Source organism: Pseudomonas citri (assembly GCF_025336485.1).
GTDB lineage: Bacteria > Pseudomonadota > Gammaproteobacteria > Pseudomonadales > Pseudomonadaceae > Aquipseudomonas > Aquipseudomonas citri.
Genome location: NZ_JAODAB010000003.1, coordinates 1 through 115,343 on the forward strand (window position 1 = coordinate 1; position 115,343 = coordinate 115,343).

A 115,343-nucleotide genomic window follows, 5' to 3' on the forward strand; every position below is an offset into this window, starting at 1 on the left:
ACATCGACTCTCTTTCCGCCCCCAGGGATTGTTTTCAGGTGAATCTGGAGAGGCGACAACTATCCTGACACCGGGGGCTAGCAGCGAATCCATTACTGCCTTTGCGCTAGCTAAGATCTTAAAGAATGACGTCCTGTTGAATAAAAGCTTTGCCGGGAAGATAAAAATTTATGGCTGTAACTCTGCATTGCCAGACGGCCCCAAAAAGTCTTTCGCTCATTCATTTGCCTGCATCATGAAGCTCTATCAGTATCACAATTGCGAGATACATGGATACGCGGAAACGCTCGTGGATGGTTATGTCGGCGCGCATAAAATTGCCACTAGCGATGATGCTTTGGTTAAAGCGCTAAACACAATGATCCAGAAAGACATAGCTTTCGGTTCTGGAATAGACGCCAAGTACAATGAGGATCACGCTTTGCGCCCTAGCAAATTCCGGCAAAAAATGGAAATCTCCCAGGAGATGCTGGCTGAGTTCCGCAATGGACTCAAATAAAAAATAGGATGGTAGCCTCGCACCTGATAATACGAGTCTGCCCTCCTCTGTTCGGTACAAAAAGTCGAAGCGCATTAAAGTGCGGAGTTGCTACGTTCGGCAGAACGTCTCCAAGGCTTGTAGCATGCATCGAGACCTGCCAGCACAATGCATCATGCATCATTATCCGGCCATCATAGCCGCAGCTAATCCAACGACCGGCCCCAGCGGGTAGAACGTCGGTTGCAAGAGCGGGGGCGCCGTGCCCGCCGGCTCGACTCGTTCGTGGCTGGCATCACATGCTTCATCCAGGGAGCGCTCACTCTGTCCACCACGGCTCGACCGCTGTTGCCGGCGGCCTTCGCCGCGCCGACACTGATCACCTGGGTAGAGCGTTACATTGAGGCGGAGGAGGAACAATGATGGGCGAGCCAGAACAAAGCGGCCGATTCCCACCCACGACACGTGGGGACGTCGTCGTACCTGATCGCTTGAGTTTCGCGGCCTGGTCTCGCGTCTGGGCGGCGCTTGGAGTCAGGTGCGCGTCGCGAGAGACATATGAAGAACTCATGCGTCACTACGGCGAGCCGCACCGTGCGTACCACAATTGCCAACATCTGGAGGAATGCCTCCAGGTGCGCCAGTTCATCAACGCTCCTTGCCGGGCCCCCGCCGAGATTGACCTCGCGCTATGGTTCCACGACGCGATCTACGAGCCCCTTCGCAGTGACAACGAGCTACGCAGTGCACAATGGTTGGACGAGGTAGCGCACGATAGCGGCCTGGACGGCGAAACTCGACGCCGGCTCTACGGCTTGATCATGGTGACGCGACACGACGGTGCTCCGACATCGGTAGATGAAGCGGTGCTGGTGGACACGGATCTGGCGATCCTTGGGGCATCGTTCGATCGATTCGAGGAGTACGGCCAACAGATCCGTAGCGAGTACCAGCAAGTGCCTATGTCTGTGTATGGCCACAAGAGACGCCAGGTACTGGAGGGCTTTCTAGCACGCGAGCGCATCTATACGAGCGCACCATACTTCGATGCATTCGAGCAGCAGGCACGGGCAAATCTGGCACGCGCCATCGCGCCGATTCGATTGAGGATCGGATAAGCCGGAACCCCGGAAAACTCCATCACCCAAACGCCGCGACGTACTCAGCCAGGCGCTCCCTGGCTTCAGCCGGCTGGCTGCCGTGAGCAAGCAAAGCTGAAAACACTCAACCAAGCAGCGCTTCGCCTTTTGCCTTGAATACGCTTAGGTAATGATGCCCTGAATCGCCGCCATCAAAGTCGTGCCCGATGTACTTTCCACGGGAAAAAGCTGATCCACAGGATAGCTGACGCTGGAAAACTCTCCGTAACTGACCGCCGTCGTGCCGGTCATGCTGCTGAATAGCACGTTACCGCTGGGGTACGTCGTCGGCTCCGCCATGTAGAGTCCCCAGTTGGCATTCAGTGTCACCTCGTCGCTGAACTCGTAGAGACAGAAACCCATCAGGTAACTACTGGTATTGGAGGCAAGATAATCCACAAGGGGCTGCACGATATCCTGGGTGACCGTTGTGAACTGCGCTTGTTGTCCGGTTGCGCCATTGTCCGATCGTGTTACCCCTATTTCACTGAGCAGCAGAGGAACGCTGAATTGCTGACCCGGCCAGTTCAGGCTGTTAGTCGTCGAGTGACTGGACCAGTTGTCGTACTGGCCCAACGTCGTGGTCAGGCCCTCCCCGACTTGATAGATATTGACGCTGTTGAAGTACCACAGGTTGTTATAACCGATGATATCGCCGATACCGGCCCAGGCAGCCGAAAAAGTCGAGCTGTTACCACCTCCAGTGGTGCCCTCCGGCAGGTGGGTATTGGTCGTCACACCATTGAGGAAGGCCTGAAACCAATAGCTCAGCGGCGGATTACCCGACGACGGGTTGCCCTGGTCTGCGTTCGAGATGGGGCTGGTAAGTAACACATAACGATATTTCGCGGTGCTGATCTGCAGTTGCAGGTTAACGATCCACCAAATCACCCTGGCCAGGCGCGATCCCGGGCTAACCGGCCCACTGCTCCCCTGCCCGACAAACGTATTGATATCGATCTCGTTGCCAACGGAGAAACTATGAACGGCCGGATGGATGTCGCCGCTTACTACTACGCTGCTGACAAACTGTTGCAGTGCGCTCTGTATATCAGGCGGCGCGCTATCGAAGCTGTATGAGGCATCAGGGTCTTTACCGTTCCAGGCATAAGTGTCGTCAGACAGGAAATAATTGGAGATGGGCACCATAACCTTTACGCCACTTTGCTGGGCATGATCCAGGAAGCTGATGTGCGCAGCTCCATACGTTCCGTTCCAGCCACGTGTTGCGCCCCAATCATAGAGACGAACCAAATTGAAACCGAAGCTGCCGATCACGCCGATATCGTTCCGGTAGGCGTTGCTGCTTGTGTCCTGCCCGGTGTTCCAAAGCGCCTGGAAACTGTCGTTAAAGAAGTCGGAATCAGAGAACTGGGCTTGTGGCCCGGAGTTGGAATACGGCGGAGACCATGTCGTCCATGTCGGGCTGTATACCATTCCAAATACGGTGTCCGAAGTCGCCATTTTCGATCCTTCCTTTCAGGTGAGTTGCCCGCGAGGAAAACGCTCCCCGGGGACAATCGGTCCATTGCTCTGTTCTGAACACCACGCCACTCAGGCGGGGTAGATCTGATTTTGAATATCCAGAATCCCGGTGAGTTTATCGGCACCCTCAACGTAGCTGTAGACCAGCACATCGAGTACCCACTGCCCTGGCGCTGCGGCCGTAATGCCCATTTGCTCCGCGCTGTTTGTCATGGCTGAAGCCAGTGTTCCCACAAGACCCGAGGCTTTCCAGTCAGTGTCGACGTTGAACTGGACGGTCGGTGCCAATACCAAAGGATTACGGATAGAAAGACTGCCCGGCGTTGTCGGATCGGTCTTGCCATCCACCGACTGCCAATAGGCGGCGCCGATGCGCATCTGGCGTATCGTTCCCGGCAAGGCCTGGGTTTGCGAGGCGACGAGCGTCTCGAAAAAGTTGCTGAGTGCCGAGGTCAAGTCTGGCCCCGTCATAGACACCGTTTCGACATGACTGAGTAGCGGCGTGATCCGTGTCGGAAATTTCACCACCGGTGTCTTGTAGATGAACAGCGGATTTATCTGGGCACCGGCAATCAAGTTGGCATTGCGCGATATCGACGTTCCGCCGCTGGCGTTCTGCAGCAACAGTAGATTGAGCCGGTAGAAGTCGTAATCGAGTTCCAACTGGTCTGAGATCAGCGCTAGCTGTTCTTCCAGCGCAAAGGCCAAACGGGTCCCTGCCTGAGAGCCATTCAGCCAAGTCCCCTCTCCATCAGCCCCATTGGCGGGCGGCACGTACTTCAGGCCCGGCCACAGTATCTGGCGGTATACCTTGATCACCGCTGATGTCCCGGTACCCGACAACGTCAACCTGTAGGTCTGCGGTGCAGTAAAGACCTGGGAATTGTGTTGCCCGTCGACCACTGTTTGCGTGCCCGCCGGATCGACGACCAGCCAGTCTGTATTACCGCCCCCGGCAACCGCAGGCTTGATCGTCTGCTGGCCGCTCAGCTTGAAGCCATATCCATCGAACTCGACCGCTAGCGCAGCCGGAACGACCCCGTTGTTTAGATCGGCCTGATAGCCTGCATTGGTCACAAACAGGAAATCGTCAGGGTCTACCGAAAAATCCGTCATCTGACCGATGCGATCCAGCGTGACGCCGCTGATCTGGGCGGGTATCCCGCGGATCAACGTCGACATCAAGTAATTGAACGTCTTTTCAGGCAGGCCTGCGAACAGCCTCATGGCCTGCACGCCGCTCCACGCATTCTGGAGCCTGTCCGCCAAATCGGCGAGCGCCGCTACCGCGTTGGCTGCGGCCGGGCTGACGGTATCTGCCACCGTATCCGGCAGTTGCGCAAGGTCAGCCGATATAGCGGGCCAGACCGCCGAGAAAGCCGCCAACACCTCAATGACACTCTCGTATTTTGGCGCATTCGCGTAGCTCAGGGCGTCCGCACTGTCGTCACTGGTCTGGTTGAAGCGAACTTCCAGCGTCATTTGGTCCTGAGCCGCATACTGCCGCTTCGTAGTGAAGCCGTAGTCCCACTGGGCCAGCACTTTGGCCGGTTCCGGGGTCAGCGTCGCGTTGCTCGCCGACTGATCCGAGATGATCGCCGGCCCCGGGTAACCCCGTAGCGGTACCGGTACCTGGATCTGGCCGACATGCCCATCAGTGTCCGCACCGTTGACGATGGGAATGATGAAGTTGAGCCAGGACGAACTCTTGTATCCCTGGATGCCGTCCACCGAATGAAGATCGAACTCCATCTGGCTGACCTGATAGTCGAGATTGAGTACGACCGACTTCTGGATGGCCGGGTCCTTGACCCCGAACAGCGTGGTAATTCGCGATCCGCTGGTGGCAAGCGCACCCTTTGCCGTGGCGATGCTCATTTGCGGTACGTTCTGAATGCCACGCGCAGGTGCCAGGCTGTTCAGCGTGTAGCTGCCAGGCAATGTCCCGGCATCAATATCAGCCAGTTTGTCCGAGAACTGATCCTGACCACCGAAATGGACGGCGATCATTTCCAGCGTATCTGTCGTGCTCGGCGTGTACGCGGTGCCGTCGATGGTGACCGTACTGCCCACGGCGAAGAACCCCGTGCGCTCGGAGTTGGCGTTGACCACATCCGAAATCTCGACGCTCATCCATGCGGCCACGTCCGTGATCGTGGCAAGCGAGGCAGGCACCACATAGGACGTCACGTTGATCGCCGTGGAGCCCAGGAACAGCGGTTCATCGGTGGCGGCCAGCGTCATCCCGGAGGGTAGATTCCCGGGCCGTTCGACGTTGAAGAACGCGGCAATCGTACTGAGCGAATCGGAGCCCGTGGTCGTGTAGGTATCAGGGACGCCGGCATAGCTCACCGTCAACCCCGGACGAATAATGTTGGGGACATAAAAAATGATCTCCGCGAGGAAACTCTGGGAAACCTGTGTCTGGGCGGCCAGCGGTGCGAACGGTTGGTTCGGATCGGTGACCGCGACCGCGTCATCCGGCGTCCGGATGACCCCGGCCACCAGATTGCCGGAGAGCTGTGGCGCCGTGGTTGGATCATTGCCCGCCCCTGCGCCTTGGACATCGAGATCGATCTGGACCAGCGTCTGTACCGAGTACGCAGAGCTCAAGGTTGTCAGCAACTGTTGCTTCAGCGTGGTCTGCGCTTCATCGAGCCCCGTGCTGTCGGTCCCGATAATGGGCGCGACGATCCTGGACATACCGCTGGCGATACCACTTTTGGCGGCAATCACGCTGGCAATGTCGGCGGCAACCTTACTGTCCGAAGATCCCGGTACGGCATATGACGGCGATAGAAGCAGATCGATGGCGGCCAGGAACTGCTGGTTCCATTGATCCGGATCCGCCGCACGGAAAGCCTGCTGCTTACCGGTCCATAGCAACCCCTTATCGGCGGAATAGGTCGGCACTTCGACGGTGTTGTTCCAGGCGACGGTCGAGAGCGGCGTCACGCCAAAATAGCGTACCCCGGATGGGTTGATCTCGTAGGTGATGCCTACGCCGGAGTCCGAGAAGTTGACCACCCACAGCGTCTTTCCACCTGTCGATGACGCGGGGTTTGCACTGGCTGCCAGCTTCAACGAAGGTTTCTTGATCTGTGTGATGCCCTGGGTCTGGGTCGATGCAGGGCCGGTTGCGATCTTTAGTCCTGGGAACGCGGTCTCGAAATCAATCGCGAACTGCTGGAGCGAGCCCTGGTCCACCGCCGTCAAGCCGGCAAACGGCTGGGCCGGTATATCGGTCCGGGCTGAAACGACATGGGGCGCCCCGGCGAAGGCCGGCGCCAGCAGGGCCGGATCGCGGCTCATCGTCAGGGTCACGCCGAGACTAAGGATCGCCTTGGTTTTGGCCGGGGTAACCGCCGCCAATACCGAACCGGTCAGCGGCGGCGCCAACAGTGTACGGGCACTGACCGAAACACCGGAGGCCGCAGCGGCGACATCGGCCACACTGAGCTGTGTCAGGTTCAGGGCCACTCGGTCGGCGTTGACACGCGCCGTCAGCAGGCCAAAGGTGTCGTTGGCATACGTCTGGTAGCGAGTGCCTTCAATGACAATCGTCTGGTTGGCGGGCAGCAAACCTGGCAACGAAGCACACGCCGAAGCAAGGCTGCCCTCATCGAGGTTGTAGCGCGACGCCACGTCATGGAGGGTGTCGCCGCTGAGCGAAGTCATGGCCGGTGCGACAATGGCGGCCCCAGCCGCGATGATACCGGCGAGCGCGCTGACTTGGGCCATGAAGTCGTTGACGCTGAGACCGAATGCCTGCGCCAGCTCGTTGATCGTCGATGTCACGGTCGGCGTGATTGTCCGACCATTGAGGTTAATCGCCACAGCGGCGAACAGACCGGGCACGTCACCGTTGTATTGAGCAACCCCGTTCAGGCTCCAGCCCGGATACTTGGCGACAATCCCGGAAAACGTCTCGGCGCCCGTTGCGCCGTAGACGCTGGCGCGGATGCCGGTATTGTTCGCCAGGTATGGGATGGCAAGCAGGGCCGAGTCCAGGAATGGCACCGTGCGGTTCTGATCAAGTATGGAACCCACATCGCTGGCGTACATGCCGGCGATATCCGCCAGCGTCTCGCCCTCGGCAATGGAGACCGGCAGCGTCTCGATGAACAGCGCGGTGTTAACCGCCCAAATGCCGGGTACCTCAGCGTTGCCCGCAAGAAACTGGGCTTCAGGTGTGCCCGTTGCGCCGGTTGGCGCGCCGAAGTCGGTGACCAACGAGGTCAAGGTATCGTTTGAGTTGGCAAGCACGCTAGAGATCGTGAGCACCGTGCCGATCGGCCAGATGTCATCCAGAAACTCATTGGCCCCGGCGACTTCAAGCACGGTGACGACGGCCTCCTGATCACCGCTATTCTCGCGGACCTGCTTGGTGAAACTGGCCGCGGCGTCCTCCAGCGTCACGCTGGCCGTTGTCTGGTAACTGTACTGACCCGTTGTGTCGGTATAGGTCAGCGTCAGGTTTGCGTTAAGTGGTACCGCCGCGTTTGGCGTCACCAACCCCGGGACGTTACCCGGGCCATCGACCACCAGCGTTCCGACCTGAAGCCCGATCGCACTGAGAGACAACCCGGCCGAACCGACCGTGGCAGACCGTACGGCCGTGTGAACCATTGCATCCTGGGCCACTTTTACTGCGGCGTTGTTGTTCGCCAGCGTAGCCAGGTCGATGGCGCCATCCAGGCGGGTGACGATGGCTTGAGGCGTATCACCGGACAGCACCAGATAATTGTCCGGAACCGCGAGTTGGGTCCCCTGCCCCCACAGCAGATCGGCTCGGGCAACCGCGTTGTATTGTCCCAGATTGGTGGCTGACACCGCGTAGCCGGTGGAGCTCTGCGACAGTGCGAAGTTCAACAACGCGCCAATGTCCTTGTAGCCATTGGGTCCCAGCGTAACCGGATCGACGACCAGGTCTTTTGCACCGGTCAAGAAGACATAGGCGGAGTTCGCCAGGCCGAGGAGGATAATGCGCGCCGTTTCGCCAACGTTTTGCGCATCATCGAGCGTGCCAAGTGTGGTGCTCAGCCAACCGGTCACATCGGGCTGCTGCAATTGGTACGAAACGGTTTGATAGGTGGCCAAGGCACCGCTGGCGCGAACAGCCGGTGCTGTTGACAGCGCGGCACTTGGCGCGCCCCCCACCATCTGCAGCGGAGTGTTGTCCGGCAGGAACTGCGTTGGCGAAATCGAAACGGTGACCGCCAGATTGTTGTCCCCCGATGCCGGGGAAGAAAAGCGATAAGCCGCCGTCGCCGAGGGCCATGCCCCGACCGGAATCATCTGGTCGGTGTAGCCAAGCGGCTGATCGATGGGGCTCATCACCGAGCCGTTGGTGCGATTGCCGAGTACGTCCTGGAACGCAAGAGCGACCTCGGACATCGCATTAGCGCTGATACCGGCATAGGGGTTCAACGCCGGTGGCGGCAATGGAGCGCTATCGATAGCATGGTTGACCTTCGCAAAAGCAAGCACCGACATGACCTGCTGGTAGTCCCACGGATCATCATCATTTTGCGTCGTGGGACCGGCCGGCAGCCCCTCGTTGCTGGCTTTGAGGGCCGCCGTTTCCGTGATCTGGAAACCGAGCAAGTTGAAGAGCGTGTTCAGCGCCTGTTGATCGGTTTCATCCGCAGGATCGACGGGCTGTGGATTCGCCCGGGTAACGTCGAAACCGATATGCCCTTGCGGCAAGGTGGCGGTGAGGTTAAGCGTACCGCCCCCGACAATGATGGGTTGGCCGGCCGTCAGGATCTGCCCATCTTGGTTCGCATCGGCAATCAGGGACAGATCGGTGGCCTGGGCAGACGCGATGCTGCCAAACGTGTCACCGGCCTGAATGACGTAGTCCGCCTTCGCCGGGATCGTGAGTGTCGCCCCGACCAAGAGCAGGTCAACCGTGTTGAGATTGAGCGCGGCCAGCGCCTCCGGATCAAGGAAGTCATATTCCTGCGAGATGGATGCCAGTGTCTCGCCGGGCGCGACGAGCTGGACCGGGTTACCGGAGAACTGAAGCTCACTGCCGGGCTGAAGCCAGCCAGTCACCTGGGCTTTCTGCGTGGCAATCGCGGCAACCGTCACGCCAGCACGCTGCGCCAGACTGAGGAAACTATCAGTCGCCAGCACTGTGACTTGTCCCAACGCCCCCGTAACGGTGGTACCCGGCACCATGGTTCCGACAATGGTCTGGTTCAGTTCAGCCAACGAGACGGCATCGAGGCTGACATAAGAGGCATAGAGTTGCGCCACACTGGCAAGGGTGTCTGAGCTCGTGACCTCATGTGTCAGCGCCTCGAAGAAGATGTTATGCGTGCCGGTATCGACGTTGTCACCGATCAGCGCCACGTTGTTGAAGGAGTACGCCACCGGGCTACCCGCTGCTTGATTGTCGGCGACCACAATGATCTGAATGGTCGCCTGGGTTCCGCCGGTAAAGAGGGTTTGAGGCAGCCCCACCGTTCCATCCGTCGTGACATAGCGCAAATAGTAGCCCCCGGATTTGACCACACTGCATTCCCACAGCAGTTGCAGGAAATTGAGCGAATTATCGGGTTCGAGATCGGCCAGCGGCGTTTCCAGCAGACCGGTATTGAGCATGCGGATCGGCGTTTTGCGCAGCGTGAGTTGCGGTGCGCCATGGCTTTCGGTACTGAGGTTCGTTTTCAGCATGAAGCTGTCGGTCCGGCTCAGCGCGTCAGAGACCAGAACACCGCTCGTGCTGGACGAGCTCTGATCCGGATAGGCGATATAGAGGGTTGCGGTCTCGCCGTTGCTGGTCAGGAATTCCCACAGCGCCAATAGCCGTTGCATCCCTGCCTGATCGGCGCCGGCGACCATATAGATGCCGTCGGGCGCGTTGGGGATCGTCTGGATATCGATGCTGATCGAGGTCGCGTAGCAGGTGTTTTCGAGGACAACGCTCTGGATGCTGCCATCGGACGTCGTGGTGCCGGATTTTGGCTGGTACAGCAGCGTACCCGAGGGGCTGGCGGCAAGCGCCGATATCATGGCATCGGGCAGCGTCCACATCGACGGCTGCACCACTTTCTGACCACTCGGGATGATCTGCGCCGGCACTTGCGGGGTCACCCAGAGGTTGATCGTCCCTACGGACTGGCAATCGGCCGCGTAGGTAAACTGCGGCAACGCAATGGTCTGGGAGACGCTGGGTTGGAACGTAAGCGTCCTGAAGCTGTTGATCTGGTCGATTTCTGGCTGGACCAGCGGCATGACCGCCGCGCTGGCGTCGACGGACACCCACGACGCACCTGAGCTGCCGATGTCGATGTCGTAGCCAGTGGCAACCGCGCCCAGCGGGTATTCCTGACCAACCAGGGCATAGAGCGGATACGCCAATGTTGCCGAGGGGGCTGGCTGTCCAGGGAACTTCGGCGCCGGGGCTCTCAGGCCGCTCATCATGAAACGGCTGGTCATATTCAGCGCATCGGTGAACATCCCCATGGACGCCAGGTTATCGGTAAGTACCGACAAACGCATGCCGGGGATCGCAACGACAGACAAGGTCAATATCTTCGACGTGGCATCGACCTGAAAGAGGCCGGAGACCAAGGCAATGCAATCTGTCAGTTGTTCGAGGGACAGATCATAGGCTGCAGAGATGCTACTTAGCGTGTCAGTGGCCGCTATCGAATGGCTCACATTTGGCGCTGTCAGCGATGCCCGGGCTGCCAGAAGCGATGCCATTCCTGAGGCCGTGCTATCGGCGATCCGCTTCGCGGAGACTTTATACTGGCGCTGGATGTTCCCGAAGCTGCTGGCATACGGGATGTTGATGATCTGACCGACAGCCAACGGGGTCGTTGCGACCTGGATGCCATTCCACTGCTGCAGGCTCTGGATCGCCGCCGACTGGGTTCGCTCGTCGGCCGCGAAGAACGCTTCGGCAATGGAGACCAGTGTGTCGCCCGTCGTGGCCGCATAGGGCAGGATGAAACTGCTGCTGGTCGGGACAGCGACGGCCGGCAGGCTAACGGTTTGGCCGATATCAAGGCCGATTGCGGCGTTGTTGCCAAGCAGTTGGGAGAGCGTGAGGCCTGGGTAGGCCGCCGCCACTTTGGCAAAGGTGTCTCCACTCTGGACCGTGTAGATCGTGTCGTGGGCGGTGGTCTGTGGGATCGAGAGCTTCTGACCGGCTGTTAAAGTCAGGGCAGGGTTGGCCGTGGTCAGCGTCGTTGGATCGAAATCAACGATACGGTCGTACCAGTAGCCAATGATTGAGTTGTAGCTCTCCCCTGCTCGGGTCACCGTGGTCAGATCGCCGAGCGAAATTGACTGGCCCGGGTTTATCACGGTCAGGCTCTCGGCGTTTGTTGTCACCAATTGCTCGGCGGTGACGCCGAATTGCGCCGCCAGCGAGGTGATGCTGTCCGTGGATTTGGCCGTGAAGGTGATGTCACCGAGGGCCAGCGTCACTGCAGTGTTGAGGACGTTCTGTGCGGACTGATTACTGGCCGCGACCATGTAAGGAGTCACCTGAAGGGGTATCAACAACTCCGTCCCGGCGGCCAGTGGATTGAAATTGACGCCTGGGTTGGCAGCTTTCAGCGTGCCGAGGTCGATGCCGAAATCCGCGGCGACCGATACCCCGCTTTCGTCGGCAATGACCGTGTGCAGGATGCGCATCGCCGGAATCGTGAGTGCGGTTCCGGCCTGTAGGTTATTGAAATCCACACCAGGATTGGCGGCCTGAAGATCGGCCTCGGAGACGCCAAAGCATGCCGCGAGCCCGGTCAGCGTATCGCCGGTCTGACTGGTGTACGTGACCGTAGTCGTCGGGATGAACACGGTCTGGCCGACAGTCGGTTCAGCGTTCTGGTAGTCCGGGTTGGCCGCCCTGAGATCCGCTCCGCTCACGCCAAACAGGTTGCCTATCGAGGCCAGAGTATCGCCGGGACGTACCGTGTAGTTGTTGGTAAAGCGGTTGGCGATCGATGTCAGCGAGGCGGCTGCGGTCTGGGACTCGTCAAGTTTCAGGCCAAAATCGGCCAGCAGACTCTTGGCCTGCTGCATCAGGCCCTTGGTCAGCATCTGGAAGTAGTAGCGGAATATGATGGTCGCCATGGAGTCCGGCGTTTCCATCAACTCCGTGGCTCGCAGGGTTGAGCCTGTATCACGGGCCGCGAACTGAGCGGCCAGGTCGGCAAAATACTGTTGGATCGTCTGTTCGTAGTCGCCTTCCGGCACTCGGTCAGACAAGAAGTTGATGGAGAAATCAGGGGTCGACATCGTCAGTTCGGGAATCATGGCCATCAAGGCCATGGGGATCTCTGTGCCGGGGTCCGTGGTCGGCCGGGCCGCGATCGAAAACTGGATGTTGTTGCTGGTGAACAACGTCTCCAATGCGCTGTAGGTAAAGATCGTGGACGCCACATCGTTCAGGGAGAGAGCGTCCAGAATTTCATCGATCAGCGCAGCCGAAAGGGTCTCGTGAGTGTGACCGATAGAATCAGTGATCCATTCGGTGACGAATGTCAGGAACTGGTTGGTACCCGAACGGGGATCCGTCGACGTCTCCATGCCCAGCAACAGGGCTAGGACCGGGTTCATGCTGGAGCCAGGAAAGGTCGGCGCGCCCGGGAAACTGAAGTCGCTGGGCAATGCCTGGGAAATCAACGGGATCGCCGTCAGGTTGACCGTCGTTGTCGCCATCAGGTTGAGTGCGGAGCGGCGCAGCAACATCCCGCGCTTTTGGAGGCTGCGTGCGGGTCGGCTGCGAAGCTTCGCGTAGGGCCGCTGGCGCGGCACAAGCGCCTGGGGCCGGTAGGAACCACGCAGGACGTTCTGAGGATTTGAGTTCGAGGCGATAAGCCAGGGAGTGCTGGAGTCTGAGCCTAGGGTGAAGCTCTCGGTGATTGTCGCCGAGAAGGAAAAACGAATGCGGATAAAGACGATCTTGATCGAGACACTGACGCGTACACCCGCACTGATCTCAAGCAGGATGGCCTTGTAGCTTTCCATGTTCAGAGAAACAGAGGCATAGACGGTCAGGTTGACACTTGCCTGGATGATTCCGAAGTCGACGGTCGCATAGACAATACCGACCACCGCCACTGTTCCGCGCAGATGGAGGTAACGCTCCGGCGACAGACTGGGCGAGGTCGGATTGAACCAGGCAAGTACCCCCTGCAGCTGACCACCGACGGTAATGCTGATGCCACCGGACAGAATGCCCAGTGAGATGGTTTTTCCGACACCGATCTGGAGTGCCAGGCCGAATTCGAGCACCGGCGAGAAATTGCCGTTCGAGATAACCGGCACATTGGTCGAAGTCGTCCCGTTGAGCACGGCAAAGTAAAAGCCGCCGTAGCCGATGAACGGGAAAACCTGGACCGAGCCGGATCTGGAAAAATCAGTGAGGCTTGGCGGAAAACCAACGTCGACACGGAAATTTCCGTTGGTGTAGATATCCAGAGTGACGATTGGCAATGTAATCGAGACTTCGCCCATCTCGATGTGTCGCATGGCATCGGGCAGCGTCAGTTCGATGTGGTAGACGCCGATGGTGTCGCTGATTTTGCGATACAGGATTTCGAAGCGAAGGCCGGCCAATGAACCCGCCCGGCTGCCGGAAAGTTGGATCAGCAGGCCGTAGAGATTGGGGTCGTTGAAGACGACGCTGAGTTGTACCGTCGACATCGCGGTAAAACGGGTTCCGATTAGCCAGTTGGAGCCCGCGTCATACGACAGCCCCGGTAACTGTGTGGCCGGATTTTGCTGTGGGTTGCCCGTGGGAACCAACGCTTTCTCAAGGGCCTTGATGACGCCATCCATGGTTGCCGGTGGTGTCCCGCGCAGCGCCATGCGCTGACCAAGGCCAAGGTATTCCAGATCGAAGCTTTGGGTGCCGGCGCCGGGCACAACCGGCGGTGCCTGGTTCAGGGGGTCCCAACTCAGTGGTGCGACACCGTTCTGGCCGTAATCCTGCCCCAGGAAGTTTCCGCTGAGCTGGAGGTCGAATTTCGACTTGCCATACTGCTTGGTGTACTTCAGGACAAACTTAGTGAGTTTCATGAAGCCCAGATCAACGCTGAGATCCATGTCGACTTCAATGTTCTTGGTCTGGAGATAGACCTTGACCGTCAGGTTCGGCAAGCCGATCTTTTCCAGCACGTTCCAAGGCGAAGAGAGCGAGATGTTCCGACCGGGGTCGGCGAATTCCAACAGGAAGCTGAACAGGTCGCCGACAGTGCTGTTATTCAAACTGACTGCAACGTAGGTGTTGGCGGCGACGTTGTTGTCTTTGTGATAAGTGACCGACAGGCTCTTGTAGCTGAAGATGATGTCAGTGGTGGTGGGATCGAAGACGTATGCCACACCCAGGAGCATGCCATTGATATCGACGATGCCTCGCACATAACCGGAATACTGTGCCGGATCAGTGGAGGTCACGCGGCTGGATCGCAGCATGAATTCAGCCGTGATGGACACTGGCAAAATGTCCAGTTTCCACATCACCTGGACGTTGACCATGTAGGTGTTGTTGCTGGTGTCGAACTGGCATTGCAGGTAGTTGATGGCGATGTCCGGTACGGCGTCGGCGATCCAGGGCAGGAGCTGACGAGCGACATCGGCGATCTTCATCGGTGTGTCTGGCGACATCGTACCGGTTAGCACCCACCCTGCCGAACCGGAGCTGTTATAGGCCGTTGCGTAAAACTCAGAGCCCAGGAACACAAATGAAGTCGAGAGTTGAGCGGTTGTTTTCGCCGCCGACTTGTCGATCACCAGGCCAAGACTGTCAATCTCGATCAGTGTCAGCCCGCTACCCAGATTGATTGACCAATCAGCCCCGGTAAAGAGCGCTTGACCATTGAACGCGTAGTAGCCGTTGTTGACATTCACCGTAGCGCTGAGCGTCTCGAACACACAGCCGCTTTGCGGGATGCCCGTTATACCGACAACCGAAAGCAGGTCGGAAACGTCGATAACGTTGTTGTTGTAGAACCGGCCGATCAATGAGGGGACGGATACACCTGCGTAGAAGCTAAGGGCCTCGTTACCGAAGAAATGGAAATTGCCTCCGACGCCAATGCTCAAGCTCAATACATTGGAGAGCACCATGGAGAACGAGAACTCGATGCTATCGAGGTTCGCCGCATTGAGGGGTAATAGCGAGACCGACGTGTCCTCGACCACTTTCGTCGTCATGACCGACGATGTGGCTCCGCCATAGGTCAGCGACAACGAAATGCGGGTAACGTTGAGTGCGCTTCCGAGGGGAAAACGTGGCGGGACATAAGCGGCGAGCTGTGTACCGACGAACAGCGCCGCAAGGCTCGAAAGATCCGGAATACTGAGCTTCCAGCCATCCGAGGTGCCGAAAACCGGACCGGTCCCATCGTTGACAGGCAAGACGCTCGACATCGGTACGGCACTCACTGCCAATTGCCCGGCAGGGATCTCACCCACCAATTGGCCCGTGCCACCGGAAGACGAACTCGTCAGCGAAATTTGCGCCTTGAACGTGAGCAGCCCGGCCTGCGCGGCGGTGGTGGCCAGCTTGTTTGAGAGCGAGAAAACGGGACATGCCGTGCTGGGGTCCGCCCAGCTTGTGATGGAGCCAGTCACCGGGGAAATGGCACCGCTCCAGAGTTTGGCATAGGTCTTTGGAGGAACCGGCACACCTGAAAAAGTCAGCGTGCTGCCCGATGCGGCTGACGCCGCAGTCAGGCTGGCCCCTGTGAAATCATATTGGCCCGGGACATCATTGGCGATCTTGGGGAATGCGATACCCAGTACCTGCCCGTCACCCAACGTGACCGCGAGGGATAGCTGCGCCACGCCATTGCTGTCGACACTGAACACCGCGGTGGCAGCCGGCATCGCGAATCCCATGAAGGTTCCGGCCAGCGTGCCAGCCAGTGTGATGACCTCGCCCGGCGGCGTTGCACTTGAGAGCGCCATTTCGAGACTGGCGCCTGGAAACAGCGTGATATCACTGAGCAGCGCTGTGACAGGTGCCGATCCCAGCTCATTGGTGGCCGGAAGCGCCAGTCTCGTATTTGAAGCGTTCAGGTAGTCATTGGTGTGGAGGCTGGTCCAAAGATCCTGGATGTTCATTGCTTGGCTCCCTGCCTTTTGATCTCGTGTTGCGGCGCGATCAGCACCGCATTTCCCTGCCTGGTGGCCTTGAGACGGCTGGCAGCATTGTTGCCTGTGCCAGCGTTACCACCCGCGCCGTTTTTCAGGTACGCGGCGTACCAGCCCAGGGCGCCGCTGGTCGGAGCGTCCGGATTGCCGAACATCAGCATGTTGATCTGCCCGTTCGGCGGGAAACTGAGACTCAAGAACTTCAACGCGATGTCTTTGAGCTGAAGAATGTAGGTCGGTGGCTGGACCAGGAACGAAACATCACCGAACGCCAACTTGAGCACACCTTGCAGCGAGATCGCCCGATCACCGCCGCTGACGCCAGGCATGCTGAGGCCTACATAGTTGCTAACGCCGTTCACATTGGGCGCCCATCCCAGCATCAGCGATGCGGTAAAGCCCGCCTGCGCAGCGAGAGCGCCTAGAGAGCCGAGATCAAGCTCGAACTCCAGGCCGAACCATGGGGCCGTGAGCACGCTTCCCTGAATCGGAGAATCAACAGGCATGAAGCCCATCGAGTCCGGCGTCGCCTGCCCTGTCCCCTGTACCAACCCCGTGAGTCTCATCGGAAAATGGGCGGCCAGACTGAGTACTCGAACTTCGCTGGCGCCCTGGTCGAGCAAGATTTTTGTTGCATCGAACACAAACGTTCGATAAGTGGGCGACGCTTGATCGAAGGTCATGTCTATCGACAACGCCGAATAGACCAGGCCGCCCCCTACTCCGCCGAGATCAATGACAGCCTGCTCTGGACCATAGGAGAAAAGATCGAACCCGGTCTGCGGCAGGAACGAAACCGACCCGCTTAGCTGGAAAAGAGAGTTGACCGTAGTGTCGCCTGGATCATCGTCATCACTGGTAACGGTGATGAAGGACGCGGTCTGAATGTTGACCATGTAGAGCGTGCTGCTCGACATGCTGTAGGACGTGGGGCCATTGCTGGTGAAGGAGTAGGTCCCTACCCCACCGCTCTTCTGGTAAGTACCGTACAAGACCAGATTGTTATCGGACGCGTTTTCCTGGGTCGATTGTTCGCCGAAGAGTTCATTGATCATCAGTTCGATCGAACTGGAAAACGAATTGATTTCTGAATTGGCGATCCCGACCTTCAGTGACAGCACCTTGTAGTCATAGGCCTGGGTGCTGGTCAAAGGCTCAAGCGAGTTATAGTCGATAAGGCCGAACGCTGAGCTCGCTGTCGTCACGTACTCCGCGGCACCGGTGACGACCGGAGTGACGGTGATGCCTAAATGGTGGGCCTGGAACTTTGACGCGTCGATGCCTGCGGCAAGTCCTTCCAACTGCGGCGGCAGTCCGGAAAGGGGAACCTCTCCATTCAACACAAGTATGCCGTTCCAGTTGGTGCTCAGCATCACCATATTGACGAAGTAGCTGAGGTCGGTATCGCCTGCTTCCAGCCGGGTTATCGCCTCATCGAAAATGTCTGAGATGATCTTTTGCGTCGCCGCCGTCGACGTATTGAAGGCGTCGCCCTCCGTCCATTGGGCGGTATCTGCAACGATTTGTACCAACTGCTTATTGCAGAACTTAAAAATGACGATGGAGTTGTGATCCGCCCAGCGCCATGGGGACAAGTCAAACTCCCAATCCGCGACGAAGAGGCTTAAATCGCCGGTATAGGAACGGATTGTCTGGGCCCAGGTGTCGTACTGAGCAGCCGTCAGGACACCTTGCAGCGAAATGTTCAGCGCAGCTTCATCCGGCCACATGCCAGAACCGGGGCTGACGCCCACCACCAAAGGGGCGATCGCCGTCGTCACTGCCGAGTCCGTGATGACATTTGTCAGGGTCAGGTAACGTTCCTGCGTCAGGACATAGGGGAAGCTGCCACAGGCCGCGAAGCGATCACCCGCGGACATGATGAGCGCCAACTGGTTTGTTTGCAGCGCGTCCTTCAATGGACCATCGACGGAACTGAGCACGACGGTGTTACTGCGATACATCGGCACGACTGAAGGAGAGTTACCGAGCGTCAGGTGCGCCCAACCCAATTCGCTCCCGGCCTGGTTGAACTCGAGCAGCAGACCTTGGGGAGTCGTACCAAACGGCGGTGAGGGCAACGTTGCCGTGGATGCGGTGAAGCCGCTCGTGCTGAGATTGATCATCTGCTGGATCAGCGCTTTGCGCTTGGGCGCCCAGGCTTGCATTTCGAACTGTGAGAGGTCTTCGGTGGTCAAGCCGACACCGACCGTCACACCGGCGTAAGGCAATAGCGGATAACTACCCTGCTCATCTCCAAGCGCGTTGGCGCGGAGCGCTGAAGGTGCAAGGGCCCCGAGTTCCACTGGCAGATAGTTCAAGAACGGAGAGGACGCGTCCCCCGGTCCATTGTGCAACACCGAGCTGTCGGGTTGCGCGAAGTAGGTCGAGCCATCGTCTACGGACAGGTAGGCCCATGAAGTCCGGCCTGCGCCAGTGAGTGGCCCAAAGACGCGCCTCGTGTCACTGGCTCCGGTGCCGGTGGCGGCTCTGAGCGTCGCTGCGAACGCCGGTTGATCCGGAACGAAATTCAGCGTCGCTGACGCGTTGACACCCAAGTACTCCACCGCCGATAAGCCACACATCAGTGTTGCGCTGAGATCGGGTGCGGAACCGGGCAGCGACGCCTTCCCGGTCGCAGACAGCGATACCGTGAAATCCCCGCTGGGCGTCATGGCGACGGTCTTGTTGCCTGCCAGAACGACAGGGTTGCCGCTGGCATCAACCGCAAGGAGGCGATCTGTGAATACCAACGAGGCATTGGCTGCGGGTGCAAGGTTGACCGTTTCGCCAACGGCTGTGCGGTAGGTTGAGGCCAGTGGCGACTGATTGGCGATAAACCCTGCGAAACTGCGCAGATGGTCGAGCGGTGCCAATGGGTCGAGCGTCATGTCCAGTGAGAGGCCAGAGGTGCCGAAAACCAGAAACCTGTGGCTCGCGCTTTGAGCGTAACCGCCGCCAACCGGCGCGGTGTAGGAACGCAGACCGATATCCAACTGTTCGGCTGCGGCCTCTGTGACGGACACCGAGAACTGAAAGCAACCCGAGATGGAACTTGGACCAAGCACATTGATAGCTCCGCCACTCAGCCAGGGCAGTTCATAAGGCTGGCGAGAGCCGAACGGCGTCACCGACCAGCTATTGCCGTTTCCGGAGATGGACAAGCTCAATCCATCTTCGGAAACGGCAAAAATGGAATCACTGTCGATATTGATGGATAAATTCGCACCCTGGATCTGCGCCGACCGGATTACGACAGCCTGCGCGCTGGAGCGGGTCGCATAGACCACCATTCCACTTAGCCCGACCGCAGGATTTTCAATGTTTTGAAACCACGCGGCGAACGCACCCGCTCTGGCGCTGTTGGCAAAATAGACTTGAGCGGCTGCAACAAAACTGTCTATTTGAGCCGGTACCAGTCCAGGGACAACGATGAACCAGCCCCCTGAGGAGATGGCATCGGACAAGCTCAACGTTTGCGGCCCCGTCACACCCGCCGGCAGCAGGTACGCCATCCACACGCTATCACCTGGCGATAAGGTGTCTGGCACATATAAGCTGGTCTGCGACGGATATTGACAAAGGGCTGACATTTTCTTGCCTCGTAATAGGACTATTGCTGTGACTGGTCCCAACGGATAGAGCCGTCGCTTTGTATAATTCCAGTGCCATAAAGCTCGTGGTCTTTGTCGTAAACCGTTACGGCCTGACCGCCGAAAACTTCTTGATAGCAATACACCGTGATGTCGCCGTCAGCATCTACCTGCATGGTAAATGGATCATCCGCGACAACGTCTGGCGCAAATTCGATAAAAGCGCCGCCCAAAGCGCTTCCGAGTTTTATGTTGTAATACTCCCAGATACGACTCAGCGCGTTGCCTACAGGCAAAGCAAGGGCGACCTTGCCAGACGCCCCCTGATAATAAGAAGCCGACTGAAAAGTGGTTAAGAACGGGGTGTATGATGTTTTGATGGCATAAAGGTCATATTGCGGGGCGTCGAATTCAACGTACCAGTTCTTACTGTCGTCTGCGTATACATTGGTTACCGTCGCGTATTTGTCTGATGTTGACGTGAACAACCTGTAAACTTCCACGATCGGCTGATCCCCTCCTGTTGCCAAATCGTCGGAAGCTGCTCCAGTTGCGCCCTGAATACATTGCTCCGGAATAATGAAGTCTGTGTCCGCGTACAGTCGAGGTGACAGAAATATAAAAACAATGGTTAATAATGCAAGGCAGCGGTTCATTTGAATGTCACCCCCCAATATATCGCCATATGATCGGATACATTTTGCCGCCAACCGAGCCCGGACAGGCTATTGGTGGTGAAGTAGCAAGAGGGATCACCCGTCAGGGAGACACCGGTGATTATGAGGTGATCATAAGGACTGGACGGAGCCCCCTTGGTGGTCAGGCTGGTCGGATCATTATCCGGGCAAGCCTGCGGAGCGGTTGTTGGATTCGCGACTGGGTCAACCCATTTAAAGCCTGTCTGATAGACGTTTTTCTTGTTGGTCACCGCGAGGTTCCAGTCGCCGCCAATGATCACTGGAAAGCCTTTGGGCGGAACCGTTATTGTTCCGTAGGTCGTCGTGGTGAGGCTCTTGAAAAACGCACCCGCTGCCGTGGCTTCGTCCTGACGTGGTTTCACCGTTTTACCGAAAACAGAATGGATATTGGCAAACCATGCATATTTATCTGCCTTACCCGTCACCTTTATTTTTGTGAGTATCGCGTAGGGAGGGCGACTGAACGAAGTGCTTGGCGCGTTGATATAGGCTACTACTGTTATTTTGCTGGATTTGTAAACATAGCAATAAGCCTCCTTATAAGAACTGGCCCCCTTCATCCCAGAGCAATCTTGCTGAATTCCGGTACCCAGCCCAGTACAGGGTACGGACGTCTGCATTGTCTCTTGTAAAAACAATATATCCACGGTGGCCATTAGCACTTTTATTTGATCGCACTTGCTCTTTGTGGTTGCCGTCGTTCCCCATCCAAGATGCAGCGCATTCAAAGAGCCGACCGTCAGATCAGCTGCATGTGCGTTGGCGATCAGAAACAGCGCAACAACCCAGGCCGAGAGGGAAACGCTCAACTGCCGAAGCATAACTCCACCCCTTCAGGTGATATTTATAGAGTCGCCCTTGAGAAGTGGCGAGTCATACTGATCCCCGGCTTTGCCCAAGTAGACCGGAGGCTGTGCCGAATTACTCGGAAGAAAGATAAAGTTGGCTTGATAATACTTGGTGGTCGCCGCCGCGCTCGGCGCCCCGGTATTCTGCAGTCGCCGGTTCATTCCAAGATTCAAGTCGGAATTGATATTGTTGCTGTTCCGGTACTGGGCCGATGTCGGGTCTGCATATTCTGCAACCAGGTTTTTTATCGTGGTCCCCAATGGCACGGACATCGGATTGCCGTTCAGCAGCACGGTAATCTCGGGGACCAGCATCACTCTGCTGGTAAAGCTGATGCTTACAATCGGGTTTCCGCTCGCCTGCCTGCCGCAGCCGGTCCCCCCCTTCATAATGTCGGTCGTGGCAGCTTCAAGATCGGCAAATGTGTCGGCCCCGATCAACCATGAACTGAGCTGCTGCTGCGAGCCGCTATTATCCAGTGAGGCCGAACCGGTGATTATCGTCGGGAGGATCACTCTCAGATGGCGGCGGGTATTGCCACCCAGGCACAGATCGAGCGGACCGGCCGCCAATATCGGGCAGGTCGCCGCTGGATTAGTCCCGTATCCCGGGGCGAAGGCGCCAGCAAACGCATCCAGCGAGAGAGAAAGATCGGGTCTCTGGACCACACGAAGCCGGCTCATACCGGTGTTGGCGAAGGCGTTGTATCCATAGCCAGGTCCGCCAGGTGGATCGCAGTATTGATACCCTGCCCATTCAACTCGCAAGTTCATTCCTGGGGCGAGGTCGACAAGCTGATTGACCGGATCGAAACTGTAGAGGTATGGGAGCACCTCATCGATCCTTAGAGGCATGGACAATGCCACACGATTGAGTAGCGTCACAGCTGCGCCCGGCAGAAGTCCGCCACTTGCCGATGCCGCAGAAACTTCAAGCGCTTCAACTTGCTGGCGAAACTGTTTGAAGGCCGCCAGCATCTGGGCCCTGGTGGTTGGATCCTGGCTATATACCGACGCAGCGGTCACGCTGACCAAGGCAAGAAACGTCGTACTCGAGTAACTCGATTGAACAAACGAGAGCATGAACACCGAGTTCTGTGAACTGGTGATGCCCGGTGTTGCCGTCGTGGTGTTCTGTGCACACACCGAGATGACGTAGATTAATAGCGGCTTGGTATAATCTGGCGTTCCCACGGTTATAGGTGGAATCAGGAACGGCCCCTCGGTCCCAGTGGATGTAGTGGGGGGCAGCGCGTTCGAAAAACTGTAAGAGCTGGTAGCCATTCGCGTACCTTTCCCTGCTCAACTGCTGATATTAGTGACGAGGTATTGAGCGGTTGGGCTCAGTGTCCCGACATTGATGCTGCTACATTGCGCCGTGAGGGTATCGCTGGTGATCGATACGTTTACGGTCAAGGCAGCCCCCTGATCTCGCTCCCAAGAAACAACCAGCGATCCACCATTGGCGGGCAAGAAGGAAATACTTCCACCAACGGAGGAGAAGGCATTTACTGCCGCATTGAAGTAAGTAAGCGCTCCTGCTGGCGCGAGAATCGTGTCCGGTAGAGGTATGCCATTCCCCTCCTGAGGAACCCAGCTTCCATACGTCAGCACTCCAACGGTCAGCGTTAAAGCGGTGTCACTTGAATTTTGTATCGCAACTTGAACGACATAAACGCCGTCCGCTTGCTCAATCGGCATGATCCTGATCCTCCCCACAGCGCAGAGAGGGCCGACACTTCAGTGCCGGCCCTCTCCTTCAGAGACGATCAGAAATCGCCGCTCTTGACTGCTGCTACGATCCTGGCGCTCGTACTTGCATTGGAGATGATCACTTGCAGAGTGGGATTATTGGTCTGGGCGTTGATGATCTGATTACTGACAGCCAGATCAGTCGCCGTGTTGCTCACGCTACCGGAGACTGGGGAGCCCGACGGCCAGTTCCAGGTTGGATTGATGGTGCCCCCAGCGGCTGGAGTCAGTAAGAGCTGGCCTCCGAGAGCCGTCAGGGTGTTGGGTACACCGTTAACGTAGGATTGCTGGGTAGTTGCTTCAATCACCGTGCCGGGAACCGGCGCCGACGCCCACTCTCCGCCAGTCAGGAGGCCGTAGTTGACGGTGATGTCAGCGCCGCTTGCATTGAAGATTTCGATGGTAAGGGAACGTACGAATGTGCTCATCCTTGGCCTTCCATTGGGTTGTTTAGTAGCAACATGCCATGTGCGAATTTCAGGCTAGTAAACAGGGGTTTGTTGCGCAAGGTTGATCCGAAGAATTTTTTAGGAGATCCGCACAATTCAGAGATTCGGTAAATCGCTAAAAAATCTAACGCGGGTTTATTTATTTTCCAGGCTCATATCTCAGATAAAGAGATTGGTTAATACCGTGGTCGCGGAATGCATAGCCCCATAAAACTATTTGAATTGCTTAGAGTTTTCCAGATACTAACCGGTCGTCACCGGGGCATTGGCAGTGCCGACTATAAGCAATTGGCCCCACAGCGGCAGTTCAGTTGGAAAGGTGCGCGCGGCGTCAGGTACGCCATCACACAGCCGAACTACATCGTGCAATCGGGGGCGGTCGACTCGGCGATCCCCCTCGACTCCCCTACCGTCAATGAAGCTGCCGTTGCCTCTGTAGTTCCCGCTTGAGCCAAGCACTTGCCGGTTGTGCGCCTTCTGGACATCGCACCTCATAGGCGCTGCCACTCATGCTGCTTTTGGTGGCAGCAAGATCGATGAAGTCTTCTGCACTGCTCACCATGTCCTTATCCTCCAGATAATTCAGCTTCTTCTCCAGATGCTCTCGAGCCTGGACTCCTGGGAATTCCGACCCGTTACGCACAAACCGGCATTCACTGTGTTCGACAAAGTCCAGCAAGCCCGTTATCTCTTGAGTGGCTTGGGGTGTGGTTTGAGCCTGCGCATTGGTTACGATTGCGATAAGGCTAATACCCGTTGCCATCATCCATTGGCTGATCGGTCCAGCCGCCGCGCCTATCCACATTCGCATGATTCATCCTCGTATTGGCGCTGATGCGATTTGACTCATTCAGCTCGACAAACATGATCGCATTCTGCTCTGCGATTTCCGCCGCACAGTAGAACACAATGAGTACGAATGAAGGAGGCGGACGCCCCTTTGTACGTGACGCCTTCCCAAGTCGAATCGTTGACATCGAATGCCAGACCGAACTGTTGTCCTTCGAGGAAGAGGCAAACCAGGTCACCGCCCTCTTGCGACATGCCGATGGTCATGATGACCGCAAGACCACCAATCATGGTTTTCGGTAGATAGCCAAGGTGGGCGGAGAGAAAAACGATGATGGCGATGACGATGAAGTACGGCAGCGGTATGACACCGATTTCGTAGTTCAAGAACGAGCTGAGGGTTCGGCGCTTGGGCGCAACAAGGGTAGCACTAGACATGCTGACGTCCTCTATTTGTTTTTGTACGAGGATTGGCCCCGTTCACGGTTTTCGGGGATCTGGCCCAGGTGATGATCGCGAAATACGCCGATCATTTACCGCTGTATCGCCAAGAGAAAATCTTCGGGCGTGCCGGCCTTTAATGGGCATGATGCGTATGGACATTCCCCCATTAATCAACATGGAATAGCCAAACATTCCCCCATGAGTCCAGGGCTGATTCCCACTGCAATCTCAAGCAAATCCCACTGCCCGCCAAAGATATGATCACGCTTACGACGTTTAAAGGGTTGATCATTTCATGAGCGTTCCATCAGAAACGACACGGGCATTCATACTTTCCTCGCTGCAAAACATCGGAGTCGCTCAGGACAAGCTCCAAGCCATAAGTCTCGGTGCGGAAATCTACGGTCCGCAGGGGTTATTGGACTCCATACATCTAGTCGGTCTTATTTCAGCGATTGGTGAATGGGTCGATAACTGCGAAGGCAATGCCGAGAGCTTCTTCGATATTCTCGATGATGATCTGTTTGATAACTTTAAAGATATCAATCGAATCGAGTCGCTATTGAATGGAAAATTCGGCCATGTCAGCTTTAGCTCCTGATAGTCAATACATCCACACCGACAAGATCGAAGGCGTGCCCTATCAGCTTCTGGCGGATAAGGTGCCCACGCCTTTCTATGCGTACAGCGCCACGCAGATAAAAACGGACTTTGCCGAGCTTAAACGCACCCTTCCCCAAGGTATCGATTATTTCTATTCCCTCAAGGCCAACCCGAATAAAACGTTGGTTGCTCTACTGCATCAGGCCGGGACGGGTTGCGAAGTCTGTTCCCTGGTGGAACTGGAGATTGCATTGCGCCAGGGTGTGGCCCCCGGCGATATTATTTTCGTCGGGCCGGGCAAGCACATCAATGAATTAACGCAATGCTGCCTCGCCGGCATTAAAGCGGTTGTGGTCGAGTCCATCGAAGAAATGCATTTGCTCAATGATATTGCCGCTGGCCTGGGCGTGGTCCAGAACATTGCACTGCGTATCAACCCCGACTTCACCGGCGAAAAAGCCAAGTTGGTCATGAGCGGCAAGCCCCGGCAATTTGGTATTGACGAACAACTGCTGCCGCAGGCATTTGCTGTTCTCGGGCAGCTTGTGCAACTGCGCCTGGCAGGGATTCATATTTATCTTGGCACCCGTATTCTTGATTGGCAGGCCCTGGCTAACAACACGCAAAACATCCTGGCTCTGGCCGCCACGCTTCAGCAGGACTATGAAATAAACCTCGACTTCGTGGACGTCGGCGGTGGCTTTGGCGTGCGTTATTTTGACAAAGAAAAAGCACTCGACCTGGCCGCCCTGGGCGAGGCACTCCTCCCTGTGGTGGACGACTACCGTCAGCGGTTTCCGCGCTGCAAGATCGTTATCGAGCTGGGCCGCTTCCTGATTGCGCGAGCAGGCATCTTTGTCACACGGGTCAACTACCTCAAGCCTTCCCGTGATGAGTGGTTTGCCGTGTGTGACGGCGGTGCCAACTGCCACGGCAGCGCGGCTGGCATCAATTCCTTGATCCGCCGGAACTTTCCGATGGCGCGTCTTGGCCCGTCCCGGCGCAACGATGATCAGCATCGCTATCAAGTGACCGGTCCCCTGTGCACACCCACTGATTTATTGGGCGAAAACGTCATGCTGGCCGAGCTGCGTTCGGGGGATCTGATCGGTATCGGGCATTCCGGTGCCTATGGCGCCAGCGCATCACCCGTGAGCTTTTTAAGTTTCGGGCATCCGGCAGAAGTACTTGTCGAAAATGACCAGGCTTTTCTGATCCGCACGGCGGACAGCGTAGACACCCTGCTGGCTCCCCAGGTGTACCAATGTTTATCCCTGGCGCACGGTTGAAGGAATCGCTATGTCTCTGGAATTCGCGACTTCTCATATCCTGTGGCGCCAGTTTGAAAGAGAAAACGATGTACCTGCCGTAGACGATGGGCAATTGAACCTAGTGAAAGACTTCGTCAACGCTTTTTTTCGCTCACATGGCCACTCGGGTCAGGCCCAGAACGCTCATGCCCTGCGCTGGTACGCCGCGCAAGGCGTGACGTTCAGGACAATGCTCAAGCAACTGGTCGGGGAGTTGGACAACCAAGCTGTGCTCGATGACCTGGATCTGGTGGTGCTGACCCACTGGACACCGGACGTAGAGGTCGGCTGCTCGGTGACCAATGCCATTATTCATGAGACGGGCGCCCACGACGCCGTCGGTATGGCCATCAGCGATCATGGCCTGAGCAGTACGTTCCTGGCCCTGCAAGTCATCGAGGATTACCTCGGCGATATGAACCATGGCGGCCAGGGGAAAAAGGCTCTGCTGCTGATCGCTGACCAGGATGCCATCCTGTATGACAGCCCTGCCCTGGCCCGTTTAAATCCTGTACCCAGTGCCTGCGTCGTGATGTTGCGCAGCCTGCCAGGCGAACGTGCCGACGGCCAGCCCGCAAGCATTGTGTTCAAGCATTATCAAAAAGTCGCTTTTCCTGGTACGCACCCAGCGCCGGATACCCTGCTCGTCACATTGGATATGTTCACGTCCGAGGAAAATCTTCTACCCCTGCTGATCCTGACCACGCCGTGTTTTGCCGAGCAGTTGCGCCAGAATGCGCAGTGGGCAACTCACCGCATCGAGAGCTGGGATGAGACGCTGCTCTCTTCGGCCCCCTGGGTCCGCATAAAAGAACTTGCGACGAGCAGCCAGCGCATTTTATGGCTGTTGCCGGAGGGCAAACATCTCGTCTGCGCAGGCTTCGTGGCGGAGGTTTGAGCATGTATATCCATACGATAACCAGCCTGGTCGCTACGAATCTCACTCCCCTGCCCGCCCTGGCGGAGAAATATGCCTGGGGTGAGCGCAACAGCAAGATCTTTGGTCGTTTTCATCGGATGGAGTCGGCCAGCCTGTTTGAGCGCGAGGCATTGCCTGAGCTGATCATGCAATTGCTGCAACGATTCCGGGCCGAATGTCCCCCCGCACTGTTCGAGCAAATTGGCTATGTGGCCTGGGCGCATTCTCTGAATGGCCCCAGCCCTTTTGACCTGGTCCCCAGCCTGGCCAGCGACGTGCGTACGTTTCTGGGGTGCCCGCAGATTGAGTTTTTCTCCATCACCCAAGCGTCGTGCGCATCGGCGCTGGTTGGGTTGAAGTTTCTCGGCGCCAAACTCGCTGCGGCACACGCCCGGCAGGATAACGTTTGTGGGTTATTGATCACGGGGGAGAAGTGTTTCCACGACACGGTGCAGTACGCCAATCAAAATGGCTACTTCGGCGAAGCGTTTTGCGCGACCCTGCTCAGCGCGACTCCCTCGCCCGGCGCCTTGCGCCTGAGCGCTGTGCACATCCAGCAACTGGCCGCCTATGGCACGCGCATGCGGGCGACGGATCGCGAACGTGAAAATGCCTATGATCACGCCTTCATCCCCACCATGCTCGAGACCGTACACACCGCACTGCAGCACGCAGGGCTGCGTCCTGAAGAGCTGCGTACGCTGATCCCGTACCACATCAGTCCACCGACCTTCGACAGGATTGCCGACGGCGCCGGCTTTGCCCGGGACATCATTTTCCGTCGTCATCTCTACCAATTGGGACATTGCTTTTGCAGCGACGCGTTCGTCAATTTGAAAAGTCTCCTGACACACCGCGATGACGCCATCGCCGTCGCTCCCATTCTGGCCCTGGCGTCCGGCGTCGCCGGCACTTTTGCAGCCATCGTTCTTGAACTGAATAACGAGGATGAGACATGAGCACGAACCATTTGACCCAGTGGCTGGCGCTGGCTGCGCACCAGTTTCCTGAAAAAACGGCGCTGATCGAGGGTGAACAGGCGGTGACTTGGGCCGCACTCCACCAACGCGTGATCAACACCGCTGCCTACTTGCGCCAGCAACAGGTTGAGCGCGGCGACAGGGTATTGGTATGGCTGCCAAACGGGGTGGATTTCGTCGTCTGCTTCTGGGCAGTGCAATATCTGCAGGCCGTGTTCGTTCCAGTAAATCCGGAGACACCGTTGGCGCGGGTCAGTTGGCTGCTCGACAACGCCGCGTCGCATGTACTGATCACCCAAACCAGTCAGGCTGCGGCGTTGGCAGCGGCACCAGGCAACCCCCGCCTGCAGGTGTTGTTCGATAAAGCATCCGATGCGCAAGAGAGCGGTTCGTCACTCCTCTCTCTGCAACAGATAGCGACACAGGATCTGGCAACGCCGCTGCCTGTGCAAGGCGCGTTGGATATCGACCTGGCGTGCCTGATCTACACCTCGGGCTCCACAGGCGATCCCAAAGGGGTCATGTTGACCCAGCGCAATATGCTCAGCGCGGCGGACTCTGTCGCCACTTACTTGCAATTGGCGCAAAGCGACCGGATTTTCTGCACGATTCCCATGAGCTTCGACTACGGGCTGTATCAAGCGATCATGACCGCCAAAGTTGGCGCAACGCTGATTATCGAGAAGGATTTCAGCCGCCCGCTTTTTGCCCTTAAACAGCTGGTCAAGCACAAAGCCACCGTGCTGCCGATCGTCCCGACACTGCTGACGCTCATTGCACCATTGGCCAAGCGCTATGACTTCTCCTCCCTGCGCAAAATCACCAACACCGCGGCGGCCCTGCACTCCAGCGACATCGACCTGCTGCTTTCGCTCTTCCCTCAGGCCGAGATTTTCTCGATGTACGGGCTGACCGAATGCCACCGCTGTACCTGGCTGCCCCCTGCGCTGCTGGCCAAACACAAAGACAGCGTGGGCTACGCCATCCCGAACACCGAACTCTGGGTCGTGGACGATGACGGCGTGGCACATCGCAGCAACGCCACCGGTGAATTGGTAATCCGCGGCGCTACGGTGATGCGCGGCTATTGGCGCAACCCGGAGCAGACCGCGAAAAAGTTGCGGCCGGGCCCACTGCCTGGCGAGTCGGTTCTATACACCGGCGACGTGTGCCGGCTGGATGAGCAGGGCTTGCTTTATTTCTTGTCGCGCAAGGATGACATGCTCAAGACCCATGGCGAAAAAGTCGCCCCCAGGGAAGTCGAGGGTGTGCTCAAACGAATCCCGGGCGTGTTGCAGGTCGCTGTCATTGGCGTCCCTCACCCTATTCATGGCGATGAGATCGTGGCCTGCATCGAATGCGTCGAGCCCTTGGACATCGCGCCGCTCAAAGCCTTTTGCCAGGCCCATCTTGAAGCCTATAAACGGCCACACCGCTACTACTTCAGTGATGCGTTACCCAAAAACAACAATGGGAAAGTTGACCGCGGCCAATTAGCCATTCTCCTGCCGCGCCAGGATAAAAACCTCAACGTCGGGTGCACACAACACACAGGGAGTCATCATGCATACGTCCACCATCATTGAAGCCATTGGACTGGTTCTGGAGACGTCGAATCTCTCGGAACTGAACGCCCGAACCCATCTTGAGCGTGACCTGGGATTTGAAAGCGGCCTGTATATCGAACTGATCATGTACCTTGAGGAGCGCATCGAGGACCTGGTACTCGACCCTGCCACGCTGGAGTTCCAGCACTTCGAAACCGTGGGCAGTTTGTCGAACTTCATTGAGCTGCAGCTCGCCAACCGGGCGGCGTGAATGGACGCCTGGTCTGAGCTCATCACCGTGTTCATGCGCTTTGAGGATCAGGCGCAGACCGCCTGGTGCCACCACTCACGGACGTACAGCTATGGCGCGCTCAGCCAGCGTGCGCAGGCGATCGCCGTCGAGATAGTCCGTCAGCAGTCTGTCAGCGAAGGTCCCCTGGCGCCGGTGCTGGTTTATGGCCACAAGTCCTTCGACTTCCTGGCGGCCTGGTGGGCCTGCATTCTGTGTGGTTGTCCGATTGTGCCGGTTGAATCCGATAACGCTCCCGAGCGTCTGGAGCGTATTGTCCAGACGGTCGGTGCACGCTTGATCCTGAACACCGACGTGCTCCCCCTGTTCGTCGCGAATGCCAAGACCATTGCCCTCGCCGCCCTACCCTGGCAGCGCCATGAAGACGGCGCACTGCAAACTTTACTGGAGGCAACCCGGAGGCGGTTCGACAACGCGAGCGCAATCCCGTTGGCGTACATCATGTTTTCCTCGGGCACCACCGGAGAGCCCAAGGGCATTCAAATCAGCCTGTCCAATCTGGTCGATTTCCTGGCCTGGATACGCCGCGACTTTGCGCTGGACGGGGCTATCACCGGAAATGTGCGGTACTGCTTCGATGTTTCGCTGTTTGAAATCTGGCTCGCCTGGCAGTTTCTGCAACCCCTGTCGGTGCTCGATCATCGCGATTTGATCAACACCCGCAAGGTGATCGCCCAACACGCGCAAATGGCACTGACCTGCTGGGTCTCCACACCGTCGATGGTCCGTCTCTACCTGCTGGACCCGACCTTCAATGCCCAGGCACTGACGCACTTGCAGCGCTTCATCTTTTGCGGTGAAACGCTGCCCAAAGCGATCGTTACCCAGTTATGGGCGCGTTTTCCAGGCTGCCAAGTAATCAATACATACGGCCCTACCGAATGTACCGTGGCGGTTTCACAGGTGGTGATCACCCCGGACATGCTGGCTTCGCCCCTGCCCTTGCCGATAGGCAACGCCAGGCCGGGAGCGGCGCTGCGCCTGGCCGACCCCGTGGACGCCTCCGGCCGGGGGCAACTGCTGATCAGTGGTGAGTGCGTCGGCCCGGGCTATCTCAATGCGGCGCCTGCGCGTCAGGCCAGTTTCAGCCGGCAGGATGGACAAGCCACCTACGCCACGGGTGATATCGGTCTGTTCGACGGCACCTGGTACTACTTCCTGGGGCGCGAAGATGGCGAGGTCAAAATCCAGGGACACCGCATTGACCTGCATGAAATCGAACACTTCCTGCGCGACCGTAACCTGGTCGTTGACGTGGTGGTCGAACCCTATTGGCGCAAGGGCAATGCCGAGGCGATCCAGGCCTGCGTGATCCTCAATGCAGGTTGCGAGTTGTCGCAGCTTGGCAACGCCATGCAGGCCCACTTCCCCCCGTGGGCTATCCCGCGTTATTGGTACAGCACCCCCCGCACCGTACTGAATCATAACGGCAAACTGGATCGTTCAGTCGCCCGGCAACTGGCTATGGATAAAGGAGAGAAGTATGTTTTCATCGCAAATCAAACCACTGTTTGAGCGGTTGAAATATCAGGACAGCGCGATCGCGTTGATCAACCAGGAAGGTATCTACAGCTTTGCCGAACTGGGCCTGCGCACCGCTGCGATTACCCGATTGCTAGCGCCATGGGCGGGCCGTAACGTACTGGTTCACGGCCATAAGCAACTGGATGCCGTGGCCGCGATGCTTGCCTGCATCAGCCAGGGATGCTGCTTTACTTTTGTCGATCAATCCAACCCTGTTGCGCGGGTTGAAAAGATTGCCAGCCTGATCCGCGCCGAACTGATCCTCACGGCCACGACACACCCGCTGGAGGGGCTGGACCGCTGGCCGCAACGGGTCCTGCCGACCCTGGAAAATGGCGACCCGGCCTCGTTGCCACTCGAACCGCAATTGACTCAGCCAGCGTTCTATATCCTCCCGACGTCGGGCAGTACCGGTGAGCCAAAGGGCGTTATCGTCAGCTATGAGAACTTCGCCGCTTTCTCGAGCTGGTACAGCCCGCTGATTGCTGACGGCATCTCTCACGGATGCCATGTGAGCCATGCCTGCTTCTCTTTCGACATGGGCCTGCTGGATCTCTTCCCGGTGCTCAGCCAAGGTCGAGCCTTACTGATGCTGGACCATCGGCATAACATGCTGCCCCGACAAAATATCCGCCTGATGTCGCGTCACTCGCAGTGCCCGGTCACCAGTTGGTTCTCCACACCGAGCTTTATCGATTTGATGCTGAAGGATCCGTTGTTCAGTCGAGAGCAGTTTCCAGATCTGAAGCGATTCTTCATGGCTGGCGAGCGCGCCGCGCTGGGCTTGGTGCACCAGTTGCAGGCGCGCTTTCCGGGCCTGGAGGTGATGCATGGTTATGGCCCGACCGAAACCACCGGCATGACCCATACCTTCGAGCTCGGCCAGCCGCCCGAACACAGCGCGGGCCTGCTGTCCCTTGGTCCGGTTTGCGGGTTGACCCGGATCAGGATTGTCGATGCCGATGGCGACAGCGTGCCACCTGGCGAAATGGGCGAGGTGCGCTTGTACGGCCCACAAGTCGCATTGGGTTATCAGCCTGAAGACGACCCGCGTAACGACGCCTTCGGTCAAGACGAGTTCGGACGTTACTACGCCACTGGCGACCGTGGGTTCATGGACGAAAATCAATCTCTGTTCATCCACGGTCGGGATGACAACCAACTGAAGTTGCACGGTAATCGGGTCGAACTGGCTGAAATTGAAAGCAGCGTGTGTCGCTATGTGGAGGTCATCCAGTGTTGCGCGGTGCCGATAAAGGACGACGGCAAGGTCATCGACCTGCAACTTTTCGTTCAATTGCGCGAGGACAATGCGACCCACCGCGAAGCGCTGCGCCGCTTCCTGGCAGAACAGTTACCCGCCTACATGATCCCGAAATCCATGTACTTCTGTCAGACCTTCCCCGTGACGCTGCATGGAAAGATCGACCGCCAGCAACTGGTGCAACAACACAAAGCGCTGTCAGCCGCGACTTGATGGCTATCTGCAAGCACATATAAAAAACGGTTCGTCATGACAGTGACAATGCCCGTTACTTTGTGCACCGGCGCCAGACGGGTGCCAGCGTAAAACGTGTTCCTCGAGAAAAAGGCGGCGCGATGCGTTTCAGTCATGTTGGTTATGTGGTTTGCGACAGCGATGCAACCGCTGTCGCAGTTAAACCGTTTTTCCCCGTTATCGTCCGATACAAAGAATATGTGGCCGCACAAAAAGTGTTCATCACGCTGCTGGCGACGGCTGAAGGGAACAGCCAGATAGAGTTGGTAGAACCGCTGGAAAACAATCTCCCCTTGCGCGAGTTGTTGGCTAAATCCGGCAAGTCGTCGCTGCCCTACCATATCTGCTTCGAAGTCGGTGACTTTGACGAGCAACTCAAGACGATGAAGGCCACGGGTTGGATCGTATTGACCCGGCCTTTCAATGCTTTCGATGTCAATCACCGTTCCAGCCACCTCTATCACCCTGACGCCGGGGTTATCGAAATCATGTCAGGCCCGCTATGAGTCAACTCTACGATGATGCTTTCGCCGGACGATCTTGCCCGCTGGGCTCCGACGCCCAGCAGATTGCCGACCAACTGCGCAACTTCGGCGATACACGACAGGTCTTGGGCCAGTGGTCGTTCGCCCCGGCCATGAATCATCTTGGCGTGCCACCGCGGTACCTGGACACAGCCAGTCACCAGGTGACCAGCCTGGCCGCGCGCTATGAGCTTTATGAACAGGTGGGTTTCGTTTCCCCGGCGCTGATGTTCAGTGCGCCGGGCCCGAGCATGTCGGCCTATGTCGTCGCCGGGCTGGGTAACGAACAGCAGCAGGATGCCTTCTTCGGCCAGTTTCTAGAGACATTGCGCTGGTCGTGCTTCGCAATGACTGAACCGGCGCGGGGAAGCGATGCCGGTGCCATGCAAACCACAGCGACGCGGGTTGACGGTGGGTACCTCATTTCTGGGCAAAAGATGTTTATCGGAAACGGAGTGGTCGCCGAAACCGGTGTGCTGTTTGCGCGTACCGCACCGGGTCAATTGGGTATCAACGCTTTTCTATTTTCGCCGCAAAACCCGGCCATCACCCGTCAACGCCTGGCATTGACCGGGCTTGAAGGCACAAACCTGGCGCATATGCAGTTCAACGACATGTTTATCCCAACCGCGGATGTACTCGGACTGCATTTAAAACCGACCCAGCGTTTTGCGCGGTCGGCGATGGCCACATTCGATGCGCTGCGCCCCTGCGTGGGCGCCCTGGCACTGGGCGTGGCGCGACGCGCATTGCACGAGTGGCAAGCTTGCGTCACGCCTGACCCGGCGCAACGGCAACAATTGTCGCGACTGAAGCGGCGCTGGCAGACCGCTTACCACGAGGCGTTGACGCTCTGTCAGCAGGCGGATAAGCAGCAGACCCCGGCCAAAAGCCCCGGCATGGTGAAGACCACCAGCGTGATGATTGCCGAGGAGATTGTCAGTCAACTGATCCATGCCTTCCCTGCAGACCAAGGGCCTTTACCGACCGGCCTATGGCAGGCGTTTCGTGATGTAAAGGCCTTTGAATACACCGAGGGAACGCGACAGATCCATCGATTGGGCCAGAGTTTTTCACCCCGACCAGCCAGCCAGGAGTGCCGATGACCATTGCCCTTCTGACACAGGGTCAACTGAGTATCGTCAGTACCTGTGAAGCCATTGTTCCTGACAGCCGACATTTTATTACCACGCAGCCACCGCTGACCCAAACCCACTGGTATCAGCACTGGCCACAAGACGATTGCGGCGAGCGCCTGCACGCCAGGGCCGCTGTGGAACTGTGTCGCAGCGTCGGCAGCGAGCCTCATCCCACACAGCTGGTCTACGACAGTCTTTACCCCCCGGCACGCGGCGCCACTCCCCTGCTGCAAAGCCTGTTATCGCAATGCCCGGCGTTCATCGAGACCTGGGGCATCTGCAGTGGGCAATTCGATCCGGGGTACGCAGGTTCGCTGGCAAACCAGCTGCTGCAACCCGGGCAACGTCTGCTTTACCTATATGACCCACTGCAGCGCCTCAATGGTGATCCCGCGCCCCAACAGCTGACGCTGCACTACCTGATTTTTTCCGCACAACCCTTGGGGGTGTGAATGGATACCCAGCTTGCGTCCCTGATCGAGCGCCTGGCACAGCCTTGCGTGATGCCGATGCGTACGGCCGAGTCGCACCAACTGGCAACCCTGAAAACCGAGGTGATAACCTGCGGCCCCTATCGCAGCCGAGTGCTGATCAAGGAGCAGCAGGATCCACACGCCAAAAGCGCGCTGTTGCTGCACGGCTGGGGTGGTCATCCCATGATGCTGTACGAGGCGCAAACGTTATTGCACGCCCGCGGATACAGGGTCTACACGCCCTTCCTGCTGGGCCATGATCCTCACTTCCCTGCCGGATGCGATTTGCCCGGGCAAAGCCCGTTATTGTTGGCGATGCAGGCCACCTACGGCCCGTTCGATAGCGTGGTGGCCCATTCGGCCGGCGGGATTATCACGGCGATGGCCCACTGGTTGGGTTTCACCCTGGACCGGGTTGCATTGCTTTGCGCCCCGGCCTCACTGTCCAGCCTGTTGCAGCACTCCCTCGCGCAGCTGCGGGTACCGGCACAGTACTTGCCGCAGCTCAGGGCCTATTACCAAAGCCGCTACCCCCTGCCGGCCGCCTTGCAAACCGCGCAGCCCTACGCGTTACGCGGGGCGCGTGCGCTCATTCTGCATGGTACACAGGACCAGCGAGTCGACCCTACCGACGCCAGGCAAATCCAGGCGCAATGGCCGGACAGCCAGTTGCATATGATCGAAGGCACAGGTCACCTGGGCATTCTTTCGCATCCCCATACCCAACAGGCGCTGGCCAGGTTTCTCTGTGCTCAAAACGCCGACCATGCAAAAAGGAATCATCATGTTGGGGCATATTGAATCTATCACCCTGCACATCCCTGAGCAGCGCAAGTCACTGGCCGAGGCCGCCCTCTCCCTTGGGCTGAGTGCGCTGGACGTCAGGATGTTTTCGAGGTTCTACGGCCTGGAAAGCTTCCCGCGTCAACCTGGCACGGTAGATGACCTGATACGTGCGCTCCTGGAGCAATTCGTCGCGGCTCATCCTGATATCGTCACGCGCATCCGGCATGTGGTGCATGCGCACACCGTACCGACCCTGCGCCCTTTTCACGAGACAGGCAGGACACTGCTCGACGCCTGCGGATTTGCCGACGACACCGAGTACTGCAGCCTGACGATGGGCCACTGTGCAACCTCGTTGCCTGCCGTAGAGTACGCATGCAGCCGCCTCAGGGACGGGGAATATGCTCTGTTGCTGGTCGGTGAAAAGGCCTTTCATCCAAAGGTAGAGCTGCTCGATGACACCACCATCATGGGGGAAGCCGCCTGCGCCGTGCTGCTCAGCCGGTCGGGAGCGCACGCCCAGGTCACGGCCCGGTACAGCGTGCAAGCCGGTGAATTCAGTGAGCAAAAGGGGAATGAGCCGAAAACCAACCCGGCATTCGCCGAGGCCTATTTCGGGTTTGTCTGCAATGCCATGCGCAGCGCCATGCAATATTTCGATTGCGCCCCGCACGCCCTGGACTGGATAGCCCCGCATAACGTCAACCTGTCCTCCTGGCAAAAAATCGCCGATGAGCTCGAGATCCCCCGTAGCAGGATTTTTCTACAGAATGTGCCCCGCTATGGCCACTGTTTCGGTGCTGACCCCTACCTCAACCTGGCCGCGCTTATCCGGGATCAACAGCTTTCTCCCGGCGATAAGGTCATGCTGGTCAGCGTCGGCATGGGCGCGACCTTTTCTTCACTGTTGCTTGAATTGCCCGCAGGCAATGAAATCCCGGTCTTTTGCAACCTCAAGCAATACCCGGATTCGAGGCCGAATAAAGTGAGTGCCTAGGGTTTGTACGAAAAGTCGCGCAGGTACTTTTCGTACAAACCCAGTTCTTCCTCTACGTGAACGCAACCACCCATGAGCGATATCACCCGCTGCTATCCACAACTTTATGCGCTGTCGGAGCGACTTCTTGCTGCCGGACAGCTCGCGGAACACAACCTCGTCCAGGCGATTGCCTATCTGGATCACCCGGAGCTCCACAGCCTGGCCTGTATTGGCATCCCCTCACGGTTCAATCCGTGGGAAACGCCGGCATTTTCCAATGTCAGCTATGCCCGGCACCTGCAAATCATCGAGTACCTGAGCCGAACGGACGCCAGCGCCATGATGCTCTTGCCCGGCGCGTCCCTCAGCACTCGCGCCGTCCTGACCCTGGGTGATGAGTCGCAACAGGCGCGTTTTTTTGCCTGCTTTGCCGAGCGCCCTGCCTGGACATTCTTTGCCGTCACGGAGCCCGAGATCGGTTCCGATGCCGGCGCTATCTCCACTGAACTCTCGCACGGAGAACAGGGCTGGCGGCTCAATGGCACCAAGATGCTCATCGGGGGCGCCCTGCTGGCGAGCGCCGGTCTTGTGTTTGCGCGTTATCAACACAGTCGGCGATTGGTGATGGTCTTCCCGGATGACACCGAGCCGACTTTGCAGCGTGAGTCATTGGACACAGTCGGCTTGGCCGGTGCCGGGCTGTCGCGCCTGACGTTCAAGGATCACTGCGTAAAGGAAGAAGACATCCTGGGGCATGAGCGCCGCGAACTGCTCCAGGGCCTCAACGCCCTGAGTCAGGTATTCGAACGTCATCGTCCCATGGTGGCGGCCATGGCATTGGGCACGACGTTCGGCCTGCTCACCGCCCTCGACATCCGCCTCTTGCCAACCGAGGCGCGACGCTGGGTCGGCCGGCAATGGCGAAAATATCACGCGATCTATCAACAGATGCTTACCGTGGCCGAGGGCTACAGCAACGGCCGGCACCAGTATGCCCTCACCAGTCAGCTCAAACGCAATGCCACCCGCCTGGTCGAGGAAACGGCGTGCCAGTTGCCCCATTTGCTGGACCGCGACGACTGGCTGGACGATCGCCTACTGCGCAAGCGCTATCGCGACAGTTTTTCGTTCGAATACATGGAAGGCACCAGCAATGTCCATCTGCTCAATAGCTTCCGCGTGCCTGCAGCCCAAGGGATAAGCCTGTGACACTCTGCCTCGATCCTACCGATATCGTGTTCCAATCGTTTGATCACACCGAATTGCCCCAACCCGAGTGGGACACGGATATTCCGCACTGGCGTTCTTATGCGCAGCACCTCTTCCAGGCCAATGGAGAGACACTCAGCCTGCAGCACGATCAAGTGCAGGCATGGGTCACCAGCTCGGAGCGTGCCTCCTTCAGCGACATGATCACCGCGCTGTTGCCCCGGCTGGCGGCGGTCATCGAACCTGGGCGAGTGAAAACAGTGCTGATGGCGCATTGGACGCCAGACCTGCACATGGGCAGTTCGGTGGTGAATGCGGCCATCCATCAATTGGGGCTTTCCGCCTGCCTGGCATTGGCCATCAGCGACCGCGGACCGGATGCTGGCCTGTTCGCGTTGGACGGCCTCAATGACTGCCTGGCCGGTAAGGACGAGGATGGTCTCTTACTGATCGCCGAGCAGAAGAACCTGATGTACTTCTCACCGTTGATGGCGGCTCTGCAACCGGAAAATAACGCCTGCGTGTGCCTGCTGAACAAGCAGCAACGCGGGTTGCGCTATCGCGGGTTCAGACGGACACCCGTCGATCAATGGTCCAGTGAGTCACTCCTGCACGCGGTCGAGCAACTGGGACTGGCCAAGGAGCGCCTGGTCCTGATTGGCCCGGCCCGGTTACTGGAGGTCGCGCCTGTCGGCACCCAGTCGTTCGCCGTCAACCCCCATTTGCTGTGCGCAGCGCCTTTCGTTGCCCTGCGCACCCTCTGGCAGCCGCAATGCGATTATCTGTTGATCAGCGAAAACGACAACGGAATCAGCCTGTGCGGGCTTGCCGCCGAGGAAGGTCCACGATGAACATCGCTTCGCTGGCTACTTATATTCCACCCACCAGGGTGCACATCGACCAGATTGTCGCTCACCGTGGCGGGAGTCCGTCGGAGGCCCGTACATTTACCCAACTGTTCGGTATGCGGGAGGCGTCAACCCTGGCAAATGAGGAAAGCGCCGAAGGCTGTTTTCATGCCGCCCTGCAACAATTGGGTGAAAGCCTGGATGACGGCGAGAAAATCGACGCGCTCATACTGGTCCAGGGCCTGCCCGCTCGATCCTCGCGCCAAAGCGTCAACCTGTCGGCCCTGCGCCAACAGTCCCGCTTTGTCACGGCGGACGCGTCCCTGCTGACCCTCAACCAACAGAACTGCGCCACTGTCTTCTGGGGATTACGCCTGGCCGAACGATTGCTGGCGAGCGGCAAGCACCGCTGCGTAGCACTGCTGGTGGGCGACACACTGGCTGACTTCGATCTGGCCGAGCGCTACATCCCAGGCTGCACGTTAATCGGCGACGCCTTCGTGGCCGCCCTGCTCAAGCCCGGTGGCGGTCAACGCAGGGTGTCGGGCATCCAATGCTTCTATCATCCCGGGTTCTGGCAAGGGCTGGATGGCAGCCGTGAGGACACCAAGCGCTTCTACCAGTCCCACAACCACCTGGTTACGCACGCGCTGGGACACTACCCCGAGGATCTGCGCAAGCAGGCCTGGCTGCTACCGCACAATATCAACCGCCTCAGTTGGCAGACCTGGCTGCGGCTTCCAGACAACCGTCATCAACAGGTCGCCACGGACCTGCTGAGCCAGTGCGGGCATTGCTTCAGCGCGGATCCCCTGCTACTGCTCGATCGCTATTCTCCTCAAGAGACCGGACGCCCTGCCCTGCTGCTGTCGGTGGGCCTGGGCGGCTGGGTAGGCTGCGCCGCCATCACTTCAGACACCTCCGTGGAGGCAGCCCATGCTCAATAACCCCAGCGCTATTGCGACCGTCAAGCCGTCCGCCGCCAAGTATGCGCAGTTGGGCTTCCTGAAAATTGCCGAAAGTGCCTGTCGCCAGCACGGGGATAAAGTCTGGATCGGTGAACAAGAGCATGCTGTGTTGTTGCTGGCCGGCGCTCGACATCTGCGGTTCTTTCTCGAGAACGAAAGCAGCTTTCACAAGGAACTCGACAATGGCGCTTCAGTCAGGCGTTTACTGCTGGGCCAATCGCTGATCACCGCGCGTGAAGGTGAAGAATGGCACCTGGCTAGAAAGCTGACGACACCGCTGGTCAATCCAAAATCAGCACTGCTGAAACAGGGCACCCGACTCTCCGCCCAGTGGCTGGTCGACACGCTCCACGCCCCGGAAAAAAACTCAATGCAGGAAATCTGCCTGCAATGGGCGCTGATGTGCGTCGCGCAAGGCTTCGTCGGCGCAAGGCTTGGCTATCAACAGCTTGATGAGCTGATCAATCACTTCCGCCGGATCTACCTGCAACTGATTGTCGCTGAGCCAACCGAAGATTACGCCGTGTTAAGCCAACACCCTGCCCTCGTCATGTTCCGTGAGGCGCTGGAATCGATGATCGGGCCGTTGGTGACGAGCGCGAATGCGGATGCGGGCGATGGGGATGTCGACATGTTGGTGCGCTTTTGCCAGGCGCTGGATGTCAGCGCCCACCCTCAGGAGCGCGAACGGGCGATCAGCCTGTTGCTGGGTAACCTGGTCGCCAGCGTGGATAACACCGGGATCGCGCTGTTGTGGTGCCTGGCTCACCTGTCACAGCATCCCCATTATCAGGATCAGGTCCGGGAAGAATCCCGCCAGGGCAAGCGCGACATGGCCATCGCCATCGTCAAGGAATCGCTGCGTATCACGCCGGTGACAGCCTTCTTCGAGCGCGGCACCCTGGATCCGCTGGAGATCGACGGCGTGGAGATTGCGGCCGGTACCAAAGTATTGTTTTCCCCCTGGTTGGTGCATCGCAATGCCGCCTATTGGCCCGAACCCCTGAGCTTCAGGCCCGAGCGTTTTCTTGAAGGCCGGAAAATTCCACGCGAGCACTTTGTGCCCTTCAGCATGGGTAAGCGTAACTGCGTGGGCATGGCGCTCGCACTCGACCAACTCACGACGGCCGTTGAAGCACTGTGCAGCCATTGTCGTTTCTCCCTGGCGCCGTCGACCGCACCCGCGGCACTCACGCCGCTGTATGGGCTGAATGTAATGCCCAGAGGGCCCATTTGCTTCACCATCGAATCCGTTGACAGGGTCAGCCAGCATGAATGCATCGCCTAACGTGGCGGGAGATGCCATCCCGCAACTCAGTGTGTTTTGTTTTTCGGACGTGGCTCGAGACAGCTTTGCCGAAAAGTATGAACAGTTACTGAGTACCGCCAGGCTGGCGGATGAACTCAACTTTCACGCGATCTGGACGCCCGAGCGTCATTTCCACACGTTCGGCGGGATGTTTCCCAATCCTTCCGTCATCAGCGCCGCACTGGCCGCCAGTACCCGGCGTATAGCGATCCGTGCAGGCAGCGTGGTGCTCCCCTTGCACGATCCGCTGCGCGTCGCTGAAGAATGGGCGCTGGTGGATAATCTTTCTCGTGGCCGGGTCGGCATCGCGTTCTCTGCGGGCTGGCAACGTAACGATTTTGTGCTCAACGCGCAGAATTACCGCCAACGTCATGAGGTGCTGTTTTCTTCCCTGGAGCAGATCCAGTCGTTGTGGCGGGGTGAATCCGTGACGCGTCATGATCTTTCCCTGCCAGGACATCCGGAACCGGTGACGTTGCAAACCTGGCCACCCGCCTATCAAGACACAATTGGCGTTTGGATCACGACGGGGAGCAATCCCTTGTTGTTCAGCGAGGCCGGAAAACGCGGCCTGAACGTATTGACCCATTTGATTGCGCAAACCCGTGAACAATTGCAGGAAAACTGCGCCAGCTATCGCCTTGCACGCCAGGCTGCCGGGTTGGACCCAGCGGCCGGCAAAATCACGCTGATGATGCATACCCAGGCCGGAGAGGACCGGCAAGCGCTGCTGCCACGTTTGCGGCCGGCCCTCACCGGCTACCTGCAAGCGTTCATGCAGTTGTCTGAAAACCTCCATGAACCCTCTACGCTGGCTCGGGAGGCCAGTGATAAGAAGCGGGCCTACACACTCAAGCTGGGGGTGGAAAAGTACCTCAGCCACTACGGTTTGTTTGGCTCTGCCGCAGAGTGCCTGGAGCAGTTGAGGCAGCTCAAGCGTGAGGGCATCGATGAAGTGGCCGGGCTAGTGGACTTTGGGATGTCTCAGGACAGCGTGGAAACAACGCTGCGTACACTCGCGACATTACTGTGAAATAAGGAGATTGTATGAACACGATGAAGATGGTGCTGGCGCTGCTGGCCGGCGCGACCAGTTACGCGGCATTGGCCGCCGAAAAAACCGTTCCGCTGAACGCCTTCAACAGCGTTGAAGTCCGCCAGGGCATCAACTTGACGATCAAATGCGCGGCCACCTCGTCCATGGTGGTCTCAGGCTCTGCCGATACGCTGGGCAAGCTCCAGGTGACGACCAACGATAAGGCGTTACTGCTCGTGAATGACGCCGCGGAAAATGATCGCTTGGTCTCCCATACGCTGGATATCACGCTGTATACCAGCGCGCCGCTGACCGGGCTGACAGGCAAGGCCGGGATAAAGATCGTGGCGCCTGCATGTGCCGTCGATCGATCCAGGCTGACGGTCGCCGGCAGCATGGGCGCAGACATCCAGATCGAGGGCAAGACCGGTGAGCTGGTGCTTGACCTGGCAATGGGCGGCACCTTCAACAAAAAGCCGCAGCCCTTTACGGCGGATGTGGCCAATGTGCGCATGAGCATGGGAGCGGAATCGTCCCTGTGCGACATTCCAAAGATCAATGGCAGCCTGTCTGCCGGCGCACGGATATCGGTCAGCCCATCGGCTCAGGTCGATACCGGTGCCACGGGCAGTTTCGCCAGCGAAGTTTCAACCTCAGGTTGTTCGTGATCGATCGGGAAACCGGCCAAGCTCAGTTCTCCGTCCGTGGGAACTGAGCTTGCTATTAGGCTGAGCCTGCGTCATGGCAACGTAGCTGCCATTGAACCGACGGGTGCTGCGGGCCGACGATCGCCCCATACGCCAGACAAAAACGCCCATCCCCTTGCACCTGGCAATAATGAATCTGCCCGCTACTGGCTGGGGGTTCGACCATAACCCGTGCCATCCCGCTCGCACCCGCCTGCGGGATGACAGAAAAACTCCCGAGCGGTTGCGTCAGCCCCGTCCCCCGGGCTTTCAGCCAGGCCTCCTTGATACTCCAGAGCTGGGTAAAACGAGTGACGTAATTGGCTTCGTCAAGCGCCAGCCAGCGCTGCTCATCCGGGTGAAAAAAACGCTGGGCGATCGCCTTTTTTACCGCGACCTTTCCGCTGACGCGTTCCAGATCAACCCCGACCTCATGCTCCCGGCACAGGGCGATGGCGGCCGAGTGAGCGCTGTGGCTCAGGTTGAAACGCAGCCAGGTGTGTTCTGGCAGCCACGGTTTGCCGGTGGCTGTCCTGGCGATGCGCACCTGATCGACCGGGATCGCCAGGTAGGCCGCGAGCACCTGATGCAACCAATGTTGCGCCTGTTGGCGAACCGTCATTTGTGGCAGCGCATCGTTAAAGTGCCGCAGCAGGCAGACACCCTGGCCGTCGATCAACTCAGGCAGGAGATTGCAGCGGTAAATTGATGGTGACTTTGCAACCGGTCTGCTCATGGCGATTTTCCAGGGACAAGTAACCGCCATGGCTTTCGGCAATTTGCCGACACAGGATCAGGCCTATGCCGGTGCCATTGGGTTTGGTGGTGTAGAAAGGCACGAACAGATTCTTCGGATTCGTCAGCCCCACGCCTCGATCGAGGACAGTGATCAGTAAGCGCCCTTTCTCCTCGGCCCACTCGATATCGATACTGTCGGCGCTGCTGCCCATCGACTCATCGGCGTTCTTGATCAGGTTGATCAATAACTGGTGAATCTGTACCCGGTCGAGGTGAGCCATCAACGGACGCGGTCCGCTCAGGGTAATCACACGGTGGGAAAACAGCAGCGGCAGTTCTGCCACCAGGGCCGTCAAATCCACCTGTTCCTTCAGCGCCGGCGCCAGCTTGCTCAACTGCCGATAGCTGCTGATGAAGGCGATCAGTTCGCGGGCCCGCCGATTAATCAGATCGATGCCCTCGGTAAAACCCGCAGGCAAGTTGTCTGAATGATGCCGATAGTGCTGTTGCAGCATTTGACTGATGGAGGCGATCGGGCTGAGGGAGTTGTTGATTTCGTGGCTTATCACACGGAGCAGATCCTGCCAGGCTTTCTGCTCCTCCTGACGCAACATGTCGTCGACATCACTGACAAACAACAACACGTTCTGCACACCGTCCACCATGTAGGTGTCACTGGTCACTTTGTACCGGCCCGGTCGCCCCTCGTGATCGGACACGACGGGGTGCTCCGTATTGGCATTTTGCAAAAGATTGTCCAGTTGCCAGGCGCTGGCCGTATCGCCAATCAACTTATCCAATGAGGTGCCGAGCATCCGCGAGGCCGCATCGTTGCACCAGATCAGCCGATGACTGCCGTCCAGGGCATAGATGGCAACCGTGATGTTGGAGATCACCTTCTGCAGCAGGAAATCCATCTCCCGCTGCTGTTGGCGGTGGCGCGACAACTGGCAGGAAATGTCATTGATCTGCTCGATGACACCCTCGAAAGCCCCCGTCCCGTTGGTCACCCCACGCAGGCTGAAATCTTCCTGCTCCACCGCTTCCAGCAAGTTGGAGATGACGTTGATTTTGTAGATCAACTGCTGAAAAAAGTGATAGCAGAAATACACCGTCGTCACACACAGCACGAACAGGGTGAAAAACTTGAGGTAAATGGACTGGTCAGGAAAAAACCAAAGCAGCAGGTAGGCAACGATTGCGCCGATCGGTGCCAGGCTGCACAGCAACAGGTGGCGTACTTCAAATGCCTGAAAAAACTTATGCATGACAGATTTTTAGTTTTTCGAGCCGGCGATAAAAAGCGCTGCGACTGAGCCCCAGTGATTCCGCGGCCTTGACCGCATTGCCGTCATACTGGCGCAGGCGCTGTAGCAGTAAGGTTTCTTCGGCTTCGGCCAGGGTGCACGCGTCCGTCAACCCTAACGACAATTCATTGGCCGGACGCACTTCGCTGCCCGATGACGCCGAAGACGGCAGGCAGAGGTCTTCGGCGTCAATCACATTGGCGCGACACAGCAACACAGCGCGCTCCAATAAGTGACTCAGTTCCCGGATATTCCCGGGCCATGAATAATCCAGCAGCGCCTGGCGCGCCTGCGGTAACAAGGCTGGCCGGGGCTTGTTGTATTTACGCGCAAAACGTATCAGGAAGCGCTCAGTCAGCGGCTCGATATCTTCCAGCCGTTCGCGAAGCGGCGGCAGTTGGATTTGAATCAGGTTCATGCGATACAGCAAGTCCTGACGGAACCGCCCCTCCGCCACGGCCTTGTCCAGGTCAGAGTTGGTGGCGGCAATGATCCTGCATTGGGTGGTCTGGGTGCGCGAAGAGCCGACACGCTCAAATTTCCGCTCTTCCAGCACCCGCAGCAATTTCACCTGCTGTGTCAGGGGCAAGTTACCGATTTCATCGAGGAACAGCGTCCCCTTGTCTGCCAGTTCGAAGCGACCGATACGATTCTCCCGCGCGTCGGTAAAGGCTCCTTTTACATGGCCAAACATCTCGCTTTCAAACAACTGCTCGTTGATGCAGCCCATGTTCACTTCGACGATGCTGTGTTCGGCACGCGAGGAAATCTGGTGGATATAGCGCGCCAGCAGGCTTTTACCGGTGCCGTTTTCTCCCAGGATCAGAACGCTGGTGTCGGTGCCCGCCACCTTTTCCACCAGGCTGATCAAGCGCTTCATCGCTGGAGAGCGGACCACCCATTGGCTGTCCATGTCATCTTCGAGTGCCAGCTTGAGCAGCTTGTTTTCTTCCCGCAGGCAATTGCCTGAACGACGTGCCTGGCTCATCGAAATCTGTTGCTGAACGATGCTCAGCAGGCGCTCGTTATCCCAAGGCTTTTGAATGAAATCGGCCGCCCCCCCTCGCATGGCATTGACGATGAGGTCGACACTTCCCCACCCCGTCATCGCGACGGCCGGCAGGCAATCATCGAACTTCTTCATCTCGGCCAGCAACTGCAAGCCTTCCATGCCTGACGTGGTGTCTTTCTGAAAGTTCATGTCCATCAAGACCAGATCGACAGGCTTGGCGGACAAATGCGCAAGCAGGCGATCGGCTTGGGTTTCCAGGGTCACGTCGTACCCTTGCATACGCAATAAGATATCGAGGCTGGTCAGGATTCCCGTGTCATCGTCGATGACAAGGATATGTTTCTTATCGTTCATCTCAAGCATCCTGCTTAGAGCGCCTTGCCCCTGGGGAGCAAGGCAGTCGTTCATTCATAACGAATCGCGTCGGCGGGCGACATATTGGTCGCCCGCCGGGACGGAAGCCAGACCGCCAGGGCCACCACCAGTGTAATCATCAGCGCCACCATCCAGAACAGAAGCACAAAAGGCGTGTTTCCGTTACCCAGGACATGGGTCAGTTTGGGCGCGACAAAAAATGCCAGAGGCAAGCCGATGATCAGGCCGGTCAATAACTGCTTGCCGCCCTGGATCATAAGCATACGTAACAAATTACCTTCAGTGGCCCCCATGGCCATGCGCAAGCCGATTTCCTGGGTACGCTGATTGATCAAGTTGCACATCACCGCATAAATCCCCGTTGCCGCCAGTATCATCGCTACCAGGCCAAACAACATGAAAAGATTGGCAATAAAATGCAAGCCGGCCGTATTACGGGCCAAGCGCTCACCCAACGTCTGGATCTGATTGACGGAAAGATCGCTGTCCACCTGACGAACCGCGTTGACCAGGGCGGGCCCGATCGTTTCCGCGTGCTGGGATCGCAGCACCAGCATCAATGAGGGGGCGGACTGCTGTTCCAGAGAGCGATACACCGTGGTGCGGTGGCGGAATGCGCTGAAAGGCCGACCATGGATAACGCTGGGCACCACACCGACTACGGTGTACCAGCGCTGGTCATCGGTATCGCGAAAACGCAGGCGCTTGCCAATCACATCACGCTCGCCCGGCCAGAACTGCTCGGCAAAAGACTGGCTGACGACGACCACCTGTTGTGAGTCCTGGGTATCTCCGTGGACAAACTCTCGGCCCGTCGTGGGGGTAATCCCCATCGCCGACAAGCTACCCGGCATCACCTGCACATCGTTGACCATCGGGTAAGACCAGCGCTCGTTCCTGTTGTTGGTCGATGCGTCGACTTCTACCTGGCGCGGTACGGTGAACTGTCCCACGGCACTGGTGGTCAACGCCGCATTTTCAACGCCGGGGATCGCCGCGACAGCATCCTGCAAGCGCTGGTAGAACAGGATACGGCTTGCATCATCAGGGTAATTGTTCGCGTTGAGGTGGATTTGCGCGGTCAGGTAGTCACGGGTGTCGACACCGTAATCAGCGCGGGTCGCCTGGTAGACCAAGAGTGCGAACAACGCACTGATACACAGGATCGAGCAAGAGAGCCCCACTTCGACGATCACCAGGATCCGGGAAACCCGACCTGCGCCACGGCTCTGCGCACCACGGGTGCCATCTCGCAGCACCTCATTGAAGTTGCCACGGACGATTTTCCAGGCCGGCAATGCACTGGTGAGTACAGCCGTGATAATCACCAGGACAAGCGCGTTGAGGACCAACACATTATCGAGTGACAGCTGCCACCAGAAAGGAATCTTATTCGGCACGAAACCCGGCAGTATCGAATTGGTGACTTCCAGCCCCCATGCAGCCAGCAGGACGGCCACGACACCGGACAGCAAACAGATAAACAAGCTCTCCAGCATCATTTGCAGGACAAGACGCCCTGCGGGAGACCCCAGCGCGACCCGGATGGCGATCTCTTTGGCTCGCTCGGTCGTCCTGGCCAACAACAAGTTTCCGACATTGCAGCAAGCCAGCAGCAGCACAAAGCAGACGGCAAACAGCATCACGATGAAGATTGGCGTGGTCTCTTCACCCATGAAGTTTTCCTGGAACGTCAATGCCTGGGCAGAAAGTCCTTTATTGCTTTCCGGGTACTCCGACGCCAAGGACTGCATCACTCTGTTGAGATCGCGGTTGGCATCCCCAAGGCTCACACCAGGTTTCAAACGTGCGTACACCGACACTTCCGGCGCACCTTTGCGCTCCAGGTACTGCGAGGGAACAAGCTGGGAAGGCAACCACAGGTCGTGGAAGAACGGGAAGGCAAAGTTTTGCGGCATGATGCCGACGATGCGGGTATGTATGCCATTGATCCTGATATCGCGACCAATCAGTTGTTCATCGGAAGCGAAGTAGTTTTGCCACATGGCATAGCTGATCACCGCGACGGGCGCAGCCCCCGCCTGAACGTCCTCTTGATTGAGCAAACGTCCTCGAAATGGCTGAACAGCGGTAAAGGAAAACAGCTCTGCGGTGTTCCTGATGGCCATATACGAAACAGCCTTGCTGCCATCACTGATATCCGCGCGCTCGGCATAGAAATAGCCCATATCCTCGAACTGGGTGGAGCGCGTCTTGAGATCGCTATAGTCCATGAAGTTCAGCCCGGAATCACTCAGGCTGATACCGTTCACGGTCGGATTGATCAACACCATGCTTTTCCCATCAGGATAAGGAAGCGCGGTGAACATGATGGTATTGATCACTGAAAACATATACAGGGTCAGTGCCAGGCCACAGGACATGATCAGCACGGTCACAAACGTGAAGCCGGGGCTTTTCAGCAGCAGGCGCAAGGCATAGCGAATATCGAAAAGCATTTTATGCTTCCTTCACCAGGGTCAGTTGTCGCGCCTGTTCTCCGTCGCCGACGACCTTCCCGTCGGACAGGACAATATTGCGCTGCGCACGCTCAGCCGAACGAGGGTCGTGGGTCACGATGCAGATCGTGGCCCCTTCTTCATGCAACTTGTCGAGGATATTCAGTACCGCTTCTGCATTGTTCGAATCGAGGTTACCGGTGGGTTCGTCCGCCAGGAGGATGGACGGGTTACCCACGATGGCCCGGGCGACCGCAACGCGCTGCTGCTGGCCGCCTGAAAGCTGTGAAGGATAGTGGCGACTGCGGTGGGACATGTTGACCTTGGCCAAAGCCTCGGCCACCCGCTGTTGGCGTTCGGTTTTGGAAATATCACCACGGTACGTCAGAGGCAGCGCGACATTTTCTTCGATCGTCAAATCACTGATGAGGTTGAACGACTGAAAGATGAAGCCAATGTCGCGGTTACGCACCTGCGCGCGCTGTTTCTTGGAAATGTTGTCGACATTTTGCCCTGCCAACTGATAAGTGCCGCTCGAGGCTGTATCCAGCAACCCGAGGACTGAAAGCAGCGTCGATTTCCCGCAACCGGAGGGGCCCGATATGGCCACGTACTCACCCTTGGAAATAGTCAGCGTGATCTTGCTGAGCGCATGGGTTTCGATTTCATCGGTCAGGAAAATCTTGTTTACGTCAGTCAGTTCTACCAAAGGTTCCATCATTACTGTCTCCAGGGCATTGTTCCGGTAGCCGGCGTGAGCTGCATCAGTTGGCAATTTGAATCTGTTCGGCACCCTGCCAGGCGGTGCTGTCACTGAGGATTATTCTGTCGCCAGCTTTAAGCCCGCTGGTGATCTGGATGTAGTCAGCAGAACCCTGCCCGAAATCCACTTTCATTTTGGTCGCTGAACGATCTTTTTCATCCAGCCGGTAGAGCGTAGAGGGCAGGTTATTCTGCGCGAACGGCGGGCGCTCGACATACAACGAATTATTGATTTTCGTCACCGCGATCAATCCATCGACGCTCAGGTCGGGACGTGCCTCCTGAGGCAGCGGCTGATTGAACGTCACATCCACCTTGACCGTACCGTTGATCACCGCAGGATCAACCCGCGATAACACACCCGGGAAGCGGCTCCGGCCCGTGTTGATCGTGACGGCCTGCCCGACCGCCAGATCGCGCGACTGCAACTCGGGCACTTTGAGCTCGGCGTACAACTCCTTCTCTTTAGCCAGGCGAGCGATATCACTGCCTACCGTTACCCGCTGTCCGACCTGAACTTTCACGTCTTGCAAAATGCCATCTATCGGCGATTTAACTTTGAGCGAATCAACCTCCTGCTGACTCAGTGCAACCAACGACTCCATTTTATTAAGACGGATAATGTTAGCCTTTATTTCCGCCTCGACGCTGAGTTTAAGCGTCTTTAGCCGTCGCTCTTCGAAATTGACTTGCTGAGTATACTGTTCCGTCAGGATACGCGTGGTTTCATACTCCAACCTGGGCACCGCCAGAATATATTTTGTCTGGGCAGCGAGACGCAGTGTAGAACTGAGTAGTCGACTCTTCACGTCCAACATCAACGCCTCTTGATTAAGCGTTTTATTTTGCAGCTCAGCGTTTTTGGCCTCGGTTTCTGCTCGAAGCGCCTTAAGCTCCAATTGCCGCTCCTGAAGTTGCTGCTCCAGCGTCGGATTACTCATGACCACCAGCAGCTCGCCCTTGCTGACTTTCATCCCGGCCTTATAGATAACTTGCTCCACCCGAGCGTCAACGTTCGCCGCCACCCAATTGATGTCCAAAGGTAAAAGTACGCCGTTGCCCCGCACCTCGATGGCAAAGTCACCGTACTTGACCTCGGCAACCGTGACGCTGCTGCGAGCAATTTGGTAAGGCGAAAACTGATAGTTGTAGATCATCAGCAGCAGGATCACCAACAAGACGCCACCGGCAATGGCGTTCCTGTGCTTCTTGAGTACGCGTTTTTTCCCCGGTTGCGGGATCGAGATATCCATAAAAAACACCAATATTAGCCACTTGAATTGTTTTCAGCACATTCCATGCCAAAAGCAGAGAGTAATCGCAACCCCTTGATATTCATTGAATAAAAATCTCGGTAAGACGGAAGCAAATGAAGATCGATGCAGCGACGTCTCATTTTCGGAACGCAGCGAAACGTGCACTACGGGTTAGCTGTTATTTATGGGAAAGCCGCATGAAAATCAAAATCCCAATAATGGAACGCAAGGTAATAGCCCGCAAAAAAAGCATCCCGAAAATGGGATTTCAATTTCCCTAAATCGAGAACGTCACAAAAAACTCTTAATAAACAATCAGTTATGGTGACAAAAAAACTGGCATGGCAATTGCCAGAGCGTGAGGGAGTCACAGCCTATCCAATAATAAAAAATCTTCGCCATTGGGCCTGCAGAACGGAGTCTGTATGTGGGACGTTAAAATCTCGAATGCTGAGAAGACCCTCTTTACGCAAAAAATAATGGATGACCTGGACACACGTCATTTTCAAATCTATGGCAAGCATGCACATACAGAAAAAGCGCTGTGCATTGTCACGGTGATCAATTACATCGTCGAAAATATTTCGGAGGAAATCACCTTGGAAGACCTGGAGAAAATCTGCGGTAAAACCAGATTCGATATTTGTCGCGTGTTCAATCTATTTTACGAGGTGACACCGATAAAATGGATGTGGAAGGTCCGCCTGGCGTTGGCAAAAGAGTTCATCAACCTGGCCCCGGAATGGTCATTGACCGACATCAGCTACGCCTGTGGCTTTTCTTCCCTGCCGCATTTTTCTCGAAGTTTCAGCAAGGCCTATAACGAAACGCCACTGAGATTCAAACAGGACGTAATGAAATCAATCGGCCAGAAAGTGAAGAAAGAATCCTCCGAATATGATTTTATTTTTGGCATTCAACGAAATGGTTTCTCGCGCAATATGCTACTCAACAACATCAATTCATTATAAATAATAAAATCCGCTGGATCCGTACACCCCTCAGTCACTCGTACAACCGCAGATATGAAAGCTCAGCGTCATGGCGCAGCGGATCTCCCCTTGCCGGGAAAAAGCAAAAAACCGTGGTCGAGGCGATAGTTACTTCCGGTTGAAAGAGCAGCGAGTGCTTGAGGGGGGGCGGTAGGAAAAGTGCGCGGGCAACCTGAGTCGTTCGGTTATCAACGGCAATCAACGTTTTGTACGTTTGATACCTATACGAAAACGGCTGCGCAAACACAGTGCCGGGTCAACCATGGCGAAATAGTCTTCCTGCGCGGTATTGTCCAGGAATCTGGAAATACGGTTGAACACCGTCGGATCGCGCAAAGCTCCATTGTGGCCTTTGCCTTCGGTTACGATCAGTTTGCTTTTATCCAGCGCGCAGTTAAGTACCATGGCTTCTTCCAAGTCGATACTCACGTCGCCCTTATCATGCAATATCAGCACCGGCTGTTTTATTTTTGCAATGAGCTCTGGCCCGATTTTATCAGGGTGTACGCCGTAGCGTAGCTGGTAGAGCTTTTTCATCGACGTCGCAATGTTTCGCGGTAGTTTATTGTTGAGCACATAATTATCCAGGACTTCACCAAAACTGCAGGGGCTACTGATCAAGATCATTCTCTTGAACAACAACCCTTGCAGTGCGGCCATACAGCCTACCAACCCGCCGGATGAGTGCCCGACCACCACCGAGAAAGGACCGTATTGTCGCTCGATATCGATGACCGCCCTGGAGAGATCGTAAAAAGACACACCCTTGCCCGGGGATACGCCATGGGCTGGCAGGTCAGGCACAAAAACACTGTACCCCTTTGCCTGCAAGCGCTGGGCAAGGTGCCTGAGCATGATGCTTCGTCCATCCCAGCCATGCAGTAGCAAGATTTTCTCTGCTTGCTGCGCGGATTGAGGGTAGATGAACATTTTTACGAAAGTCTGTCGCCAACTGAAATTTTCCTGTTGGCATTGGCGGAGCAGCATCATCTCGGCAGGCTTATAGGGCAACGGTCGGGTCTTCTCAAACAGGCGCAATGCGCACAGGGCTGAAAGATAAGAAGACATCATGTTCAATGAGTAGAGATCGAACAACCTTATTAAACGGCACACACGAACATAGTGAGTCGTTGGCCGGACACGGGCCTTCATTAGCAATTTCGGCCGACGTCGCAATACCACCAACACGCGAAAGTAATTTTGATGAATCAGCGACACTATCAGCAACAACGGATAGATCGCGCTAAATAACATGTTCACTCCCGATTTTATTTGCCAGCCGCCAGTATTCGTTGGCAAAGGCCAAGAAATTAATCGCACTGAATGTAATGATGATGCTCATGATAGCGTTCAAGCTAGAGAGGCGATCCCAACCGACCAATAAAACGATCACCATGAGCAACTCGATGATCACCGTCAGAATCAGCACCCGACGCGCCTGGTCAAGTTGCTCGAGTAAAGCTTGCAGCGACGCCACGAATGCCGTGAGGAAGAACGTCGGTAATAAAATCAGCATCATCTGTTGACTGGCGTCCCTGATCGTCCCGTTGCCTGAAAGAATGCCGATCAACGTTTCCTCACTCAGGTAGACCCCAACGGTGAGCACGGCATAAAGCCCGCCAATGAACATCAGTCCGCGATGCAAGAGTCGCCTCAATCCCTCGCCACTACTGATTGTCAAACGCTGGTTTACCAAAATCGCCAGTGCGGAACCGCATGCCACGGCGGGAATGACAATGAACATCCTGATCTTGGTAATGATCAGGAACGCGGCGACATATTGCTCACCCAACGTTCCAATCAGGGGAAACACCAGCAATGAACTGAAGAACACCACGATGAAAGATACAAAGATCGGCAAGCCAACCAACTGCAGCAGCCCTTTCAATCGGGCAAGGAACGCATGCGGACGGTCGTCCTGCTGCTGGCGACCGACACGCCACACCAGCAATGTCGCAACGGGCATCAGCAGGCCGGACGCCAAGGCATTAGCCACGATGATGGAATAGAAGCCCAAACCGTAGACGTGGTAACTGATGTAGCAAATACCGGCGTTCAGGACGATATAGGCAATGACTAGAAACATGCTCAACGTGCTCTTGCCCTGCCCTCGCAAGGCGCTGTTGCACATTTCCAGATGAATGAACGGCAAGATCGAAAGGAAGTAGAGGGGAAGCGCTTCCTGATAAAAGCCCCCACCGGATACAGGCAGCAGCTTCTCCAGCCAAGGTGCGCAGAGTGCGATCGCACCACTGAGCAAGGCCACGACCAGGATGCCCAGCACTGACAAAATGGACGTGGCTACCAGCACTTTCTGCCTTGACCACAGGTTCAGCGACCTTGCGCTGAATACCTGGTTAGTGATCGCCAGGCACTCGAGAATAGCCAGGAACAAAAAGCTGAATGGCTGGATCATCGACAACCAGTAAATCGACGTTGTCTCGGCGCCATGCCCCAAGATAGCGGTTTGGATGTTCTGTGAAAAAGACACAGCGACGGCAACGACAATCATTGGCCAGGCAAGCTTGAGCAGGTCCGCAATATCCCGGCTTGCTCCCTGGCGCTGCGACAGGGCCAGGTCCGGTGATGTGTTCACAGGGCCTCCCCCACGCTTGCGTGCCGTGGCAGGGTGTAATGCCTCGTCGTTTTACCATGCAGGCTGTAAATCATCATCGAGAGATAAGACAGCGTGTGCGTCGCGCCCAACAAATAGCCGTGGCCTCCCATCAGTTTTTCCGCCCTGTTGGTCAACTGGGTGATTTGCCACTGGTCTTGTTCGGCGTCTTGAAAGTCCTGCGCGGCGATGCGCATTTCCCATTGCAACATCAGCAGGCTGCACTGGCTGCTCACGTCGGCAAACTCGGCCTTAATCAACTGATGCTGGGTGGTTTTCACACCAAAGCTGCGGCGCGCTGACAGATGCGTCCAACTCATGCTCAACATGCGCGTCAGCAGTCCCAAGCGGGCCGCGACGGAGATAATCAGGCAAGTGTCATCGACGACCGTTGCCTGCTCCGCTCCCAGGTATCGAAGATCCAGGCCAAGCGAGGCAAGTACCCGATCTGCCGGCCCGGACTGGCTGGCAGCGTCATCCCGCTCGAGTGGCACGAGTTGATAACCTTGGTTGAACACCGGCTTGGTCTGATCGGGCAACCCAACGTGCAATAGTCGCACGGCTTCTGCGGGCTCATGGTCCGCAAACAGCTGATAAGTTCGGTTAAACGGACCATCAGGCATACGCACTCTCCAACTGCAGGTGCTGTCCAATCCAACCGATCAACTTGCCAACGGTGGTAAATGCATCCTGATTGATCTGATCCGGATCAAACATCAGCCCAGGGACTTTTTCCTCAAGCGTCAGTAAAAACTGAACGAACAATACCGAATCCAGATCCAGATCTTCGTTGAAATCCGTTTCCAGACCGACCGAGACGGTCGAAGACATGACATCATTGAGCGCTTCATTAACCGCCGACAGAAGACTTGACATATAGAACCTCGCTATTTTCATTTTTTTCAATTAAAACGCATGAAAGCGTAACCCCCATGCCCATGGTCAGGCAGAGAATTCTCTTTCCCGTGAAGTCTTCCAATAAGCCAGACAAGTTAAATAGAACGTCTGAGCAATAAGCATGTCCGTACTCCGCGACATGCCTGGTAAACAGGATGCCTTTGAAATTCAATTTCTCGACAACTCTTTCAAGCATCGGCAAGTCTAGATTGCACGGAACGATGGCATCGATGCTGTCAGCAGGAACGTTGAACTTATCCAGCACGGTTAGATAAAAATCATGATATTCCTGTTCCAGCGACGCATATAATTCGCGCCGGCGCACGGCAGACTCATGCCGATGATTGTCATAAAACGAGGACATGTGCTTTACCGCCGTATGGGTCAAATTCCATTGGGCGGGTCCCGCATTGAGCAGCATCGCGGCCGGTATTTCAGCCAATACGCTGTTATCCAGTCGATTGACAGCACTGTGAAAAGCCTTCTCCCCCGTAAGAAGAATCATAGGCTCGCCGCGCTTGCTCGATCTGTTTTTTAATAAATGAATCGCTGATAGGGCAGACGAGCAATGATTCAAACTCACGCTGAGTACTTCCCAGTGCCCTATCCCGCATGCCTCGGCAACCTCCTCCAGCCAACGATTATCAAAGAATGTGTTATGCGTTTGTGTTTTGGCATACACCAGGCAACCTTTGACTTCTTTTACCTGTGGGTTTGCCATAACCAATGCGCACAGCGTTTCCACAAGCATCTCTGCGTGGGTTCCGGAAGACATCCCGACGGAGTGCAAAGAATAATAACGCTGTAGTACCTTGCAGGCCCCAGGTTTTAAACCATGAGACTGCTCAAGCGTGCTGAGAGGCTCTAGTGAAATACGACCCGGCAACCAACATAAATAATTAAGTGGCAGCATAACCTTCCCGCGAAGAATATTTTTAGTGCGTGTATCAATTGGCCACATCGTCCCAGAAACGGATCGTGCTTTTTGCCTAAAATTGCTTAAAGAGGATGTTTTTCCCATTTGCAGGTCCCACAAATGGAATTTCCACCGGCGTTCAACGGGGTCTAGGGTTTGTACGAAAAGTCGCCGAGTGGCGATCAGGCAAGGCGAAAACGGGGGATGTAATCGCCTCACCTTTCTGCGCACCTCTCCTGCAAGACGGCGCTTCCTCGGCTCCCCAGGCTTTATGCCTGTTATTCCTCCGATGCGACCAGTCGAGGACCTTTGCGTGTGACCTGTTGCCCGACTTCAAAACGCGCATTGGGCGAACGCACCGTACTCATCTCGCCTTGGGCGTTTTTTACCTCGTAGGCGGTTTCAGTTTTGCCGATGCCTGTCTGCACTGCGCTGCCCGCGAAAAAACCGCCTGCAGCGCCGACGATTGCCCCAATCGGGCCGCCTGCTGCCCCAGCCATCATTCCGGTCAAGGCGCCGAAACCCTTGCCGGCGGTTGTGTCGGGGACTTCACGGACGATCTGGTCGGCCTGGCATAACGGAGCCAGCAGTACACATAGAGTAAAACTGAGCGCGATTGAACGAGTCATAACATTGCCCCTTTGGATTGGCGTTAGGTTCTCTACCTAATACACAAAGCGGGCCAAAATTTTTATCTTTAAATATCAACTACTTATATGTATTAATGGTCATTATGATCTATCTCGAAATAGGTCATAGTGACCGATAAATAGTCAATATGACTTATCGAACGACAGGTTATCGCCATGCTGGGCTTTGGCTGAATCAAGCCTTGATCGGTCGTGAGCGCTATTTCAGACCCAACCGCTTCGCCAGCCGGTGCAGGTTGGCCACGTCCATATCCAGCATCCGAGCACAAGCAGACCAGTTCTCTGCGCAATTTTTCAGTGTGCTTTCAATCAGTTGACGCTGGAAGTCGTCCGTCGCATCCCGCAGTCCCTGGTCAACCCCGAGGGTAGGAACATCCAGTGCAACAGGCGGCGTATCCACCTGCTCGGGCAGTTGATTGAAATGCTGCGCTTCGAGCAGCAACTCGTTACTTTGCTGGGTCGCACGGGCAATGATGGTTGCTCGATAGACCGCATGCTCCAGTTCACGAACGTTTCCTGGCCACGTGTACTTTTTAAGCAACGACAGGCTGCTGGCAGCCAACGCCACCCTTTTCAACCCCATGCGTTCCCTGCTCTGCTCACAGAAAAAGCCCGCCAGCAACGTGATGTCCTGCCCACGCTCCCGCAGAGGAGGCACATGTACAGGGAAAACGCTTAAACGGTGGAACAGGTCGGCGCGGAACCGATTGTTCAACACCTCCTGCTTCAGATCACGGTTGGTCGCGGCAAGCACTCGAACGTTGACCCGCAGCACGTTATCGTCACCGACCCGTTGCAGGTCGCCGTATTGCAGTACACGCAACAGTTTCGCTTGCAGATTCAGTGACAGCTCACCGATTTCGTCGAGAAACAGTGTGCCGTTATCAGCCATTTCGAACTTGCCGGTGCGATGATGGATAGCGCCGGTAAACGCCCCTTTCACATGACCGAACAACTCACTCTCGGCCACTGATTCCGGCAGCGCAGCGCAGTTCAGATAGACCAGAGACTGGCCCGCGCGCGATGAGCCTTCATGGATAGCCTTGGCGACCAGTTCCTTGCCGACGCCGGTTTCACCCGTGATCAAAACGTTCAGGTGGGAGCCTGCCACCATCTCGATTTCTTTTTTCAACTGCTGCATGACTTCGCTGAGTCCGACCATTTCGGTGCGGGGCTTACTCACCGGGGTGCGACTGATGGAGACAGGCGTAATGGTCTGACTTTCCAACTGCTCCACCAACAACGCGTTGGTCAATGCTGCAGACGCGAGGGCTCCCACCAGTCGCAGTTCCTCGTCGCTGAAGTGATCGAACTGTAACGGGTCCATGCCATCGATCGTCAGCGCTCCGATCAGCGCCTGGTCCGCGAACAACGGCAATCCAATGCAGGCGTGCACTTTGAGATCCTGCCGGCTAGGTATCAGTCCGTCATAGGGATCAGGCAAATGACTCTCGGCCGGAAAGCGCACCACGTCCCCGGCGCGGGCGATGGCTTCGAGTCGCGGATGTGCGTCAAGGCTGAAGCGGCGCCCCAGAACATCCGGTGCCAAGCCGTCAATCGCCAGCGGACGGAACTGTCGCTGTTCGTAACGCAACAAGGCGGAGGCGTCGCAACCGAGCAACTGGCGCAAGGTATTGATCAGGCGTTGAAAACGGTCCTGATGGGAGTTGCCGCTTTGCAGCTGAATAGCAATGCGTGTAAGGGATTCAACAGAGAGACTCATCGCTATGTCACTTTGACCATAAATTAGTCATACAGACAGTAATCGCGCTTTGTCAAAAAGACAATCTATGTTTATTTTTTAGCAAAAACAATGATTTATGACATGGCACGAAGGTTGCCATCTTCGGTGTAGAACTTCATTTCAACACCGAGGCAGGACATGTCAATTCACGTCAAGAACAACATTCATTGGGTCGGCCAGCGCGATTGGGAAGTGCGGGACTTCCACGGCACAGAATACAAATGCCACAGAGGCAGCAGCTACAACAGCTACCTGATCCGCGAAGAAAAGACCGTATTGATTGATACGGTTGATCACAGGTTTAGCCGGGAGTTCGTAAAGAACCTGGCGATGGAAATAGACCTGAACACGCTGGACTGTATCGTCATCAACCATGCCGAAGAGGACCACGCCGGGGCGCTGACGGAGTTGATGTCGCTGATCCCCAACACGCCCATCTATTGCACCGCCAATGGCGTGGACTCGATCAACGGTCATCACCATCATCCAGAGTGGAATTTCAACGTAGTGCATACCGGCGACACCCTGGATGTCGGCAATGGCAAGCAGTTGGTTTTCGTGGAAACGCCCATGCTGCATTGGCCGGACAGCATGATGACGTACATGACCGGCGATGCCGTACTGTTTAGTAATGATGCTTTTGGCCAGCATTACTGCGACGAGCATCTGTTTAATGATGAAGTGGACCAAAACGAACTGTTCGAACAGTGCCAACGCTACTACGCCAACATTCTCACGCCGTTCAGTCGCCTGGTCATTCCGAAAATTACCGAGATCCTCGGCTTCAATCTGCCGGTCGATATGATCGCCACCGCCCATGGCGTGGTGTGGCGTGAAAATCCGACGCAGATTGTGCACCGCTATCTGGAGTGGGCGGCGGACTATCAGGAGGACCGCATCACACTGTTCTACGACACCATGTCGAACAACACCCGCATGATGGCCGATGCCATCGCACAAGGCATTCACGAAGTCGATCCGGGTGTAGCGGTGAAGATTTTCAACGTGTCGCGCCATGACAAGAATGAGATTCTGACCAACGTCTTCCGCTCAAAAGGTGTCCTGGTGGGTTCGTCCACCATGAACAACGTCATGATGCCGAAAGTCGCCGCCCTCCTGGAGGAAATAACCGGGCTGCGTTTCCGTAATAAAAAGGCTTCGGCATTTGGCAGCTACGGCTGGAACGGTGGTGCGGTAGACCGTATCCAGACGCGCCTGATGGACGCGGGATTTGAAACCACGTTGTCGCTCAAAGCCAAGTGGCGCCCGGACGGTGACTCGCTCGAGGTTTGCCGGGCCCATGGACGCGAAATCGCCCGGCAATGGGCGCTGCATCCAGCGCCCGACGCACCCGTCGCACGACCTGCCGCCGCGGCACCTGTCCAGGCAGAACCCATCGCGGACAACGGCTCGCGCATGCAGTGCAGCGTCTGCCAATGGATCTACGACCCGGCGATCGGCGAGCCGATGCAGGACGTGCCGCCGGGTACGGCCTGGAGTGAGGTGCCGGATTACTTCCTGTGCCCTGAGTGTTCAATGGGTAAATCAGTGTTCGATGAGCTGGCTTCGGAGGCGAAATGAGCAAGGAAATTGTCATTGTGGGCTCCGGCTTTGCGGCTCGTCAGGTGGTCAAGAACTTGCGCAAGCTTGATGCAGCGGTCCCCATTCGCTTGATCGCCGCAGACAGTTGCGATGAGTACAACAAGCCCGACCTGAGCCACGTTATCAGCCTCAATCAGACCGCGGACGACATGACTCGACAGTCCGCGGCGGACTTTGCCGAGATGTATCGGTTGACCCTGAACGCTGGCTGCCGGCTGACTGCGATTGACCGGAAAACCAAGTGCATCAGCACGGACGACCAAGCATTCAGCTACGACAAACTGATTCTTGCCACGGGGGCGCAAGCCGTCGTTCCACCGATTCCCGGGCAAGAGTGGATGGTGACGCTGAACAGTCAGCAAGAATACCGAGATGCACAACAGGCCTTGAAAGTCGCACGACGCGTGCTGATCCTGGGAGCCGGCTTGATTGGCAGTGAACTGGCCATGGACATGAACCGGGCCGCAAAGCAGGTGGTGCTGATGGACAAGTCCTGCAGCCTGCTGGCATCGCTGCTGCCTGTCGAGGTAAGTAGCCGCCTGCAGCACCGGTTATGCCAGATGGGTGTGGAAACGGTGTTCAACCAGTCTTTAGCGTCCATTGAAAAAAGAGCCGATGGTCTGTTGGCGACTTTGTCCAATCAGCGGCACATCTCCACCGACGTGATCGTGGCCGCAATCGGGTTGAAACCCGATACGACGATAGCAGCACAGGCTGGTTTACAAGTGGATCGTGGGATTGAAGTAGACGGCCGAATGTGCACTTCTGATCCGCACATATTTGCCATTGGCGATTGCGCGCAGATCCAGGGCAAGCTGCTGCCGTTTCTGCAACCCATTCAGTTAAGCGCCATGACCCTGGCGCGTAATGTGCTGGGTGGCGATGAGCAAGTGAAATTCCCGGCGATGCTGGTCAGGGTAAAGACTCCGGAAATGCCGCTGCATCTGGCCGGAGAAACCAGCCGTCAGGACTTGCAATGGCAGATCAACCTTGAGTCACAGGGGCTGGTAGCCAGGGGCCTGGACATGGCGGGACAGCTACGAGCGTTCGTCGTGAGTGAAGACCACATGAAACAGGCCTTTGCATTGTTACGGCAGCTTGCGTCGTAAACCGAACTTGAAGCGTTCATCCGGATCGTCCCATCAACAGGCCGGAGTTGTTCGATCGCGACGTGTAGATCGTGCAACCCGGCCTCCCACCTTCCCTTGAGATTGCAGTTGACGGCACGGCACGCGTCTGCGCATTATCCGGCCACCCTTCTTCGCAACGGATCATTCATGATTCTCACCACCGACCACATGCTGACTGTCTTGGGCCTTACCGCTCAGGCATGCGCATGCGTGTCCGTTGCCAAGAAATCGAAGAAACAGTCGCTCATTTGACCGGGGCGCTGTCCCGTCAGATGAGCTGACAGGACAGAAAGTGTTAGGTCTCCTTCCCTTCTTGATTCCCATCCCTCCTCTGACGTCGACCAATCGGTCTGCCTGAGGAGTAATGCATGTCTAATTTCCGCGGTATCTGGATTGCGCTGGTGACCCCGTTTCGTTCGGGACGAGTCGATTTCGAAGCACTGGATGGACTGGTCAAAAAGCTTCTTGCTGAGGGTGTGAGAGGCCTGGTGGTCTGCGGTACCACCGGTGAAGCCGCCGCGATGAGCAAAGATGAGCAGCTCAAGGTGCTGGATGTGGTGCTGGAGGTCGCGCAGCCTGACCAGGTGATCATGGGGCTCGCGGGTAACAACCTTCAGGAGACTCTGGACTTCCAGCAAAAGATCCAGGCCCGTGATATTGCCGGTGTTCTCGTACCTGCCCCCTACTACATCCGTCCCTCACAATCGGGTATCGAATCCTTTTTCAGGACAATCGCTGATGCATCCTCCGTCCCTGTGGTGCTTTACGACATTCCTTACCGCACAGGCGTTCGCATTGAGCGGGAGACCATCAGGAGAATCGTTCGTCATCCGAATATTGCGGCCGTCAAGGACTGTGGAGGTGACATCGAGACGACCATGGCACTGATCAACGATGCGCATACCGAAGTGCTCACGGGCGAGGACATTCATCTCTTCAATAACTTGGCCTTGGGTGGCGCCGGTGCGATTTCTGCGTCAGCGCATGTGCGAGCAGACCTATATCTACAACTGATGAAAGACATGGACAACAGTAACGTCGCGGCGGGCCGAGCGACGTTCTATAAGCTGCTACCCTGGATTCAGATGGCGTTTACAGAACCCAATCCGGCGGTAGTGAAAGCGGCCCTTAGCGTCCAAGGACTGATTGCAAATGAATTGCGTGAGCCCATGCAGCCTTGCACTAAGACCACTTTGGAGCGCCTACGCGTTGTCTTGGACAGTCTGGAGATTTAGCGCAGCAGGAGAAGGTGGTTTCATAGCCGTGGTGTCCACAGGGTCAGGTGGAGACCATGGCCATCGATGTCTATGATGTAAAACTATGAAGTCCTCCTAACTGCAGGTCCTCATGTCGAAGGGGTTTCTGTGATCGTGGTACTGACCTGACGTCGAGCTGCCGGTCGTGATCGAAGATCGCAGTTTCATCACATGCATTCCTGTGCTGAGCGCGTAGCTTACCGAAGCTGGCGCCGTCCAAAGGTTATTAGGGAAGCCGTGAACGGGGTGATGACATGGACGATGACAAGCCAACTGACACAGAGAAAAACGAAGACAACAAAGAAAGTATCTCCAAAGCTGACTGGCCGGACAAACCTACCAGTGTCTTCCAGTATGGATTGATTGTTGGCTTCGCGCTGATTCTCTTGGGGGGAATCCCCATGGCGATTAATCCATTTAGTTGGGTTGTCGAGGTTTTTATAATTTGTACGGGCCTCAGCATTATATTCGGCGCTTTTGGTTCTCGTGCGAAGATCAGCGTCCTAGGAGAAACAGGGGCTTTACTCGGTGTGGCTGCGATTGCGGTAATAGTGTTCATGGTGCTGATCGATCAAGTTTCGGAAAGATATGTTCATGTACGAATCATAGGGGATGTAAAAGCAAAACAGGTGAAAACGGTCGAGCTCGCCGGAGATCAACCGTACGCCGGAGGAATGTTACGAGGCCAGGACTCCTGGGATTTCTATATTTTCGGCGGGCAGATTAAAAACTCAACGCTGAGTCTGCGTATCGAGCCGCTGGGAGATGCAGGTGAAGTTTACTTCGAATGCATCGACGTCAAAAAAGTCTCTCCATACTTGGCCTCAGGAAAAACGCTCACATGGAATTACAATAAAAAAGATGATCGGCTGATGGATGTGGCGACAAAGACGATAGTCGCGAAAGTTGGTTGCTTTGAGGACGGAGCTTTTGCAAATCGCGGGCAGAAAAAGCAAATCGACACAATCAGCTTAATTTCTTCGGCCTTCGCAGCCGATAACAGCAACCCCCCTTCTCCCACTGCCGAACTTATTAGGGAGTTAAATTCGGACAGCCAGTATGTTAGACAAAGCGCGCGTGAAAGCCTGGGCAGTCAACGCACCACGGTGATAAATCCTCTACTGCAGACATTGCTGGCAGGCGATGCATCCTATCGGTCTAAACTTGGCGCACTTGTGGCGCTCAACAAAATAGGCCGAAATAATCGGCAAGATTTATTGCCCGCCAAAGCAATATTGTCCGAGGAGAATCTCGCAAAAATTCTCGATATCGCAAATGATCCTGAAAAGACCATGCGCGTATACGCTTCTGAATTTCTCTATTTATTAGCAGACCCCAGGACAATCGGAATTGCGTTGCAGAAGATGCCCGCCGCAGCAAGCGACGGTAGATATAACTACATTTTGATTATCCAATCATCTTTGAGGGAGGCTGACGAAGCTCAAAGGTCGTTAGTTTTCGAAAAGCTTCCGTCGCTAAAAGACGATGGATCGGACAAGACCAACAAGCTTATAGACAGCGTAATGCTAGAACCGGACAGCTAATCCAATGCAAAATTCTATATCCATAAGGCTACACCTGTAGACACGGAAACAGAAGGAGCTCACCGATGAACTTGCAGGAATGGAAAAACTGGCTTGCATTATGTAAATTTTATTACCTGGGAACTGATCAGAATTTTGCCTGTAGCAAGGCGGAAAATCGCACAGCCTATAGAGTAATTCAACTTCACAAGCTGAAATATTTTGAGATTCTTGCTGCTTTGGGTAGCGTGATAACGTCCAACATGAGCACTGATCTGGATTTGCTGGTGCATGATGCCACCTCAAACCCCAACGCCCCTCCTCTCATAGGGTTGTACAATTTTGTTGGGCGAGTAGTTTTATTTGGGAAAACCTTGCACGTACAAACGTACTCGCCCGCGTCGGAGGGGTACTTGAAGAGCAAATTTTTTGTTCCTTCGGTAAAGACAGAAAATATCGTGCAAGCACTTCCTGTCCCTACGCATAAAAAGCTTGAAATCAATTCCTCTTTTTCAATGATGGATCTCGCTAGCACTGATGAGAGTTATGTGAATGTACCCCGTCTTTACATGTGCGCGGCTTTTGCGCTTCTCCATAACAAGACTAAGCTGGGCGGTGTATGGGGTGACTACAATGTAGCGGCGCTACTGGTGGCGAAAAATGGAGAAATCATAAGCTATGGACTAAATAAATCCGGCACCAACAGGCTTTTTCATGCCGAGGTATGTTGCCTATATAATTATCTTGTAAATTCTTCAACCGAAATCCCGGACGACAGTCACTTATTCGTCACCTTGAAACCCTGCTTAATGTGCGCTAGCTTCTTGGCACATTATGCAAAAGACGTCAGAGGATTCAAAATATATTATGCGCACACCGATCCAGGGGCAAACGAGACCTGCCTCGAAAGAGCGAACATATTTGTAAAAAAACTGGGAAGCAATGGCGGCAAGCCATTAAAACTAGTAAAAAAAGATTTTGCCACCGGCGAAATGATCAAATACAGCGTGAGCGATCATCTGGATGCCAACATTAAAACAAGAATCATAACGTCGCTTCGTAATTACAGCTGGCTGTACAAGAACTGCAATGACCTGATTATAGCCAAAAAAGCAAAATACGATAGCGACTCATCAACAAAGCCGGTGGCTATGGCTTTAAAACAAATAAATGATTTCCTCGCATTTTTGCAGATAGATAACTTCAACTCAAATTGGCATGATTTTTTGAACATTGAATGGGGTGAAATGGATACTGACCTGTAGTCAAAGGTAATACCGCGCTCAGCCCAGCACCGGAATCACTCGCGAAGGCTTGACCGATTTGAACGAAAAACTTGAATAGATCTCTTTGACCGCCGGCAAGGTTTGCAGTACCTCTCGCGCAAACTCGCCGAAAGACTCCAGGTCTTTGGCCACCACTTCCAGCAGAAAATCGTAGCGCCCGGAAACGTTGTGACAGGCGACGATCTCCGGGATTTCCAATAGGCGCTGTTCGAAGGATCGGGCCATCTCTTGACTGTGGGACTCCATCATCACGCTGACAAATGCGGTGACGCCGTAGCCGAGCGCCTTGGGCGAAAGAATCGCCTGGTAGCCGGTAATCACTGCGCTCTCTTCGAGCATTTTCACCCGACGCCAGCACGGCGAGGTGGTCAGGGCCACATGTTCGGCCAGTTCGGCGATGGTCAGCCGGGCGTTGCCTTGCAGGGCCGCGAGTAAGGCTTTGTCAGTACGGTCCAGGCCATTGGGCATATCTTGCCTCCAAACTCTATTATTAAAAGCATTTATTCCAATTGATTGGTTATTCCTGGGTCAATTTGGAATTTTTCTTGTTGAAATTGAGCATAGCATTGTAGGAAATACAGGAGCCTTCACCATGAACAATAAAAACAATGAACTGGGCTTTTCCACCCGCGCCATCCATCACGGCTATAACCCGCTGGACAACAACGGCGCGCTGATCCCGCCGATCTACCTGACCTCCACGTTCGCCTTCCCTACCGCCGAATACGGCGCCGGTTGTTTTGCCGGCGAAGAGTCCGGGCATTTTTACACGCGGATCTCCAACCCCACATTGGCGCTGTTGGAGTCACGCATGGCGACTCTGGAAAACGGCGAGGCTGCGGTGGCCTTCAGCTCCGGCATGGGGGCCATTGCCGCAACCTTTTGGACCCTGCTGCGCCCCGGTGACGAGATCATCCTCAACCGCACGCTATACGGTTGTACCTTCTCCCTGCTGCACCATGGTATCGGCGAGTTTGGCGTCAAGGTGCGCCATGTTGACATGTCCAACCTGGCTGAACTGCGCGATGCCATCAGCCCTGCGACGCGCATGATCTACTTCGAGTCCCCGGCCAACCCGAACATGCAACTGGTGGACATCGCCGCAGTGGCCAAGATTGCTCACCATCATCGGAATATCACCCTGGTGGTCGATAACACCTATTGCACTCCATACCTGCAACGCCCCCTGGAGATGGGCGCGAATGTAGTGGTGCATTCGGCCACCAAGTACCTCAGTGGCCATGGCGATATCACGGCCGGCATCGTGGTTGCCAGTCAGCCACTGGCGGACCGCATTCGCCTGCAAGGCCTCAAGGATCTGACCGGTGCGGTGATGTCGCCTCAGGACGCTTTTCTGCTGATGCGCGGGCTCAAGACCCTGTCACTGCGCATGGAGCGCCATTGCAGCAACGCCCAGGTGATCGCCGAGTATTTGCAAGCGCACCCGGCCGTCGACTGGGTCGCTTACCCCGGCCTGCCCTCCTTTGCCCAGTACGACCTGGCGTCGAAGCAGATGAAGTTGCCCGGGGGCATGATCGCCTTCGAACTCAAGGGCGGCCTGACCACCGGCCGGCGTTTCATGAACGCACTGGCGTTGTTCGCCCGCGCGGTCAGCCTGGGAGACGCCGAGTCCCTGGCCCAGCATCCAGCCAGCATGACCCATTCCACCTACACTCCTGAAGAGCGTGCGCACCACGGGATTTCCGAGGGGTTGGTGCGTTTGTCGGTGGGCCTTGAAGACATCGCTGACCTACTGGCCGACGTCACCCAAGCGCTGGATGCCTGTGCTCAAGGAGGTTGAACATGTCCACCGCTTATCCCCTCAACGATGGCGAGCTCAGTGCACAAGACCAGGATCCCCAGGAAACCCGGGAATGGCTCGATGCCTTGGCCTCCACCCTCGACGCCTGCGGTCCGGAGCGCGCCCGCTACCTGCTCAAGCGCCTGGAAGAATATGCGGGTGAACACGGCGTCAGCCGCGACACCCAGGCATTTTCCGCCTACCGCAACACCCTGCCCGTGGAGCAACAGGGCACCTACCCCGGTGATTTGCCGCTCGAAGAGCGCATCACCGGCCTGCTGCGTTGGAACGCCTTGGCGATGGTGGTCCGCGCCAACCATGCCTATGGCGAACTGGGCGGGCATATCGCCAGTTACGCCTCGGCGGCGGAAATTTTCGAGGTAGGCTTCCAGCATTTTTTCCGCGGTGATGGCGACACCGGACAGCGTAATGCCGACCTGGTGTTTTTCCAGCCTCACTCGGCGCCCGGTGTGTACGCCAGGGCCTTCCTCGAAGGTCGCTTGAGCGAAGAACAATTGGCTAACTACCGCCAGGAAATCAACGGCCCAGGCTTGTGCTCCTACCCCCATCCGTGGCTGATGCCAGACTTCTGGCAGTTCCCCACCGGCTCCATGGGCATAGGCCCCATCAGCGCGGTGTACCAGGCGCGGTTCATGCGCTATTTGCTGCACCGCGGCCTGGCGCAGACCGATGGGCGTCATGTCTGGGGCGTGTTTGGCGATGGCGAGATGGACGAACCGGAGTCTATCGCCGGCCTGTCCCTGGCGGCCCGGGAACAACTGGACAATCTGACCTTTATCGTCAACTGCAACCTGCAACGTCTTGACGGGCCGGTACGCGGTAACGGCCAGATCATCCAGGAACTTGAAGCGCTGTTCGCCGGCGCCGGCTGGAACGTGATCAAAGTACTGTGGGGCTCGGAGTGGGATGCGCTGTTCGCCCGCGACACCGACAATGTGCTGCTCAAGCGCCTGGCGGCCACCCCTGACGGGGAATTCCAGACACTCGGAGCCCATGACGGCGCGTATAACCTGGAACACTTCTTTCAGAAGGACCCGCAAGTGCGGCGCCTGGTGGAGCACATGAGCCTGGATGAGATCAATGGCCTCAAACGCGGGGGGCATGATTTCAGAAAACTCTACGCGGCCTTCGCTGCCGCCAAAGCCTGCAAGGGCCGCCCGACAGTGATCCTGGCAAAAACCAAAAAAGGCTATGGCATCGGTGCGGCCGGTGAGTCGCGGATGACCGCGCACCAAGCGAAGAAATTGGATGTCGCCGCCCTGCTTGCCTTCCGTGACCGGTTCCATCTGCCACTGACAGATGAAGACGTGGCGCAACTGCGCTTCTATCGTCCCCCCGAAGACAGCCCGGAGATGCGTTACCTGCGCACCCGGCGCCAGGCCTTGGGCGGGCCTTTGCCGGCGCGCAAGAGCCAGGCGCCGAAGATCGCGGTGCCGCCGCTGGCCGTCACCGGCGGTTTTGCCTTGAAGGCCGAGGGCAAGGAGATGTCCACCACCATGGCCGTCGTGCGCATGCTCACGGCCTGGCTCAAAGCCCCACAGTTGGGGCCACGGGTGGTGCCCATCGTGGCCGATGAAGCGCGCACCTTCGGCATGGCCAGTCTGTTTCGGCAACTGGGTATTTATTCACCCCACGGGCAGTTGTATGAACCGGAAGACAGCGGCTCGATCCTGTCTTATCGCGAATCGCGCAATGGCCAATTGCTGGAAGAAGGCATCACCGAGGCCGGTGCCCTGTCGTCCTGGGTAGCGGCTGCCACCTCCTATTCAGTACACGGCGAGCCGATGCTGCCGGTGTACATCTACTACTCGATGTTTGGTTTCCAGCGGGTCGGCGATTTGATCTGGGCCGCCGCCGATCAGCGTTCCCGGGGCATTTTGCTGGGAGCCACCGCTGGCCGCACCACGCTGGGCGGTGAAGGCTTGCAGCACCAGGACGGTTCCAGCTTGGTGATGGCCTCGATGGTGCCCAATTGCCGCGTCTGGGACCCTTGTTTTGCCGGGGAACTGGCTGTGATCCTCGACCACGCCGCGCGGCGCCTGCTGGAGGAGCAGTGCGACGAGTTCCACTACGTGGCGGTGATGAATGAAAACTACCCCCAGTCGTCGATCGACGAAGCCCGGCACAGCGATATCTTGCAAGGCCTGTATCGGTATTCGAGCAGCACCACCGAGACGTCGCGGATTCGCCTGCGGCTGGTGGGTTCCGGGGCCATTTTGCGGGAGGTGATCGAAGCCAGCGCGATTCTGGCCCGGGACTGGAACATCGACAGCGAGGTGTTCAGTGCCACCAGCTTCAGCGAACTGGCACGTCAGGCGCGCGAGGCCGAGCGCGACAATCGACTGCAAGTGGGCGCCCAGCGCAGCACTCAGTTGGATAAGTACCTGGGCGGCACACAACCCATCATCTCGGCCACTGATTACATTCGCGCCTGGCCGCAACTGATCGCTCAATACCTCACGGCGCCCTACACCACCCTGGGCACTGACGGTTTTGGCCGCAGCGATAATCGGCAAAACCTCAGGCAATTCTTCGAAGTGGATCAACACAGCATCGTTATTGCCGGTTTAAAAAGCCTGGTGGACCACGATGGCCTCGACCCCGGCGTGCTCGCCGACGCAATCCAACGCTACAAACCCGCCCCTTCGCGCGCCGCGCCCTGGGATCGCTGAAGCACCTCCCATGGAAGGCCGGGATCCGCTCGAAATCAAAAGGCCATTTCGCCAAGGGCATTGCCCCTTCCTTTTGTTGAACACGTCGAGGCCAAAGGCGCGCAGTTTGCGCGCCGGCCGCAGATCCGACCAATTCAGAGATTAGCCACATCGCCAAATAGTCTAATCCACATCCCTATATTTCCTAGGCTCGTACAGATGGAGAGGTTTGTTATTTGCCTTAGTTGCAGGATGCATTCCCGTGAACGCACCGGATGGCCAAGACCCAAAAGGGGCATCGAATTTCGATGTGAAAGCCCCCTCGCTGCAACTGCCGAAGGGTGGCGGTGCCATCCGTGGCATGGGCGAGAAGTTCGCCGCCAATCCCGTCACCGGGACGGGCTCGATGTCTGTCCCCATCGCCACCAGCCCTGGGCGCTCGGGTTTTGGGCCGCAACTTTCGCTCTCTTACAACTCCGGCACAGGAAATGGTCCCTTCGGCTTTGGCTGGAGCTGCGCATTGCAGTCGATCAGTCGCAAGACCGACAAGGGCTTGCCCCAGTATCTCGATGCTGTCGACTCCGATGTTTTCATGCTTTCCGGCGCGGAAGACCTGGTGCCTGTCCTTGTACAAGACGCCAACGGCAAGTGGCTGCCGCAAACACTTCAACCTCGAACGGTCGACGGCAAGATCTACCAGATCCGCCGCTACCGGCCTCGGATCGAAGGGCTTTTCGCCCGCATCGAGCGTTGGATTAACACCGAGGACACCGCCGATGTGTTCTGGCGGTCCATCTCCAGGGACAATGTCACCACCTGGTACGGCAGAACGAGCGAGAGTCGCATTGCCGACCCTTCGGACCCACGCCGAATATTCAGTTGGCTGATCTGCCAAAGCCACGACGACAAGGGCAATGTCATCGTCTATGGCTACAAGGCGGAGGACTCGGCAAATGTCTTCGATGACCCTGCCAGTGACAGCCTGTCCAAGGCCCACGAACGTAACCGCACCGATCAGTCTCGTTCCGCACAGCGTTACCTCAAGCGCGTCCGGTACGGCAATGCGTCGCCCTACTTCCCCACGCTGAACGCCGACACTGTGTGGCCGGACCCTCCGGATGCCGGGGCGCCAGACGGCAGCGATGCCTGGAATTTCGAAGTCGTCTTCGATTACGGCGAACACGACGCACGCGCTCCGACACCCACCGATGGGGACACATGGTCTGCGCGTCCCGATCCGTTCTCGTCCTACCGCGCAGGCTTCGAAGTACGCACTTACCGGATCTGCCGGCGTGTCCTCATGTTTCACCATTTTCCGGATGAGCCTGGCGTCGGGCGCAACTGCCTGGTGCGAGCGACGGATTTCACCTATTCGGATGAAGTCGATCCGAACGATGCACGCAATCCGCTCTACACCTTTCTACAAGCCGTCACGTCAACGGGATATCGGCGCAACGATAAGGGCTACGATGAGCGTAGCCTGCCTGCGCTCGGGTTCGAGTACAGCCAGCCCGTCGTCCAGGACACGGTAGAAGAAGTCGACCCGCAGAGCCTGGAAAATCTCCCCGCAGGCTTGGACGGCAGCACCTTTCGCTGGACCGACCTGCATGGCGAAGGTGTTCCCGGCATCCTTACCGAGCAGGTTGGCAGTGGCGCCTGGTTCTACAAGCGCAACCTCGGCCCCCTCAGCAACACGCCGGAGTTCGCACCGCTCGAAACGGTCAGCCTCAAACCCAACGTATCTCTGAGCAGTGGCGTGCAGTTCATGGACCTCGCCGGCGACGGCCTGCCTGACCTGGTCGTCATGGAGGGTCCTGTCCAAGGTCTGTACGAGCACGATGACGCCGAGGGGTGGCAGCCCTTCCGTCCGTTCACTGCGGGTCTGAACCACGACCTGCGCGACCCGAATCTCAAGTTCGTTGACCTCGACGGGGACGGCCAGGCCGACGTGTTGATCACCGAGCATGAAGCTTTTGTCTGGCACGCCTCGCTGACCGAAGACGGCTTCGGTCCGGCCCGTCGTGTCGCGCAGGCGTTCGATGAGGAAAAGGGGCCGCGTGCGGTGTTCGCCGATGGCACCCAATCGATCTACCTGGCCGACCTTTCGGGCGACGGCCTGACCGACATCGTTCGCATCCGCAATGGAGAGGTCTGCTACTGGCCTAACCTGGGCTATGGCCGCTTTGGCACGAAAATCACCATGGATAACGCCCCGTGGTTCGACTATCCAGAGCAGTTCGACCCTCGTTATATCCGCCTCGCCGACATTGATGGTAGCGGCACCACCGACATCATCTACTTGCATCACACCGGGGTACGGTTGTACTTCAACCAGTCCGGCAATGGCTGGAGCCAGCCACAGGCGTTGAAGGCGTTTCCGCGCATCGATGAGGAGGTGAGCGTCTTGCCCACTGACCTGCTGGGTAACGGCACGGCGTGCCTGGTCTGGTCATCCGCGCTGCCAGGCGACACACAGCGCTCGATGCGCTACGTCAATCTCATGGGTGGCCAGAAGCCGCATCTGTTGGTCAAAACCTACAACAACCTCGGGGCTGAGACGCACGTTGAGTACGCGCCGTCCACCAAGTTCTATCTACAGGACAAGCACGACGCAAAACCGTGGATCACCCGCCTGCCTTTTCCGGTCCATGTGGTCGAGCGCGTGACCACCCATGACCTCGTCAGCCGCAATCGCCTGGTCACTCGCTACGCCTACCACCATGGCTACTTCGATGGTGAAGAGCGTGAGTTCCGTGGTTTTGGCATGGTGGAACAATGGGATACGGAGGCGCTTGGCGCCCTGCTCGACGACAACGCCGCCGCGGACAATCTTGCCCCCGCAGCGCATGTACCGCCGGTGTATACCAAGACCTGGTTCCACACCGGCATCTATCTCGGTCGCAACACGATTTCCGACTGCTTTGCCGGCCTGCCGAGCGCCAATGCCCCGGGCGAATACTTTCGCGAGCCCGGCCTGACCGACGCCGCAGCCCAGGCCCTGCTCTTGCCGGATACGCTGTTGCCGGCCGACCTGCCTCGCGAGCATGAGCGCGAAGCCTGCCGCGCCCTCAAGGGGGCCATGCTGCGCCAGGAGATCTACGCGGACGATGCCGCTGCCGACGCAACGGCTGACCAGCACCTGCGTGCCCGTACCCCCTACTCCATCACCGAGCAGAATTTCACCCTTCGCGCATTACAGCCCCGGAGCGGCAACCGTCACGCCGTATTCTTCACCCATCCCCGCGAAACCATCAGCTACCACTATGAGCGCAACCCGGTCGACCCGCGTATCCAGCACGCCCTGACGCTTGAAGTGGACGCCTTCGGCAATGTGCTCAAGCAGGCCGCAATTGGCTATGGGCGTCGCCCACGGATTCCTGTGATCGATGGGCAGGGGCACGTGCAACTCCGGCCGAACCCCGGATTCGAAGGGCTTCATCCGACCGATCAGGCCCGGCAAACCACTGCGCTGCTGACCTATACCGAGAACCGCTTCACCCATGCCATCGAAACGCTTGACGTCCATCGAGCGCCCCTGCCCTGCGAGGCTGTTTCCTTCGAACTCACAGACTACCCAGCCACGGGGCCAGCCGGTCGCTACCAGGCCACGGATTTCGTCGAGCCGGATGCTGGCGCAGCAGGACATCTGCGCCACAGGTTCAGTGGCCCGGAAGTCGCCTACGAGGCCAACGCCAGCGGCAGCGGCAGCGGCAGCGGCAGTCAGCGCCGCCGTATCGAATGGTTGCGTATTCTTTATCGGCATGACGACTTGGGCAGCCTGCTGCCCCTTGGCGAACTGCACCCGCTGGCCTTGCCGGGTGAGAGCTACAAGCTCGCCCTCACCCCTGGCCTGCTCGCCGAGGTCTACCGGCGCCCTTGCCAAGAGCAGCCGGCCGCGTCGCTGCTGCCGGATCCGGCGGCCGTCCTCAGTCACCAGGGCGGCTACTTGCAGAGCCAAGTGCTAAAGGCGGACGGACGCTTCCCCGCGAGCGATCCGGACAATCACTGGTGGATTCCTTCGGGACGGTCCTTCTACGGCACGGACCCGGACGACGACGCAACCACGGAACTGATGCAGGCCCGCCGGCATTTCTTCCTGCCTCGCCGCTACCGTGACGCCTTTGGTCAGCATGCTTTCGTGGATTTCGACAGCCACGACCTTCTGCTTGCGCAAACCCGCGATGCACTGGGCAACCGTGTGACGGTAGTCGCCAACGACTACCGGGTCCTGCAGCCGCGCCTGGTCAGCGACCCGAACGGCAACCGGGCTGAGGTGGCCTTCGACACGCTCGGCATGGTGGCGGGAACCGCAGTCATGGGTAAGCCACGTCCCGCGGCGGTGGAAGGCGACACGCTCGAAGGTTTCGCCAGCGACCCCACCCAGGCCCAGCTCGATGAGTTTTTCGAGGCGGTGGATCCGCGTGCCGCTGCTGCGGTACTACTGAACGGCGCAACCACCCGTATCCTTTACGACGTCGATCGCTTTCGCCGCACCCGGCAGGCTAATCCGCACGATGCTGCCGCGTGGCAGCCGGCCTGTTGCGCGACGCTCACGCGTGAAACCCATGTCAGTGCTGCGCTGCCACCCCAAGGTCTCAGGATCCAGCTCAGCGTTGCCTATTCCGACGGTTTCGGCCGCGAGATCCAGAACAAGATCCAGGTCGAGCCGGGGCCCGGCCCGCAGCGTGACACCGATGGCAAGATCATCGTGGACGCGGATGGCCTGCCTGATGGGAATGACATAAGCCCGCGTTGGGTCGGCAGCGGCTGGACTGTATTCAACAACAAGGGCAAGCCTGTCCGCCAATACGAGCCTTTCTTCACCGACACCAGCCGCTTCGAGTTCGATGTCCGCATCGGTGTCAGTCCGGTGATTTTCTATGATCCGGCCGGGCGCGTCGTCGCCACGCTGCATCCAAACCACACCTTCGAAAAGGTGCTCTTCAATCCCTGGCAACAGACCACCTACGACGTCAACGACACCTGCGCGCCCCGGGGTGCCCAGACCGGCGACCCTCGCTCCGACCCTGACATCGGGGGCTACGTCGCCGGGTATTTCGAGACGCAACCGGACACTTGGTCGACCTGGCATGCACAGCGCGTTAGCGGCGCCCTCGGGTCAGCCGAACGCAATGCCGCCTTGCGTGCGCAAGCCCATGCCGACACCCCCACCATCGCCCATTTCGACACGCTCGGCCGTCCCTTCCTCACTGTCACATGCAACCGGGTTGCCTGCCCCGGTCACGACCTCGACGACACACAAGACACCTTTGCCACACGGGTCGAACTGGACATTGAAGGTAACCAGCGTGCCGTGCGCGATGCCATCCAGCAGGCCGGCGACCCGTTCGGTCGCGTGGTCATGCGCTACGTCTACGACATGCTCGGCAACCGTATCCATCAGCTCAGCATGGACGCCGGTGCACGCTGGATGCTCAACGACGTAACTGGCAAGCCCATCCGCGCCTGGGACAGCCGGGGGCACGACTTCACTACCACCTACGATGCACTCCGTCGACCGCAGGCGCAGACGGTGCGAGGCAACACGCCGGACTCCGATCCGCGCACCCTGGATCGCGACATCGTCCTTGACCGGATCGAGTACGGCGAAAGTCTCGTCGATGCCCAAGCGCTCAACCTGCGCACCCGCGTCTACCGCCACTTCGATTCGGCTGGCGTCGTCACCAACGGCCGGCTGGATGCCAATGGCAACCCGAGCGAGGCTTATGACTTCAAGGGCAACCTGTTGCACAGCACACGGCAGCTGGCCAGCGACTACACCGCGCTGCCCGACTGGCAGGCAGATCCGCGACTGGATGCCGAATACTTCGAGGGCAGCACGCGCTACGACGCGCTCAACCGCGCCATCCAGTCCATTGCACCCCACAGCAGCCTGGCCCGCGCCCAGTGCAACGTGATCCAGCCGGTGTACAACCAGGCCAACCAGCTGCAGCGGCTGGACGTCTGGCTGGAGCGCGCGACAGTTCCCGTAGCGTTGCTCAACCCGGACGACGACGTTCCTTCCCCAGTCGGGGTTGCCAACATTGACTACAACGCCAAAGGGCAGCGTCTGCGCATTGACTACAAGAATGGCGCCAGCACCCTCCACAGCTACGACCCGATGACTTTTCGGCTGAAGCATCTGCTCACGCGGCGCGTTGCGGCCGATTTCCCCGACGATGATCCGCAGCCGCCGATCACCGGCTGGCCGGGCCGTCAGGTGCAAAGCCTGCGCTACGTCTATGACCCGGCTGGCAACATCACCCATGTCCAGGACGATGCGCAGCAAACGGTCTACTTCAGGAACAAGCGCGTCGAACCAGACAATGACTACATCTACGACGCGCTCTACCGGCTGATCCAGGCCACGGGCCGCGAACACCTGGGACAAGGTGGCGCGCCGATCCCCCATTCGCACAACGATGCCGGACGTGTCGGCTTGCTGAGCGCCGATGCCAACGGACGCTTCGCCCCCAATGACGGCAATGCCATGGGCACCTACATCGAGCGATACGTGTACGACGCTGTCGGTAACTTCCTGCAGATGCAGCACCGTGGCAACGATGCGGCCCATGCAGGCTGGACGCGCGCCTATGACTACCTCGAACCGAGCCTGACCGAAACCGACGGCGATAGTGTTTCGCCCAAGACCAGCAACCGTCTGAGCCACACCACGGCGGGTTCGACAGGAAACGGCGCGCAGGCGCAAATGTACCGGCACGACGCCCACGGCAACATGATCCGCATGCCGCACCTCGGCGGCGGGCTGTCCGCGGCGAACATGCACTGGAATTGCAAGGACCAACTGTGCCAAGTCGATCTGGGGGGCGGCGGCAAGGCCTTCCATGTCTATGACGCGTCGGGCCAGCGTGTGCGCAAGGTCTGCGAGAAGGCGCCGGGGCGTATCGAAGAGCGCATCTACCTTGGCGGTTTCGAGATTTTCCGCGAGCACGCAGGTTCTATCGGTGCCGGGAGTGCCTCGTTGGAGCGCACGACGTTGCACATGATGGACAGCAAGCAGCGCATCGCCCTGGTGGAAACCCGCACGCTCGACAGGACAGGCGACGACCCGGCGCCACGGCAGTTGATCCGCTATCAGTTTGGTAATCATCTTGGCTCGGCCAGTCTGGAGCTGGATGAACATGCGCAGATCATTTCCTACGAGGAATACACGCCCTTCGGCAGTACGGCTTACCAGGCTGTCCGGAGCCGGACCGACACACCCAAGCGCTATCGATTCACTGCAAAGGAGCGCGACGAGGAGACAGGGCTGGGCTATCACGGTGCGCGATATTACGCAGCCTGGCTGGGACGCTGGACCGCCGCGGACCCTGCCGGGCTTGTCGACGGCACCAACCTGTTTGCCTACGTCGGCAACCAGCCTCTGCGCAGCACCGATCCCAGTGGCACGCACTGTGATCCAACCACCGCCACTTGCATCGATCCGACGACGCCGACCGCTCGCGAAGAACTCCTGCAACAGAGCCTGCCGGAGGACGAACGCGACTTGCCCCCCGCCTCCTTTGCCGAAGAGACACCCAGCGAGCCTGTCGCGTCCGGATCCGGTTCGGGCAGCAGAGCGCAAGAGACCTCGACCGCGCTCTCGCTGTTTTCGTTCGTCGTCCAGAGGAGCTTTGCCCCCGTCAGTCCGACCGGTGCCGCATTGGGCGAGACGCTGAATCTGTATTCAGGACCAACTGCCAGGGCCGCGGCAGAACTTGCCCCAGGCTACATGATCAAGGACACCATTTATTACGGCCCCGCCGATGCCGCCGAGAGTGCGTTGCGTGCCCGTCTTGGCCTCGGGCCCACGGACATGATCCCACCGAATGAGTACAACCCGATCTGGGATGAAGCGTCGCGACTGGCGGTGCGGGACGCGGCCATCTCCGGCAGCGTGCGCACCCACAACGATCTCAGCACCTTGAACCCGAATTCGATCCAGGCGCGGGTGGAACTGCCGACCTTGCGCCGCTACGGCACCGCGGTCGGCGGCGTCAACCTCGTGGGTGGTGCCCTGAGCATCTATGGCGGCACGCAGGAAGAAGACAGTTTTCTGGCCGCACTGGGCATCGGTGGGGGCACGGTTCAGGCAACGGGAGGAGCGCTTTTCATTGCCGGTGCCTGGCGAACCTCTTCATCCCTGATGTCCGTGGGACGGGGCATGGGTACGGCCGGCGCCATCATCACCGCGCCCATCGTGCTGTCCCACGCGGCAGACGATATCCAGAGCGGCGATGAATACCGACAGTTCCGGGGAACGCTCAGCGCAGTCGGCGTGGTTGCGCCGCCTGCCGCATTCCTATCCGTCTACAACGACGTTTTCGTTCAGCCCGCGGCGGAAACGTTCTACGAAGTCGCTCGACGAGACATCGCCCAGATGCTGGGCGTTCCGCTGCACTGGGTCTATTGAACGATCGCATTGCCTTGCATGGGAATGGGAGCCATAAGTCATGCCACACGTCATCCTCATCCGCCTCGCGCCAATGAAACCTATCAGCGGCGCCAGCTTCACGAGCTATCTCAACAACCTGACGATCCGCGCGTTCGACCTGTCGTTCGGTAACTCTGCCGATGGCACGCTGGTCGGGCAGGCTCAGGGCGCATGGGTGCCGAACACCGGCATCGATGCGGTTGGCCCAGCATTCACGCCCGCCAACCAGCGGATCGTGCAGCACTTCTCCGTGTACCCGTTGCAGGTAAACCCATTTCCCGCGCCACCAAGCCCGGACGTGCGCCTGGAAGCGGTGGCGACAGCGATCATCGAGCTAACCCCGCCCGCCGCTGAGTTCAACACCGCCGATCTGCGCCTGGAGATCAAGCAGGGCTCGCAGCTCGTGGCCTACGAGCGGCTCGACTTCAACGTGAAGGTAGAGCCCAGTGCACCGATCTCGAACAATCCGCTGACCTATATCACCGTCGATCCCCCCGCCGTCGTGCTGACATTGCCGGACCCCGGGGTCGCGCTCGATCCGAATGCAGCCTTCGTGGAACTGCCGGTCGACGGCACGCCGCCCAAGTTCGTGCCACTGTGCAATGCGATCAACAAGGTGCTGGCGCAGGACCCCGGCGGCGGTGCCACGCTCGCCAACCATAGTCCGCTGACAGCGGCGCAGTCGCGCCAGGTCTCGCGCGAAATCATCTGGAACCGCAAGATCGCGCCCCCGCCTGAGCGGCCGAACAACCGCCGCCTCGAGGACATGTACACGCGCCCGCAGACCGATACGTCGTGGAGCACGGACGAACGCGACAAGGCGGACATGGATCGCAAGCAGTATGAAGCCAGCCTGCTCGGCTATTACGCCTTGCAGAACGCCAATGCCGATCGCCTGGCGCAGTACGTTTTCGCCGCATCGGCCGCCGTGTGGGCTGGGCAGCAGAGCGCCAATCCCGGTCGCGTCGGCCTGCGCTTCCCTATCGAGCCCGGGCCTCCCCCGACTCCGGGTGAGACGTTTCGTCGGGCCGATGTCGTGATCGTGAATGAGGGCGGGTTGCTCTTGAACTTCCAGGTACCTGCCGAATACTTCTATGCGCTCTCGGCAGTCCTGGCGGCGAACGTCACCGCCGAGGAACGCTATCGGATGGTCACCGACGATGACGAGTCGCGCATCGTCGCGTCCATCAGGGCCGCCCTTGACGCCAACATCATCGTCGCCCCTGCCACGACGCCCGAAAACGCCGCGCGCCGGCTCGCCGCCATCGGCCGGGGCCGCATGCAGCGCGTCCCGCTTTGCCCGCTCAACGCCAACGTAAACACCCTGGTCACGGCATGGCTCGCCCAGATGGCCGTGTCGATCGACCCTTTCTGGCAACAGGCACCTTTCCCGGCCGCACTCGTACCCGGGCATCTCGACCTGGTGCTCGCCGTCATCACGCAACAAACCGTGGTCACGCCGGCTTCGGTCGCGTTGATCGCCGCAATCAAAGGCATCCCGGTCGCCAACGTGGCACAACTCAAGGCCCGCACTGTCCAGCAGTGGCAGGCCTTCTTCCTGCCCGCCAACGTGGCCCTGCTGCCGGATTTCACCCAACCGGGTACGCCGCAGGAGCGGGTCGAAGCGTTCGTGCGCCAGTTGCGCAAATATTTCGAGGTGCTGTCGATTGCGCCGGCACCGTCCGCGAGCGCCAACGCGAACGCGCAGTCGATTCCGCTCGCCGCCAACGATCCCTTGGTCGCGTTCCTAGCGGCGGCCCCCGGTTTTGCGTTTCCGGTGGCGAACTGGAGCGCACCTGTCATCTTGAACGCGCTGCAGATGGTATTTCCCGACGACACGGCAGCACAGGCGTGGCTGCTCGACGTGCTCAAGACCCTCGATGAACTGCTGCGCGCGACCACCGGCGTCGGGCCGGCAGCGCTGCAATTCTCCCTGCTCGAAGCCCTCTACGCGCGCGGATTCACGTCACGGGCGCAGATCCAGGCGCTGAGCACCAGTGAATTCGAACACGCACTGACCGGAACGGTAGCCTTCCCGTTCGCCACGGCCATCCAGGCTGCGGCCGGCGGCGCGACGGGGGTTGCCCCGCCGGCCGCCCCCGGCCCGTTCACGCCAGTCAATCCGGATGGATCGCTCGTCAACTGCATTCCGCCATGGCACTTGTCCCCGCTCGGACCGGTCAAGTATCTGCAGGATTTGCTTGCAACCGGTGTCGGCGCGACATGCGAGCATCCGGCGGCCATCGGTGACACGCTCGCGGAACTGCTCGCGCCGCGCCGCGGTGCCCTCGGCGACCTTCACGCCACGGCTGCGAATGTGCACACCAAGCTGCCGCTGATCGACATCATCAATGAGAACCTCGAGGACCTCGTAGACAATGGAGCCCCCGGCGTCGTCTATGACACCGGCGCCACGGCACTGGGCGGGCACGCGCTAAAACCAGTCGACACCGATAACGGCACGGGGCACGCCGCCGATACTTTGTTCGCCGCGCTGCCGGAGCATTCGACGCCGGCCACGCCGGTGAAGAAGCCGGACGCCTATGTGAAACTCGCCGACGATTTTTCCTCGCCGCGGTTGCCCTACTCGCAGTCGCTCGACATCTCGCGCACGTACCTGTGTGGCCTGGGCACATCGCGGTTCGCGACTCTGCGCGCGTTTCGAGAAGAAATCACCGAGTTTGCCATCGACGCGAAGCAGGAGGCCGTCGACTTCCAGAAACATCTGTGGCGGTATCCGGTGCGGATCGAACTGGCGATCGAGTACCTGCGCCTCTCCCCCGCCGAGTACCAGACGCTCTACGTCGCTCCAATCGGCCCGGCCGAGCTGTTCAAGATGTACGGCTTCCCCTCGGCCACGATCAAAGGGGTCGGCTGGAAATCGATCGTCTTGCATGTGCCGGAATTCCTCAAGCGCACAGGGCTGGACTACTGCGAGTTCCTGGAACTCTGGCAGTCGAAATTCGTCGAGTTCGAACGGCAACCGAGCGCGCCAGGAGCGGCTGCGGGGCGCTCGACGAGAACGCCACCGAAGATTGGCTTCCCGGATTGCGAACCGTGCTGTCCGGAGGATCTGGTGATCCAGTTCGTCAAACGGCAGTCGCCTGAAGATGCGCTACGACGGCTGATGGTGTTCATCCGCCTTTGGCGCTCGCTCAAGTGCCTGCCCGGCGCCGGCTACAGCTTTGCGGACCTGCGCGACATTTGCCTGGTGCTCGAACTGTTCCAGGGCGCGAAGATCAACCCGGAATTCATCCGTCAGCTGGCCGCCTTCCAGATCCTGCGAGATGACTGGCGACTTGCGCTCGGCACCGATCCGCAGGCGGCGCCAGACGCGACCGGTGCGGCGCGCACACGCCTGCTTGGCTTGTGGGCCGCCACGCCCACCACGTCCTTCGATTGGGCCGTGGAATCCCTGCTCGGACGCATCGAGGACCGCGCCGAGCGCGAGCACGCGCCCGGTCGACGTCCGGGCAGCCATCGTCGCCATCGTCCGCCCGAGTTCATCAAGGTCCTGCGCGACAACCTCGATGCGCTGTCGCTGCTGAGTGGCTTCGATCCTGTCGCAAGGCCTTGGAATGCACGGCCGACCGGCACGCTGCGCTTTGTGGAAATCCTCGCCAAGCTCTACGCCTCGTCGTTTAACACTGGCGAACTGCTGTACCTGTTCTCGGTCGACCAGCATGTCGACGGCGACGATCCGTTCTGCCAGCAGGACCAGAACGAAGCGCTCGATCAACCTTTCGATTTTCCGGAGGAAGGACATCCTTATGACCTGTGGAGCCTGCGGCGCAAGCTGCTGGATGTCCACGCGACAGAAGAGGACATCGCCGCACTGACCTGGAGCGGCCTCGTCACCGCGATGCGGAGCGATTTCGGCTACGAGCCCCCGGCGGGCACCGATCCGCTGCAGGAACTGGGGCAACACTTGCTGCCCGAAACCCTCGCTGAGGCCGGGTTTGCCGTCGGCCCACAGGCGCGTCAGTATCGCTCACCGCTCGCGGTCACCAGCGCGAGCATGTGGAATTTCCCCCATCCCGGACCGTTTCAATACGATGCCGTCGCCAAGGAGCTGACGACATCGGTGCCGTTGCTCGACCAGGACGTGCTGTTCAAGCTCAATGCGATCGAGCAGTTGACGGATGCCGAGCGCAAGGCGGTACAGCAGTTGTACTTCGCCCCGCGTGCCGAGCTTGCGCGCTTTTCGTTCCTGTTCCCCAGCCTCGCCGACGCCGAGCAGGCCCTGGTCCAGGAAGCGGATGAGACCCGGCGCTGGGCGTATTTGCGCCGCGCATTCGTGGAGTTCTCGCGTCGTGCGCGCATCATCGCCGAACATCTTGCCGCCCATGTGGGCTATGCCTCTGACGGCACCGACGCACAAACCGAACTGACGTGGCTGATCCTTTGCCGCCTGCTCGGCGACGAGAACAAAGCCACGACGGCTTGGGAGCAGGACAACGGCAAGTTGCCAGCCAGCTTCTCATGGTTGCAACCCGCCGGCGGTGCCTTTGCCGCGCTGACTGGCCTTACCGGCACCGGCCTGCTCGGTGAGGTGAACGGCGCAAGCGGGACGTCATGGCCCGAACTGCGCGGGCCGATGACGGTGTTCTCGGCCGCGGCCAATGCATGGAACGCCCCCGCTCCCACGATCGTACCGGGCTTGGGCTTCACATTACCGCCGGCACAACTGAAGTTCGCCCTGTTGCGCAACGGACTGGCGCTGCGTGAGTCGGACGGCCTGCCGCTGGCTGGCGCCGAAGGCTATACCGCACGCTGGCGCGGTGTGCTGATCGTCGAGACGGCGGGCACTTACACATTCTTCGCCGGCGTGCCGACAGCGGATTGCGCCGCACCCGATTTCGAGACATGCAGTCATAACAAGTGGCGCATCAACCTGCGGCGCGGCCAGAAAACGTTCCGCCTGCTGAACTACCGGTGGGCGGACGAGCCGGCGCCGGACCGTGCGTCCGGCCCGCTGCACCTCAAGCGCGGTGCCTATTTCATCGACATAGATTTCGAGGAGACACCCCCCACGTTCGACGAGAAGCACGAACTGGTCCGCGCCCGCACCGGTTTTACCGTGAAGTACCAGGGCCCGGACACCGATGACTGCATTGCCGAGCTGCCGGCCGAGCGCCTGTATCGCGACGTCTCAGCGGGCGAACTGAACAGCGCCCAGGCCGTGGTGCCATCGGCGAAGGCATATCTGGCCCTGCAATACACCAGCAGCCTGCGTGACATCCGCCGCACCTACCAGCGCGCATTCAAGGCGCTGCTGTTCTGCCACCGGCTGCGTCTGTCGGCGCATCGGGTGACGCGGGCAAACGTTTCCGAAACCGAGTACATGCTGTCGTCGCCGGATCTGTTCGCCGGCGTCACTTATATGCCCGGCACACCGTTTACATCGCACCGCGTGTACCTGGACTTCAATTTCCTGCCGATTGGCGATACCTACAACGGCGATCCCGAGCGCCAGCCACCGGCACCGCTCGATCAGCGTGCAACGCCGTCGGCCCAGCGCCGACAGGCGCTCTTCGACTGGTTCGAACGGCTCCACGACTACACGGTAATGCGTCAAGCCGTCCAGCAACGGGCTGAGCGCCTCGCGTGGCTCTGTTTTGTCGAGGCGTCGAACCAGCAGCCTGCCGATCCCGTGCCGCTGTTGGTGGACCTGGCCGTGGACATGGACCATGCCGCGCTTGTCCTTGATTTCCACGACGGTGTATCCGTCGATTGGGTCAAGCTGTTGGACGATCGCTGGGCGATTCGCGTCTGGCACGCCGCCTCGTGGGTTCGCCGACTGCTCAAGGCGTTCGTTCCACTCGATCTGGCCCAGGCGCAGCCCGATCTCTGGGCCGCGAGTGCGGCACCGGCCATGGCCACCGGTAACGCGAACCTGACGAAGTTCTACCGCGACGGCATGATCGAGCGCGGCAGCCCGCTACGTTACGCTGACATCGAACATCTCAATAATCTGCTGCGCGAACGCGGCCGCACGGCCTTGGTCGCGTATCTCAGCACAATGAACCGGGTACCACTGCCATTTGTGCCAGGTACATTCGCCAACTCAGCAAAAGATCTGAGCACCTTGCTGCTGATCGACGTCGAAGCGGGCATTTGCCAGAAGCTGAGTCGCACCGAGGAGGCAGTCACGGCGGTGCGGTCGTTTGTAGAGCGTGCGCGCCTCGCCCAGGAGCCGACATTCGTGGTGCAGCCGATGTTCGCCTCTGTCTGGGACCAGCGCTTTGCGACCTTCCATGTCTGGCAGGCTTGCCGCCGTCGCACACTGTACAAAGAGAACTATGTCGAGTGGAGCGAGCACGAACGCGCCATCCGGACAGAAGCGTTCCGTTTCCTCGAATCCGAGCTGCGGCGTGGGACACTGACTGCGCCGCAACCTGGCGGCATGGAGTACTGGCCTGGTCCCTACTGGCCGGTACACCCGTCATTGAATGTGCTGCAACACCGTGACCCGTCCTATCTGAAGCAGGTGCCGCAGCCCGAGAACCTCGGGTTGATGGGCAAGCCCGAACGCCATGCCAGGCCCAGTTGGTTGGCGCCGTCGCAACTCCACCTGTCCGTCCGCCAGCCCCCCGGCACGACGCACAACGTCGCGGGGGAAGCTTCCATAAAACTCGCTGCGACGGTCCCTGCCAACGCCTCCACCGATACGCCGTCCGCTGCGACCTCACCGCAGCTGCCGCTCTGGATCCAGGCAGCGGTCCGCCTGGGTACGCGCTTCCTGCGCATTGCCGCAGCCGGGGAACCGCCTGCCACGTCGGCGTACGCGCTGCCGGAAAAAGCGCTCTCGACGTGCTGTACCCAATGCGGCCGCATGCACCCGCCGGTCATGGATGAGTACTACTTCTGGCTGGTGGACAGCGAGTATTACGATCCGGGTGTCCTGAATCCCAACGAACCGTCTCTGTACCAAGATGCGGACTGGGGTGTCGTACCGCCGGACATGACCTCCGACTGGCATCGCCGTGACCGTCTGCCACCGCTGCTGGCCTGGCCGCCACGACCGATGGTGAAGCTCGCCTGGTGCCGCGTGCACAATGGAGAGTTCCAGACCCCGCGCATCAGTGATGAAGGTGCGCATGTCAATCCTGCCAGCGGCGAGCCGCAGCTCGAATTGCTCGGCCGTGAGGTCGATTCCCTTCGGTTCCGGATCACCCACGCCGCGGCGCTTCCGGCGGGCCATGCAGACCCGTCACCGTGGGGTTTTCGCTACGACATCGTCTCGGATACCGCCGTCGTGACGCCCGAAGTAATCGCGACGCCCCTCGCGCCAGCCCCTCTGGCGCCCTTGTTGCCAGCGTATCCGTTCTTCGTCTATTTCACGCCTGGCGCCCCCCTTGAGCCTTCGCTCTACTCGACCGCCATGACGGTGGCCGGAACGCTGCGCGCCCACTGCCGTTTCGAGGCCGCCCTGAAATGGTATGAAATGTACTTCGCTCCGGGTGACAAGGACCTGCGCTGGGCCACCTGCCGCACGTCGCAGCCACCCTCGAGCGGAACCGTTCCCGGCACCGACGTTCCGAGAGGCTCGAAGAAGGCCGCTGCGAACACGCCAGCCAGTTCCCCGCCACCCATCGGCCGCAACATGACGGCGGTGTCGACGCGTGAAGGCAGGCGCACCGACCAGGATCCTTGCTGTGACACGCAGGTGAAGACGGACCTTGCGACCCGGCAGCGAAGCGTCGTCCTGGCGTACCTCGAAACGCTGCTTCAGCACGCGCAGGCAGCCATGTGCCGACATTCCCCCGAGGGCTACGCCTTGGCGCGGCTGCGCCTCGACACGCTCTCTAGATTCCTCGGCGAACGGCCACGCACGATCTTCGGCCAGGATGATGCTATCCAGGCGCAAACGGTCGCCCACTTCATCCCACGCTTCGCGCCGCTCAACCCGCGGCTGATGGAGAGCTATGACCGCGTAGCCGATCAACTGGATGCACTCCATCACTGCCTGACAAAGGCGCGACTGGTGGGCGACATCACCAATCCGGACACCTCCTACTGGGGCGACGATCCGGTACGGCGCGGATGGAAGAGCGTGGCCGCAAACTGCCTTGATGACGACGGTTGTTGCTGTCCTCCCAGTCCGTACCGCTTCCCCTTCCTCATCCAGCGCGCCGTGGAGACGGCGAGCGAGGTGCGCACGTTTGGCGCGGCGCTGCTGGCGGCCTTCGAGAAAGGCGATGCCGAGTTCCTCGCAGCCATGCGGGCCACGCACGAACGGCAGATGCTCAACCTGACCGAGGAGATCCGGCGCACGGAATTCCGCGAAGCGGACTGGCAGGTGCAGGCTCTGCAGAAAACCAAGCAAGGGGCGCTGGCGCGGCGACAGTACTACAGCGACCTCATCGCCAACGGCCTGATTCCCAAGGAGCAGGCGTACCAGAACCTGACAGGCGTTTCCATGACCACCCGTGCCGCCGGCAACGTCGTCGAAGGTGTCGGTCAGGTCATGAACCTGATTCCGGACATTACGACGGGCGTCGCGGGCATCGCTTCAACCCCGGTGTCGGTGTTCCAGATGCCGATCGGTACCAAACTGGCCCACGCGTTCGCCGCGGCCGCGAGAATTCTCTACACAGTGGCCGATATCACCGGTACACAGGCCGGCCTGGCGCTGACCGAGGGCGGATGGGATCGCCGTGAGGCGGACTGGATTTTCCAGGTCACGGTACTCGACATCGAGATACAGCAGATCGAGCGGCAGATCCTCGGCGCCGAGCGGCGCCGCGACGTGGCACTGCGCCAGTTGAACAACCTGGTGCAACAGAAACAGCAAGCGGCTGAGCTGCAGGACTTCCTGCGCGACAAATTCACCAATCACGCGCTCTACCTGTTCCTGCAACAGGAAACGGCGGCGTTGCACCACCAGATGTTCGACATCGCCTGGTGCTGGGCACGCCAGGCACAGCGTGCGTTCCAGCTGGAACGCGAGCTGACCGCGCAAACGTTCCTGCCAGCGGATACCTGGGACGGGCTGCACGAAGGCCTGTTGGCCGGCGAACGGCTGTCGACATCGCTGCGGGCGATGGAGAAAGCCTACTTCGATCAGAACCGACGCGAGCAGGAGCTGATGACGCGGCTGTCGCTGCTGATTGATTTCCCGCTCGCGTTTCTGCAGTTGAAGACCACCGGCACCTGCGAAATCGAGATTCCGGAATGGCGCCTGGACCGCGAATATCCCGGGCACTACCTGCGCCGGATCAAGAGTGTCAGCCTGACCATCCCCTCGGTGGTGGGTCCATACGCGGGCGTGCATTGCAAGTTGACGCTGCTGAGCAGCACGACACGTGTCGAACCCACGCTACTCGATATCGAAGACTGCTGCCCTGGTGAATGCACCTGCGGTTGCTGCGAGCGTCGGCGCTACGAAGCCATCAAGGATGATCCCCGCATCGTGAAGCGCTACGGCGCAACCGAAGCGATCGCGACCTCCACCGGGCAGAACGACTCGGGCCTGTTCGAGCTCAATTTCCGCGACGAGCGTTACCTGCCGTTCGAATACGCCGGGGCGATCAGCCGCTGGCGCATCGAGTTGCCCATCGAGACCAACGCGTTCGACATTGATACGGTAAGCGACCTGATTGTCCAGTTGAGCTACACCGCTCGTGAAGGCGGCTCGCTGCTGCGCAAGGCAAGCTGGGCCGCTGCTTCCTGCTTGCTCCCTGGCGCGGGGCTCCGTCTGTTCGACTTCAAGCGGGACTTCGCCGATGCGTGGCAGCGGTTCAAGGCAGTCGTGCCGACAGCTTCGCCACCCGACGCCATACGTGCGCTTACGCTGCGCATGTGCCGTGGCATGTTCCCGTACCTGCCGGGCCAGCGGCCGGTGCGCATGTGCCGCGTCGAACTGTGGTTCGAAGCACAAGGCTGTAGCGGCGTGCGCAATCATGAGATCGAGTTCGTGCCCTATGGCGATTGCGCCTGCGAGGACGACAGCGAAGCCGGCTGCGACCGCTTTTTCTTGACCTGCGTGACCAGTGAGGACTGGCCCTGCCTCTTCCATGGCGTGATCGAGTACCCGTTCCCGTTCCTCGGCGACGAACGATCGGTGACGATCGGCGATTTCCTGTTCCCGCAAAGCATCGGCGTGGTGCACCGAGCCTATCTGATGTGCTCGTATGAGGCCGGTCCGCCGGAACGCTGCTTGCCGAAACGGCCCACCTGCGACGGCGATTGCATGGCGGATTGTTGAAAACAGGCCCGTTCCCGGGCCATACCAGGAGTTAACACATGGCGAAGAAGCCCCCGCTTGACGAACACACAGATCTCCCCCGTCGAAGACCAGGGGCCTCTGCGCGAGCGATGACGCCTGCGCCCGGGCCTCTTATCGAGCTGAGGCCGGGTTTTTTTCTCAATGCCGACCACATTGTCAGCGTGCGGGTATTGCCGCAGGAAGAAAATGACGTCTATGCAGTCCTGCATTTATCCAATGGCGACAAGCAGAACCTGACTCGCGAAGAATACACGGCGATTACCGGTGAAGAACCGCGCCTGGCAGAGTGGCAGGTACAAAAAGATACAGGGACGGAGTAGTCCCTACGCACGGAGATCGGCGGACAACGAAGCGAAGCGGTGCCCTAATCCGGAATACGATGTCCGAAGAAATAACGGACACCGCTCTTGAACCCAGTGGCATGGGCGCCTTCGAGAAAGGCTTCCAGAAGCGCTGATGCGTGCAGCGGTCTGAACACCCGGTCATGGTAGAAGCAAGAGCAGTCGATGCCGGTGGCACACTCGAAGCGCCGTCGTAGCTCGAAGGGGAAGTACGGTTCTCGCAGGCGTCGCAAAATTCGCTGGGCCAAGCCGATCACACTCAGCGGTTCACCGCCGTCCACACAGACTTGGTCTGTACCGAATCTACCTGTCAGTTCGGCGCATCTGTTCAGTACCGCGTGCCGATAGCTGTCGAGTGAATCGTAGTCCTGGTGGTCGCAAAGTTCGTATCCCGTCTCCAGGCAAGCTGAGAGATACACGGGAAGGATTTCGGCATCACTGATGGTCGCGACCCGCTCGAATGCCGCGAGAACGATGGGAATATCGGCCAGTTTTCCACGTCGCGTAAGCACGCCGCCCCAGGCCAGCGTCAGCTCAAGCCCCACTTCTTCGCAGGCAAGTCGTGTCGCGATGGTGTCGACAGTAGAAGCCGGTCCGGCATCGCCAAGCAGTTCTGCGCACAGGCGACGGTTTACCGGGTGGGTGTCGCCGCGGCCCAACTCGACGAGCCCTGGCATTGGGCTGAAATCGCCAAGTTTTGCCCACCTCAAGGCTTCCAGCCACCGGAAGTAATCGTCCTGCTGCGGCAACTGTCCGCTTTCCCTTTTGGGAGCGATGGTCACGACGTCAGGGTAGGCAAAGTACCCCCGCCCTTCCCAATCGACCATTTCGGGGTTGCCATAACGACTCCAGTCCATTGTCACTCCTCACAGTCGTCGCTTGCGATGGGTCAGGCTTTTGAGGCCAATGACTGCAGCGTACCAAAGCGCTTGTCCAGATTTCGACATACCGGACACAAGTCGCCGTTTTTCTCAAGATTACCCTCACCGACGGGGCAGCCGCCGGCCGCTGCCTTGGGAACCAGGTGATTGACTTGTCGCTCGTCTTGAATCTCGGCCTGCACCGGTGCGCGACCCAGCTTCGGCGTCAGATTCGCAACGACCTGGGCTTCGCTCGGTACATTGAAAACCCCTTGATAAGTGTCACGCAGGCTGTTCCAGGCACTTTTGTTCGCCTGCCGCTCCGCTGGCGTCACCGGTCGCCTGAAGACGTTGCAAGGCGCAGACGGAACGAGCCGGCTGCTGCAGGTGCAAGGAGGCGTCGCCGACTTGCGATTGGCCACGTCGCTCATCAACGTGGTGTATGTAGCAGCATGGGGGGCCACGTTGCCGGCGGAATCTTTCATGTACCAGTCATCCATCGTCATCGGCTTGCCGGCTGAGTGACGAGGTCCGTTACAACAGGCGCATTTGTTAGGGCTTTCATCCTCCAGTTCGCCCCAACCCACCGCTTCAAGGTTCGGGTTGGGCACCCCTACGCCAGGCGCGCTGGCGTGATTGCTGGTGGTGATGTCGCAGTGTCGGCAAACGTACTTGCCCTCGACCTGAACGTCCATCGACCAGGCCTGGAAATAGGTCTTGCCCGTAATCTGATGCGTGATCACCGACATTCCCCAGGCCCGGGTCGCCGCTTCGTCGCCGAGCATGGATGGCTGGTAATAGGACTGCTGAGACAACGCTGCTGGCTTGCGTTGCAGCATGACGGTCTTGGAGCCTTGTTTCAGCGTCGACGAGAAGGAGGTATCCGGATAAGGAATCGGAATCGGCCCGGCAGGTGGCCCTGGCGGCGAAAGGCAGACATCGGGGAACGAGGCGACCACTTTGCCCATGCCGGCTTTTCCGGCGATCTCATTGCTGTTGGCATAAACCTCGTGGGACATGTCAGCGCTCCCTCACTGTGCCACTGATAACCACTGCCGCGCGCGCGCCGTTCGCGGATGAGCTGTGCACCAGCGCAATCGGACCCGGGGCATAGCCACGCGCAAACGCTTGCTCGATCCAAGCGAGTTGTATCGCCCCCAGTGCTGCTCCACAGTCACCGACGTAGCTCGCGGGGAGCCATAAGTCCTGGGTCGGGCGGGTTTGCTGCATCAGGCGGGACTGGACCAGAGCCAGGTCCTCGAACCCATAGGCTTCGCCCGACACATCGCTCAAGCGCCAAGCGATGTCGTGCATGGCGACGCCGGCTTGTGCGATGGCCGCTGCGACAGCCGTTGCCATTCCCAGGCCAAGCTGTGGATCGTCGTTGAGCACGGTGGCGGAATCGCTCCCAATGCCCACGCCACGAACGACCAAGGAAGCCGCGCTTATCGGTTGTCGACTGACGAGTAGCACCGCTGCGCCTTCACCCGGTATCACTCCGTCTGAGCGTAGAGAGGTCTTGAGCCGGCCGCTCTGCTCCAACCAGAGCAGGCAACGGGGATCCGCGAGCGAATCCACGGCCACGATCAGGCAGGCGTCGCGGTCGGCCTGGTCCATGGCACTCCCTGCCAGACTCAACGCCTCAATGCTTGCAACATGCCCACGGGCCACATGGGCAGCACCTTTACGTTGCAGCTGCCAGCCTGATCGTGTCTCGACTTGCGTCACGATGCCGTCGATGCGCGAACCGGGTCTTTCCGGTTCGGACGTACAGAGAAGGAGCGGAAACTCGCCTAGATCCACACGCCCCGCCAACGTTGCACGGCTGTGATCAAGTACCTGAGCAAGCATCTCGACGAGCCTTGCACGCCCGTGGAGATCCTCCGCCACCGTGGGCACTCTCGCGCCGATGATCGGTTCCAGGCCCTCTTCGACCCACGGCAATTCATCGAAGCCGCTGATCCCTGCACGCATTGCCGCCGCGGCGGCCGCGGGTGACAGACCGACAGCGCAGACCAATCCCAGGCACGAAAGATAGACGGGCTGCATCATGTCTTCGCCTCCCGATGCCTGAATGAGGTGACCAGGTCAGCCAGGTTGGCGAAATGCGGTTTTCCGTGCAGGTCGGTATAACGGCGCTTACCGATCTGTATTTCACGCAATTGCGCCAGTTTGCGAGGCAGTGGTACCGATGTCCTGCCAAGCAATGTAAGCCGGACACAACCGGGCTCGAGAATAACGGTGTCGGCATTGATGACTGCCTGTACCTGGCGATTTTCGAAGCGAAAGGTCACCGGAATGTCGAAGGCCGGCGTCTGTGCGACGAACGCTCCACCCGCACTCATGTTGATGCAGGTGAAGCGTGTACCAGCCTCCAGACGATCCAACTGTTGGTCGAGCGGCGCTGCCTGGAAATAGCGCGTGTCGAAGTTTTCCGGCAGAAAGGGGCGGCGTGTCTCGAACCAGTGCCGGTCGTATGTCCCGGCGAAACCGACACGCGGCTGCCAGCCCCGGCCGACGGGCGCAAAACCGATGGGTTGCGGCTTATCCGTCCAAGCACTCATCAGATCGCCGTGGCGCTCCACGTTTGGCAGCCTCGTGTTGAGGATGCTGTCGTCTCGGTCATTGAGATGGAAGCCAACGCCGGTGACATTACGAAGATCGCTGCCACGTTTTTTTTCGTCGTCATGGGATTGATCGCTGCCACCAAAGGCACGATCCCAGGAAAGCGGTATCGAGGTGAAGGGCGACGGCGGCGACGCGATGATGCCGGTGACACCAAGCGTCCAAACGCGGTCACCGCTCACCACTGCAACCTTGTGAATACCAGCCCCCGCGAAGCCGACCTGTAGCCGGGTCACGGGGTCGCCGTTTGGAGAAACGGCCAGGGCGTGGACCAGCACATCAACCCGTGGCTTCACTGGGGCAAAGTCCGTCTCGAAACGGACCGATGTGGTACCTGGATCGCCGTGATGCTGATCGCAATAGACAAAGGGGGCTTGCTCCAATGCAGGCACGCAGCGGCCCTGATCTTCAACATCAAAGGTCGCCCTGACAACCACAACGCAGTGTTTCTGTCCGCTCTTATCTGTTGAAACAAAGCGTTCGGCGAGAAACGGGGTGGTGTTGCTGGTGATCTGCATGTGCGTGTCTGGCGACTCGTGCACAACGCCTGGCAGCATAAGAACCCTGTGCCGTGGCGCTACGAGCCCGCGCCTCCTTTTTTGTGGTGCACATTCCCTCTGGTTGTTTTGAACGATAGCACGCGGCTGGCTTTGCGCTTTGCCCGAGTCGTTGGCGATGAGGCGTCAGTGAGGTAAGGCGATTCACCGAATTGCCCCCATTAACCTCAATGCCTCGATAAGCCCAGCCGAAGCGCCGTACAGCGGTACATGGCCACGCATGAGTACCTGGGTGCTTCGGCGATAAGCCGCTGCTTCAATCTCGATGCGCTCGCCCACGCGCTTGGCGGTGACGGTTGCGTCCAGCTTGCCGGCCGGGTTCTCGATGCTCACTTCGATATCGGAATACTCCGTTGAAAGCGCTGCAACTGCACTCGCCACCTGGTTCGCAACGCTGCCTGGCAGCAAACACGCCGCCGCAAGACAGCAACCGCCCGAAACCGCCATGGAGGCATGTCCTGTTTGGGGAGTGAAGTATCGCACCGAAACATTGCCTCCATCGCTCGGCGCGCCGACGATGCAAGCCTTCGGGATGGTTTCGCTCCGCTCGATCTCCGCTCGGGTCATCAGCACGCCATCGCGACGGCGAAGCTGCATCTTGAGCCCCGCCGCAACCCAGACCTTGCGAAGTTCAGCCATGAACGCTGTATCGCTTTCAAGATCGGCGATCGGCTCATGAGCCGTCTTGCCGAAGCTCGAGGCCTTGACGATCACCATGGGTACCGCGACATTCACGCAGGAAACCTCATGCCCTTCAACGATATCGACCACGGCGCCGGTCGGGAGCAGCGCGCCAGTCTTGTTTCCTACCGGGGACTGCAAGAAAAGATCGACCTTGGGAAATGCCCCGAGCACGCCGGGGATCTCGGCAAGGGAAAACCGCCCATCTTCCTCGCGAAACATCCGGCTGATGGTGATGACTCCGGTGTTGGTGTTGTGGATTTCGATTTCACAAACACCGCTTGCAGGAGGTTCGATCATTCCACTGTCGACCGCCCAGAGCGGCAATGCCGCGGACATATTCCCGCAGTTCACGCTCCAGTCGATCTCGCCGTGGCCACTGGCAAGTTGCGCGAGCGTGCTGACGATCCGGCGCCCGCCCGGCGTGTGCTCGATGTCCGCCAGGAACACTTTGTTGCTCGTGGCGGGCCCCCGTCCAAGCCCGGATATCTGCCGATTCCCTGGCGCCTGCCCTGTCTGGGGCACGCCCATCAGGTGTCGGAGCAGCTCTGCGCGAAGCTTCTCGTCACTGGGAACCAGAGGCTCCCAGATCACCACCCCCGTGGAAGTACCCCCTCGCATGTGATGCACAGGAAACTCCAGGACGCCATGTCTGAACCGACAACGGAGGTCCTTGTGGTCAACCTCAGCACTTTTGGATTCGTACATAAGTGACTCCGATTGGTGGACAGGGGCAATGATTCTACCCTTAGCGAGGGCGCACCAGCTTTCAGAACACATGAAATGGCCGAACACATCAACAACACCCTCCATTCCCGTCTACGCTTGCTGAACGAGCCACTAAAACGCCGGACAACCCTGATCCGCAGGAAACGGATTGGACTGCGTGCGAATAGACCGATATGGAGATCCTCCTGTGGTGGATGGACAGCGGCATGCATTCAAGACGGCCCACTGATGCCCGAACCCGAGCCAGAGGACACCGTTGATGGCAATTACCCAAAGCAACCGCTTGGTACAGGTCGACAGCCCCCTCGGCGGCGATGTCCTGTTGCTGCAAGGCATGGACGGCAGCGAAGAGCTGGGGCGGTTGTTTCACTACGAGTTGGACCTCACCTCCGAAGACCGGGCGATCACCTTCGATCAATTGCTGGGCAAGCCGATGGGGCTGACCCTGGAGCTGCACGACGGCGGCAAACGCTATTTCCACGGCATCGCCAGCAGTTGTCGGCAGTTGACCGGTCATGGTCAGTTCGCCGGTTACCGCGTCAGCCTGCGGCCCTGGCTCTGGCTGCTGACACGGACCTCGGACTGTCGGATCTTCCAGAACAAGACGGTGCCGGACATCATCCAGCAGGTATTTCGCGACCTGGGTTTCTCCGATTTCGAGGACAACCTGAGCGGCAGCTACCGCGAGTGGGAATATTGCGTGCAGTACCGCGAGACCAGCTTCGACTTCGTCAGCCGGTTGATGGAGCAAGAAGGCATCTATTACTACTTTCGCCATGAAAAAGAACGCCATGTGCTGGTGCTGGCCGACGCCTATGGCGCCCACACCTCGGCGGCGAACTACGAATCGGTGCCCTTCTATCCGCCCGATCGGCAAATGCGCGAGCGCGATCATTTCTACGACTGGCAACTGGCGCGGGAAGTCCAACCCGGTTCGCTGGCGCTGAACGACTACGATTTCCAGCGCCCGCGTGCCAGCCTGGAGGTGCGCTCCAGCGTCTCGCGCGAGCACAGCAATAGCGACCACCCGCTCTACGACTATCCCGGTGAATACGTCCAGAGCAGCGATGGCGAGCACTATGCGCGCACGCGCATCGAAGCGATCCACAGCCAGTTCGAACGTGTACAGTTGCGTGGCCGCGCCCGTGGGCTGGGCTGCGGCCACCTGTTCAACCTGACCGGCTACGACCGTGGCGACCAGAACCGCGAATACCTGGTGGTGACAGCCCGTTATCAGATTCGCCAGGATCGCTACGAAACAGGGCAGGAAAGCGGGCAATCGGAGCAGGTCGAACAGTTCACCAGTGAGCTGGACTGCATGGACGCCCGGCAAGTGTTCCGTCCCCTGCCGCTGACGCCCATGCCCATCGTCCGCGGGCCCCAGACCGCCGTGGTGGTGGGCCCCAGTGGCGAGGAAATCTGGACCGACCAGCATGGCCGGGTCAAGGTGCACTTTCATTGGGATCGCCATGACCAATCCAACGAAAACAGCTCCTGCTGGATACGCGTGTCCCAGGCCTGGGCCGGCAAGAACTGGGGCGCCGTGCAGATCCCGCGGATCGGCCAGGAGGTGATCGTCGGCTTCCTCGAAGGCGATCCGGACCGGCCGATCATCACCGGCCGCGTCTACAACGCCGAACAGACCGTGCCCTACGCGCTGCCGGCCAATGCCACCCAGAGCGGGGTGAAAAGCCGCTCAAGCAAGGGGGGCTCCCCGGCCAACTTCAATGAAATCCGCATGGAGGACAAGAAAGGCGCCGAACAGCTATTTATCCACGCCGAGAAAAACCAGGACATCGAGGTCGAGAACGACGAGACCCACTGGGTCGGCCACGACCGTCGCAAAACCATCGATAACGACGAGACCGTACACGTCAAGCACGACCGCACCGAAACCGTCGATAACAACGAAACCATCACCATCGGTGTGGATCGCAAGGAAAAGGTCGGCAACAACGAAACCATCTCCGTCGGCGTAAACCGCACCGAGGATGTCGGCAGCAACGAAAAAATCACCATCGGCGCCAATCGCACCGAGAGCGTGGGCAGCAACGAGACCATCACCATTGGAGCGGACCGGACGGAAAAGGTCGGCGCCAACGAACGCATCAGCATTGCCAGCAACCGCAACGAGGACGTCGGCGGCAACGAGACCATCGGCATCTCGGGCAACCGCAACGAAACGGTCCAGGGCAATGAAGGCATCGAGATCAACGGTAACCAGAACACCCAGATCGGCCAAAGCGAGTCCCGCGACGTCGGCCAGAACCGTTCCAGCAACATCAAGCAGAACGACAGCCTGGACGTCGGCAAGCACTTTTCCCTCACCGCTGGCGACTCCATCACCCTGACCACAGGTGCGGCCAGCATCACCATGAAAAAGGACGGCACCATCACGATCAGCGGCAAGAACATCACCGTCGACGGCTCCGGCGCGATCAAGATCGAGGCCAATCGGAACGTGGTCGTCAAAGGCCAGAAGATCCTGCAGAACTAGCCATGGAGTGTGTGTCATGACCGTCTCATCCCCGCCGCCCGCCTCCTCCACACCCACTCGCCTGGAGGGCGTTGTCATCGGTGTGCTGCTGGATGTGCCCGAGGCGGATGCGCCAGTGGTGGGTTTTCCCGGTTGCCCCGGCGACACAGGCCTTGCGGCGCGCACCACCACGCCGTTGAGCCGCGAGGACATTGGCGCCCAGGTTGCGCTGATGTTCGAAGCCGGCGACCCGGCCCGGCCGCTGGTGATCGGTCGCATCCAGCGTCTGCCACAAACCGCGGGCCCCGTCGTCGCTCACCTGGATGGCGAACGGCTGGAGTTCAGCGCGGAACGGGAAATCGTCCTGCGCTGCGGCAAGGCGAGCATCACCCTCACCCGCGAAGGCAAGGTGCTGATCCGAGGGGCCTACTTGTCGAGCCGCTCATCGGGGGTGAACCGCATCAAGGGTGGTTCGGTGCAGATCAATTGAGACCGTCTCCGTAACAAGACAGGACCGCCATGCCCCCCCTCTCGTCAATAATCGAGCAACACGCCGAAGAAGCCTGCTTCCTCATCCTGCTTCACGATAACGCCGTGCGTGGGCCCCACTACGACCTCGATGACCTCGGCAAACTGGACGAACGCATCGACGCCCATCTGGACGGCTTGCGTATCGCCGGCCCGGTGGGCCTGGAGATCCTGCTCGCGCAGCTTGGTCCCCATACCGTCGGCGAGATGTTCGCCAGCGCGGTACTGGCTTTCGAAACGGCAGATGCAAAGGTCTTGTCGCGACTCAGCGGACATCTGCGAAACGCCATCGAAACGGAGCGTGGTTATCTGATGGCCTTGGGTTGGCTAGACTGGGAACGGGTATCGCCCTGGATCGACCTGATGCTCGCCTCCCCCGAACCGCTGTTCCGTCGCCTGGGCCTGGCCGCCTGCGGCATGCATCGCCGGGACCCAGGCCCCGTCCTGCTGACCGAACTGTCCCATGCCGATCCCAGTGTGCTGGCACGGGCGGCCCGCACGGCCGGTGAAGTACGCCGACATGACCTGCTGTCGGCCATCGCCGCACATCGCCTACATGCAGACCCGAGCACACGTTTCTGGGCCAACTGGGCGATCGCGCAGATGGGCGACGGGCCCGCCCTGGAGCTGCTGCGCCCGTTCGCAGAACGACCGGGGGTGTTCCAGTACCGCGCGCTCTGTGTCTTATTGGCCTGGCAACCCCGCGAATATAGCGTCGCCTGGATCCGCCAACTGATCCAGGCCCCCACCGGGCGACGCATTGGCATCCAGGCCATCGGGCTACTCGGCGATCCTGTCAGCGTGCCGTGGCTGATCCAGCAGATGAGCGACCTGCCCTATGCCCGCGTCGCCGGCGAAGCCTTCAGCCTCATGACTGGCACAGACCTGGCGCTGCTGGACCTGGAACTTCAGGACCTGCCGGATTTCGATGCCGGCCCGAGCGATGACCCACAAGATCCCAACGTCGCCATGGACCCTGATGAAAACCTGCCTTGGCCCGATCCGCAATCAATCGAACAATGGTGGCAAGCCAACGGCGGACAATGCCAGGTGGGAACGTGTTATCGGTTGGGATTGGCGCACAGCGAACACAGCTTTCAGCAAATCCTTGCCCAGGGCCAGCAACGCCAACGCATCGCCGCCGCTTGCGGCCTCGCCCGCTTTCGGCCGCACGATGTGCTGTTTCCCACCAGCGCGCCAGCGTGGCGGCAAAAGGGGTTGTTGGGAAAGCTGCAAAACCAGGCTTGAGCGAGCCTGTCTGTTTCAGACCAATACCCTGTGATTTCAGGCAAGCTTTTACCCCGCCAATTGCCCGATAATGCCCCCCTGCCCCAACCAGGTAACCGTCCTCGATGAACGTCCTGAAGACCGCGCTACGCGACAAGACCTTCGTCTGTGTCATGGAATTCGTGCCCAAGCCCTCCAGCGGCCGCTTTGCCACGCTCGAAGCGGTGATGGCCCGCACTCGCCTGTGCGACTGGCCCCTGGCGGTGTCCATCGCCGACCGCGTCGGCAGCAGCCTGGACATGTCGCCGCTGGACGCCTGCAACAGCCTCACCCAGCCGATGCCGACGCTGCTGCACTTTTCCGGCAAGGATCGCGAACGCGGCGACTTGCTCGCGCAGTTGCCGCACATGGACGCCGCCGGCCTGGAACAACTGTTGCTGCTCACCGGCGACCGGCTGCCCGGCCATGCGCCAGGCGAGCGTCCGGTGCGTTACCTGGAATCCGTCGCGGCGTTGCAGATCGTCCGTCAGGCCCGTCCTGACTGGTTGCTCGGCGCGGCGCTCAATCCGTTCAAGTACCGCGAGGAAGAAGGCGGCGCCCAGTACTTCAAGGCCGAAAAGAAACTCGCCGCCGGTGCCGACTTCCTCATCCTGCAATTGGGCTTCGACATGGCGAAGTACCGCGAAGCCGTGGATTGGATGGACCGCCAGGCGCAGCCAAAGCCCCTGCTGGCCTGCGTCATGGCCCTGACCGAGGGCCGCGCCAGGATGCTCGAACACGTCGCGGGTGTGACCGTCAGCCCGTCGATGCGCGCGGTGCTGGCCGCCGAGGCCGCCGTTTCCAAGCAATACGCCAAGGACCGGGCGACCGAACGCCTGGCCTTGCAGATCATCGGCCTGCGGCTGATGGGGTATGCCGGGATCAACCTGTCCGGCGTCCACGAACTGGAGCAGTTCCAGGCGCTGGAGCAAGCCCTCGAACCCTTGCTAAGACAAATCCACACCCTGGAAGAATGGGAACCCGCGTGGCAAGCCGCCTGGACACAGGCGCCGTTGCCGCCAGTCACCTTTCACCCGCCCGGGCACGATTGGCACGCCGGTCAGCGTCAGGTCAGCGCCTCCACCCGGGAGAAGCTGCGCTACCGCCTGCTGGACGCGATGCACCACCAGTTCTTCAGTCGCACCACCACCCTGAGCAAAGTGTTCGGCTGGGCCGTCACCCGACCGCTGTGGCGCAACCCCGCGCCTGCGCAGTGGCTGCATCAGTTGGAACGCCGGATCAAGCGCCCCTTGGTGGGTTGCGACACCTGCGGACGTTGCCGGCTGGAAGACACGCTCTACGTCTGCCCCGAGACGTGCCCGAAGGGATTGGCCAACGGCCCTTGCGGCGGCACCAGCCTCAACCGTTGCGAGTTCGGCGATCGGGAGTGCGTGCACAGCGTCAAGTATCGGCTGGCGGTCAGCGTGGCGCAGACCCAGGTGCTCACCGACCGGTTGATTCCCTGCATCCAGGTCGAGCACCGCCACCGCAGCTCGTGGCCGATCTGGTTCGATGCAGCAGCGCCCAAGCCTCAACCCGTGCTGCCCGACGCATTGCCTGAATTCAACGACTGAATGTGAGGGGGCCTGCTTCGCAGGCCAGCGGGAGCAAGCTCCCTCGCCACAGGAGCAGCGTCCTGCACATTTGCAGGATCGGGCAATCATCCGCCTTGATCGTGCAATCAGCGCCGAGCATTCCTTCCTATAGTCAACCAGAGTCAATCCCTCTGGAGCTGTCGTCTATGAGCGCCCTCAATATCAATGGCCGTGAGTACACGGTCGATGTCGACCCCGGCACCCCGATTCTCTGGACCCTGCGCGACACGCTGGGCATGACCGGCACCAAGTTTGGTTGCGGCGCGGCCCTGTGCGGGGCTTGTACCGTGCACCTGGACGGCCAGGCCATCCGCTCCTGCGTGACGCCCATCGCGGCGGCCGAAGGCAAGAAAATCACCACCATCGAAGCCGCCACCGACGGCAGCGACCCGGTCGGCCGTGCCGTGCACGAGGCGTGGGTCAAGCACGACGTCGCGCAATGCGGATACTGCCAGAGCGGCCAGATCATGAGCGCGACTGCATTCCTCAAGGCCCAGCCCAAGGGCAAGCAGCCCACGACAGCGGAAATCGATTCGGCCATGGCCGGCAACATCTGCCGCTGTGGCACTTACGCCCGTATCCGCGCCGCGGTGGCCGATGCCGCCAAAGCCCTCGCCTGATCGGAGCCGACCATGTTGAACGAAATCTTCCCGAACGAGCTCCCTCGCGCCTTGCAGCACCTGCTTGAACGCGACGAGGCTGATAGCCCCGCTGCGTTGCCCCGCCGCAGTTTTCTCAAGATCGTCGGCATCGGCGGGTTGGCCTTGGGCGCGTTTCCCCACCTGGCCCTGGCGCAGGAGGCCAATGGCACCACCGCCGCGCCGCTCAAGCCGACCCAACAACCCTCCGCCTTCGTGCAGATCGCGCCCAGCGGCGAAGTCACGGTGACCATCAACCGCTTGGAGTTCGGCCAGGGCGTGCAGACAGGCTTGCCAATGATTCTGGCCGAAGAGCTTGATGCCGACTGGAGCCTGGTGCGCAGCCGTAACGGTAACAATGACGCCGCCTACATGGACCCGGCCTTCGGCATCCACCTCACCGGCGGCTCCAATTCGATCAAGAACAGCTACACCCAGTACCGCGAGCTCGGCGCCCGCGCTCGCGCCATGTTGTTGAGCGCAGCCGCCGCGCGCTGGAACGTCGATGTGGCGAGTCTGACCACCCAGGCTGGCACCGTGCTGGGCCCGGCGGGCCGCAAAGCGAGCTACGGCGAACTGGCCGAAGCCGCGATGGCGATGCCAGTGCCCGAGCAGATCACGCTCAAGGACCCCAAGGATTTCCGCATCATCGGCCAGGCCACCACGCGCATCGATGCCAAGGCCAAGAGCAGCGGCCAGCAGGCGTTCGGCATCGACATGCACCTGCCCGGGCAACTCACCGCTGTCGTGGCTCGGCCACCGGTGTTCGGCGCCAGGATCGCGACGCTGGATGACAGCGCCGCACGCGCCGCGAAGGGCGTCAAGGCGGTGTTGCGCGTGCCGTTGGACGGCGGCGCCGAAGGTGTTGCGGTGGTGGCGGACAGTTACTGGCAGGCGAAGCTGGCACGCGATGCGTTGAAGGTGGAGTGGAACACCGCAGGCGTCGAGAAAGTGGACAGCGAAAAACAACTGGGACAATACCGGGAACTGGCCGACCAGCCCGGCCCGCGCCACTTCGATGCCGACATGGCGCCGCTGGCCAACGCACCGCATCGGCTGGACGCCGAGTTCGTGTTCCCTTATCTCGCCCACGCCCCGATGGAGCCTCTCAACTGCACGGTGCAATTGGCCGACCAGGGAGCTCAATTGTGGGTCGGCACGCAGTTCGCCGGCGGCGATGGCGCCGCGGCCGCCAAGGTGCTGGGCCTCAAGCCCGAGCAGGTCCTGGTGAATGTGCAGACCGCCGGCGGCGGCTTTGGCCGGCGTGGCGTGCCCACCAACGATTTCGTCGTCCTGGCGTGCGAAGTCGCCAAGGCCGCGCGCACCGCGGGGGTCAACGCGCCGATCCGCACCCTCTGGAGTCGGGAAGACGACATCAAGGGCGGCTACTACCGCCCCATGCACCTGCACCGCGCGCGCATCGGTTTCGATGACAGCGGCAAGGTGCTGGCCTGGGACCATACGCTGGTCGGCCAATCCATCCTCAGCGGCACGCTGTTTGGCGCTCGGGTGAAAAACGGCATCGACCCCACCGCCACCGAAGGCCTGCGCGATCCCTACCCTGTGCCCATGCGCCTGACGGTGCATCACCCCAAGCTCAATGTCCCGGTGCTGTGGTGGCGCAGCGTCGGCTCCACCCACACGGCATTCGTGATGGAAACCTTGATCGACGAGATCGCCCGCACGACCAGGCAGGACCCCGTGGCTTACCGGATGAAGCTGTTCGGCGAGCAAAGCCCCCGCCATCGCGCGGCATTGCAGTTGGCGGTCGACAAGAGCGAGTACGGCAAGCGTCAACTGCCCGAGGGCCGCGCCTGGGGCGTGGCGGTGCACGAGTCGTTCGATTCGGTGGTGGCCTACGTCGTCGAAGCTTCAGTGCAGGGCGGTCGCGCGGTGCTGCACAACGTGACGGCCGGCGTGCACTGCAACCTGGCGGTCAACCCGCGCAGCGTCGAGGCGCAGGTGCAAGGCGCGGCGCTGATGGGCTTGTCGATGTGCCTGCCCGGCGGTGCCATCACCCTGAAAGACGGCGTGGTACAGCAAAGCAATTTTGCCGATTTCAGTGTGCCGCGCATCACCGACATGCCAGAGATCGCCGTGCACATCGTGCCGAGCGCGGAGCCTCCCACCGGGATGGGTGAGCCCGGCCTGCCGGCACTGGCCCCGGCTTTCGCAAACGCCGTGGCCAGCCTGACCGGCAGACCGGTGCGTGAGTTGCCGTTCAAGCTGGCGTGACGGACACGGGCGGCTTGTGCGGCTGGATAGCCCTGCCGCACAGTCCCTTGAGAAGCAACGTCATAAACGCATTCGCTTGATGTCCCGCTGCGGCGGTTCTCCAAACAGGCGACTGTATTCACGGCTGAACTGCGAGGCGCTCTCATAACCCACCAGCCCTCCGGCACTGCTCGCGTCGACCTTCTGGTTCAACATCAACTGTCGGGCGGCTTGTAGCCGCAACTGTTTCTGGTACTGCAACGGGCTCATGCCGGTCACGGTACGAAAATGCTGGCGAAACGTGGAAGGACTCATGTGGGCTTGTGCCGCCAGATCGTCCATGCGCAACGCCTGGCGAAAATTCAGTTTCAGCCACGCCACCGTCTTGGCGATGTGCTGGCTCGGCGAGCCGGCCGCGATGACATGCAGCAACTGCGGCGCGTGAGCACCACTCAACAGGCGCGCGACGATCTCTTCCTTGATCAGCGGAGCCAGCACTTCAAGCAGGTGCGGTTCCTCCAACAGGCTGATCAGTCGCCCCAGGGCATCGAGCACCGCGTCGTCCAGTGCCTGCACGGTGATCGGTCGAAACGCGTTGTCCTTCATGCGTTGTGACAAGTGCATGCGCTCTGCCACTTGCATCACCATCGCGCTCTCGAATTTCAGCATCATGCCCAGGAAAGGCCTGTCGACGCTGGCTTGGGAGACACGTGAAATGACGGGCAGGTCCACGCAGGCCACCATGGACTGACCGGGCGCGCAGGCCAGTATCTCGTCGCCAATCATGGCTTGCTTGCAACCTTGCACGGCAATGCCGATGCCCAAGCCGTAGAGGCAATGTGTCGGTTCAGTGATTGCGTCGCGCCGATGCAGGCTCAAGCCGGCAATGGCAGTCACCTGGTCGCCATTGCCTGGCAATAGCCGACTGACCGAGACGGCCAGGCGACTGATGTCGCCGGTGCCCGGGGCGCTGATTGAATCGGTGTGCACATCCCACTCCTTGAAAACATCGGGCCCACGACGGATCGCGGATCATGGCGAACACTGTTGGCCATGACCGCAGTCGTTGATCAGTTTGAGCGCAGTATGCTCGGGCCATTTGCCTGATCGGCGAAAGTTCTTGCACGATCCGACGAGCCGAAACGGCTTTGAGTAACATCGGCCCGCGCATGACAAGATATTTCAGGGGTGTTGACTGCACAAAACGATGGGTTCGCAGAGGCCCTACAGGCTCTGGAAGATGTAGTCGGTGGAGTGCCGGTCATCCAACGCGATACCCACCCGTTGCAGCTGTTCGGCCAGCGCCGGCGTCTCGACCCTCACTGTCCAATCCAGGCCTGCCGGTGACACTGGCGCCTGGTCATAGCGGGCAATTGCTTCAAGCCACCGCGCTCGGTCCGGCAGGTACACCGCCAACGCGTCGCCCTTCCAGGCCGCGACGGTCATGCCCATGGCTTCACACAGCGCAATCTTGGCCTGCGCATCGTCCCTGTCGGCTTGGCGGGAGCGTTCGATCTGATCGGCCAGGATCGGGTCGACCACGCGGTCAGTGAAAAGGACCTCACCCTCCTCCCAGACTTCGGGAGGACAGATTTTCTCCTTTGGGTTCAAGGCAATGAGCGGATTGATTTCCATCGGGTAGATCCGACACACCAACGGCCGCTCTTCATAGATTCCACAACGACCGTCATCACCAAGGTTGCGGCATTGCGTCAGTGCATTACCGGCCAGTACCGCAACGACGCGGATCCGCGCGTCGCCACTGGTGACTTCCACGGCTCTCTGGGCGCTATGGGTAAATTGGCGCGGTTGCGTAGGCCAGGTCGATTCATCGAATGCCTCCAGTACCACCGCCACCTCATGGCCGCGATTCAGCCACTGCCGTGCTTCATCCAGCGTCAATGGAATCAGCCGGCCTTTGCAGCAGATTCCACAACCGTTGCAGGCAAAGCGGATCGTGTTGTTTTCCATATCAGCTACTCGTACACATTTTCGACCACCCACAAAAAGCCCCGTCACTCGATACGTCTGTGACGGGGCCTGGGGCGCGAAAGTATGGGGAGCGACGCGTCGATCCGCTTGCCGGATCCGCCGGCATTTTTGCCTGATCCAAGGGGATTTCAGGTTAACCCTCGAGATCGAAACGAGCGTGCCACATGACAACCGCTGTTGATGGATCAGGTACTCTCGGACTCGGGGATCATTTCGCCATCGCGGCGGTTTCTATCAACCGGGCGACCGGCCCGGGGTTTGAAACCATCACCACGTGAGAAGCTCCCTTGACCACTTTCACCGCCTTGGCATCGGCACGCTGGGCCATGAACGCCATGGCTTGCGGCGGGATGTTCTTGTCCTGGTCGCCATAGATGTGCCAGGACGCGATGTGTTTCCAGGCGGGCGGCCCGGCCTGCTCGTTCAGGGCCGCTTCGGTGACCGGCCGCTGAGTGGCGGCCATCAAGGCTGCCTGTCCGGCGGGAACGTCGGCGGCGAACTGGTCGTGGAACTTGTCTTGCTGGATGTACAGGTCCTTGCCGCCATCGCCCAGGGCGACGGGTGCGGCCAGGGTCGGCCCAAGGGTGCTGCCGGGGAACTTACCGGCGAGCCCGGCGACGGTTTCCCCGGCCTCGGGGGCGAACGCACTGACGTAGACCAGTGCCTTGACGTTGGGGTGGTCATTGGCCGCGGCGCTGATGACGTTGCCGCCGTAGGAATGGCCGACCAGCACCACTGGCGAATGGATGCTCGACAGCAAGGCGGAAACTGCTGCGCCGTCGCTACTCACGCTGCGCAATGGATTGGCGGCGGCCACCACCGTATAGCCATCTTTTTCGAGGATTTTCGCCACGCCATTCCAGCTCGACGCGTCGGCAAAGGCGCCGTGCACCAGCACGACTGTCGGTTTTTCGGTTTGCGCCGAGGCATGGGCGGCCATCATCAGGCTTGCTGTACAGGCCAAAGCGGTCATTAATTTTTTCATGGCTGACTCCTTGGAGAATTAAGGTGCGAATCGGGTAAAAACGAAATCGTGGTTCTGCACGCGCGCCTGGTGGCAGGCGAAGCAGGTCTGGTGTTGCGCCTCGTCGGCGGGCTTGCCGTTGATGAAACGACCGAAACCCCAGCCGCCAGTGGCGGCGTAGCGCTTGGAGTCCTTGACCATGACCTGCACGGTGGTCGCCGTGCCGGGAATGGAGGCCGGTTCGAACTCTGGGGACTGGACGTGTTTCCAGGCCAGCTTCACCAGCACCGTGCCGTCGGGGAACGGCAGCGTTGCATCCTGATAGGCCTTGATCGCCGGGTCGTTGCCCAACACCGCCCGCAGCTCATCCAGCGGCGCTGCTTCCTGGGCGGGGGCCACCAGGGGCCATGTGCGATAGCCTTCCGGCAGCGTCACGCCGTAGATCGGTGAGGCCTCGCCGCCACTGCCAGCCAGGGCGAGGTCCGTGGCCGTCAAGGTCACTGCGGCCAGCACGGCGGGCAATAGGCTCAGGTAGTTGAGCTTCATCATCGCACTCCCTTCACAAATGATCGGCGTCGATCACAGCCTGGGCGAAGGCTTGCGGGGCCTCCTGGGGCAAGTTGTGGCCGATGCCACCGCTGATCAGGCGATATTCGTACTTGCCGGTGAAACGCTTGGCATAGGCCTCGGCCGGTGGATGCGGCGCGCCGTTGGCATCGCCTTCCAGGGTGATGGTCGGCACGTGGATCGATGGAAAGGTCGCCAGCTTCTTCTCCAGCTTGTCGTACTTGGCTTCGCCCTTGACCAGGCCCAGGCGCCAGCGATAGTTGAAGATGGACACAGCGACGTGATCCGGATTCTGCAACGCGGCGGCGCTGCGATCGTAGGTGGCGTCGTCGAAGTTCCACTTCGGCGAGGCCAGTTTCCAGATCAACTTGGCAAAGTCGTGGGTGTTTTTCTCGTAGCCCAGGCGACCGCGCTCCGTGGCGAAGTAGAACTGATACCACCACTGCAATTCGGCGGCTGGCGGCAATGGCGTCTTGCCGGCCTCCTGGCTGCCGATCAGGTAGCCACTGACGGCCACCAGCGCCTTGACCCGCTCTGGCCAGAGGGCTGCGACGATATCGGCGGTGCGTGCGCCCCAGTCATAACCGCCGAGCACGGCCTGCTTGATGTTCAGCGCATCCATGAAATCGATCAGGTCGCTGGCCAGCGCAGAAGGCTGGCCGTTGCGCAGGGTCTTGGCCGACAGGAAACGCGTGTCGCCATAACCTCGGGCATACGGGATCAGTACCCGATAGCCCTTCTCGGCCAGCGCCGGCGCGACGTCGGCGTAACTGTGAATGTCATAGGGCCAACCGTGCAGCAGAATCACCACCGGCCCATCGGCGGGACCGACCTCGGCGTAGGCTACGTCCAGCAGGCCTGCCTTGACGTGCTTCAACGGGCCGAACGACGTCTGGCTGCCCGGCGTAATGGCGCCGACGGTGCTGGCCGGCACCTCGGCGGCGCGTACCGGCGTCGAGGCGAGCCCCAGCGCCCCCAATTGCACCATGGCGAACACCAGCATCGACGGTGCGAACAGGCGCCGAGGGCGTGGCGTGGCGGTGCGTTTCGAAAAAGTCATGTCCATGCTGAATCTCCTTGAGTCAAATGGCTGGCAGGCCTGGCGATCGTTGCCGCTACTGATCGCTGCCCGCACACGCGGTAAGCCCGCGAGACGGCGGTTGCTGTCTCGACGGTTCGCATTTGACGCCGGCCAGGTATCGCGGATGTGTCAGCGATGGCCGTAAACGAAACAACGCGTATCTGCTGACGGCCGGGATACATGGAGATACATTTGTGGACATTCGTCGCTGCAGAAGGGATTGCACCAGGCCATCATTTTTTTCCTGGCCGGCCTTTGCTCTATGATGTCCAGCGTCTCCCTTCCCTGATTGATGGAACCCCCATGACTTTCGATTTCGACCCGGTGTTCGAGCGCCACGGTACCGGTAGCACCAAATGGAGCCGCTACCCGGCCGATGTGTTGCCGATGTGGGTGGCCGATATGGATTTTCCCGCACCGCCGGTGATCATCGACGCGCTGCACAAGCGCCTCGAACATCCGATGCTTGGCTACAGCGTGGCCCAGGACAACCTGCGGGCTGCGGTAGTGGCCGATCTGTGGAGCAAATACGCCTGGCGCGTCGAGCCGCAGCAGATCGTGTTCCTGCCCGGCGTGGAACCGGGATTCAACATGGCCCTGCATGCCCTGGTGGAACCCCGGCAGAACGTCGTGGTTCAAGTGCCCAACTACCCGCCGCTGCGCAATGCGCCGGGCCACTGGCAATTGAACAAGGTCGAACTGCCGTTCACCCCGGCCGGCGGTGAATTCCAGACACCCCTGGCTGCCCTGCGCGAGGCGCTGCAAGGGGGCGGCGCGCTGCTGTTGAGCAATCCCCACAACCCGTTGGGCAAGGTGTTCGGCCGCGAAGAATTGCAGGCGGTGGCGGACATTTGCCTGGAGCAGGATGCCTGGATCATTTCCGACGAGATCCACGCCGAACTGTGTTTCGACGGCCGGGTGCACATCCCGACCGCCTCCCTCAGCCCGCAGATCGCCGAACGCACCATCACCCTGATGTCCGCCAGCAAGGCCTACAACATCGCCGGGCTGAAGACGTCGTTCGCCATCATCCAGAACGCCAAGGTCCGCGAGCGGGTCAACAATGCCCGGGCCGGCATGGTCGATAGCGTCAATGCCCTCGGCCTCGAAGCGACCCGGGCCGCCTACAGCGAAGCGGGCCCGTGGCTGGAGGCGTTAAAGGCTTACCTGCAAGCCAACCGCGACTACCTGGTCGATGCGGTGAACACTCGTCTGCCGGGCATCACCATGACCGTGCCCCAGGGTACTTACCTGGCCTGGCTGGATTGCTCGGGCCTAGGGTTGGACGATCCCCACGGTTTCTTCCTGGAGCACGCCAAGGTCGGGCTGAGCGCCGGCCTGGATTTTGGCGATGAGGCTGGGCAGTTCGTGCGCCTGAACTTCGGCTGCCCACGGGCGTTGCTGGAAGAAGGTATCGCCCGCATGGAGCGCAGCCTGAAGGCCAGGGGCTGATCCATCTGACCGGGCCCCTCTTCACACGTTTGGCGTTGTCTGGGCAGGCCTCATCGCGAGCAAGCTTTGCTCCCACAGGTTTGTAGCTTAACTGACTGGCATCAAGCTACTTACCCACCTTCTTCATACCAATACGCCGGCGCATCTCGGCGGTGATGCCCTGGCGGGTTTTCTTCAAATCCGCCCAGGGCCCGTGGCCAACTTCCGCCAGGCGCTCATGGACGTTGTGCACGTTCCACAGGTTCGCGCCCTTAAGCTCGGCCACTTCTTCGCGAAAGATCGGCACCGACACCGGCAACCCTTCGCGGGTGCGGGCGGCGTAGGCGCAGATGGTGGTGGCGCCCAGGCCATTGCGCAGGTAGTCGATGAATATCCGCCCTACCCGGTTTTTCGGCCCGGACACCGCCGAGAAGCGGTCCGGCACCAGCTTGGCCATGTGGCTGACAATCGCATGGCTGAAGCCCTTGACCTCGTCCCAGCCCAATTTGCGTGTCAACGGCACCACCACGTGGATACCTTTGCCGCCGCTGGTCTTGAGAAAGGCCTTGAGCCCCAGTTCATCGAGCACCGATAGCGTGAGTTGGGTCGCTTCGACCATGCTTTTCCAAGGCAATGCCGGGTCCGGGTCGAGGTCGAGGACGAAGCGGTCAGGCTTGTCCAGGTCGACCGTCGTGGCGTTCCAAGTGTGCAGCTCCACGGCGCTCATCTGCACCGCACCGATCAGCGCCTCGGGGTTGTTGATGATCATCACCGGATGCCCGGTGACGGACTTGTCCAGGCGGGTGATGCCGGGAATCGCCAGGCGCTCGGCGTTTTTCTGGAAGAACAGCTCACCGGCGATGCCATCCGGAGCCCGCACCAGCGCCACCGGACGCTCCGCCAGCTCCGGCAGGATGAATTCGGCAACGCTGGCATAGTAATCGGCCAGTTGCCGCTTGGTGGTGCCGCTGCTGGCGTCGATGACCCGGTCCGGGTGGGTGATGCGGACCTTGCCGCGCCGCTTAGGCACCAGGGTGCGGTCGCTGAGCACGCTGTCCGGCTCAGCCTGCACCACGTCATATTCGCTTTCCGGGCGGGCCGCTTCGTCCTGGTGCTTGATCAAGAACCACTGTTCCTGCCTGCCGGGCATGTGGGTGCGCACCAGATTCCACAGGCCACTGAGTTTCTCGCCTTGCAGCTCGAACTTGAGCCGGCCTTTTTCATAAGCCTCGTGGGGATCGCCCTGGGGAATCCACACACCGCGATCCCACACAATCACATCTCCGGCGCCGTAATGCCCTTCGGGAATAGTGCCCTCGAACGTCGCGTAATCCAGCGGATGGTCCTCCACATGCACCGCCAGGCGCTTGGCCTTGGGATCCAGGCACGGTCCCTTGGGCACCGCCCAACTCTTGAGCGCGCCATCGAGTTCCAGGCGAAAGTCGTAATGCAGCCGCGAGGCGTCGTGCTTCTGGATGCAGAACTGCAAGGCGTGGGCCGTCTTCGTCGAGCGGCCCCGGCGCTTTGCCGGCGGCTCCGCGGTGGCGGAAAAATCCCGCATGCGGTTGTAATCATCGAGGGTCTTGCTAACCATCAGACACCTGCGGCTTGTTGCAGCGTCGGATCAGCCACCGGCATGCCGGCGGTTTCCGACAGCAATTGATCCACCACACGGCTCAAGGCCTGTTGGGTTGAATCACCCAACAGGCCTTGCTCGTAGAGGACGATTTGCCGATCGGCGCTGGTGCCCTCCTGCACAATCCGTCGGGCCTGCTTGAACACGTCCTGGGCGCCCAGCTCGGCGGCGGTTTCGCCGAACGTCTGTTCCGCCAGGGTGAGCCATTCGCCGATCAACATCGGCTGTACCTGCCCCTCGGCGATAAACTCGGCCAGGATCCCGTGGCGCTTGGCCCGCCAGCGGTTTTCCTTGAGGATCCAGTAGGACATCGGACTGTAGTGGGCACCGGGCTGGGGGTGGGCAATGGCGTAGGCCACCATTACGCGAAACAGCGAGACCAGGCACAAAGCGTCTTCCACCCGCGGGCAGGCGTCGCAGATCCGCAGCTCCAACGTAGGATAGTGCGACGAAGGCCGCAGGATCCACCAGCAATCGCTGGCCTGGCGAATGGAGCCGGTGCGCATGAGCAGGTCGACGTAACTGGAAAATGCCGCTTCGTCCGGGAAGTACTCGGGCACGCCCATGCGTGGCCACTCATCGCAGGCCGTCTGGCGGTAGCTGCTGAACCCACTGTAGGCGCCGTTCCAGAACGGCGATGAGGTACTGAGCGCCAACAACATCGGCAACCAGGGCAGGAGTTCATTCATGACCCGCACCCGATCGCGGTCCACTGGCACCTCCACGTGCACGTGTAGGCCCGACAGGACGCTACGCCGCGCCACCCGTTGGTAATCATCGAACAACTGCTGGAAATGCAGTTCGTCCGTGGGTTGCAGGTCCGGGGTGGCCATCGGGTGCGAGCCGGCGCTCAACAGGCCCAGTCCATGGGGCGCCAGGCGTCGTACCAGGCCACTTCGTACCTGGGCCAAGTAATCGGTGGCCTCAGCCATGTTGCTGAAGATGGGCGACGCCATCTCGACCTGGCATTGGAACATTTCATGGGCATAGTGCTTGCCCAACTCGGCCCGGCAGGCCGCCACCACCGCCTCGGACGGGTGCGCGGGCATGCAGCGGGTTTGCAGGTCGGTGATGAAATATTCCTCTTCAATACCGAATTTCAGACGCCTGTTCATCGATGTTCCCTCCGATACCCGCGCCGATACGCGTCACGACCAACGCGACAACGGCGATCCTTTCCACGTCCTGGTAGCCCGGGGTGAGCAGCTCTTCGCCAAACACATCGGGGGCCAATTCCTTGTAGGTCCAGCCAAACTCCGACGAGTGCGCCCGGGATCCCGCAACCCGACCGTATGGCTGTGGCAGCGGGCGCTGAGTCAGTACGTCTCTCCTTTTGCAGAGCGCTTGCAGCGGCGAAAAATTCCCTTGGATTGAAAAGTGCGCGGATAAACGGGGCGCGCGCAACCGAAGGGCCGGTGTTTACTTCATCGTCTGGCCGATGATTTGTACCAGGTCGATCTGCTTGAAGGGTTTGGTCAACCGGGGCAATTGCGTGGCGAAACCTTCCAGGCGTTCGGCGTAACCGGTAGCGAGGACGATCGGCAGGCTCGGTTGGCGGTCACGCAGCAGTTTTGCCAGATGCGCGCCATCCATTTGCGGCATGGCCATGTCGGTGATCACCATATCAATGCCCGGGTTGTGTTCATAGGTTTCCAGGGCCTGCACACCTGACGAGGCACACAGGACGCGGTGTCCCAAATCCTCGAGCAACAGCCGGGTGGAGGTCAGCACCAGGCTGTCGTCATCGACGACCAATACCAGCAGCTCGTTGACCGACGGTGCCGTCGCTTGCGCTGAGGGCACTTTGCCCGGCGTCGAACTCATTGCCACCGGCAGCCACAACTCGGCACGGGTGCCGACCCCTTTGCGGCTCTTGAGCACCAGGCGCCCGCCCAACTGCTCGGCCAGGCCATGCACCATGGACAGCCCCAGCCCCGTGCCCTTGCCGACGCCCTTGGTGGTGAAAAACGGATCCACGGCCGAGGCCAGCGTCGCTTCATCCATGCCCTCGCCTTCGTCGGTGATCGACAGGCAGACATAGCGCCCCGGCAGCATCGACGCGTCCGGCCCCAATTCGTCGCCCTGGCGCTCCCGGGCCGCGATCTCGATCCGTCCACCCTGGGGCATGGCATCGCGGGCATTGGTCGCCAGGTTGAGGATTGCCAGTTCCAGTTGATTGACGTCGGCCAGTACCGGCGACAGCGGTTCGGTGAAGTGCGCCTGGATATCGATCGAAGGCCCCATGGAGCTTTGCAGCAAGCCGCTGATGCCCTGGACCAGCCTCGACAACTCGACCGATTCGGCGGCCAGTTTCTGCCGGCGGGCAAAGGCCAGCATCCGCTGGGTCAGGTAAACGCCGCGCTGGGCACCCTGGGTCGCGTTGTCGAGCAACTGGGCGAGCTTGGGGTCCGCCGGCAGGCGCTTGCGCACGATTTCCAGGTTGCCGAGGATCACCGTCAGCAGGTTATTGAAGTCGTGGGCGATGCCGCCGGTGAGCTGGCCGATGGCTTGCAGCTTCTGGGACTGGAACAGCGCTTCGCGGGCTTGTTCAAGGGCCAGTTTGGCCTGGGTAGCATCGGTGATGTCGCGGGTGATCTTGGCGAAACCCAACAAGGTGCCGGTGTCGCTGCGAATGGCATCGATGACCACATGGGCCATGAACCGCGTGCCGTCCTTGCGCACCCGCCAGCCCTCGCCTTCGAATCGGCCCTCGCGCACGGCGGTGTCCAGCGCCTGTTGCGGCAAGCCGGCGGCGCGGTCCTGTTCGGTGTAGAAGCGGGAAAAATGCTGACCGAGGATCTCGGACTCTTCATAGCCCTTCAAGCGCCGTGCACCGGAGTTCCAACTGGTGATGATGCCCGAGGGGTCGGTCATGTAGATGGCGTAGTCAACCACGGCGTCGATGAGCAGGCGAAAGCGCTGTTCTTCGTTGAAACGGGTGGTCTTGCGTTGATTCTCAAGCATGGTGGCCGACGCATCCGTGTGATTTTTTTTGCAGTATGGAACAAGTCCTCCAACAGGAGAACGCGGGCCGCCCAGTGGAGGCTGTCACGGATAGGTTGAAAGTATCGCCGCCATCGCGAGCAAGCTTTGCTCCCACAGGGATCCAAGGCGAATGCGAGTTCTCTGAACACCCGCAAAACCACTGTGGGAGCAAAGCTTGCTCGCGATGGGCTGCCAAGCAGCCTGCCTATTTTCAGGCTGATTCGAGTGTTTCCTGTCGGATCGACCACCACCGCGGCAGCAATCGCTGCACTTTCGTCTCGCCGAAGCGGTCGTCGATCAGCATCACCACGCCGCGATCCTGCTGGGTGCGGATGACTCTGCCTGCGGCCTGCACGACTTTTTGCAACCCCGGGTACAGGTAGGTGTAATCGTAGCCATCGCCGAAAATCGCGGCCATGCGCTGTTTCATCTGCTCGTTGACCGGGTTGAACTGCGCCAGCCCCAGCGTGGCGATGAACGCGCCGATCAACCGTGCGCCCGGCAAGTCGATCCCTTCGCCGAACGCACCGCCCAGCACCGCAAAACCAATGCCCTGGCTGTGTTCCGTGAATCGCTCGAGAAACGCCTGCCGAGGGGCTTCGCCCATGCCGCGTGATTGCGTCCAGATATCGATCTGCGGATGTCGCTCGCTAAACAGCGCGGCCACTTGCTGCAAGTAATCGAAGCTGCTGAAAAACGCCAGGTAGTTGCCCGGGCACTCGCTGAACTGGCGGGCCATCAACGCCACGATGGGTTCCAGGGAAGCCTGGCGATGGACAAACCGGGTGGAGATCCGGCTGACGATGCGCACATCCAGCTGTTCGGCCTGGAACGGCGACTCGACATCGATCCACACAGTGTCCGCCGGCGTGCCCAACAGGTCGGCGTAGTAATGCCGTGGACTCAACGTGGCGGAAAACAGCACGCTGGCGCGGGAAGCGGTGAACCTGGGTCGCAGGAAAGCGGCCGGTACCACGTTGCGCAGGCACAACGTGGACGCGCGGCGCTGGCGACCGTATTCACGTTTGTGGATGTCGAACAGGTAGTGCTCATCGAACGACTCCGCCACCCG

General features: G+C 59.2%; 78 protein-coding genes and 2 pseudogenes (1 of these 80 running past the window's edge). 41 read left to right on the forward strand and 39 right to left on the reverse strand.

Annotated features, from left to right (window positions below; genetic code table 11):
- The 3 genes from N4Q37_RS04225 to N4Q37_RS04235 form a co-directional block, all read left to right on the forward strand.
- The coding region (locus N4Q37_RS04225) for a hypothetical protein (RefSeq protein WP_260955646.1) at window positions 1-499 on the forward strand (499 nt) is incomplete at its 5' end.
- A gap of 264 nt (window positions 500-763) precedes the next feature.
- Window positions 764-901: a hypothetical protein gene (locus N4Q37_RS04230; RefSeq protein WP_260955647.1), complete on the forward strand. Its 138-nt coding sequence runs from the start codon at window positions 764-766 to the stop codon at window positions 899-901.
- A gap of 146 nt (window positions 902-1,047) precedes the next feature.
- Window positions 1,048-1,596, forward strand: a complete 549-nt coding sequence (locus N4Q37_RS04235; RefSeq protein ID WP_260955648.1) for an HD domain-containing protein — start codon at window positions 1,048-1,050, stop codon at window positions 1,594-1,596.
- A 144-nt stretch (window positions 1,597-1,740) separates the two neighbouring features.
- Here the strand turns inward: N4Q37_RS04235 and N4Q37_RS04240 are convergent, their stop codons facing one another.
- The 10 genes from N4Q37_RS04240 to N4Q37_RS04285 all read right to left on the reverse strand — a co-directional run bounded on the left by N4Q37_RS04240 (window position 1,741) and on the right by N4Q37_RS04285 (window position 24,794).
- Window positions 1,741-3,081, reverse strand: a complete 1,341-nt coding sequence (locus N4Q37_RS04240; RefSeq protein WP_260955649.1) for a hypothetical protein — start codon at window positions 3,079-3,081, stop codon at window positions 1,741-1,743.
- Between the two features lie 90 nt (window positions 3,082-3,171).
- The gene (locus N4Q37_RS04245; protein WP_260955650.1) at window positions 3,172-16,197 is read right to left on the reverse strand and encodes a LysM peptidoglycan-binding domain-containing protein; all 13,026 of its coding nucleotides are present in this window, start codon (window positions 16,195-16,197) and stop codon (window positions 3,172-3,174) included.
- Window positions 16,194-19,742: a hemagglutinin gene (locus N4Q37_RS04250; RefSeq protein ID WP_260955651.1), complete on the reverse strand. Its 3,549-nt coding sequence runs from the start codon at window positions 19,740-19,742 to the stop codon at window positions 16,194-16,196. The genes N4Q37_RS04245 and N4Q37_RS04250 overlap by 4 nt, the downstream gene beginning before the upstream one ends.
- 98 nt (window positions 19,743-19,840) lie before the next feature.
- Window positions 19,841-20,476, reverse strand: coding sequence for a hypothetical protein (locus tag N4Q37_RS04255; RefSeq protein ID WP_260955652.1), 636 nt, complete (start codon window positions 20,474-20,476; stop codon window positions 19,841-19,843).
- A complete protein-coding gene (locus N4Q37_RS04260) occupies window positions 20,473-21,339 on the reverse strand; it encodes a deoxyribonuclease (RefSeq protein ID WP_260955653.1) in 867 nt (288 codons plus the stop codon). Before N4Q37_RS04260 ends, N4Q37_RS04255 begins: the two co-directional genes overlap by 4 nt.
- Before the next feature lie 12 nt (window positions 21,340-21,351).
- Window positions 21,352-22,650, reverse strand: coding sequence for a hypothetical protein (locus N4Q37_RS04265; RefSeq protein ID WP_260955654.1), 1,299 nt, complete (start codon window positions 22,648-22,650; stop codon window positions 21,352-21,354).
- Window positions 22,651-22,668: 18 nt separating this feature from the next.
- The gene (locus N4Q37_RS04270) at window positions 22,669-23,067 is read right to left on the reverse strand and encodes a hypothetical protein (protein ID WP_260955655.1); all 399 of its coding nucleotides are present in this window, start codon (window positions 23,065-23,067) and stop codon (window positions 22,669-22,671) included.
- Window positions 23,068-23,135: 68 nt separating this feature from the next.
- The gene (locus N4Q37_RS04275; protein ID WP_260955656.1) at window positions 23,136-23,546 is read right to left on the reverse strand and encodes a hypothetical protein; all 411 of its coding nucleotides are present in this window, start codon (window positions 23,544-23,546) and stop codon (window positions 23,136-23,138) included.
- 433 nt (window positions 23,547-23,979) lie between these two features.
- Entirely contained in the window at window positions 23,980-24,378 is a 399-nt protein-coding gene (locus N4Q37_RS04280) for a YfeK family protein (protein ID WP_260955657.1), read from the reverse strand.
- A 35-nt stretch (window positions 24,379-24,413) separates the two neighbouring features.
- A complete protein-coding gene (locus N4Q37_RS04285; RefSeq protein ID WP_260955658.1) occupies window positions 24,414-24,794 on the reverse strand; it encodes a hypothetical protein in 381 nt (126 codons plus the stop codon).
- A gap of 53 nt (window positions 24,795-24,847) precedes the next feature.
- Between N4Q37_RS04285 and N4Q37_RS04290 the strand changes: the two are divergent.
- The 20 genes and pseudogenes from N4Q37_RS04290 to N4Q37_RS04385 all read left to right on the forward strand — a co-directional run.
- A pseudogene (locus N4Q37_RS04290) lies at window positions 24,848-24,934 on the forward strand (IS66 family transposase); the annotation flags it as partial.
- Window positions 24,935-25,095: 161 nt separating this feature from the next.
- A complete protein-coding gene (locus N4Q37_RS04295; protein ID WP_260955659.1) occupies window positions 25,096-25,401 on the forward strand; it encodes a hypothetical protein in 306 nt (101 codons plus the stop codon).
- Window positions 25,382-26,692 (forward strand): diaminopimelate decarboxylase, encoded by a 1,311-nt coding sequence (locus N4Q37_RS04300; RefSeq protein ID WP_260955660.1) that lies wholly within the window; start codon window positions 25,382-25,384, stop codon window positions 26,690-26,692. Before N4Q37_RS04295 ends, N4Q37_RS04300 begins: the two co-directional genes overlap by 20 nt.
- A 10-nt stretch (window positions 26,693-26,702) precedes the next feature.
- Entirely contained in the window at window positions 26,703-27,611 is a 909-nt protein-coding gene (locus N4Q37_RS04305; RefSeq protein WP_260955661.1) for a hypothetical protein, read from the forward strand.
- Window positions 27,612-27,613: 2 nt separating this feature from the next.
- Window positions 27,614-28,591 (forward strand): 3-oxoacyl-ACP synthase, encoded by a 978-nt coding sequence (locus tag N4Q37_RS04310; protein ID WP_260955662.1) that lies wholly within the window; start codon window positions 27,614-27,616, stop codon window positions 28,589-28,591.
- The gene (locus N4Q37_RS04315) at window positions 28,588-30,198 is read left to right on the forward strand and encodes a class I adenylate-forming enzyme family protein (RefSeq protein ID WP_260955663.1); all 1,611 of its coding nucleotides are present in this window, start codon (window positions 28,588-28,590) and stop codon (window positions 30,196-30,198) included. Before N4Q37_RS04310 ends, N4Q37_RS04315 begins: the two co-directional genes overlap by 4 nt.
- Window positions 30,176-30,430, forward strand: a complete 255-nt coding sequence (locus tag N4Q37_RS04320) for a phosphopantetheine-binding protein (protein ID WP_260955664.1) — start codon at window positions 30,176-30,178, stop codon at window positions 30,428-30,430. Before N4Q37_RS04315 ends, N4Q37_RS04320 begins: the two co-directional genes overlap by 23 nt.
- Entirely contained in the window at window positions 30,431-31,984 is a 1,554-nt protein-coding gene (locus N4Q37_RS04325; protein WP_260955665.1) for an AMP-binding protein, read from the forward strand.
- Window positions 31,953-33,470 (forward strand): AMP-binding protein, encoded by a 1,518-nt coding sequence (locus tag N4Q37_RS04330; RefSeq protein ID WP_260955666.1) that lies wholly within the window; start codon window positions 31,953-31,955, stop codon window positions 33,468-33,470. The genes N4Q37_RS04325 and N4Q37_RS04330 overlap by 32 nt, the downstream gene beginning before the upstream one ends.
- A gap of 122 nt (window positions 33,471-33,592) precedes the next feature.
- Complete coding sequence (locus N4Q37_RS04335) at window positions 33,593-33,997, forward strand: VOC family protein (RefSeq protein ID WP_260955667.1); 405 nt, start codon at window positions 33,593-33,595, stop codon at window positions 33,995-33,997.
- Window positions 33,994-35,121, forward strand: a complete 1,128-nt coding sequence (locus tag N4Q37_RS04340; protein WP_260955668.1) for an acyl-CoA dehydrogenase family protein — start codon at window positions 33,994-33,996, stop codon at window positions 35,119-35,121. The genes N4Q37_RS04335 and N4Q37_RS04340 overlap by 4 nt, the downstream gene beginning before the upstream one ends.
- Window positions 35,118-35,606 carry a hypothetical protein gene (locus tag N4Q37_RS04345; RefSeq protein ID WP_260955669.1) on the forward strand — a complete coding sequence of 163 codons (489 nt, stop codon included), beginning with the start codon at window positions 35,118-35,120 and terminating at the stop codon, window positions 35,604-35,606. Before N4Q37_RS04340 ends, N4Q37_RS04345 begins: the two co-directional genes overlap by 4 nt.
- Window positions 35,607-36,428, forward strand: a complete 822-nt coding sequence (locus N4Q37_RS04350) for an alpha/beta fold hydrolase (RefSeq protein ID WP_260955670.1) — start codon at window positions 35,607-35,609, stop codon at window positions 36,426-36,428.
- The gene (locus tag N4Q37_RS04355) at window positions 36,394-37,410 is read left to right on the forward strand and encodes a 3-oxoacyl-[acyl-carrier-protein] synthase III C-terminal domain-containing protein (RefSeq protein ID WP_260955671.1); all 1,017 of its coding nucleotides are present in this window, start codon (window positions 36,394-36,396) and stop codon (window positions 37,408-37,410) included. The genes N4Q37_RS04350 and N4Q37_RS04355 overlap by 35 nt, the downstream gene beginning before the upstream one ends.
- A gap of 72 nt (window positions 37,411-37,482) precedes the next feature.
- Window positions 37,483-38,601, forward strand: a complete 1,119-nt coding sequence (locus N4Q37_RS04360) for an acyl-CoA dehydrogenase family protein (RefSeq protein ID WP_260955672.1) — start codon at window positions 37,483-37,485, stop codon at window positions 38,599-38,601.
- Window positions 38,598-39,452 carry a hypothetical protein gene (locus N4Q37_RS04365; RefSeq protein WP_260955673.1) on the forward strand — a complete coding sequence of 285 codons (855 nt, stop codon included), beginning with the start codon at window positions 38,598-38,600 and terminating at the stop codon, window positions 39,450-39,452. Before N4Q37_RS04360 ends, N4Q37_RS04365 begins: the two co-directional genes overlap by 4 nt.
- Entirely contained in the window at window positions 39,449-40,396 is a 948-nt protein-coding gene (locus N4Q37_RS04370; protein ID WP_260955674.1) for a 3-oxoacyl-[acyl-carrier-protein] synthase III C-terminal domain-containing protein, read from the forward strand. Before N4Q37_RS04365 ends, N4Q37_RS04370 begins: the two co-directional genes overlap by 4 nt.
- The gene (locus N4Q37_RS04375) at window positions 40,386-41,705 is read left to right on the forward strand and encodes a cytochrome P450 (protein ID WP_260955675.1); all 1,320 of its coding nucleotides are present in this window, start codon (window positions 40,386-40,388) and stop codon (window positions 41,703-41,705) included. Before N4Q37_RS04370 ends, N4Q37_RS04375 begins: the two co-directional genes overlap by 11 nt.
- On the forward strand, window positions 41,689-42,759 hold the full coding sequence (locus N4Q37_RS04380; RefSeq protein ID WP_260955676.1) for a MupA/Atu3671 family FMN-dependent luciferase-like monooxygenase: 1,071 nt from the start codon (window positions 41,689-41,691) through the stop codon (window positions 42,757-42,759). Before N4Q37_RS04375 ends, N4Q37_RS04380 begins: the two co-directional genes overlap by 17 nt.
- Before the next feature lie 14 nt (window positions 42,760-42,773).
- Window positions 42,774-43,430: a DUF2807 domain-containing protein gene (locus N4Q37_RS04385; protein WP_260955677.1), complete on the forward strand. Its 657-nt coding sequence runs from the start codon at window positions 42,774-42,776 to the stop codon at window positions 43,428-43,430.
- Window positions 43,431-43,485: 55 nt separating this feature from the next.
- On the opposite strand, the gene N4Q37_RS04390 is transcribed toward N4Q37_RS04385, so the two are convergent.
- The 6 genes from N4Q37_RS04390 to N4Q37_RS04415 are packed head-to-tail and all read right to left on the reverse strand — an operon-like array spanning window position 43,486 to window position 51,354.
- On the reverse strand, window positions 43,486-44,226 hold the full coding sequence (locus N4Q37_RS04390) for a 4'-phosphopantetheinyl transferase family protein (RefSeq protein ID WP_260955678.1): 741 nt from the start codon (window positions 44,224-44,226) through the stop codon (window positions 43,486-43,488).
- Window positions 44,129-45,454, reverse strand: a complete 1,326-nt coding sequence (locus N4Q37_RS04395) for a sensor histidine kinase (protein ID WP_260955679.1) — start codon at window positions 45,452-45,454, stop codon at window positions 44,129-44,131. Before N4Q37_RS04395 ends, N4Q37_RS04390 begins: the two co-directional genes overlap by 98 nt.
- Window positions 45,447-46,859 (reverse strand): sigma-54-dependent transcriptional regulator, encoded by a 1,413-nt coding sequence (locus tag N4Q37_RS04400; protein ID WP_260955680.1) that lies wholly within the window; start codon window positions 46,857-46,859, stop codon window positions 45,447-45,449. Before N4Q37_RS04400 ends, N4Q37_RS04395 begins: the two co-directional genes overlap by 8 nt.
- A gap of 50 nt (window positions 46,860-46,909) precedes the next feature.
- Complete coding sequence (locus N4Q37_RS04405) at window positions 46,910-49,339, reverse strand: ABC transporter permease (RefSeq protein WP_260955681.1); 2,430 nt, start codon at window positions 49,337-49,339, stop codon at window positions 46,910-46,912.
- 1 nt (window position 49,340) lies between these two features.
- Complete coding sequence (locus N4Q37_RS04410) at window positions 49,341-50,060, reverse strand: ABC transporter ATP-binding protein (protein ID WP_260955682.1); 720 nt, start codon at window positions 50,058-50,060, stop codon at window positions 49,341-49,343.
- Window positions 50,061-50,103: 43 nt separating this feature from the next.
- Window positions 50,104-51,354 carry an efflux RND transporter periplasmic adaptor subunit gene (locus N4Q37_RS04415; protein ID WP_260955683.1) on the reverse strand — a complete coding sequence of 417 codons (1,251 nt, stop codon included), beginning with the start codon at window positions 51,352-51,354 and terminating at the stop codon, window positions 50,104-50,106.
- Between the two features lie 428 nt (window positions 51,355-51,782).
- Between N4Q37_RS04415 and N4Q37_RS04420 the strand changes: the two genes are divergently transcribed.
- A complete protein-coding gene (locus tag N4Q37_RS04420) occupies window positions 51,783-52,328 on the forward strand; it encodes a helix-turn-helix domain-containing protein (protein ID WP_260955684.1) in 546 nt (181 codons plus the stop codon).
- Between the two features lie 219 nt (window positions 52,329-52,547).
- On the opposite strand, the gene N4Q37_RS04425 is transcribed toward N4Q37_RS04420, so the two are convergent.
- The 7 genes from N4Q37_RS04425 to norR form a co-directional block, all read right to left on the reverse strand.
- Complete coding sequence (locus tag N4Q37_RS04425) at window positions 52,548-53,603, reverse strand: alpha/beta fold hydrolase (protein WP_260955685.1); 1,056 nt, start codon at window positions 53,601-53,603, stop codon at window positions 52,548-52,550.
- Window positions 53,593-54,945, reverse strand: coding sequence for an MATE family efflux transporter (locus N4Q37_RS04430; RefSeq protein WP_260955686.1), 1,353 nt, complete (start codon window positions 54,943-54,945; stop codon window positions 53,593-53,595). Before N4Q37_RS04430 ends, N4Q37_RS04425 begins: the two co-directional genes overlap by 11 nt.
- Window positions 54,942-55,586: a hypothetical protein gene (locus tag N4Q37_RS04435; RefSeq protein ID WP_260955687.1), complete on the reverse strand. Its 645-nt coding sequence runs from the start codon at window positions 55,584-55,586 to the stop codon at window positions 54,942-54,944. Before N4Q37_RS04435 ends, N4Q37_RS04430 begins: the two co-directional genes overlap by 4 nt.
- Complete coding sequence (locus tag N4Q37_RS04440) at window positions 55,579-55,839, reverse strand: acyl carrier protein (RefSeq protein ID WP_260955688.1); 261 nt, start codon at window positions 55,837-55,839, stop codon at window positions 55,579-55,581. The genes N4Q37_RS04435 and N4Q37_RS04440 overlap by 8 nt, the downstream gene beginning before the upstream one ends.
- Window positions 55,814-56,881 (reverse strand): 3-oxoacyl-[acyl-carrier-protein] synthase III C-terminal domain-containing protein, encoded by a 1,068-nt coding sequence (locus tag N4Q37_RS04445; RefSeq protein WP_260955689.1) that lies wholly within the window; start codon window positions 56,879-56,881, stop codon window positions 55,814-55,816. The genes N4Q37_RS04440 and N4Q37_RS04445 overlap by 26 nt, the downstream gene beginning before the upstream one ends.
- A gap of 173 nt (window positions 56,882-57,054) precedes the next feature.
- Entirely contained in the window at window positions 57,055-57,405 is a 351-nt protein-coding gene (locus N4Q37_RS04450; RefSeq protein ID WP_260955690.1) for a hypothetical protein, read from the reverse strand.
- Window positions 57,406-57,625: 220 nt separating this feature from the next.
- Complete coding sequence (gene norR, locus N4Q37_RS04455; RefSeq protein ID WP_260955691.1) at window positions 57,626-59,149, reverse strand: nitric oxide reductase transcriptional regulator NorR; 1,524 nt, start codon at window positions 59,147-59,149, stop codon at window positions 57,626-57,628.
- Between the two features lie 159 nt (window positions 59,150-59,308).
- On the opposite strand from norR, the gene norV reads away from it, so the two are divergent.
- The 5 genes from norV (at window position 59,309) to N4Q37_RS04480 (ending at window position 65,946) form a co-directional block, all read left to right on the forward strand.
- Window positions 59,309-60,751 (forward strand): anaerobic nitric oxide reductase flavorubredoxin, encoded by a 1,443-nt coding sequence (norV, locus tag N4Q37_RS04460; protein WP_260955692.1) that lies wholly within the window; start codon window positions 59,309-59,311, stop codon window positions 60,749-60,751.
- Window positions 60,748-61,881, forward strand: coding sequence for an NADH:flavorubredoxin reductase NorW (norW, locus tag N4Q37_RS04465; protein ID WP_260955693.1), 1,134 nt, complete (start codon window positions 60,748-60,750; stop codon window positions 61,879-61,881). Before norV ends, norW begins: the two co-directional genes overlap by 4 nt.
- Before the next feature lie 389 nt (window positions 61,882-62,270).
- Window positions 62,271-63,137 carry a 4-hydroxy-tetrahydrodipicolinate synthase gene (dapA, locus tag N4Q37_RS04470; protein WP_260955694.1) on the forward strand — a complete coding sequence of 289 codons (867 nt, stop codon included), beginning with the start codon at window positions 62,271-62,273 and terminating at the stop codon, window positions 63,135-63,137.
- A 275-nt stretch (window positions 63,138-63,412) separates the two neighbouring features.
- A complete protein-coding gene (locus N4Q37_RS04475) occupies window positions 63,413-64,702 on the forward strand; it encodes a HEAT repeat domain-containing protein (protein WP_260955695.1) in 1,290 nt (429 codons plus the stop codon).
- A gap of 65 nt (window positions 64,703-64,767) precedes the next feature.
- Window positions 64,768-65,946 carry a Bd3614 family nucleic acid deaminase gene (locus tag N4Q37_RS04480; protein WP_260955696.1) on the forward strand — a complete coding sequence of 393 codons (1,179 nt, stop codon included), beginning with the start codon at window positions 64,768-64,770 and terminating at the stop codon, window positions 65,944-65,946.
- An 18-nt stretch (window positions 65,947-65,964) separates the two neighbouring features.
- Here the strand turns inward: N4Q37_RS04480 and N4Q37_RS04485 are convergent, their stop codons facing one another.
- Window positions 65,965-66,435, reverse strand: coding sequence for an Lrp/AsnC family transcriptional regulator (locus N4Q37_RS04485; RefSeq protein WP_260955697.1), 471 nt, complete (start codon window positions 66,433-66,435; stop codon window positions 65,965-65,967).
- A gap of 124 nt (window positions 66,436-66,559) precedes the next feature.
- Between N4Q37_RS04485 and N4Q37_RS04490 the strand changes: the two genes are divergently transcribed.
- The 5 genes from N4Q37_RS04490 to N4Q37_RS04510 all read left to right on the forward strand — a co-directional run bounded on the left by N4Q37_RS04490 (window position 66,560) and on the right by N4Q37_RS04510 (window position 89,425).
- Entirely contained in the window at window positions 66,560-67,768 is a 1,209-nt protein-coding gene (locus N4Q37_RS04490; RefSeq protein WP_260955698.1) for a methionine gamma-lyase, read from the forward strand.
- 2 nt (window positions 67,769-67,770) lie between these two features.
- A complete protein-coding gene (gene mdeB / locus N4Q37_RS04495) occupies window positions 67,771-70,461 on the forward strand; it encodes an alpha-ketoglutarate dehydrogenase (protein ID WP_260955699.1) in 2,691 nt (896 codons plus the stop codon).
- Window positions 70,462-70,750: 289 nt separating this feature from the next.
- Entirely contained in the window at window positions 70,751-78,853 is an 8,103-nt protein-coding gene (locus tag N4Q37_RS04500; protein ID WP_260955700.1) for a SpvB/TcaC N-terminal domain-containing protein, read from the forward strand.
- Between the two features lie 40 nt (window positions 78,854-78,893).
- Window positions 78,894-89,084, forward strand: a complete 10,191-nt coding sequence (locus tag N4Q37_RS04505) for a Tc toxin subunit A-related protein (protein ID WP_260955701.1) — start codon at window positions 78,894-78,896, stop codon at window positions 89,082-89,084.
- A 38-nt stretch (window positions 89,085-89,122) separates the two neighbouring features.
- Complete coding sequence (locus N4Q37_RS04510) at window positions 89,123-89,425, forward strand: hypothetical protein (RefSeq protein ID WP_260955702.1); 303 nt, start codon at window positions 89,123-89,125, stop codon at window positions 89,423-89,425.
- A 44-nt stretch (window positions 89,426-89,469) separates the two neighbouring features.
- Here the strand turns inward: N4Q37_RS04510 and N4Q37_RS04515 are convergent, their stop codons facing one another.
- The 5 genes from N4Q37_RS04515 to N4Q37_RS04535 all read right to left on the reverse strand — a co-directional run bounded on the left by N4Q37_RS04515 (window position 89,470) and on the right by N4Q37_RS04535 (window position 94,877).
- Window positions 89,470-90,303, reverse strand: coding sequence for a hypothetical protein (locus N4Q37_RS04515; protein ID WP_260955703.1), 834 nt, complete (start codon window positions 90,301-90,303; stop codon window positions 89,470-89,472).
- Window positions 90,304-90,335: 32 nt separating this feature from the next.
- Entirely contained in the window at window positions 90,336-91,325 is a 990-nt protein-coding gene (locus N4Q37_RS04520) for a DUF4150 domain-containing protein (protein WP_260955704.1), read from the reverse strand.
- 1 nt (window position 91,326) lies between these two features.
- A complete protein-coding gene (locus N4Q37_RS04525; RefSeq protein ID WP_260955705.1) occupies window positions 91,327-92,358 on the reverse strand; it encodes a hypothetical protein in 1,032 nt (343 codons plus the stop codon).
- A complete protein-coding gene (locus tag N4Q37_RS04530; protein ID WP_260955706.1) occupies window positions 92,355-93,449 on the reverse strand; it encodes a DUF2169 family type VI secretion system accessory protein in 1,095 nt (364 codons plus the stop codon). The genes N4Q37_RS04525 and N4Q37_RS04530 overlap by 4 nt, the downstream gene beginning before the upstream one ends.
- 183 nt (window positions 93,450-93,632) lie before the next feature.
- Window positions 93,633-94,877 carry a PrpF domain-containing protein gene (locus N4Q37_RS04535; RefSeq protein ID WP_260955707.1) on the reverse strand — a complete coding sequence of 415 codons (1,245 nt, stop codon included), beginning with the start codon at window positions 94,875-94,877 and terminating at the stop codon, window positions 93,633-93,635.
- A gap of 280 nt (window positions 94,878-95,157) precedes the next feature.
- Between N4Q37_RS04535 and N4Q37_RS04540 the strand changes: the two genes are divergently transcribed.
- The 6 genes from N4Q37_RS04540 (at window position 95,158) to N4Q37_RS04565 (ending at window position 103,636) form a co-directional block, all read left to right on the forward strand.
- A complete protein-coding gene (locus N4Q37_RS04540; protein WP_260955708.1) occupies window positions 95,158-97,395 on the forward strand; it encodes a type VI secretion system Vgr family protein in 2,238 nt (745 codons plus the stop codon).
- A 16-nt stretch (window positions 97,396-97,411) separates the two neighbouring features.
- Window positions 97,412-97,864 carry a phage baseplate assembly protein V gene (locus tag N4Q37_RS04545; protein ID WP_260955709.1) on the forward strand — a complete coding sequence of 151 codons (453 nt, stop codon included), beginning with the start codon at window positions 97,412-97,414 and terminating at the stop codon, window positions 97,862-97,864.
- Between the two features lie 29 nt (window positions 97,865-97,893).
- Complete coding sequence (locus tag N4Q37_RS04550) at window positions 97,894-99,150, forward strand: TIGR02270 family protein (RefSeq protein ID WP_260955710.1); 1,257 nt, start codon at window positions 97,894-97,896, stop codon at window positions 99,148-99,150.
- A 104-nt stretch (window positions 99,151-99,254) separates the two neighbouring features.
- The gene (locus N4Q37_RS04555; protein WP_260955711.1) at window positions 99,255-100,742 is read left to right on the forward strand and encodes a methylenetetrahydrofolate reductase C-terminal domain-containing protein; all 1,488 of its coding nucleotides are present in this window, start codon (window positions 99,255-99,257) and stop codon (window positions 100,740-100,742) included.
- A 167-nt stretch (window positions 100,743-100,909) separates the two neighbouring features.
- Entirely contained in the window at window positions 100,910-101,383 is a 474-nt protein-coding gene (locus N4Q37_RS04560; protein ID WP_260955712.1) for a (2Fe-2S)-binding protein, read from the forward strand.
- A gap of 12 nt (window positions 101,384-101,395) precedes the next feature.
- Window positions 101,396-103,636, forward strand: coding sequence for a xanthine dehydrogenase family protein molybdopterin-binding subunit (locus N4Q37_RS04565; RefSeq protein ID WP_260955713.1), 2,241 nt, complete (start codon window positions 101,396-101,398; stop codon window positions 103,634-103,636).
- Window positions 103,637-103,696: 60 nt separating this feature from the next.
- Here N4Q37_RS04565 and N4Q37_RS04570 read toward each other — a convergent pair whose 3' ends face one another.
- The 5 genes from N4Q37_RS04570 to N4Q37_RS04590 all read right to left on the reverse strand — a co-directional run bounded on the left by N4Q37_RS04570 (window position 103,697) and on the right by N4Q37_RS04590 (window position 108,204).
- Window positions 103,697-104,605 carry an AraC family transcriptional regulator gene (locus tag N4Q37_RS04570; RefSeq protein ID WP_260955714.1) on the reverse strand — a complete coding sequence of 303 codons (909 nt, stop codon included), beginning with the start codon at window positions 104,603-104,605 and terminating at the stop codon, window positions 103,697-103,699.
- A gap of 234 nt (window positions 104,606-104,839) precedes the next feature.
- Window positions 104,840-105,586 carry a YkgJ family cysteine cluster protein gene (locus tag N4Q37_RS04575; protein WP_260955715.1) on the reverse strand — a complete coding sequence of 249 codons (747 nt, stop codon included), beginning with the start codon at window positions 105,584-105,586 and terminating at the stop codon, window positions 104,840-104,842.
- Window positions 105,587-105,815: 229 nt separating this feature from the next.
- The gene (locus N4Q37_RS04580; protein WP_260955716.1) at window positions 105,816-106,592 is read right to left on the reverse strand and encodes an alpha/beta fold hydrolase; all 777 of its coding nucleotides are present in this window, start codon (window positions 106,590-106,592) and stop codon (window positions 105,816-105,818) included.
- 18 nt (window positions 106,593-106,610) lie between these two features.
- A complete protein-coding gene (locus N4Q37_RS04585) occupies window positions 106,611-107,117 on the reverse strand; it encodes a cytochrome P460 family protein (protein WP_260955717.1) in 507 nt (168 codons plus the stop codon).
- Between the two features lie 13 nt (window positions 107,118-107,130).
- Window positions 107,131-108,204, reverse strand: a complete 1,074-nt coding sequence (locus N4Q37_RS04590) for an alpha/beta fold hydrolase (protein ID WP_390897890.1) — start codon at window positions 108,202-108,204, stop codon at window positions 107,131-107,133.
- A gap of 318 nt (window positions 108,205-108,522) precedes the next feature.
- Here N4Q37_RS04590 and N4Q37_RS04595 point away from each other — a divergent pair, with 318 nt between their 5' ends.
- A complete protein-coding gene (locus N4Q37_RS04595) occupies window positions 108,523-109,671 on the forward strand; it encodes a MalY/PatB family protein (RefSeq protein WP_260955718.1) in 1,149 nt (382 codons plus the stop codon).
- A gap of 106 nt (window positions 109,672-109,777) precedes the next feature.
- On the opposite strand, the gene ligD is transcribed toward N4Q37_RS04595, so the two are convergent.
- The 5 genes and pseudogenes from ligD to N4Q37_RS04620 all read right to left on the reverse strand — a co-directional run.
- Window positions 109,778-111,244, reverse strand: coding sequence for a non-homologous end-joining DNA ligase (gene ligD / locus N4Q37_RS04600; protein WP_260955719.1), 1,467 nt, complete (start codon window positions 111,242-111,244; stop codon window positions 109,778-109,780).
- Complete coding sequence (locus tag N4Q37_RS04605) at window positions 111,244-112,401, reverse strand: carboxylate-amine ligase (RefSeq protein ID WP_260955720.1); 1,158 nt, start codon at window positions 112,399-112,401, stop codon at window positions 111,244-111,246. Before N4Q37_RS04605 ends, ligD begins: the two co-directional genes overlap by 1 nt.
- Window positions 112,373-112,549, reverse strand: a pseudogene (locus tag N4Q37_RS04610) (SAM-dependent methyltransferase); the annotation flags it as partial. The pseudogene N4Q37_RS04610 and the gene N4Q37_RS04605, both read right to left, overlap by 29 nt.
- A gap of 156 nt (window positions 112,550-112,705) precedes the next feature.
- Window positions 112,706-114,250, reverse strand: coding sequence for an ATP-binding protein (locus tag N4Q37_RS04615; protein WP_260955721.1), 1,545 nt, complete (start codon window positions 114,248-114,250; stop codon window positions 112,706-112,708).
- Window positions 114,251-114,482: 232 nt separating this feature from the next.
- A protein-coding gene (locus N4Q37_RS04620) for an ATP-dependent DNA helicase (RefSeq protein ID WP_260955722.1) crosses the window boundary here: on the reverse strand, window positions 114,483-115,343 show its end. The gene runs 1,428 nt beyond the window's last position; only the last 861 of its 2,289 coding nucleotides appear in the window; the start codon falls outside the window, past its right edge; the stop codon is at window positions 114,483-114,485.

Coding starts and splice junctions, on each gene's coding strand:
- N4Q37_RS04235 (WP_260955648.1), top strand. CDS start 1,048: ATGCGTCACTACGGCGAGCCGCACCGTGCGTACCACAATTGCCAACAT.
- N4Q37_RS04240 (WP_260955649.1), bottom strand. CDS start 3,081: ATGGCGACTTCGGACACCGTATTTGGAATGGTATACAGCCCGACATGG.
- N4Q37_RS04245 (WP_260955650.1), bottom strand. CDS start 16,197: ATGAACATCCAGGATCTTTGGACCAGCCTCCACACCAATGACTACCTG.
- N4Q37_RS04250 (WP_260955651.1), bottom strand. CDS start 19,742: ATGGCGTACCTGCTGCCGGCGGGTGTGACGGGGCCGCAAACGTTGAGC.
- N4Q37_RS04255 (WP_260955652.1), bottom strand. CDS start 20,476: ATGAACCGCTGCCTTGCATTATTAACCATTGTTTTTATATTTCTGTCA.
- N4Q37_RS04260 (WP_260955653.1), bottom strand. CDS start 21,339: ATGCTTCGGCAGTTGAGCGTTTCCCTCTCGGCCTGGGTTGTTGCGCTG.
- N4Q37_RS04265 (WP_260955654.1), bottom strand. CDS start 22,650: ATGGCTACCAGCTCTTACAGTTTTTCGAACGCGCTGCCCCCCACTACA.
- N4Q37_RS04270 (WP_260955655.1), bottom strand. CDS start 23,067: ATGCCGATTGAGCAAGCGGACGGCGTTTATGTCGTTCAAGTTGCGATA.
- N4Q37_RS04275 (WP_260955656.1), bottom strand. CDS start 23,546: ATGAGCACATTCGTACGTTCCCTTACCATCGAAATCTTCAATGCAAGC.
- N4Q37_RS04280 (WP_260955657.1), bottom strand. CDS start 24,378: ATGCGAATGTGGATAGGCGCGGCGGCTGGACCGATCAGCCAATGGATG.
- N4Q37_RS04285 (WP_260955658.1), bottom strand. CDS start 24,794: ATGTCTAGTGCTACCCTTGTTGCGCCCAAGCGCCGAACCCTCAGCTCG.
- N4Q37_RS04295 (WP_260955659.1), top strand. CDS start 25,096: ATGAGCGTTCCATCAGAAACGACACGGGCATTCATACTTTCCTCGCTG.
- N4Q37_RS04300 (WP_260955660.1), top strand. CDS start 25,382: ATGTCAGCTTTAGCTCCTGATAGTCAATACATCCACACCGACAAGATC.
- N4Q37_RS04305 (WP_260955661.1), top strand. CDS start 26,703: ATGTCTCTGGAATTCGCGACTTCTCATATCCTGTGGCGCCAGTTTGAA.
- N4Q37_RS04310 (WP_260955662.1), top strand. CDS start 27,614: ATGTATATCCATACGATAACCAGCCTGGTCGCTACGAATCTCACTCCC.
- N4Q37_RS04315 (WP_260955663.1), top strand. CDS start 28,588: ATGAGCACGAACCATTTGACCCAGTGGCTGGCGCTGGCTGCGCACCAG.
- N4Q37_RS04320 (WP_260955664.1), top strand. CDS start 30,176: ATGCATACGTCCACCATCATTGAAGCCATTGGACTGGTTCTGGAGACG.
- N4Q37_RS04325 (WP_260955665.1), top strand. CDS start 30,431: ATGGACGCCTGGTCTGAGCTCATCACCGTGTTCATGCGCTTTGAGGAT.
- N4Q37_RS04330 (WP_260955666.1), top strand. CDS start 31,953: ATGTTTTCATCGCAAATCAAACCACTGTTTGAGCGGTTGAAATATCAG.
- N4Q37_RS04335 (WP_260955667.1), top strand. CDS start 33,593: ATGCGTTTCAGTCATGTTGGTTATGTGGTTTGCGACAGCGATGCAACC.
- N4Q37_RS04340 (WP_260955668.1), top strand. CDS start 33,994: ATGAGTCAACTCTACGATGATGCTTTCGCCGGACGATCTTGCCCGCTG.
- N4Q37_RS04345 (WP_260955669.1), top strand. CDS start 35,118: ATGACCATTGCCCTTCTGACACAGGGTCAACTGAGTATCGTCAGTACC.
- N4Q37_RS04350 (WP_260955670.1), top strand. CDS start 35,607: ATGGATACCCAGCTTGCGTCCCTGATCGAGCGCCTGGCACAGCCTTGC.
- N4Q37_RS04355 (WP_260955671.1), top strand. CDS start 36,394: ATGCAAAAAGGAATCATCATGTTGGGGCATATTGAATCTATCACCCTG.
- N4Q37_RS04360 (WP_260955672.1), top strand. CDS start 37,483: ATGAGCGATATCACCCGCTGCTATCCACAACTTTATGCGCTGTCGGAG.
- N4Q37_RS04370 (WP_260955674.1), top strand. CDS start 39,449: ATGAACATCGCTTCGCTGGCTACTTATATTCCACCCACCAGGGTGCAC.
- N4Q37_RS04375 (WP_260955675.1), top strand. CDS start 40,386: ATGCTCAATAACCCCAGCGCTATTGCGACCGTCAAGCCGTCCGCCGCC.
- N4Q37_RS04380 (WP_260955676.1), top strand. CDS start 41,689: ATGAATGCATCGCCTAACGTGGCGGGAGATGCCATCCCGCAACTCAGT.
- N4Q37_RS04385 (WP_260955677.1), top strand. CDS start 42,774: ATGAACACGATGAAGATGGTGCTGGCGCTGCTGGCCGGCGCGACCAGT.
- N4Q37_RS04395 (WP_260955679.1), bottom strand. CDS start 45,454: ATGCATAAGTTTTTTCAGGCATTTGAAGTACGCCACCTGTTGCTGTGC.
- N4Q37_RS04400 (WP_260955680.1), bottom strand. CDS start 46,859: ATGAACGATAAGAAACATATCCTTGTCATCGACGATGACACGGGAATC.
- N4Q37_RS04405 (WP_260955681.1), bottom strand. CDS start 49,339: ATGCTTTTCGATATTCGCTATGCCTTGCGCCTGCTGCTGAAAAGCCCC.
- N4Q37_RS04410 (WP_260955682.1), bottom strand. CDS start 50,060: ATGATGGAACCTTTGGTAGAACTGACTGACGTAAACAAGATTTTCCTG.
- N4Q37_RS04415 (WP_260955683.1), bottom strand. CDS start 51,354: ATGGATATCTCGATCCCGCAACCGGGGAAAAAACGCGTACTCAAGAAG.
- N4Q37_RS04420 (WP_260955684.1), top strand. CDS start 51,783: ATGTGGGACGTTAAAATCTCGAATGCTGAGAAGACCCTCTTTACGCAA.
- N4Q37_RS04425 (WP_260955685.1), bottom strand. CDS start 53,603: ATGTTATTTAGCGCGATCTATCCGTTGTTGCTGATAGTGTCGCTGATT.
- N4Q37_RS04435 (WP_260955687.1), bottom strand. CDS start 55,586: ATGCCTGATGGTCCGTTTAACCGAACTTATCAGCTGTTTGCGGACCAT.
- N4Q37_RS04440 (WP_260955688.1), bottom strand. CDS start 55,839: ATGTCAAGTCTTCTGTCGGCGGTTAATGAAGCGCTCAATGATGTCATG.
- N4Q37_RS04445 (WP_260955689.1), bottom strand. CDS start 56,881: ATGGGAAAAACATCCTCTTTAAGCAATTTTAGGCAAAAAGCACGATCC.
- N4Q37_RS04450 (WP_260955690.1), bottom strand. CDS start 57,405: ATGACTCGTTCAATCGCGCTCAGTTTTACTCTATGTGTACTGCTGGCT.
- norR (WP_260955691.1), bottom strand. CDS start 59,149: ATGAGTCTCTCTGTTGAATCCCTTACACGCATTGCTATTCAGCTGCAA.
- norV (WP_260955692.1), top strand. CDS start 59,309: ATGTCAATTCACGTCAAGAACAACATTCATTGGGTCGGCCAGCGCGAT.
- norW (WP_260955693.1), top strand. CDS start 60,748: ATGAGCAAGGAAATTGTCATTGTGGGCTCCGGCTTTGCGGCTCGTCAG.
- dapA (WP_260955694.1), top strand. CDS start 62,271: ATGTCTAATTTCCGCGGTATCTGGATTGCGCTGGTGACCCCGTTTCGT.
- N4Q37_RS04475 (WP_260955695.1), top strand. CDS start 63,413: ATGGACGATGACAAGCCAACTGACACAGAGAAAAACGAAGACAACAAA.
- N4Q37_RS04480 (WP_260955696.1), top strand. CDS start 64,768: ATGAACTTGCAGGAATGGAAAAACTGGCTTGCATTATGTAAATTTTAT.
- N4Q37_RS04485 (WP_260955697.1), bottom strand. CDS start 66,435: ATGCCCAATGGCCTGGACCGTACTGACAAAGCCTTACTCGCGGCCCTG.
- N4Q37_RS04490 (WP_260955698.1), top strand. CDS start 66,560: ATGAACAATAAAAACAATGAACTGGGCTTTTCCACCCGCGCCATCCAT.
- mdeB (WP_260955699.1), top strand. CDS start 67,771: ATGTCCACCGCTTATCCCCTCAACGATGGCGAGCTCAGTGCACAAGAC.
- N4Q37_RS04505 (WP_260955701.1), top strand. CDS start 78,894: ATGCCACACGTCATCCTCATCCGCCTCGCGCCAATGAAACCTATCAGC.
- N4Q37_RS04510 (WP_260955702.1), top strand. CDS start 89,123: ATGGCGAAGAAGCCCCCGCTTGACGAACACACAGATCTCCCCCGTCGA.
- N4Q37_RS04515 (WP_260955703.1), bottom strand. CDS start 90,303: ATGGACTGGAGTCGTTATGGCAACCCCGAAATGGTCGATTGGGAAGGG.
- N4Q37_RS04520 (WP_260955704.1), bottom strand. CDS start 91,325: ATGTCCCACGAGGTTTATGCCAACAGCAATGAGATCGCCGGAAAAGCC.
- N4Q37_RS04525 (WP_260955705.1), bottom strand. CDS start 92,358: ATGATGCAGCCCGTCTATCTTTCGTGCCTGGGATTGGTCTGCGCTGTC.
- N4Q37_RS04530 (WP_260955706.1), bottom strand. CDS start 93,449: ATGCAGATCACCAGCAACACCACCCCGTTTCTCGCCGAACGCTTTGTT.
- N4Q37_RS04535 (WP_260955707.1), bottom strand. CDS start 94,877: ATGTACGAATCCAAAAGTGCTGAGGTTGACCACAAGGACCTCCGTTGT.
- N4Q37_RS04540 (WP_260955708.1), top strand. CDS start 95,158: ATGGCAATTACCCAAAGCAACCGCTTGGTACAGGTCGACAGCCCCCTC.
- N4Q37_RS04545 (WP_260955709.1), top strand. CDS start 97,412: ATGACCGTCTCATCCCCGCCGCCCGCCTCCTCCACACCCACTCGCCTG.
- N4Q37_RS04550 (WP_260955710.1), top strand. CDS start 97,894: ATGCCCCCCCTCTCGTCAATAATCGAGCAACACGCCGAAGAAGCCTGC.
- N4Q37_RS04555 (WP_260955711.1), top strand. CDS start 99,255: ATGAACGTCCTGAAGACCGCGCTACGCGACAAGACCTTCGTCTGTGTC.
- N4Q37_RS04560 (WP_260955712.1), top strand. CDS start 100,910: ATGAGCGCCCTCAATATCAATGGCCGTGAGTACACGGTCGATGTCGAC.
- N4Q37_RS04565 (WP_260955713.1), top strand. CDS start 101,396: ATGTTGAACGAAATCTTCCCGAACGAGCTCCCTCGCGCCTTGCAGCAC.
- N4Q37_RS04575 (WP_260955715.1), bottom strand. CDS start 105,586: ATGGAAAACAACACGATCCGCTTTGCCTGCAACGGTTGTGGAATCTGC.
- N4Q37_RS04580 (WP_260955716.1), bottom strand. CDS start 106,592: ATGAAAAAATTAATGACCGCTTTGGCCTGTACAGCAAGCCTGATGATG.
- N4Q37_RS04585 (WP_260955717.1), bottom strand. CDS start 107,117: ATGAAGCTCAACTACCTGAGCCTATTGCCCGCCGTGCTGGCCGCAGTG.
- N4Q37_RS04590 (WP_390897890.1), bottom strand. CDS start 108,204: ATGGACATGACTTTTTCGAAACGCACCGCCACGCCACGCCCTCGGCGC.
- N4Q37_RS04595 (WP_260955718.1), top strand. CDS start 108,523: ATGACTTTCGATTTCGACCCGGTGTTCGAGCGCCACGGTACCGGTAGC.
- ligD (WP_260955719.1), bottom strand. CDS start 111,244: ATGGTTAGCAAGACCCTCGATGATTACAACCGCATGCGGGATTTTTCC.
- N4Q37_RS04605 (WP_260955720.1), bottom strand. CDS start 112,401: ATGAACAGGCGTCTGAAATTCGGTATTGAAGAGGAATATTTCATCACC.
- N4Q37_RS04615 (WP_260955721.1), bottom strand. CDS start 114,250: ATGCTTGAGAATCAACGCAAGACCACCCGTTTCAACGAAGAACAGCGC.